Below are 115,343 nucleotides of genomic sequence, written 5' to 3' on the forward strand. Positions count from 1 at the left end.
ATTCGATCGGAGCGGTGCTGGGGCCGCAGGACTGTTGGCTGCTGCTGCGGGGGATGAAGACGCTGGCTCTGCGAATGGAACGCCATCAGGCAAATGCCTTGGCGATTGTAAAGACATTGCGGGAACACCCTGCCGTGACGGACGTTTATTATCCCGGTTTGCCGGAGCATCCCGGTTATGAGGTGCAGTGCAGGCAGGCCAGCGGGTTCAGCGGGATGGTTTCGTTCCGCCTGCGCTCGGCTGAACAGGTGGCGCCGTTTCTGGAGAGCTTACGGATCATATCGTTTGCGGAAAGCCTGGGCGGCGTGGAGTCGCTGTGCACCTATCCGGCGACGCAGACGCATGCCGACATCCCGCAAGAGATTCGCGAGTACGTGGGTGTGTGCGACCGGCTGCTGCGGCTGTCGGTCGGGATCGAACATCCCGACGACCTGATCGCTGACGTGTGTCAGGCTCTGGATGCAAGTCTCTCACTGACGGGAGGGAGCGTACGATGAAGTTTGCCACCAAACTGCTGCACGGCACCAGTTGTATCGACCCGGTGACAGGGGCGGCCTCGGTGCCCATTTATCAGGCGTCCACCTTTCACCAGGCTGATCTGGACCGGCCCGTCGTTTACGATTACGCCCGTTCGGGCAATCCCACACGGCATGCGTTGGAAGAGGCAATCGCCGTTTTGGAGGGAGGCGAGCGCGGATTCGCCTTTGCTTCCGGTATGGCGGCCATCTCCAGTGTGTTCATGCTGTTCTCCGCCGGAGATCACGTCGTGGTGGCGGAGGACGTATACGGCGGCACCTACCGCTTCTTGACCAATGTTCTGTCCCGCATGGGGATCGCCGTCAGCTTTGTCGATACCACGTCGTTGGAGCAGGTGGAAGCAGCCATCCGTCCCGAGACCAAGGGCATCTACCTGGAAACTCCGTCCAACCCGACGCTGAAAGTGACGGACATCGCCGCTGTCTGCGCGCTGGCGAAACAGCGGGGACTGCTGGTGATCGTGGACAATACGTTTATGACGCCGTACTATCAGCGGCCTCTGGAGCTGGGCGCGGACGTGGTGATCCACAGCGCGACCAAGTTCATCGGCGGCCACAGTGACGTCGTGGCCGGGTTGGCCGTGACCAAGGAGGCGGCATTGGGTGAGCAGCTCTACATGATCCAAAACGGCATGGGAGCGATCCTCGGCGTGCAGGATTCCTGGCTGGTGCTGCGCGGCTTGAAGTCCTTGAAAGCGCGTCTGGACGTCAGCACGCAGACGGCGGAAAAGCTGGCCCACTGGCTTTCCACACACCCGGCGGTCAGCCGCGTCTACTACACCGGATTGCCGGAACACGACGGTCATGACCTGCAAAACCGGCAGGCGAGCGGACACGGGGCGGTACTCTCCTTTGACGTGGGCAGCCGCGAGCGGGCCAAAGCGCTGTTTGACCGCGTCAAGCTGCCGATTGTCGCCGTCAGTCTGGGTGCGGTCGAAACGATTCTTTCCTATCCGGCGATGATGTCCCATGCCGCCATGCCGCCCGCAGAGCGTAAGCGGCGTGGAATTACGGACGGACTGATCCGTCTCTCCGCGGGCCTGGAGGACGCTGTCGACCTGCTTCAAGACCTGGAGCAGGCATTGGACGCGCTTGGACCCGCAGAGCAGGCGGCAGACGACAAACAGGCATTTTCCTGGGCGTAAGCCCGGAAAATGCCTGTATTGTTTCGGACGATGGTCAGCGGTTCACCGGGATTTTTTCATTTCCCTGCGGTTTGGAGTTGCCGCTTTTGTTGATCCGCTGTTCGTTTTCCCTGGTTGGCGTCTCTTCCCGTTTTTGCACGTCGCGCGGCAGCTGCGGCATGAGCCTCCCGACGATGTCCGCCAGTTCTTCGGCCAAGCCGGTCACGGGACGACCGCGTTGGATGTCAGCAGCCATTTCCCGCAGCCGCTGCACGATGTCGGGGTCGGCCGTGACGATGGCGTTCGCCCCTTGGGGGTCTTCTTTCAGCGCTTCCGCCACCGAGTATTTGATCACGCCCACTTCCGGCCGATCCAGATGGGCGTTGACATCAATGCCGACGACCGCCCACTTGCCCAGGACCACCGCCGTCGCGTCATTGACGTTTTTCACCCGCGTGGCCAGGCGCACCAGCCGTTCAGCGGTTGCCTGCGGCGACTGGTTGTAGGTTGGGGACGGGGCGGTTTGCTGGACGCGCTGCGTTTCCGGCACAGTTTGGCCGGGCTGCGGAGCCGCCTGGTTGGCCGGAGGCTTGTTGTTCGTCATGCAGGCGGAGAGGAGCAGGCTGACGCTCAGTACATAGATCGCTGTCCGTTTCACGGTCATACTTCCTTTCCCTGGATTGCTGCGGTACAGGTGATGGTTAGTCGTATTGTGTTCTGCCTGCCCCGTTTTCATTCTTCTGCCTCTCGTCTATCCGTCCACCCCTTGTCATACACTGTAATACATCGCGTTCGGACAGCAGAGCATCCGGTCCCCAACTGCATATAATAGAGAAGATGGGTAATAGGAGGCGAGACTTTGAAGAAAATCTACGTACTGGACACCAACGTACTCCTGCAAGATCCGCGGGCGATGTTCTCCTTTGCGGACAATGAGATCGTCCTACCCGCCGTGGTATTGGAAGAAATTGATTCCAAAAAGCGCTATATGGATGAAATTGGCCGTAATGCCCGTTACGTGTCGAGATTGTTGGACAGTTTTCGCGAACTGGGCCATCTGCATCAGGGCATTACGCTGGAGACAGGCGGTCTGTTTCGCGTAGAGTTGAATCACTCATCGCTTCACAAGCTGCAGAAGCAATTTACAGAATTTACAAACGACAACCGGATTTTGGCCGTAGCGCTAAATCTGCAGGAAGAGGAAAACCTGTCCCCAAGCCCTCGTCCCGTCATTCTCGTCAGCAAAGATGCCCTGATGCGGGTAAAGGCGGACGCGCTCGGCCTGAAAGCGGAAGATTTCCTGTCCGACCGCGTCGTCGAGCACTCCAGTATTTATGCTGGTTGCGAAAAGCTGACAGTGGCTTCCCACATCATTCAAACGTACTACGCCTCCCGCAAGCTGAACCTGTCAGCCTGTTTTCCCAATACCCGGTTTTTTCCGCACCAGTTCCTGATTTTAAAAGACGAGATCAATCCCTCGATCTCCGCGATCGGCAAAGTGGACGCAGAAGGCAGGACGCTGGAGATGTTGGTGACGAGCGACGATCCGGTCTGGGGCATTCGCGCCCGCAACGTGCAGCAGCGCATGGCCATGGAACTGCTGCTGCGGGAGGAGATTCCGCTTGTCACCATGACGGGCAAGGCTGGTACCGGCAAAACACTCCTGGCGCTGGCGGCGGGGCTGTTGCAGATCGAGGACCTGCAGACGTACAAGAAGCTGCTGGTGGCCAGACCCATTGTCCCACTGGGAAAAGATATTGGCTTTCTCCCCGGGGAAAAGGAAGAGAAACTGCGGCCGTGGATGCAGCCGATTTACGATAATTTGGAATATTTGTTTAATACCAAGCACCCGGGTGATCTGGACAAGATCCTCGCCGGCATGGGAAGCATCCAGGTGGAGGCACTGACGTACATTCGCGGACGCTCCATTCCCGGTCAGTTCATCATTATCGACGAGGCGCAGAACTTGACCAAACACGAGGTGAAGACGATCCTGACCCGGGTCGGCGAAGGGTCAAAAATTGTGCTCATGGGAGACCCGGAGCAGATCGACCACCCCTATCTGGACGAGAGCAACAACGGACTGACCTACGTGGTGGAGATGTTCAAGACGCAAAAGCTGGCGGGCCATATCAAGCTGGAAAAAGGGGAACGCAGCGTGCTGGCGCAGTTGGCGGCCGATCTGCTGTAGGGATGCATAGAAACCAAAAATCAGCGCATACTGTAAAACGTCGAGCCCGATGATTGATGGATCAACGGCGACAAGCCTTCTTGGGAGGCGAAAAAGCGTGGTTATTTATGATCATGCAGTCGATCTTGGTCAAAGTGGCGGAACCCGAGCTCTTTAGGTAACAGACTCTATGGATGGAGGCTGACGTGCCAAAGAGAATAACCGGTAGTACCCCAGAGCAGAAGGGCTCGACACAACCGCTCCTTGTTGGAGCGGTTTTTCATTTTTCAGCTTACAGCGGCCGATTGGACGGGGCGGATGATTTGAGAAGGGGAACTTCGGGAAAAGAAAAAAGCCCGGGCTGCAAGAGCCGGGCAAAAGGGGTTTATGAATGCGTTATGGCCAGCGCCTTTTTCAGTGTGTTGATTGTACTGATGTGCATCCCCTCGTGAAAGAGCGAAAAAACGAACATCTCGCCCAGTGTGGTCATCTGCGTGTTTCGCAAGACGAACGGCTGCGGCAATTCCTGGTTGAGCCGTTCACGGAAGGTTCGCTTGATTCGCTCCTTTTGCTCTTCCAACTGTTCGGCCAACGTGGACAGGGATGGCACCTCTCCCTGCCAGTCCGCCGGTTTCGTGCCCGGTCCGAACAGCGTTTTGTACGAGGCAGGCAGGTGTGTAAATTCGAGACCGTACATACAGCTTTCCTGAACGGTCAGAATATGTCCCAGATTCCAGCGGATGTTGTTGGAAAATCCTTCCGGAACGATATCCGCCTGCTCTGTGGGCAGATCCTTCAATACCGCCAGAGTGATGCCGCGAACCAGATCGTACTGCTTCCAGACAAACGCGTAATCGTGCACGGGTGACTACCACCTTTCCCTAAATTTTGCCATACGTGTGATTGTATTCGCTTTCGGCGGGCAAACACCTGCCAATGATGGCACATCGAGACGGTTTCATCGAAGGTCATGCGTCGGGCTTATCCCCCATACACATGAATGAGGGGGGAGTAGACATGGTCAGTCTGGATTCATCCATTTCCTTTATGATTTACATCACGGCGGTGTCCAGCGCGGCCGCCGGGGTGACGGAAGCAGTCAAGTCGGTGGTACCCTTCCTCGCCACTGATTACGAGGCCGAACAAGACCGGTTGGAAGACCACAACCACGCCGCTCGGCTGACACATTACAAAAAGTTTTGCAATCTGATCATCTCCGTCGTGTCCGCAGGCGTCATTTTCGCACTGCTCGGCCTTGATCCCGCGCTGATTCTCGTCGGGGCGCCATCCGCCTTTGTCGACAATCCGTGGAAAGTGGGCACCTGGATCTGGGGGATTGTCGCTGTCTTTGGATCGCCGTTGTTTGCCTCCGTCTTGAAGATTCTGGAAGGGTGGAAACAAAACGTCAACGGCGACAACTTTCCGCACAAGCCAAGACAAAAGGTCAGAGGACCAAGAAACTGACGAGGCGATTCATGCGGCTTTCACTCGAGTGGAAAGCCGCATGGTTTTTTCATGAGATGGGCTTGTCTCACTCGTTCCACCACGTGACGGCCGTCCGGTAGGCGCGGGCAATTCCTTCGATCAGGTCAGTCTGGTTGGCGTCCACGAGGTACAGCGTGGGGCGGGATGACGATGCGTGCAGCGTTCCGATCACGTGTTCCCGGCACTGCTCCAGAGCGGCCCAGCGGTCGCGTTCCTCGCCGGCGGCAGCGTCCAGTGAAAACGCGGCGACGCGGTCAGCGTAGAGATACACGTGTTCGTTCTGACTGACGAATCCGACGTCGTCCAGGTGGGCGATGTCCGCTCCCTCGGGGAGTAGCCAGAGCGTAAATTCTTCGCCCAGCATTCCCGCCTTTTGCAAGATGTCCCGCAAGGTGTCCCGTTCGTGCGGGCTTTCTACAATAAACAGTCGGCCGTCGCGGTCAAACACATTGACATGATCCCCGATTTTATGTATGACTTGAGCATAGAAGCCGGGCCGTTTGCCGTCCGGCACCTGCATGTCCACACCGTACATGCGCTTCAACAGTCTCACTCCGTTTCACGTTGAGTATTATCCATATCGTATCATAAAAAAAGGAGGTTCACCCATGAACGAACCACAATTGACCATTGAGAAATACGTACTGGGGCCGTTTCAAACCAACGCCTACATTTTGACCAACCCGGAAACCGGGCAGAGCATCGTGATCGACCCGGGGATGGAACCGGCGGCGCTCCTTCGCGCTCTGAAGGGAAAAAACATCGTCGCCATCCTGCTGACCCATGCGCATCTGGACCACATCGGCGGGCTGGATCAGGTGCGTGCCCTGACCGGCGCACCGGTCTACATCCATCCGCTGGAGCAGAGCTGGCTGACCGATCCCGATCTGAACGGCTCGACCCGCTGGAACTTGTCAGAACCCATTGTCTGCGAGCCGGCCGAGCACGAGCTGGCCGACGGGCAAACGCTGGAGCTGGCCGGACTGACCATCCGCGTCCTGCACACGCCCGGACACTCGCCGGGGAGCTGCTCGTTTGTGGTGGGACAGCATTGCTTCGGCGGCGACGTCCTGTTTGCCCAAAGCATCGGGCGGACAGACCTGCCGGGAGGAAATTTCGAGACACTGATGATCAGCATTCAGGACAAACTGTTTGAGCTGGATGACGACACGATCGTCTACCCGGGGCACGGTCCGAAAACCACGATCGAAGCGGAAAAGCTGTACAACCCGTTTGTGACGGGCTTGCTGCGGTAACCGAGCGTCGCCGGCTGTCATCCGCATCCCCAGCGGACGAGCGGCCGAATAAGGAAAAAGCCAGTGCAAAACGCTGGCTTTTTCATCTGCCAAATGCGGCCCAAATAGACGAAAGCGTGTTTGGAACGGGGCGTCCCGGCGGCCATCCCTATTTTTTGAACCCAAACGGCAGGTTGATCTTCAACTGCAGCTTTAATTCCTGGTTGGCCAGCGTAATCCCCTCCACCTGGATGTTGGAGGAGATCAGCTCCGGGTAAAAACCGAGGTCGTACGTTTTCTGCAACTCTTCAATCGTCGAGGCAGGCAGGGCGAATCCGTCATAGTACAGCTCGTTGATGTGAAATTTCAAGGCTTTCGTCGAAACCAGCTCGTACGTGCCGACCAGCCGCATGTGTACCTGGTCGTACGAGCCTTCCACAATCAATTGGTTGTTGTCAAAGGAAAACTGCGTATGTTTGAACAATTCGTCCTTGGAGACCAGGAAGCGGTTAAACTCATCCTGCCGGATCGTCAGCGTGTGCGTGAACAGCCCGTTGGATTGGATGCGATCCGGCGTCGCCAACTCGGAGATCTGGAACATTACATTGGACAGCTCGTTGAAAAACGTTTGAAAAGCGGGCAGTCCCCGTTCCCGCCAATCGGTGACGAGGTGGTCCATCAGTGCCTGAACGCTGGTCGGGTCGCTCAGCATCTGCACGTTTTTCTCCTTTTCCGCCTGGATTGCCAGCATGTCCGCCAACTGCTTCTCGTACTGCTGCCGCAAATTCTGCAGCAACGTCAGCCGGTTTTGCCGCTCCGCCTGCAACGACGTCATCGCGGCACGTTCCTTCTGGTATGCTTCCAGCTTCGTCAGATCCCGTTCGTAGAGGATTTGCAGAAAATCAAACAACAACAGAAAATCATTGAAATTTTTCGTATCAAACAGCAGCGTCAGCAGGTTGGCCCGCTCTCCCGTGTAGTACGCTTTGGCAACCTCTCCTGCGTGGCGGCGCATCGCGTCCATCACCAGTTTCTTACGCTGCAGATCCAGATCCAGCTGGGCGATCTCCCCGTGCAGCCGGTTTTCTTCCTGCCTGATCAGCGTCAGTGTGCGCTCCAGTTCTTTTTGGGTAAAGTGCTGCTGCAAGATCAGCTGTTCCAGGGGCAGCTGCTCTTGGGCCAGGGCTGTCGCGGTCAACGGCAGCGCCAGCAGCAGCAAGCAAAGCATGAGTGTACGCATGGCTTCACCTTTTGTTTTTGTGAGGTGGAGAAATACGTAAAAAACAATTTCTCTCCACATTCTATGACTTCTTTTCGTATTATAGCCTTATACGGTTAAATTTGGATAGCGGGAGAACAGAAATGACGATTACATCCATCATTCGGGACCAAATACGCAATCATCCGCGGCGGGCGATTCCGTTTGCGCGGTTCATGGAGCTGGCACTCTACCATCCGGAAGGCGGGTACTACATGTCGGAGCGCCCCAAGGTGGGCAGAGACGGTGATTTTTTTACCAGTGCGACGGTTCATCCCGTCTTTGCCGAGACGTTGGCTGACGTGGTGGCCGAGATGTGGCAGTCGGGTGGCTGGACCGCCCCGGCGCTGGTGGAGATCGGCGGAGGTACGGGCGCGCTTTCGGGCAGCATGCTTCGCCGGCTGCGCGAGACGGTGCCCGAGCTGTATCGGGACATGCGCCTCGTATTGATCGAGACAAGCCCGTATCATCGGCAGCTTCAGCAGGAGGTGCTGCGCGATGCAGAGGTGGAGACGCGTTGGTATTCCAGTCTTCGGGAGGCGGCAGCAGAAGGCGTCGAAGGGGTGATCCTCTCCAACGAATGGCTCGATGCCTTTCCCGTGCATGTGGTGGAGAAGACGGCTGACGGCTGGCGGGAGGTGTGGGTGACGGAGACAGACGGCGGTTTTGCCGAAGTGCTCGGCGAATTGACGTTTGCCCTGGAGGATAGTCTGCAAGAGATGGACGAGTCGCTGCCGCGGGGGATGCGGATCGAGGTCAATACGGCGATGGAGGAGACAGCCGCCGACCTGTCCCGCCTGCTGAGGCAGGGGTATGTCCTGACCGTGGATTACGGTGACGTGCAGGAGGAGCTGTACCATCCCGCCCGGAAGCGGGGGACGCTGATGTGCTACCACCGCCATCAGGCGCACGACAATCCCTATGTGCACGTGGGGGAACAGGACATTACGGCGCACGTCAATTTTTCTGCATGGATGCGCGCGGGCGAGCGGGCTGGGCTGAAGACGCTTGCCTACATGCGGCAGGACCGTTTTTTGATCAAATGCGGCCTGTTGGAAAAGGCGGTCGCCCATGCGGACACGGACCCGTTCACAAGTGAAGCGATGAAGCGGAACCGGGCGATTCAACAGCTGATCTACCCGGGCGGCCTGGGCGGCCTCTTTCGCGTGCTGGTCCAGGCAAAAGCGATGCCGGACGGAGTGCCGCTCAGCTTTTTGCGCTAGCTCTACAGGAAATAAAAAAAGATGCTCACCCAGAGCATCTTTTTTTACATGATCAAGTTCAGCATGGAGTGCTCTTGCGGACCCACCGGCATGACGAAGAACGTGTAATAGGTGAAGCCCACGAAAGAGACAAACATAAAACAGAAGAAAATGTTCAAGTACGCCCGTTCTGTCAGATTCATGTAGCTGAGAGATACGAAGAAGGCGGTCAGTCCGAAAAACAAGAGAGCCATCGGGTACAGGTGCCCCCAGAACGCCATCAGCGCGATCGCCAGCGTCCAGAAGCCGAGTACGCGATACATGCGATCCATCTGTTTCCCTCCTTTTTCCAGCAAGTCGGCAAGATTTACAAGATTCCTCCCCCATTATAAAGGACTGGAAGAGGCCTGTAAACGGGAAGGTATGACGGTTTTTTGACGCAGCCGTTCCCACGCATCCGAATCGCTCCCGACATACCATCCAGCCGGATGGGGGAGATTCGGGTTGTACCGCTGCCGACCGCGCCGTTGGGCGAAACGTCGACGTCAACGAGGGATACGCGCTACGGTATAGTTGCAGGACCTGCAACCTTTGATCATGGACTCGTCTTCTTGTAATTCAATGTGTCCAAAGTAAGTCTCAAATATCCCCGACAACAGAGCGTTGTGCATCTTGCAAATGGCGTCGGGGAAACGCTTGGCTGTCTCGGAAAACGTGCAGTTGTTCACTCGAAAGCGCAAACTTCCGTCCGAAAGGGGTTCGATCTCCGGTTTGAGTCCTTGCGCCACCAATAGCCGGTGGATGTGGGACAACTTTGCGTCCAACGTTGCGTTATTCATGTCGATCGGCACTTCCGCCAGCGCCCGTTTGGCCATTTCCGTTCCCATGCGGTGTCCCATTTTGACGAGGGCAACTTCCCCCATCTCTCCCAAGGACAGCAGACTTTCGATGGCGATGTCGGCCAACAGCCGGTAATCACGAGGAGGAAACTGCAGGCTGACTACCTGATCGGAAAGGGCGTACAGACGGCAGGGACGCCCCCCCTTGCCGCTTTTGTCGGAGAAAGAGGTAAGCAAATGGACGTCTTCCAGCTTGGTCAAATGCAGCCGCGCCACGTTTGGATGGATGGAAAACTGCTCGGCCACCTCTTGCACGGTCACAGGCTCTTTGCTGTTGGAGACAAACTGGTAAATGGAAAAACGGGTGGAATCAGCCAAGGCGCTTGTTAACTTTTGAGCGTCGCAATCCACGCTGGTCCCCCCTTTCTCAGTACAAATCACCATTAGTTTAGCCGATTTTCGCGCCGTTGTTAAGGTTGGAGTGTGCCAGGCATTCGTCGTATTTTATATATTTAATACTATTGACATAGTGTTAACACCGCATTTATAATCCAGAGTAGAAAAGGATTTTTTATTACCTAACTTTTGTATAGTTAAATAAGAAAATAGAGCAAGATGGAGGGGAACACGATGGCGGTCGCTGAACGTACTCGTCCACAAACATTGACGTTTTTCACCTATCCGAGCTGTACATCCTGTCGCAAGGCCAAGGCGTGGCTGGCGGAACACGGAGTAAAATACGAGGAGCGGCACCTGTTCAAAAATCCGCCGACGCCGGAAGAACTGATGGAGATCATCAAAAAGACCACCAACGGCTTGGACGAAATCCTGTCCACGCGCAGCCAGCGTTTCAAAAACCTGGAGGTGGACATCAATGAAATGACCGTCAGCCAGCTGTTGGAGATGCTGAGCGAAGAGCCGCAGCTCCTGAAGCGACCGATTCTGACCGACGGGGAAAACATCATCATCGGGTATAACCAATCGGCGATGCAAAAACTGCTGGCCTAAGCGAACGAGGAGGGAATATTCCGCCTCTCAGCGTGTAGACAAAGTCCGAGGCGCATGGGTGATCGGGCCTGCTCGCTCGCTTGACGACCAGCAAAGAAGTAGATAGCGTACGCTCCAAAACGCGACGCGGGCAGGGGGCAAACATCTGGGTGTTTCGAGGAAGTGAGACTTGTGCCCCCTGTTTTCCCCGCGTCTTTCGTTTTTCCGCTGAGCCGGTCGTCAAAGGAGCTCGCTTGGCCCATCACTCCATGCCATGTCCTTTATCTCCACCTTCGGTTGATCGGTGTTCAGGCCTTTCGGCCTGACAACGATGGAAAGATCGTTTCCTTGCGGAACCTCAATGAAAAAGTACAGTTTGTCTTCTGTCTGCGAGGAGGGGATATCCCTCCTCTTTTTTCGTTTGGCGGGCCCGTTTACAATGTAGGAAAGCGGTTCGTGAAGTCTGATTCGCGAAGTCTGATTAGAACAAGCGGGCTGCTTCGATGGCGTTGACCTGCCTGGACGGGCGTTCACCATGGGTACTGCTGTGCTCTGGAATATCAGCGAAAGGGTTGGAGAAGAATGGACACAATCTTGGTGGAAAAACGGGTGGGGGTGGCCTGCATCACGCTGAACAGGCCCCACGTCCGCAACGCGATCAGCCTGGAGATGGCGGAGGAACTGCGCCAGACGGTGAGCGCGTGCGAGGAGGACGACGCGGTCAAGGTGCTGGTATTTACCGGCATGGGCGACAGTTTCATCTCCGGCGGCGACCTGCGGCAGTTCATGCAGGCAAGGGGGAGGGAACAGGCGCAGCCGATTCTCGACCGCGTGGCCGGGCTGCTCCGCGCGATCGACAACTGCAGCAAACCGACCATCGCGATGATCAACGGACACGCCATCGGGGGCGGCTGCGAGTTTGCGATCTCCTGTCACTTTCGCTTCGCCGCCGAGACGGCCGTGCTCGGCTTTGTCCAGATTGGCCTCTCGATCACGACCGGATGGGGCGGAGGGTCGCGCTTGCTGGACAAGCTGCCGGAGTCCAAGGCGCTGGCGCTTTTGCTGACGGGTAAGCGGGTCAGTGCGCAAGAGGCGGAGCGCTATGGGCTGGTGGATGCGGTGTATCCCGCAGATCGCCTGCGTGAGGAGACGGAACGCTTTGCCGCCAAGATCGCCGCGCAGCCGCTTTCCGGTATCCGGGCGTACATGCAGCTGTTGCGCTGGAAGCGGGACGGGTTGAGCCTGGACGAGCGCATCCGCCGCGAGGTCAGCCAGTGCGCCGAGTTGTGGGGCAGCGACGATCACGTTTCCGCGGTGCAGCGGGTTCTGCGAAAAAACTAGCGGTTTGACCAAGCAAATCCCTCCCGTTTAAACCCTTTTGTGTCTGGACATACTTTTTCTAGTAGAAAGCGATTCTACCAGAGTAGGGAAAAGCATAGGATGAATTACATCATCATCCTATCAAGGTAACGGGAGGGACATTTTTTATGGCAGCTTCCAGACAAGATGCATGGACGGAAGACGACGATCTGGTGCTGGCGGAAGTCACCTTACGCCATATTCGCGAGGGCGGGACACAACTCGCCGCATTTGAAGAAGTGGGACAGCGGCTGGGCCGAACTGCCGCCGCCTGCGGGTTTCGTTGGAACAGCTGCGTGCGCAAGCGGTATGACGCGGCGATTCAGATCGCCAAGAGCCAACGCCAGCAGTTGAAAAAAATGGGGCGGTTGAACGCGCGAAACAACGCGCTTGACTCGGCCAACACTGCCAAGTCGGGAGGTCAGCTCCTGCTGGGAGAGGGCGCAGCTGCGGCAGACGACGAGCAGCACATCGAGGCCGTCATAAGGCTGTTGACCAACCAGAAGGAGATCGTGCGCCGCTTGAAGCAGCTGGAACAAGAATTGGAAGGAAAGAATGCGGAGATAAAAGAGTTGAAAGAGGCCAACGAACGGATGAAACAAGAGCTGGAGCAGGTGCGCGGGGTCAATGAGGACTACAAGGCACTCGTGCAGATTATGGACCGCGCCCGCAAACTCGCTTTCTTGCAGGAAGAGGAGGCGCCCAAGGCGATTTTCAGGATGGATGAAAACGGCAACCTGGAGCGCGTGGAAAAGTGAGCGTGCAAACGTGCCAACAAAAAAGAAGCGGACAAAACCGCTTCTTTTTTTGACGCGTGGACGGTGCAAAAGCCCTCAGTCCTGCAGGCCGACACCTTCGGGCAGCCAGACGTACGGGTTCTCGCCGCGGTCGCGAATCGGGTTGTACTTGACCGGAGTGAAGCCCATCTTCAGCCAGAATTGGTCAGCGCGACAGCGGGAGTTGGTCTTGATGGGGGCACCAAAGCTCTTGGCGTGGTTGACCAGAGCCGTGCCGTAATCCTTGCCGCGGTAATCGGGCAGCACTTCCAGTTTCCACAATTCGTAATAATCTTGAGCCGGTTTGAAGTAGCGGTCGTACTTGCCGTCGATTTTGTACAGGCTCATCCGTGCCACCAGCAGGCCGTTGTCGTAGATTCCGTAAAAAGGAGATTCCGAATCGTTTTCCACGATGTTCGCCTCCAGGTCTTCCTTCATGGAAAGCTCCTCCAGGCCAAATTCGCGGAATTTTTGAAACTCCTCCAGAGTCTTGTAATTGATCCGTAAACGTTTTACTTCATACATCGCTTGCCACTCCTCTCACGCGCATTGCCTAACCTTCATGGGCTACCTACATTATACACCAAAAACCTCCTTCCCGAGCGATTTTCTCGTGTTGATTTCTTGGGTATCCCAGAAATTGGATAGGCTATCATGGAAGAAATTTAAATTTCAACTAGAACTATGGACGGTCTCATGGCAAAATAGAGAGTAGCAAAACAATTTCGAACAATCGCACCGCATGCAATGAAAGCGTTTTCGAGCAGCGGACGATTGATCGCCGAAAGGAGCGTTGCCATGCGCAAAGTACTGATTGCCAATCGCGGGGAAATCGCGCGGCGGATCATCCGCACCTGCAAAGCCCAGGGAGTGGCGACAGTGGCCGTATATTCGGAGGCGGATCGCAACCTGCCGTTTGTCAGGGAAGCGGACGAGGCCGTCCACATCGGACCTCCCCCTGTGCCGCACAGCTATCTCAACGTGGAGGCGATCATCGCGGCCGCCAAAGAGACCGGAGCGGATGCCGTCCATCCGGGCTACGGCCTGTTGTCGGAAAACGCCGCGTTTGCACGGCGCTGCCGCGACGAAGGACTGGTCTTCATCGGGCCGTCGCCGGAGGTGATTGCGCAGATGGGGGATAAATTGACGGCCCGCCGCGTGATGCGGGAAGCAGGTGTACCCGTGGTGCCCGGCTGCGAGGAACCAGTGAACACGCCGGATGAAGCGGCCAGGGTGGCGGCCGAGATTGGCTATCCAGTCATGCTCAAGGCCAGCGCGGGCGGCGGCGGCATCGGCATGCAGATATGCCGCGACGAAGCGGAGCTGCGCCAGGCGTTCCAGTCGGCCAGGGGCAGGGCCAAGGCGTATTTTGGTAGCGACGCCATGTACGTGGAAGCGTATGTGGACAGCCCTCGCCACATCGAGGTGCAGATCGCGGGAGACGCGCATGGCACCGTCATTCACCTGCTGGAGCGGGAGTGCTCCATCCAGCGCCGCCACCAGAAGGTGCTGGAAGAAAGCCCGTCCCCGTTCCTCGACGAGCTTGCGAGACAGCGGCTTTGCGAAGCTGCGGTGACGGCTGCCAGGGCGGTCGGGTATACCGGCGTCGGCACGGTGGAGTTTATCATGGACGGGAACAAGAATTTCTATTTCCTGGAAATGAATACCCGGCTGCAGGTAGAGCATCCTGTCACTGAAGAGATGACCGGTCTCGACCTGGTCGCGCTGCAGTTGGAGATCGCCCGCGGCAACGCTCTGCCCGTCGCGCAGGGGGATGTCAAGGCGCTGCGCCATGCGATCGAGCTGCGGGTGTACGCCGAGGATCCCGTCACCTTTTTGCCGTCTCCCGGAACGATTACGTACTACCGGCCGCCGCAAATGGACGGGGTACGGGTGGACGACGGCGTGGAGACCGGCACGCAGGTAACGCCGTTCTACGACCCGATGATTGCCAAGGTGATCGCCTCCGGCACAACCCGCGAAGAAGCGATACAGCGGGCACGGGAAGCGATGCGGCAGTTTGAGGTTACCGGGATCAAGACCAACATTCCGTTTTTGCTGGAGGTCTTGGGCGACGAGGCATTCCGGCGAGGCGTGTACACCACGCGCTTTGTAGAAGAGCGAAAAGAAAAAACAACGTAAGGAGAGCATGATGATGAAAAACGTGACAGCATCCATGGCAGGAACCGTTATCAACGTGCTGGTGCAGGCAGGCGACCAGGTGAACCAAGGTCAGGACGTGGTCGTGCTGGAGTCGATGAAGATGGAAGTGCCGATCCAGGCGGAAGCGGACGGCAAAGTGGTTGAAGTAAAAGTAAATGTCGGGGACTTCGTCAATGACGGAGATGTCATCCTCGTACTGGAGTAGTTTTTAGAATGATTCCAAACTGAGCGCCCGCTAGGAAAGGCAGGTGGCCTGCATGCAGGTGCAGATTGTAGAAGTAGGGCCGCGTGACGGCCTGCAAAACGAATCTCAAATGGTGCCGACCGAGGCGAAAATCCGGCTGATCGGCCTGCTGGCCGAGGCGGGACTGCGCCGGATCGAAGCCGGCTCATTCGTCCATCCGCGCTGGATTCCCCAATTGGCCGACACGGCGGACGTCTTTCGCCAACTGCCGCGCAACCCGGACGTGACGTACAGCGCGCTCGTGCCCAATCTGCGCGGGCTGGAGCGAGCCAGGGAGTGCGGGGTGACGGAGGTGGCGGTATTCATGTCCGCCTCGGAGACGCACAACCGCAAAAACATCAACAAAAGCATCAGCGAAACCTTCCCCGTCCTCAGGGAAGTAGTCCAAGAGGCGCTGACGCTGGGCATGCGCGTGCGGGGATACGTCTCCACCGTGTTCGGCTGCCCGTATGAAGGGGCCGTCCCGCTGGATAACAGCCGGCGGGTGACGGACGAACTGCTCAAAATGGGCGTCTACGAAGTCTCCATCGGCGACACCATCGGGGTGGCCACGCCCCGTCAGGTGCAGGAGACGTTTTCAGTGCTTGTGAACGATGTTACGAGCGAGCGCTTGGCCGGTCATTTTCACGATACCCGTGGAACGGGCCTGGCCAACGTGGCGGCTGCCCTGGCCGAAGGAATCCGCACATTTGACAGCTCGATCGGCGGTTTGGGGGGATGCCCGTACGCGCCGGGGGCGAGCGGTAACATTTCCAGCGAAGATTTGGTTTACATGCTGCACGGCATGGGCTATGAGACTGGCGTGGATCTGCAGAAGCTGATCGAGGCGGGCAGTTACATTCAGCGGCAGTTGGGGCGCCCTCTGCCGTCCAAGGTGCTTGCGGCCAGTCTGGCGCAGGCGGAAACCTGCGCAAAGAATGAGGCGGAAGGGGATACGGCATGAGCGTACTGCTGCGAAAAGAGGGGGCCGTCGGCGTGCTGACGCTGAATCGGCCCGAGGTGTACAACTGTCTGAACCTGGAGACGCTGTTCACGCTGCGTCGGCTGATTGCCGAGATCGACGCGGACAGGGAAATTCGCGCCGTCGTAGTGACCGGTGTGGGGGAGAAGGCGTTCTGCTCCGGCGCCGACTTAAAGGAGCGGCGGACGATGACGGAGCTTCAAGTGCAGCTCTACATCCGCACCATCCGGGATACGTTCAGTGAGCTGGAGCGTCTGCCCAAGCCGGTCATCGCCGCGATCAACGGCGTTGCGCTGGGCGGCGGAACGGAGCTGGCCCTGGCCTGCGATCTCAGGGTGATGAGCGAGACGGCCCAGATGGGGCTGACGGAGACGTCGCTTGGCATCATTCCCGGAGCGGGCGGGACGCAGCGGCTGCCGCGCTTGATCGGCAAGGGGAAGGCCAAGGAGCTGATTTTTACCGCCCGCCGCGTCAACGCCGAGGAGGCGCTGGCGATCGGGCTGGTCAACCGCACGGTTCCGCGCGATCAGGTGATGACGTCCGCGCTTCAGCTGGCTGAGGAGATTGCCGCCAACGCGCCGCTTGCGCTGGCCCAGGCGAAGTTCGCCATTGATTACGGGATGGAGGCCGATCTGGCGACGGGGTTGGCGATCGAGAGCAGCGCCTACCAGGTGCTAATCCCCACCCGCGACCGGCTGGAAGGGCTGGAAGCGTTCAGGGAAAAGCGAAAACCGGTATATCGCGGAGAATGACGGGAGGAACGGCAGATGAGCAAGCAGTTGGAACAGACGCTGAAAGAACGGATTGTCAAGGTGAAGCAGGGAGGAGAGGAAAAGTACCACGCCAAGCTGAAGGAGCAGAACAAGCTGTTCGTCCGCGACAGATTGAAGCTGTTGTTTGACGATGAGTTCATGGTGGAAGACGGCTTGTTTGCCAATTTCACCGCGGGTGACCTGCCGGCAGACGGGGTCGTGACCGCCATCGGCAAAGTGAATGGGCGGACCGTCTGCGTGATGGCCAACGACGCGACGGTCAAGGCCGGTTCGTGGGGAGCGCGGACGGTGGAAAAGATCATCCGCATCCAGGAGACGGCGGAGAAAATGCGCGTGCCGCTGATCTACCTGGTTGATTCCGCCGGCGCACGCATCACCGATCAACTGGAGATGTTCCCCGGCAGGCGGGGAGCGGGCCGGATCTTTTACAACCAGGTGAAGCTCTCCGGCAAAATTCCGCAGGTGTGCGTCCTGTTTGGCCCTTCCGCCGCTGGAGGAGCGTACATTCCGGCGTTTTGCGACGTGGTCATCATGGTGGACAAAAACGCCAGCATGTACCTCGGGTCTCCCCGCATGGCGGAAATGGTAATCGGCGAAAAGGTGACGCTGGAGGAACTGGGCGGCGCGCGCATGCACTGCTCGGTGAGCGGCTGCGGCGACATTCTGGCGGCCAATGAAGAGGAAGCGATTCAGGCAGCCCGTCGCTACCTCAGCTATTTGCCGGACGACTACACGAAAGAGCTCCCTGTGGAAGCGGCCCGGCCACCCAAACCGGATGCGCGGGACATCAACGAGATCGTGCCGGAAAACCAGAACACGCCCTTTAACATGTACGACTTGATTGATGCACTGGTGGACGAGGGTTCGTTCTTTGAGATCAAGAAGCTGTTCGCCCAGGAACTGATCACCGGTTTTGCCCGGCTGGAAGGAAAACCGGTCGGCATTGTTGCCAACCAGCCTCGGGTGAAAGGGGGCGTGCTGTTCGTCGATTCGGCCGACAAGGCGGCCCGCTTCATTACCTTGTGCGACGCGTTTCGCATCCCGCTGCTGTTTCTCGCTGATGTCCCGGGCTTCATGATTGGCACCGCCGTAGAGCGGGCCGGCATCATCCGGCACGGCGCGAAAATGATCGCGGCCATGGCGGAGGCGACTGTGCCGAAAATCTCCGTGATCGTGCGCAAGGCGTACGGCGCCGGCCTGTACGCGATGGCCAGCTCGGCGTTTGAACCCGACGCCTGCCTGGCACTGCCCGGCGCGCAGATCGCCGTGATGGGGCCGGAAGCGGCGGTTAACGCCGTCTACAGCAACAAGATTCAGGCGATTGAAGACCCGCAGGAGCGGCAAGCGTTTATTATGGAAAAACGACGTGAGTACCAGCAGGATATCGACATCTACCTGCTCGCCTCCAACCTGATCGTGGATGCGATCGTGCCGCCGAGCGAACTGCGCGGCGAGCTGATCCGCCGTTTCGAGATTTACAAGAGCAAGCAGCAAATCTTCTCGGAGCGCAAGCACCCGGTATACCCGGTGTAGATGTGCCAGACAGACTGTCTTCGGCGAGGAGGCAGTCTGTTTTTTTTGTGAAAAACAGGCTGTGGCGCTGCTTGGCAGCCAACGGGAGGTATGCCTTTACAAATAAGAAGGTTTAACCTGAAGCGATGGCGTTGCGTTTTGTTCATTCAGATTGACCGCTGCTGCCGGCACGTGTGCTGACGGACCGCTCGGGCGGAAAATGTTTCGATAATTTCGACCTTTTGCGCACATTTCATTGAACATTGATCGCAAACCTGCTATTCTTGAAATAAGTATTGATTAATGTAGGTGAACAAATGCAGTCGGAAGCGATAACGTTCCACCCGGTGGTAATCGGCGGCGGTTCCGTAGGATTGCTGTACGCGGCCCGTTTTTTGCTGAACGGCCAGTCGGTCGAGTTGGTTACCCGCACCCGTGAGCAGGCCGCGCTGATCGGCGACCGGGGGCTGTCCCTGTTCACGCTGGACGGCCGACGGGAAACAGTCGCGGTCAACGCTTCTCCGATAGACGACGGATTGCCGGAGGGCGATCTCTACCTGTTGGCCGTGAAGCAGACTGCCATCGCCGAGCTGCTGCCGCTGCTGCGCCAACTCCCCCGCTCGGCGCGGGTGCTGGCCCTGCAAAACGGCATGGGTCATCACGAACAATTGGCGGAAGGGCTGGAGCCTGGGCAGCATTTTTACGCGATCAATACAGAGGGGGCGCGCCGCCTGTCGCCGTTCGAGGTGGAACACACCGGCACCGGCCTGCTGCGCGTCGGACCCTGGACGGCTGAGCCTGTGCGCGATCCGCTGATTGCCGCGTTTGTCGCCTGGGCCAACCGCTGCGGCATCCGCGCCGAATACGTGGACGCCGTCGAGCCTTACGCCTGGCGCAAACTGCTGGCCAACGCGCTGATTAATCCCTTGACCGCGTTGTTCGAGATTCCCAACGGCATGCTGCTCGATTCACCGCACACGCTCAGGCTGATGCGGGAATTGTTTGACGAAGCGGCCGCCGTGGCCAAACGCTGCGGTCAAAAAATTGATGAAGCAGATTGGCAGGAAATTGTATCCATTTGCCGAAATACTTCCCGGAATCTTTCCTCCATGCTGCAGGATATCAGACGGCACCACCGGACGGAAGTGGACGCGATCAACGGGTACCTCGTGGACAAGGGAAAACGGACCGGCACGCCCGTTCCGCTGCACGAAACGCTGTTGCGCGCCGTACATCTCAAATCAGGCATGGAAACCGCGAAAGGAGAGGCGGCACATGACCGTTTTGGGTAATCTCTGGTCGTTTGTTTGGGCAGTGCTGACCCATGTGTGGGCTCTGTTGACCGTTTTTCCATTTCTCGGGTTTCCGCTGGCGTATCTGATCGTGCACGCGTGGAAACGGGACCGGCGGCTGGCCGGCCGCTGGGCGGTTAATATCACGAATTTTTTGTTCATTCGCGCTGTCGTGGCCGCCTATGGCGTGATCTGGCCGGATGCGCTTTCCGCTTGGTGGTGGGTGATCGTGTTTTTCCTCGTGACTGTAGGCTTGCTGAGTTGGCTGCAGGTGAAGTGGAAGAGAAAACTCTCCCTGCGGAAGGCCGGTTTTTCCGCGTGGCGGTTGTCGTTTCCCCTGTTTGGACTGGTTTACGTGGTGCTCTTTGCGATGGGGATCGTCAAGACGATGAGCGTCGTCTGAATCCACCGGCGGTATCAATACATATCCTGAAAAGAAAGAAGGTAGGACAATGATGCGGCTTCCCATCGAGTCGATCGGACACAAGATTCGAACGATTCGGAAAGAACGCGGCTTCACGCTCGAAGTCATGGCCAACAAGACAGGACTGAGCAAGGGCTTGCTCAGCCAGGTGGAGCGCGGCATTTCCCAGCCCTCGCTGGATTCGCTGTGGAAAATTACGAAAGCGCTTGAATCGTCGATCATTCACTTTTTCGAGGACATCGACCAGAAGCAGGTACACGTCACCCGCAAAGAGAAGCGCAGACAGATGATCTTCCCTGAATCGACCGGCACGTACAGTCTGCTTTCCACCGGCGGCAGCGGCAAATTGGGCATGCTGGAAGTCAGGCTGCAGCCGGGACAGATGGCGGCAGACCGGTTTGTGCAGGCAGAGGGCGAAGAGTGTTTTGTCGTCATCCAGGGACGCGTGACGGCGCGTTTTCATGACGAGGAGCATGAACTGGAAGCGGGTGACAGCATTTCGTTTGACTGTTCCAAACCCCACACCATCGAAAATACTGGCGACGGCGAGGCCGTGCTGATTTGGTCGATGACACCGTCGCAATTTTAAGACAGCACATTTGACTGCACTTAGACAACCCATTCAGCGGGTTGTCTTGTTTTTTTACGGAAAGGGGGCATGGTATAATTTGCAGTGACATGGCGTAAGAAAGGTGAGCATTAATGAAAATTGAATGCGTTGCGCTTCCTTTGGCGAACCCGCTGTCCAATGCGTACCAGCAGGGAAAAGCCGATGCGCTGCAATTCTTTGCGTACCATCCCTACCGTTCCGATTCGTACCGGGAGCGGATCGCGTGGCTCACAGAACGGCCAATCCCGCACCGGAATGAACTGGCGGACGGATTGTATGCCTACAACAGTCAGATCGGCAATCATCCGGAGGCGCTGGCGCAGATTGAACGGCTGCGATGTACGCAGACGCTGGTCGTCGTTGGCGGCCAGCAGGCCGGAGTGCTGACAGGACCGCTGTATACGATCTACAAGGCTGTCCACCTGGTACAGGCAGCAAAACGGCTGTCAAAGGAACTCCAGACGGAAGTCGTCCCGGTGTTTTGGATTGCCGGTGAAGATCACGATATTGACGAAATCGACCACCTCTACTGGCTGGCGGAAGGGGGAACGGCTCTGCGCAAAGGACGGCTGGCGCTGCCGCGCAAAGGGCGCCCGTCGGCCAGCATGCTGCCCTTCGACCCGGATGAGTGCCGCCGCTTTCTGGCCGATTTTTTTGCCGACCAGACGGAAACGGAGTATACGGCCGTGATTCGGGATCTGTTGGAAGAAACGCAGGCTTCCTCCAAGACGTTGGCGGACTGGTTTGCCCGCCTGATGGCCCGCCTGTTCGGCAAGCACGGTCTGGTGCTGGTGGAGTCCAGCCTGCCGTTTGTGCGCAAACTGGAACAGCCGATGTTCCGCGCGATCCTCGAACAAAACGAACAGCTGGCCGGCCTGCTGATGGATGCCGCCGAACGGATCGAAGCCGCCGGATACCCGCAGCAGCTTCAGGTGAAGGCGCATCAAGCCAACCTGTTTCTCTACGAGGACCAAGACCGTTTGCTACTGGAACGCCACGGCGAACGGTTCGTGACGCGGCGTCGCAGCTACACTCGTGAGGAGTTGCTGCGGCTGGCGGAGATGGAACCGGAGCGCTTCAGCGCCAATGTAGTGACTCGCCCGCTGATGCAGGAGTATCTGTTCCCCACGCTGGCCTTTGTGGCCGGACCGGGTGAAGTGGCGTACTGGGCGTATTTAAAAGAAGTGTTTGAACTCTTTGGGCTTCGCCTGCCGATCGTGCTGCCCCGCCTGTCGGTCACCCTGGTCGAAGGGGCGATGGAGCGGCTGATGCGCGAGTGCGGCATTACCATTGAGCAGATGTTAAGGGATTTTGCCGGGTGGAAAGCCGAATGGGAGGCGCGGCGGGCACCGCACCCCCTGGCCGGGCGCTTCACGGAGGTGCGGGAAGGTTTGCTCGACATCTACCGTCCGCTCGTGGACGAGGTCATCCGCCTGGAACCGGGCATGCGTAAATTGGCCGAAAAAAATGTGGGCATGCTGATGGCCCAGGTGGACTTTTTGGAGAAGCGGCTGCTCCGCTTGCTGGACCAGCGGGAAGATGTGGGCCGGGTGCGGGTGCAGCGGCTGGAGGCTGCGCTTGCTCCCGAGGGAGCATGGCAGGAGCGGAAGCTGTCGTATGTTTCCTTTGCCAACAAGCACGGACTCGATCTGGTCGACCGTCTGATCGAAGCGCCGCTTGCCCACGACGGCAGGCATCACGTCATCTATCTGTAAATCATACAATTTCCTCTAAGATACAAGCACCCGCAGCAGTGCTTCTGACTGATGGCCAATCGATTGCAGCGAACGAGACACATGTTTCCAGGCTTCTTTGTCAGTGTTGACTGAGCCACGCTGAACCACGAGCGTCCGCTCCTGTCCGCGCAAGACCATTTTTGGTTTGAACAGGAAAAAAGGATGAAGCCTGCGAATGCGTATGATAAGATAATGATGGTGTTGCAGAGAAGAAGGAGGTTCGTCAAACCCATGAACATGGTTTCGGAAAGCATTGTAAAAGACATGTCATTGGCACCCAACGGTCACTTGAAGATCGACTGGGTGAAAGAACATATGCCCGTGTTGAACCGGATCCGGGAGCGCTTTGAACGGGAAAAACCGTTTGCCGGCCTGAAAGTGGCGATTTCCCTGCACCTGGAAGCAAAAACGGCATACCTGGCAAAAGTGATTCAAGCAGGCGGCGCCGAAGTGACGATTACCGGTTCCAACCCGCTCTCCACGCAGGACGACGTCTGCGCGGCCCTGGTGGAAGACGGCATCCGCGTATTTGCCAAGTACAATCCGGATCCGGCGGAGTACAAGGAGCACCTGATCAAAACGCTGGAGACCCGTCCGGACCTGATCATTGACGATGGCGGCGACCTGGTGTCCATCCTGCACAGCGAACGTCGCGATCTGCTCGGCCAGATTCGCGGCGGCGCGGAAGAGACGACCACCGGGATTCTGCGCCTGAAAGCGCTGGAAAAAGAGGGCAAGCTGGAGTTCCCGATGGTGGCGGTCAACGACGCGTTCTGCAAATACCTGTTTGACAACCGCTACGGCACCGGGCAGTCCGTCTGGGACGGCATCAACCGCACGACGAACCTGGTCGTCGCCGGAAAAACCGTGGTCGTGGTCGGCTACGGCTGGTGCGGCAAAGGCGTGGCGATGCGCGCCAAAGGCCTCGGGGCGAAAGTGATCGTGACCGAAGTGGACGCGATCAAGGCGGTCGAAGCGTACATGGACGGCTTTGAAGTGATGGCGATGAGCGAAGCGGCCAAACACGGCGACTACTTCGTCACCGTTACCGGCAACCGCGACGTGATCCGCAAAGAGCACTTTGAAGTGATGAAAGACGGAGCGATCCTCTCCAATGCCGGCCACTTTGATGTCGAAGTGAACAAGGTGGAGCTGGAAGCACTGTCGAAATCGAAGCGCACGGTTCGCAAGGACATCGAGGAATTTGTCATGGCGGACGGTCGAAAACTGTACCTTCTGGCGGAAGGCCGCCTCGTCAACCTGGCGGCGGGCGACGGCCACCCGGCGGAAATCATGGACATGACGTTTGCCCTCCAGGCAGTCTCTCTGGAATACGTCAACAAACACTACCAGTCGATCGGCAAGCGCGTGCTGAACGTGCCGTACGAGCTGGACGAAATGGTGGCGCGCTACAAGCTGGAGGCGCTGGGCATCGGCATCGACAAATTGACCGACGAACAAAAAGCGTATCTGGACAGCTGGGTCGAATAAGCGGCGAAACCCGTCCAAGTCCGGCGAGAAAATCAGCGAAAAAATCCTGCTTACAAAAGCAGGATTTTTTTTTATAATAACAACTAGGCAGCGAGTGGGGAAAAGTGGGGGAAAGTGGAGTCTAGTGGAAGGAAAGTGGGGGAAACGGCCGTGTTCATGGGTGAATATCAGCACAGCATCGATGAAAAAGGCCGACTGACCATCCCTGCCAAATTCCGCGAAGGGCTCGGCTCGTCCTTTGTTATAACCCGCGGCCTCGATCAATGTTTGTTTGTCTACCCGATGGAAGAGTGGAAAGTGCTGGAGGAGCGGCTGAAGACGCTCCCCTTTACCAAGGCTGACGCCCGCGCCTTCACGCGGTTCTTCTTTTCCGGCGCGACCGAATGCGAATGGGACAAGCAGGGCAGGGTAAACATACCGCCCACTTTGCGCCAGTACGCTGACATCCAAAAGGAGTGCGTCTGCATCGGCGTCTCCAACCGCGTGGAGATCTGGAGCAAAGAGCGCTGGGAAGAGTACTTCGCTCAGTCGGAGGGTTCGTTTGGGGACATTGCCGAAAAGCTGGTGGATTTCAACTTGTAACTGCATGAGTCCAGGCAGCGCAAAATATCCGGTTTGAAAAGGCAGACAACCCTTTTCTTACGCGTTTGAATCGGGAGTGACAACCTTTGTCGTTTCATCATGTGACCGTACTCAGGGAAGAAGCCGTAGACGGGCTGAATATCCGGCCGGATGGCGTCTATGTGGACTGTACGCTGGGCGGCGCGGGGCACAGCAGCTTGATCGCGTCCCGGTTGGGCGCAGGCGGACGCCTGATCGCCATTGACCAGGACGACTGGGCGCTGGACAACGCCCGCGAACGGCTGGCTCCCTACATGAATAAGGTGACGCTGGTCAAGAGCAATTTTCGCCGAATCCGTGACATTGCAAGCGATCTCGGTCTGGACGGTGTGGACGGCGTGCTGTTTGACCTGGGAGTCTCCTCCCCCCAGTTGGACGAGGGGGAGCGCGGCTTCAGCTACAACGCCGATGCGCCGCTGGACATGCGGATGGATCAGGATGCACCGTTGTCCGCCTACGACATCGTAAACGGGTGGGATGAGGAAGAGTTGGCCCGGATCATCTGGGAGTATGGTGAGGAAAAGTTTTCTCGGCGGATTGCCCGTCAAATCGTACAGCGGCGCCGGCATGCACCTGTGCGGACGACCGGGGAGCTGGTGGAGCTGATCAAGGAAGCGATTCCGGCGGCGGCACGCCGGAGCGGCCCGCACCCGGCGAAACGCACGTTTCAGGCCATTCGGATCGCAGTCAACGACGAGCTGGATGCATTCCGCGAGGCGGTCGTGGACGCGATCGATCTGCTCCGTCCACAGGGTAGAGTGAGCGTCATCACGTTTCATTCGCTGGAGGACCGGATCTGCAAGCAGGTATTTCAGGATTTTGCCAAAGGCTGCACTTGTCCGCCGTCGTTTCCCGTCTGCACGTGCGGGAACCAGGCGTCTGTCAAAATCATCACGAGAAAGCCGATTCTGCCTTCGGAAGCGGAATTGACGGCCAACCCGCGCGCCCGTTCGGCCAAGCTGCGGGTGGCGGAAAAACTGTAAGGCCCCGCGAGCCTGCACGCAAAGGAGGGAGACCGAGTTGAGCTACTACTACCGGGGAAATCTTGCGGTGGAACTGGAAAAGTCGCACACCGTGACCAAAACCAAGCGCACCATTCGCATCAAACCGTCCATTCCAACCAAGGAAAAGCTGCTGTACCTGCTGTTGATCTCGCTGATCGTGACGGGAGTGGGTCTGGTCGGCGTCCGTTACTCGGAAATTTCACAGTACAACTACGAAATCCAGCGCCTGAAAAAAGAGATCAAGGAGACGAAGGAGCAAAACGCCTCGCTGCTGCTGCAAGTCGAGCAGTTGAGCAACAGCGACCGGATTCTCAGAGAAGCGCAAAACATGGGGATGGTTTACAATCCGGAAGCGGTACACTTCATCGGTCAACCCAAGGGGAAATCCGCGTCACAGGGATCGGCGCAGACGAATCCGGCGAAAACTCCCAAGCAAAATCAAAATGACAACAATGCCAAGACGAAACAGCCCGCTCAGTCGAAAACGAATTCCTGACGGGAACTTGCGAATAATGCCGTAATCACAGGTTCAACATGCTGACATCAGCTTCACCGACAGGGATCGGAGAAGCTTTTCTTTTTTGCCGTCCCCTGCAAGGGGGCGGTCATCATCCGTCGAGTTGGAGGGAAGAGGGCATGGACACGAAACGACGCGTCAACTGGCGGATCCTGATTCTGGCGCTTTGCACCATCGTGCTGTTTTCCGGCCTGACGGTGCGACTCTGGTGGCTTCAGACCGTAGAAGCGGCAAAGCTCATGGACTACGCCAAAATCCAATGGGACGACATGGAAAAAACGCTGCAGCCCAAGCGGGGAGAGATTCTCGACCGCAACGGCGAGAAGCTGGCCTTCGAAGCCAAGGCGTACACGGTAAACGCCAGGCTGAAGCCCATGGACGACAAGGACCAGGATTACGTCAAAGACCCGTACTACACGGCCACCAAACTGGCACCCATTTTGAACGCGCCGGTGGACAAACTGTATAAATACCTGACGAATCCTACCGCCAAAGTGGTGGAATTGGGCCGCTGGGGCAACAAGATTACGGAAGAACAGCGTAACCGCATTCTTGAGCTGCAGCATCCGACGCTGCCAAACGGGCAGAAGGTGGAGGATAACCAGCTTCCCGGCATCACGCTGATCGAAACCACCCGCCGCTATTACCCCAACGGCAGCTTTGCCACCCACGTCCTCGGCTATGTGGACTACGAGGGCACGCCGCGCATGGGGATCGAACTGCAGTTGGACAAGGAGCTGCGCGGCGAAAAAGGTGAGATGCAGATTCTGACGGACAGGCTGGGGTATCAGCTCCCGGACGGGGAGCGCAAGTACAAACCGGCCAAGGACGGTCTCAACGTCTACCTGACGATCGACCGGACCATCCAGGGCTATGTGGAGCAGGCGCTGGAACAGGCGGAGCAGGAATTCAAGCCCAAGGCCATGACTGTGGTCGTAAGCGATCCCAACACGGGCGAAATCCTGGCCATGGGCAACCGGTCCCAGTTCAACCCCAACGAGTACTACAAGGGGATTTCCAACTACACCAACCACGCGGTCACGAGCATGTTTGAACCGGGCTCCACGTTCAAGATCATCACGTTGGCAGCCTCCATCGAAGAGGGGTTGTTCAACCCGAATGAGACCTACCAGTCGGGTACATACACGAAAATTCCCGGTCCGGCGATTCGCGACCACAACAACGGGGTCGGCTGGGGCAGGATCACCTTTCTCAAAGGCGTGCAGCGCTCCAGCAACGTCGCCTTCGTCATCCTGGGGTACGACCGGCTGAAGCAGGACCGGCTGAAAAAGTACTTCAAGGACTTCGGGATGGGCCAGCTTACCGGCATCGAGCTGCCCTACGAAAAGGCCGGCAACCTGAACAACCTGGATAATCCGCGTTCGCCACGCGATATCGCCGTTACCACGTTTGGCCAAGGGGTGACCGTGACGGCGATCCAGCAGGTGATGGCGGTAGGAGCGATTGCCAACGGCGGCGAGCTTTTGAAACCGCACATCGTCAAGGAAATGCGCGATCCCAATACCGGTGAGGTGGTCAAGCGCAACGAGCGGGAAGTGGTTCGCCGGGTGGTCAAGGAATCGACCGCCAAGCAGGTGCGTGACATACTGGAGACGGTGGTCACAGACGAAGAAGGTACGGGGAAAGCGTACAGGATCGACGGCTATCACGTTGCCGGCAAGACCGGGACGGCGCAGAAGTACAACCCGGAAAACGGTGAAGTCATGAAGGGCCACTACATCGTCTCTTTCATCGGTTTTGCGCCCAAGGACAATCCGCGTCTGCTCGTCTACGTGGTGGTGGATGACCCGCAGGTGGGCGAGTCGTATCAGACATGGGGCAGAAAGGTAGTGGCGCCGATCTTTACGTCCGTCATGGGGCGCAGCCTGCAGTACCTGCAGCTAAAACCCGACATGCAGCAGGTGCAGCAGGCGTCGTACAAGGCAAACACAGCCACATCCCAGAAGCCGGTTATGACCGACAAGGAAGTGACGGTGCCCAAGCTGGTCGGCATGTCCACGACGACCGCGCAACTTCGGGCCCAGCAGGAGCAGTTGAACGTGAACGTGGTCGGAACCGGCACAAAGATCGTCAGCCAGATTCCGGCCGCGAATGAGACAGTGCCCTCCGGCACCCGCGTGATCCTCGTGACGGATCGGGTCAAAGGGGCGAAAATGCCGGACTTTACCGGCAGGTCGCTGCGTGACGTAATGGAATTCGCCTCGCTGTTGAACATCCAGGTTGCGCAGGTCGGGACCGGTTTTGTCACCCAGCAAAGCATCAAGCCGGGCACCGTGCTCAATGGAGGCGAAAAGCTGCAGGTAACGCTTCAGCCTGCGTCCAAGCTGCCGCAGGCGTCTGACGAGACCAATCCGACGACAGGAGGCGCCCCTCCCGGCGCTACATCGGGATCCGAGACAACAGCGCAGGGTTCCGCGGAAGCGGGCACAGCAGGATCGGCGAATCAGCCGCCGTCAACACCGTAAGTTCTAACCCGTCCCCCCCGCGAATAGGGTAGGAAAGAGACAACCTACTCCGTGAGGGGGGACTCGCTTTGCGGGTATCCAATGTAACTGTGCGGCGCCGCATTTTTGTCGCCTTGGTGATCGGCATCGTCCTGTACACCGCACTGATCACCCGTCTCGGATACGTTCAACTGGTGCAGGGGCACTGGCTGCAGGACAAGGCGTTGAAGTTGTGGAACCGCAACATTCCGTTCGAAGCCAAGCGAGGGCGCATTCTCGACCGCAACGGCAACGAACTGGTCACCAACATCAGCGTTCCCTCGGTCATGGCGATTCCGGTGCAGCTGGAAGATGCGCGTGAGACGGCGCGGAAGCTGGCGGTCATACTGGAGCAGGACGAAGAAACGGTCTACCAGGGCATTACCAAACGAGCGATGATTAACCGCGTGCCGGGCGGACGGAAAATCTCTGCGGAGAAAGCCAAGCAGATTCAGGAGCTGAACCTGCCCGGCATCGAGGTGGTGGAAGACACCCAGCGATTCTATCCGCATGGTACGATGGCCGCCCATCTGCTCGGTTTTACCGGGATCGACAACCAGGGGCTGACCGGTCTGGAACGCTTGTACGACGACTATCTCAAAGGGCAGCCCGGTTACGTTTCGTACCTGGCCGACGCGCGGGGAAAGTCGATGCCCGGCGGAGGAGAGCAATATGTCGCACCAATCGACGGGATGGACATGTACCTGACCATCGACAGCACGATTCAGTCGTTTATCGAGCGGGAACTGGATCAGGCGATGGTGGCGTATCAGCCTGACGACGTGCTGGCGATAGCCATGAACCCGAAGACGGGCGAGATTCTCGGCATGGGCAGTCGCCCCACCTTTCAGCCTGACCGCTACCGGGACTACCCCGAAGAGGTGTACAACCGCAACCTGCCAATCTGGAAGACGTACGAGCCCGGTTCGACGTTTAAGATCGTGACCCTGGCCGCTGCGCTGAACGAAGGCGTGGTCAGCCTGGACGAAGGGTTTTACGATCCGGGTTACATCCTCGTCGCCGGCAAGCGGCTGCGCTGCTGGAAACGGCAGGGACACGGCCAGGAAACGATGCTGGAAGTGGTGGAAAACTCCTGCAACCCGGGGTTTGTGACGATGGGGCAGCGGCTGCAAAAGGAGCGGCTGTTTGACTACATCAAAAAGTTTGGCTTTGGACAAAAGACAGGCATTGATCTGATTGGTGAGGAAAACGGCCTATTGTTCAACTTGGACCGGGTGGGACCGGTGGAATTGGGCACCACGTCGTTCGGCCAGGGGGTGTCGGTCACGCCGATCCAGCAGATGGCCGCCGTGGCTGCGGCGATCAACGGCGGAAAGCTGATGAAGCCGTATGTAGCCAAAGAGTGGCGTGACAGCGTAACCCATGACGTGGTGGGCAGGGCGCTTCCCACCGAAGTGCGTCAGGTGATTACGCCGGAGACGTCCGCCAAGGTTCGCTACGCGCTGGAGAGTGTCGTGGCGCGCGGAACGGGGAACAAGGCGTACATCGAGGGCTACCGCGTCGGCGGCAAGACCGGTACGGCCCAGAAGGTAAAAAACGGCAGGTACGTAAACGGGGAGTACATCGTCTCCTTTATCGGTTTCGCGCCGGCAGACGACCCGCAGATACTGGTCTACTTCGCCGTCGACAACCCCAAGGCGCTGGCCTTCGGGGGGCTGATCGCCGCGCCGAGCGTCAAAAACATCATCGAATCGTCCCTGCAGTACATGGGCGTGCCGAAACGAAAGGACGGCATCCCGCGGGAGTACAATCCCGCCCTCGGCCAGAAGCGTTACGTGGAAGTGCCCAACATGGTGGGGCTTTCGATGCGGGAAATAGTCACTACGTACGACACGCTGCCGTTGGTCGTCTCCGGCAAGGGCACTCACGTCATCAGCCAGTCGCCTGCCCCGGGAGTCAAAATCGAGGAAGGATCAAAAATTCGTATCCATCTGGGTGACAAATCAGCCGATTAGCTATACAATGAGATTTCGGAAGCGGGGTGGGGAGGCATGATCGAAAGCCTCACCCGCCGCGTTTTGTAGAAATCGCAACGCATTTGTCTATAATAGGGAGAGAATGGGGTGCCTGTTTTATGCTGTTACGAGATCTGCTTGCTCCTCTGTTGCCGGTGCAGGTAACGGGAGATGACAGCTTGGAGATTACAGGATTGACGGCAGACTCACGCAAAGTTCAGCCCGGCTGCTTGTTTGTCTGTCTGACAGGCTTCACCGTGGATGGTCATGCCTTCGCGGCACAGGCGGTGGAAAACGGAGCCGTCGCCGTGCTTGCGGAGCAGGATGTGGACGTGCCAGCGACCGTTGTCCGGGTGCCGGATACCCGCCGGGCAATGGCAATGCTGGCTGACCGTTTTTACGGGTCGCCTACGCGGGAATTGAAGCTGATCGGGGTGACCGGAACCAACGGCAAGACGACCACCACCCATCTGATTGACAAGATTTTGCGCGACCAGAACAAGCGCACGGGGCTGATTGGCACCATTCACATGCGGATCGGCGATGTCACCGAAGAGGTGAAAAACACCACGCCGGACGCGCTGGAACTGCAGCACGCGTTTCGCCGGATGCGCGACGTCGACACGGAATACGCGATCATCGAGGTGTCTTCCCACGCTCTGGAGCAGGGGCGCGTACGCGGCTGCGATGTACATACCGCAGTCTTTACCAACCTGACGCAGGATCATCTGGATTACCACGAGACGATGGAGAATTACCGTGACGCCAAGTCGCTCCTGTTCTCCCAACTGGGAAACAGCTACGATCCCGACAGGTTGAAAACGGCCGTGCTCAATGCCGACGACGAGGCGTCGAACCTGTACGCCAAAGTCACGCCCGCCCGGGTGATCACGTACGGCATCGACAATCCGGCCGACGTGCGGGCCGCCGAGATTGAGATCACCAGCCGCGGCACGTCGTTTACTGCCCACACCTTCGCCGGTTCCATCCGGCTCAATCTGAAGCTGATGGGCAAATTCAACGTCTACAACGCGTTGGCCGCCATTGCCGTCGCGCTGGCCGAAGGTGTGCCGCTTGATGAGATCAAGGCGAGCCTGGAAGCCGTGCCGGGCGTAAACGGCCGGTTTGAACCGGTCGACGCGGGCCAGCCGTTTGCCGTGCTGGTTGACTACTCGCATACGCCGGACAGCCTGGAAAACGCGCTGGCGACCGTCAAGGAGTTTGCCAAGGGACGGATTTTCTGTGTGGTCGGCTGCGGCGGAGACCGAGACAGGACAAAGCGCCCAATTATGGCGCGGATTGCAACAAAATACGCTGACCTGACCGTCTTAACGTCTGATAACCCTCGCTCCGAGGATCCGCAGGCGATCATTGACGACATGTTGGCGGGCCTCACGGAAGTGGCTGCGGAGCGATACGTCTCCATCGTGGACAGAAGGGAAGCGATCCGCTACGCCGTGGCGCAGGCCAAGCAGGATGACGTCATCCTGATCGCCGGAAAGGGACACGAAACCTATCAAATCATCAAGGGACAGGTGCTGCCGTTTGACGACCGTGAAGTGGCCCGGGAGGCCATCGCCGAACGGCGGAACGAATAGAGGCACGCGTCCGTGAATAGCATCAGAGAAAGGAGGGTCGGGCATGTTCGCTGACAATGTACTACTCGTCACGATCGTCGCCGCGTTTCTCATTGCCGTACTAATCGGTCCCCTGTTCATCCCCGTGCTGCGCCGCCTGAAATTCGGGCAGGCGATCCGGGAGGAAGGGCCGCAATCTCACCAAAAAAAGGCAGGAACTCCCACCATGGGTGGGACAATCATCCTGATGGCACTTATTTTTACCGTGCTGAAGTTTGCCAACATCAATGCAGAAATCCTGTTTTTGATGCTGGTGACACTTGGCTACGGATTGATCGGATTTTTGGATGACTACATCAAAATCATCCGGAAGCGGAATCTCGGCCTGACGGCCAAGCAGAAATTTACCGGCCAACTCCTTCTGGCCGTCGGCGCGTATTACCTATTGGTGCAAATGGGACACGATACGACGCTGCACCTGCCGGGGACACCGTGGAAGCTGGAGCTCGGCCTCTTGTACTTCCCGTTTCTGCTGTTTCTCCTGGTAGGCACGACCAATGCCGTCAACATCACCGACGGTTTGGACGGCCTGCTCGCCGGGACGGGCGCGATCGCCTTCGGGGCGTACGCCATCATCGCCTGGATCAGCCAGGACTATGACACGGCCATCTTCAGCGCAGCCGTCGTCGGGGCTGTGCTCGGCTTTCTCGTCTTCAACGCGCATCCCGCCCGCGTCTTTATGGGGGACACCGGGTCGCTGGCACTCGGCGGTGCCCTGGCGGGAATCGCGATCATGACCAAGACAGAGCTGCTGTTGGCCGTCATCGGCGGCGTATTTGTCGTCGAGACGCTCTCCGTCATTCTGCAGGTTGTCTCCTTTAAAACGAGAGGGAAGCGCATTTTCCGGATGAGTCCGCTTCACCATCACTTTGAACTGACCGGATGGTCGGAGTGGCGCGTTGTCGTCACCTTCTGGCTGGTGGGCATCATCTTTGCCGGATTGGGCGTGTACCTAGAGGTGGTGGCAATGCGATGAAACGTTATCACAATCAGCACGTAGTCGTGTTGGGCATGGCAAAAAGCGGTGTGGCAGTGGCAAAACTGCTGCACCGCTTTGGTGCGCATGTTGTCGTCAACGACAAGAAGCCGCGCGAGGAAACGGCTGGCGCCGACGAACTGGAAGCGCTCGGCATTCCGGTCATCTGCGGGCATCACCCCGATTACCTGATCCATGAAGGCGTGACCCTGGTGGTGAAAAACCCGGGCATCCCTTACGAAGCGGCGCCGGTGGCCAAAGCGCTGGCGCTCGGCATCCCGGTGGTGACGGAGGTGGAGCTGGCCTACCTCATCTCGCAGGCGCCGATCATCGGCATCACCGGCTCCAACGGCAAAACGACCACGACCACGCTGGTCGGTCTGATCCTCAAGGAAGCGGGCATGGATGCCCTGGTAGGAGGCAATATCGGCACGGTGCTGTGTTCGCTTGCGGAAACGGCCCGGCCCGACCAGCGCCTGGTGGCGGAATTGAGCAGCTTTCAACTGCTGGGGACGCAGGCGTTCAGGCCGCAAATCGGCGTGCTGCTCAACCTGTATCCGGCCCATCTCGACTACCATCACACAATGGACGAGTATTTGGCAGCCAAGCTGAAGCTGTTTGCCAACCAGACGGCTGACGACATCGCCATCCTGCCGTACGACCAGCCGGACGTGCTGGCCAAATGCGGGGAACTGAAGGCGGCCACCTACTACTTCAGCAAGTGGCAGTCGGTGCCGCAGGGCGTCTATGTGGACGGCGGTGACATCGTCTTCGTCGGGCCGCAGGGGGAGCGGGATGTGCTCATGGCTGTGGCCGATCTGTCCGTCGCCCATCTGGACAACGCCCTGGCAGCCGCGCTGGTGACCAGGCTGGCAGGCGCGGACAAGCAGTCCATCGCCAAGGTGCTCTCCACCTTTCCGGGCGTGGAGCACCGCATGGAGTACGTGGCGACGATTGACGGTGTCAAATACTACAACGACTCCAAGGCGACCAACCCGGAAGCGGCTTCGCGGGCGCTGCAGGCGCTGGACGAACCGATCGTCTGGATTTGCGGCGGACTGGATCGGGGCGTGGATTTTCGCGAGCTGGTGCCTGTCATCGGGCCGCGGGTAAAAGCGGTGGTCGCGCTCGGGCAGACTGCCCCGATTTTGCTGGAGCGGGCAAAAGAAGCAGGAATTAGCAGGCTCATCCATGTCGATACTGTGGAAAAAGCCGTCCTTGCCGCCAGCGGCGAGGCTGCGCCGGGCGACGTGGTGCTGCTCAGTCCGGCGTGCGCAAGCTGGGACATGTTCCCGTCGTTCGAAGTGCGGGGGAGCATGTTTAAGGACGCTGTGCATAGACTTAAAACAAGCCTAGCATAACGTCCGTCCCGTACAGCAGGAGTGCTGCATCAGCGAAGGACGGCGCGAGAAAGGATGACCTGTCACAATGAGCAAGTCCCGCTCCGCTCCCGACTTCGTAATTATTTTTGCAACACTTTTTTTATTGGGAATAGGCATCGTGATGGTGTACAGCGCCAGCGCGATCGTGGCGCAGAAGTTCAACGACCCGTTTTTCTTTGCCAAGCGGCAGTTGATTTTTGCCCTGCTGGGGATCACCTCCATGTACCTGACGATGAACATGGACTACTGGATCTGGAAGCGGTGGGCCAAAGTCGCGTTTTACGCCAGCATCGGCCTCTTGATCCTGGTGCTGGTCATCGGCATCGAGGTGAACGGCTCCAAGAGCTGGCTGGGCATCGGCGCGTTCGGGATTCAGCCGGGTGAATTCGCCAAGCTGGGAGTCGTCGCCTTTTTGGCCCGCTGGCTCTCCGACAATCAAAAGCTGATCGTGCAGTTTCGCAAAGGGCTGGTGCCCGCTCTGGCGATCCCGACCGTATGTTTCGCCCTGATCATGCTGCAGCCTGATCTGGGGACGGGTACCGTGCTGATGGGTACCGCGCTGGTGATGATTTTCGCCGCCGGGGCAAAGATCAGCCACTTCATCGGCTTGGGCGTGCTTGGCCTGGCCGGGTTTGTCGGACTGATTCTGTCCGCACCGTACCGGATCAAGCGGATCACCTCGTTCCTCGACCCATGGCAGGACCCGCTGAACACCGGGTACCAGATCATCCAGTCCCTGTACGCCATCGGTCCCGGCGGGCTGTTTGGCCTGGGGCTGGGGCAGAGCCGGCAGAAGCACTTCTACCTGCCGGAGCCCTACAACGACTTTATTTTCTCGGTGATTGCCGAGGAGCTTGGCTTTGTCGGCGGATCACTGGTGCTCCTGCTGTTCCTGTTGCTGTTGTGGCGGGGCATGCGCACGGCGATTACAGCGCCGGATCTGTTCGGCAGTCTGCTGGCGCTGGGCATCATCGGAATGATTGCGATCCAGGTGGTCATCAACGTCGGTGTGGTGACCGGCATGTTTCCGGTTACCGGAATCACCCTGCCGTTTTTAAGCTACGGCGGCTCGTCGCTGACGCTGATGCTGACCGGGGTCGGTGTGCTGTTAAACATTTCGCGTTTTTCCAGATAGAATAGAAGGTGATCGTATGCGTGTCGTCCTCACAGGTGGAGGCACAGGTGGACATATATACCCGGCGCTTGCGGTGGCGAAAGAAGTGTCCCGCCAGGAACCGCAGGCGGCCTTTTTGTATATCGGCAGCAAGCACGGCCTGGAGGCCCAGATTGTGCCGCGGGCCGGGATTCCGTTTGAATCGGTGGAAATTGTCGGCTTGAAGCGGAAGCTCACCCTGGACAACGTCAAGACCCTGTGGAAGTTTTTCCGCGCCGTCTCCGCGTCGAAACAGATGCTGCAGCGTTTTCGGCCGGACGTGGTCATCGGCACGGGAGGGTACGTCTGCGGCCCGGTGGTCTACGCGGCGGCCCGGCTGGGGATTCCCACCATCATCCACGAGCAAAACGTGGTGCCCGGCCTGACCAACAAATTTCTTACCCGGTTCGTCGACAAGGTGGCGGTGTCGTTTCCCGAGTCCCTGTCGTTTTTCCCCCGGTCAAAAAGCGTGCTGACCGGCAATCCCCGGGCGACGGAAGTGATGCACGGAGACGAGCGGGCGGGCCGTTCGTTTTTGGGCATCGGCGGGGACAAGCGTATCGTCCTCATGTTTGGCGGCAGCCGCGGGGCGAAAGCGATCAACGAAGCGGTGCTGTCCATCGTGCCGGAGTTGGAACAATTTGAAGATACCCACTTTGTCTACGTGACCGGCGAAGTTCACTACGAGGCAATTACCGCCGCTCTGCGGGAAAAGGGAGACCTGCCGCGCAACATTTCCCTCCTGCCGTTCGTCCACAATATGCCGGATGTTCTGGCGGCTACGCATGTGCTGGTCAGCCGGGCAGGCGCATCCACGTTGGCGGAAATCACTGCCTTGGGCATCCCCGCCATTCTCATCCCGTCCCCGTACGTGACCAACAACCATCAGGAGAAAAACGCACGCGGACTGGAGAAGGAGGGAGCGGCTGAAGTCATCCTGGAGCGGGAGCTGACCGGCGAGCGGCTGCGTCAGTCGCTAACCAGACTGTTGAGCGACCGGAAGCGCTGGGCGTCCATGCGGGAGGCCTCGCTCAAGTTGGGGATGCCGCAGGCGGCAACGGAAATCTATCGGTTGATGAAAAGCCTTTAGAGGCAAAAAACGGACGTCTGGGCGATTGTCACGCCGTTATGGGCGATCGCATAGGATGAAGCAAACACGTGATAAGACATAGGTCCGACCTAGCATGTGTATCAGGAGGTTCACAGATGAAACAAATCGCAGATGAGTTGAGGCAAGCAGGTATTGGAAAAGTGTGGACCAATGAACCTCTCGCCAACCATACGACGTGGCGGATCGGGGGTCCTGCTGACTTGTTAATCCAACCCAAGGATAAAGCATCCTTGCAGAAAGCCTTGCAAATCATCCATCGTCACGAAATTCCTTGGAGTGTTATTGGGCGCGGTTCCAACCTTCTGGTGAGGGACGGAGGGATTCGCGGAGCCGTGCTCAAGGTGGCTGAGGGCTTGAGTCACTGCGAGTTCAGGGGCGAAGAGGTGTGTGTGGGTGCCGGATATTCCATGATCCGCCTGGCGGTGGAGGCAGGCAAGATGGGGTTAACAGGCATGGAGTTTGCGGGAGGCATTCCTGGTACAGTAGGCGGAGCCGTCTACATGAATGCGGGGGCTCACGGATCTGATCTTTCACGTATTCTACTAGAAGCCGAGATACTCTTCGAAAATGGCGAGGTAAAGGTGTTGAGCAATGAAGAGCTGAGCTTCAGCTATCGTACGTCTCTTCTGCAAAAGCGCAAGGGAATCGTGCTTGAGGCGCGCTTCCGTCTGCGCAAGGGCGACCGCAAGGAGATTGCGGCCACACTGGCTGCGTACAAGGATCGCCGCCGGCAGACGCAGCCCCTGCAGATGCCGTGCGCCGGCAGCGTGTTCCGCAATCCGCCGGGAGATCACGCCGGACGGCTGATCGAAGCGGCCGGATTAAAAGGCTTTCAGATTGGAGGAGCTCAGGTCTCTGAGATACACGCCAACTTTATCGTCAATCGCGGAGGGGCCACGGCTGCCGACGTCCTCACCCTGATGGATCACATCAGATGTACGATCAAAGAAAAATTCGGCGTCGAGATGCATCCGGAAGTGTTGGTGGTGGGCGAGGGGTAACACGGAGGTGAAAGTTTGGAGACTTTTACGATCGATGGCGGAAGACCTCTGTCCGGCACGCTTCGGATCCAAGGAGCAAAGAACGCTGCCCTACCCATCCTTGCCGCATCCGTTTTGACGGAAGGGCAATTTTATATCTACGACGTTCCCCATCTCAAAGACATCGAGGTGATGTTGAAGATCCTGACGGCCTTGGGGGCCAAGGCGAAGCATGCGGACGGATGTGTTGATCTGGATACAACGTCTGTCTCTGTACCGCACGTGCCAGATGAGCTGATGGGCCAGATGCGTTCTTCCATATTTCTGGCGGGGCCGCTCCTCGCTCGCCTGGGCGAGGTAACCATATCCAGACCGGGCGGATGCGATATCGGGGAGCGCCGGATTGATCTGCACCTCGCGGGATTGTCCGCACTGGGTGCAAAAATCGAAGAAGCGGAAGGCTACATCACGTTTCGGGCGGAGCAGTTGCGCGGGACCAACATCTTTCTGTCCTTCCCCAGCGTGGGAGCGACGGAAAACATCATGATGGCGGCAGTGCTCGCCAAGGGGACGACGCGCATCTGCAACGCGGCGCGTGAACCGGAGATTGTTGACCTGCAGAATTTCCTGAACGCCATGGGAGCGCGGATTCGCGGCGCCGGCACCGATACGATCGAGATCACCGGCGTTACGCGTCTGCGTTCGGTCAGCTACCGGATCATTCCGGACCGGATTGTGACGGGCACCTTTCTGCTGGCGGCAGGTATCGCCCAGGGTCATATCGAGCTGACCAACACCATTCCCGAACACCTCACCGCCCTGATCGAGGTAGCCCGTAGCTGTGGTGTTGAAATCAAGACCCACCATGATATAATGGAAATCAAGAGTACGACTCGACCCCGCGCTTACGAACGGATCATCACCTCTCCCTTCCCGGGGTTTCCGACGGATTTGCAGGCGCAATTGATGGTGTTTTTGGCGCAGGCCAGGGGAACGAGCGTCATCAAGGAAACCATATTTGAGGGAAGGTTCAAACATGTAAACGAATTGGCGCGAATGGGCGCCTCCGTATACGTCGACCTGGGTTCTGCGATCATTCGCGGCGTCAACAAACTGACGGCTGCGAACGTGGAAGCAACCGATTTACGGGCAGGTGCCGCACTTGTGCTCGCCGGCTTGGCCGCGGAAGGCACCACAACGGTAACGCAGATTCATCACATCGACCGCGGGTACGAACGGCTGGAATTGCAGCTTCGCCAGCTTGGGGCAGAGATTACCCGCACGTCGACATAGTTCAGGTGGTTGTAGAGTGACAAGCGGCATAAGGATATGCCGCTTTCCCTGTTTTGTACGGTGTCAGATAATCCATGAACATCCATTTTTTGTGTAAACCATATGTACGCAGTCGCCGCGCATTTCATGTTCTTGCGCGTGCGACAGCTTATTGAGGAAGGGTAGGCTCATGGCGGTATACGAAGAACGCATTCCGCATGTCAAGGAACAGCGCCCCAAGCGCAGAGTCAACCGCAAGCTGGTGTTTCTGCTCGGCTTGTTTTTTCTGATCATCCTTGTCATCGTGTTTATTCGCTCACCATACAGCAAGGTTCAGCAGATTCAAGTGTACGGAAACGATATCTACCCTGCCGAGCAAGTTGTGAAGAACTCCGGTCTGGTCATCGGGATGCAGTTTCTCAACGTGTGGGAATCCGATGTGCGGACAAGCCTGAAGCCGCTGGAGGGAATCAAGGACGTGTCCGTCGAGCGTTCCTTTCCCGGCGTGATTCGACTGCATGTTGAGGAGTATCGGCGTGTGGCATTCTGGAACGGACCGGACGGCAGCCGTTATCCGCTGCTGGAAAACGGGCGGGTGCTCAAGCAGGTCAATTTTGCCAATCGCGTGGTGGACAGGCCGCTGATCAGCTCCTGGTCGGCACCGGAACTGCTCCCGCAGCTCGCGAAGGCGCTGGCCAAGTTGTCGCCGGGTGTGCTTGGTGAAATCTCCGACATCACGCTGACGCCCACGGCGTACGACAAGCAGCGCGTGACGCTCTACATGCGCGACGGCAACGAAGTGCGCAGCGTGCTGCACAAACTGGACTCCATGCTCAACTGGTATCCGACGATTGCCAAGGAACTGCCGCAGGGCGTCAAGGGAGTGCTCTCGCTGTTTGAGCAGCCGTGGTTTGTGCCGTACGGAACGCCGGATGCGCCCATCCCGCTGCAGTCCGGTGATACACAGCCTCCACAGTCGTAGTGTCTTAGTACTGTATAAAAGGGGAAGCAGCCAATGGGTCGTCACAAGTTTCAGTTGTATTTAACCATCGTCACGTTCTGTACCGGGTTTCTCATCGCCACTTCGATCGAAACGACCAAACTGCTGCGGACGGAACGCATGAACGACCAGCAGTTTCAGCAGGAGACACAGCTCAACGAGCGCATCCTGGCGGAGAAGGAGCAGAACCGCCAGCTTGAGGACCAGCTCTTGGACCTGCAGCGTCAGGTGGGCAAGGTGGAGGAGGCGATGGCTCAGCGCAAGTCGGAAGCGGCGGCGATTCTCAGCGAGTTGGAAGCGGCGGCGATTCTCAGCGAGTTGGAAGCGGCGCGGATGATGGCCGGCGTCGTGCCGGTCGAGGGACCGGGCGTCGTCGTGACGATGCAGGACAGTCAAAATGCGGCCAGCAGCGCTGATGTGACCAATTACATCGTCCACGAGCAGGATGTGCGCCTGGTGGTCAACGAACTGCGCGCTGCCGGAGCCGAAGCAATCAGCATCAACGGCCAGCGACTGGTCAGCAACTCGTCCATCCGCTGTGTCGGCCCCACGATCATCGTCAACGGCATCAAGTCAGCCGCTCCGTTCGTCATTACCGCCATTGGCGATCCGAACACGCTGGAAAGCGCACTTAATCTGCCGGGCGGCGTCCTCAGCACCTTGCGGGATTTCGTGCAGATCGAGGTGGCAAAAAAGGACAAGGTGGTCCTGCCTGCCTTTGTCGGTGACGCCAAAACCAAACACTCCTGACGGGGGAAGCATTTTCCATGTCGCAAAAAAACCGTAAAATCACGTTTATTCTCGCCTTTATTAGTGCTATCATAGGTGTTATGTTGACGGTACAGCTTCGCAGCAACCTGCATCCGGTGCAGAAGGAGTCCCGCAGCATCGCAGAACTGCGCACGACGCTGCAAAAAGAGCTAGAAAGACACAAGAATCTGCTGGCCGATATTTCCAAATACAATCAGCTCTACTATCAGTACGAGACGGCTCTCAACGAAAACGAAAGCATCTCCGTCATGAAGGAAGAGTTGGAACGCAACCGCCGCATGGCGGGCATGGTCAGCGTGGAGGGAGAAGGGATTGAGCTGCGTATCGTGGAAGCAGAGCAGCCGCCGGCCGATCCGGCGGTGGACATGTCCTCTCACGAAGCGGTTGCAGGCGGCTATACGGTCGACGACGAGGATTTGCGCTGGCTTGTCAACATCCTTTTTGCCAACGGCGCTCAAGCGGTTTCCATCAACGGACACCGTCTGATCGCCACAACGTCCATCCGCTTGGTCGGCGACGCCATTCAGGTCGACACGAAGACGATTCAGCCGCCGTATGAATTGAAGGCGCTGGGGGAGCCGGATGTGCTCCTGTCCGCCTTGAAGCTGGAGGGCGTGGAAGAGAATTTCAAGCTCGCCAACAAGACCATTGTGGCCGAGAAGCGGGACAAGCTTGTCATTCCCGCCAATCGTGAGCCGCACGTCATCCAATACATGAAACCTGTCAAAGAAAAAGGAGATTCGTAACATGTGGCTCCCGCTCGTCGGTTTGATTGTCGGCATCGCTGTCGGCTTGCTGCTGGATTGGCGCGTGCCGCAGGAATACTCTAGCTACCTCTCCATCGCCCTCCTGGCCGGATTGGACACGATTTTCGGCGGCATCCGCTCGTATCTGGAACGTACGTTCAACGTGCGCATCTTCATGTCCGGTTTCTTTTTCAACACGCTGTTTGCGGCCGGGCTGGCCTTTATGGGCGGTTTTCTCGGCATTGACCTGTACCTGGCAGCCATCGTTGCGTTTGGGGTCCGCTTGTTCAACAATCTGGCGGTCATCCGCCGGATCGTATTGTCTCGCTGGATCAACGAGCAGGAGTAGGGTGGTTCTTGGGAGGAAGGTCATATTTTTACAAAAATTCATGATGAAAAAAAGGGAATGGTAGTCCTGTGTGGAATAAATTACGCAGATGGATTCACTACTCGATGACGAAAGTCGTAGCAGGGGAGGTGTCACAGGTTTGGTAAGTAATGAACTTATCGTCAGCCTAGATATAGGAACGTCCAAAGTTCGCGTCATGATTGGCGAGGTCAACAACGGTTCCATCAACATCATCGGTGTCGGCCAGGCCCACTCCGAAGGAATCAAAAAGGGCGTGATCGTCGACATCGACCAAACCGTGCATGCCATCCGGGAAGCTGTTGACCATGCAGAACGCATGGTAGGAGTATCGATAGACGAAGTGTATGTCGGTATAACCGGGAACCACATTGAGCTGCATGAAACTCAAGGGGTTGTCGCTGTTTCCAGCGAGGACCGTGAAATACGAGAGGAAGACATTCAACGCGTCATTCAGGCAGCGAAAGTTGTTGCCATTCCGCCTGACCGAGAAATAATCGAGGTCGTACCGAATGAATACATCGTGGACGGACAAGGCAGCATCAAGGACCCGCGCGGCATGATCGGCGTCCGGCTGGAAATGGAAGGAACAATTGTAACCGGCCTGAAAACGGTCGTACATAACATTGTGCGCTGCGCCGAACGCACCAACCTGCGTGTGGCGGGAATTTTCCTGCAGCCGCTTGCTTCCAGCACCGTGGCGCTTTCCAAGGACGACAAGAACATGGGTGTCGTCCTCGTCGACATCGGTGCCGGTTCCACAACCATCGGTGTCTTCAAACATGGGAAACTGGCGGCCACCACCGTCATTGGCATCGGTGGAGACCATATCACCCATGACATTGCGCTTGGCCTGCGCACGCATACCGACGTGGCAGACCGCGTCAAGATGAAGCACGGCTGTGCCCTGATTGATGAAGCTTCCGACGACGTCACCTTTAAAGTGACCCGCATCGGCAGCGATGTGGAAAAACAGTTTACCCAGGTGGATCTGGCCACAATCATCGAACCGCGTGCGGCGGAGATTTTCAACCTCGTGGATGAGGCCGTGTACAAGCTGGGCTTTCGTGATCAAATCGCCGGCGGATACGTGCTTACGGGGGGGACCGTGGCGATGCCGGGCATGCTGGAGCTGGCCAAGGAAGAACTGGACGCGCCGGTTCGCATCGCCATCCCGGATTACATCGGGGTGCGGGACCCCGCCTATACCACCGGCGTGGGTCTGATTCAGTACGCCCTGCAGCAGTTGGAGCGGCGCAACATAAACAACACCGCTCCGATTAAAGCGGTGCAGAAGCAGGCCGTTTCCAAGCCGAAGGAAGGCGGCGGCTTCATGGAGAAAGTGAAAAACTGGTTCAGCGAGTTTATCTAACCGACTGCAACCGCAAAACATTTTAAATCGGGCGAATCGGCAGAGGATTGACAATGTCCCGCTGCGGCCAACTAATACGGCCGTCTGCCGCATTCCCCGCAGGCTTCATCAGCCAAAGCTTTTCTCATGTTGAATTGGGGAGGACTAGCAAGATGCTGGAATTTGATATGGAGATGGAATCCTTTGCGCGAATTAAAGTAATCGGTTGCGGCGGTGGCGGAAGCAACGCGGTGAACCGTATGATTGCTGGCGGCGTCAAAGGAGTGGAATTCATCACCCTGAATACGGATGCGCAAGCGCTTCAACTGTCCAATGCAGAAATCAAACTGCAGATCGGGGAGAAGCTGACGCGCGGCCTGGGTGCCGGGGCCAACCCGGAAATCGGTAAAAAAGCGGCAGAAGAGAGCCGCGAGATGATCGAGAACGCCTTGCGCGGCGCAGACATGGTGTTTGTGACCGCAGGGATGGGCGGCGGTACCGGCACCGGTGCCGCTCCCGTCGTTGCTGAAATCGCGAAGGAACTTGGCGCATTGACTGTCGGCGTGGTTACCCGTCCGTTCTCGTTTGAAGGGCGCAAGCGTGCCATGCAGGGCGAAATGGGGATTGCCGCACTGAAGGAAAAAGTGGACACGCTGATCGTGATTCCAAACGACCGTTTGTTGGAAATCGTGGATAAAAACACACCGATGCTGGAAGCGTTCCGCGAGGCGGACAACATTTTGCGCCAAGGTGTGCAGGGCATTTCCGACCTGATCGCGGTGCCCGGTCTGATCAACCTGGACTTTGCCGACGTGAAGACGATCATGACCGAACGCGGCTCCGCCCTGATGGGCATCGGGGTGGGTAGCGGAGAAAATCGTGCGGCCGAGGCAGCTCGCCGTGCCATTTCCAGCCCGCTGCTGGAAACGTCAATCGATGGTGCTCGCGGCGTGCTGATGAACATTACGGGCGGTACCAATCTCAGCCTGTATGAGGTGAACGAAGCTGCCGACATCGTGTCGTCCGCTGCCGATCCGGACGTCAACATGATCTTCGGTGCCGTCATCAACGAGGAATTGAAGAACGAGATTGTCGTGACGGTTATCGCCACCGGTTTTGAAGACAACCAAAAACAGGCGGCTGCAGCCCGTCGTACGCAACAGCAGCCGATTGCGACCAACCGTCCGACGCCGATCTCCAATACCAATACGGTCCGCAGCAAGGAGGAGGAAGAAGAAAAATCGTTCTTCTCCATGAGCAATCTGGACAACCTGGACATCCCGGCGTTTCTGCGCAACCGCCGTCGCAACAAAAAATAGGGACGGACGTAAAAAAACCTTGTTCCTCTTGGGGAACAAGGTTTTTTTGATTGTCTGCGCCGGACGGCAGACGGGTCAGTGGCAGCCTTCGTCGATGTGTCAGCGGTAGCCTTCGCTGGTGCGTCCCCGGTAAGAATGGATATGCCGATCGTTGAGCGTCGTTTCACCAGCAAATGTGTGATAATGGCCGCCGCCGGGAAGCGGAATGGGCGGACTGGTCCATCCGCGAAAATAGTGAACGTGACCGTCGTCAAACGAGGTGACGCCTTCGTAGTAGTGGACGTGACCCCTGCCCGGGACCGGGTAGGGCCCCGACGTTCGTCCCCGCACCTGGTGGCGATGACCGTGGTTGAAGCTGGTGCGGGTCGAATACGCATGAATGTGTCCCGGAGTGTCGGAGAAGCGAATGAAATCGATGGCATGGGTGTGCTGATCGGAGCGTTTTTTTCGCAAGAGAATACCGCCTTTCAAAAGAATGACGTTTCTACATAACATGCCATCCGGGGAAATCTGGAAACGGTAGATGCCTATCGCATCACGACAAATTCTGCGAGAACGTACGGAATCTCGTCTCCGGGAGGGATCACGGCAGCTTTTCCCTTGCCGTGTATCTTCTTTTTTTGCCGCCTCAATGATATAATGACAGACGGGTTTGACGCATACCTATCGAATCGTATTCCGGCAGCGGGTGCTTGCTGACCCTTTGTTTCCCGGCGGATGCAAAGGGTTTTTTCGCTTTACGGTGGGCTGCCAGAAAGTTTTTATACATTTATACATATGGAAAGGAAGAGTGAACGATGAAACGATCCCTGTGGCTTGTAACGGGTGCGCTGGTCGTGGCGCTGCTTGGCGGCTGCGGCGGCAGCGGACCGACCACGGGCGGTTCGGACCAGGCGCCTGCGCCGGCGACGGTCGGCACAGATCAGAATACAGGCCAGAAAACGACTGCCGGCACCAAACAGACGAGTTATCCCCTCACGCTGAAAGATGCGACCGGCACCGCCTATACGTTTGCCAAGGCGCCGGAGCGGATTGTCTCCACGTCCCCGGCTGAAACGGAAATCTTGTTTGCATTGGGGTTGGGCGACCGTGTGGTGGCCGTCTCTGATTATGACGATTACCCGGAGGAAGCCAAAGCCAAGCCGAAAGTAGGGGGCATCGTCAATCCCAATGAGGAGGCGATCATTGCCCAGCAGCCCGACCTGGTGATTACGGGTATTTCCATGCAGGATCAAGTGGCGGAAAAACTGCGTTCGCTTGGCCTGGTCGTCTGGAAGACCAACCCCCGCACGACGGAGGACATCCTGAACAACATCCTGCTGTTCGGTCAGATTACCAACCGGCAGGAACAGGCGGAGACGCTCGTCGCACAGATGAAGGAAGACATCCAGCGGGTGAAAAACGCCGTGCAGGACGTCAAGCCGAACGAACGGAAGAAGGTGTATGTGGAATTCGCTCCCGGTTGGACCGTCGGAAAGGGTGAATTCATGGACGAGCTGATCACACTGGCAGGAGGCGTAAACATCGCCAACGACATGGAAGGCTGGAACCCGATCAGCGAGGAGAAGGTGCTAAACGAAGACCCGGACGTGATCCTGTATGCGAGCGGCGTGACAGATGATAAAAGCGGCCAGACCCTGGAGCAGATCATCCGCAAGCGGAGCGGTTGGGACAAGATAACGGCCGTCCGCGATCAGCGGATCGTCGGTGTTGACCAGAATGTGCTGAACCGCCCGGGCCCCCGGATCACCCAAGGGCTGTATGAGGTGGCCAAAGCGATTTACCCGGATCGGGTGAAATGATGAGAACGCGATTGTTTCTCTGGGGAGGAGCAGGCTGCCTGCTCCTTTTCTTCTCGGTCGTAGTCAGCTTGTCACTGGGAGCGGCCCACCTGCCTATCTCCCAGGTGTGGGCTATCCTGCTTCATCAACTTCCAGTGATCGGGCAGCACGTCCCTGCCGACTGGCCGGCGTCGTCTGAGCAGATCGTGATGAAAGTGCGGTTTCCCCGAATCATGCTGGCTGTTCTCGTCGGGGCTTGTCTGTCGCTGGCCGGCGCCGGTTTCCAAGGCGTGCTGCGCAATCCGCTGGCCGATCCTTACACCCTGGGAGTGGCTTCGGGGTCTGCCGTCGGTGCCGCTTTCTTCATCTTGTTCGGCTTCCAGTTTGTCCTGCTCGGCCAATGGACCGTTCCCATCGCTGCTTTTCTGACCGGCATGGTCAGTCTGTGGGCAGTCCTTAGGCTGGCCAACACGAACGGCACGTTTCACGTCGAAACCCTGTTGCTGTCGGGCGTCGTCATTCAGGCATTCCTGGGATCGCTGGTGTCGTTCATGGTCTCGCTCTCCGATCAGGTGGTGAACGAAATCGTCTTCTGGCTGATGGGCAGTCTGGCGTACCGGGGCTGGGCGTTTTCGTCCGTGCTGGTGCCCTACCTTGGTGGCGGACTGATTGTGCTGGCTGCTTACAGCCGAACGTTAAACCTGTTTGCGCTGGGTGAACGGCAGGCTGCTCACCTAGGGGTTCATGTGGAACGGACAAAACTGGTGGTGCTGTGTGTGTCCGCCCTGCTGACCGCCGCCGCCGTTTCCATCGCCGGGGTCGTCGGCTTTGTCGGCTTGGTGGTGCCCCATCTGGTCCGCCTGCTGGTAGGCCCGGACTACCGCCTGCTGCTGCCGCTGTCGGTGATATACGGTGCCGCGTATGTGCTGTGGGCGGACACGCTGGCACGCACGATTCTGGCCCCGACGGAGATTCCGCTTGGGGTGGTCACCGCCTTTCTGGGCGCGCCGTTCTTTGCCTATTTGCTGAAGAAAAACAAACGGCTGGCGAGGAGGTAGACGGATGGTACGGGTTGACGGAGTGGGTAAGGCGTACGACGGCATGCCAATTCTGCGAGACGTTCATTTTTCCGTGGAAAGCGGGGAGTGTTTCGGCATCATCGGCCCCAACGGCAGCGGAAAATCCACTTTGTTGAAGCTTTTGTCCGGCGTCGAATCCCCCGATGAGGGGCACATCTGGCTGGATGGCCGACCGCTCGAAGCGTACTCGCGCAAGGAGCGGGCCCGCCGGATTGCCGTGCTGCAGCAGGAGCCCCTGCCGGCGGTCGGGTTTACCGTCAGGGACGTGGTGGAGATGGGGCGGTATCCGTATCAAAATTGGCTCGGGGAAGAGCGGGAGAACGCCGCTTCGCTGGTTGACGCAATCATCCGGATGCTCGGGTTGGGCGACCTCGAGCACCGCACGTTGGAATGGCTGAGCGGGGGGGAGAAGCAGCGGGTGGCCTTGGCCAAGGCGATGGTCCAACAGCCCCGGCTTCTGCTCCTGGACGAGCCGACGACATACCTGGACATCGGCTATCAGGTGCAGCTCATGGATATGGTCCGCGCCTGGCAGAGACAGGAGGGTGTGACCGTAATCGCCGTCCTGCACGATCTGAATCTGGCATCGCTGTACTGCGACCGGCTCCTTTTGCTGCAAAAGGGGCAGCCGTGTCGGATCGGGGCCCCGCGGGAGATATTGCATGCCGATGTGATTCGGGAGGTGTACGGCACCCAGCCGATCGTGATTGAACACCCGGTGCGCCAATCGCCGCAAATCCTGCTGCAATCGGGATGCAGCTAGCAGTGTGTCGTCGGCGTGTCGGATACGAGAGGAGGAAATGGGCATGATCGTGCTGGTTACAGGCGGTGCGCGGAGCGGCAAGAGCACGTTTGCGGAAACGTACGCGGCCCGTCTCGGGGTACAAGGCGTGTACATCGCCACATCCCCCGTTTTTGACGAGGAACTGCGGGAGCGGGTACGCCGCCATCGTCAGCGCCGCGAGCAGTCGCCCTTTTCGTGGGAGACGCATGAGATACCGTACGACCTTGCCGGCTTTTTGCGCGGGCTCTCCTTTGAACCGGCGATCGGCTCGGGCGAGCGCGTGGTCCTGGTCGATTGCCTGACACTCTGGCTGTCCAATTGGCTCTTGAAATTTGAACAGGAGCAGCCGATGGAGCGTACGCTGGAAAAGGTGGACGAACTGGTGGACGTGCTGCGGTCGTTTCCGGGGACGATCATGCTGGTCTCCAACGAAGTGGGGTACGGCATCGTTCCCGACAATCCGCTTGGCAGGATGTTCCGGGATGCGGCCGGCATCATGAATCAGCGGGTGGCGGAAGCGAGCGACCAGGTGTTTCTGGTGACAGCAGGCATTCCGGTGGAGCTGAAATCGCGCGCCTTTCGCCCGTGACGATCAAAACAATAAAGGGCTGTCGTACACATCGTGACGACAGCCCTTTCGTTTTATTTTAGGGGTTGTGCCCCGCACGAAATTGCCCTCAGCCCCCGCCTGGTCCCTTCTACAAAAAATCCGAAAAAACACGGTCAAGAATTGACAGACTTTACATACACATTGATATATACTGTCTTTGCCGGGCGGGGGTGAAGGCAGATGATCGTCTATCTTGATATCATTTTACTCCTGAATGTGGCCATTGATACCTTGCTGCTCTGGTTTACGGCCTATTTTCGCAAAGAGCGGGTTATATGGTGGAGGATCCTGCTTGCTTCTCTGTTCGGGTCGATGTACCTGGCGTTTTTCTTTCTCCCTTCCTTCGCCTCGATGTACCAGTGGACCGTGAAGCTGTTGTTTTCCGTTCTCATGCTGTGGATCGCGTTTGGCAATCGAAGACTGCGTGCCTTTCTGCACAATCTCGCCATTTTCTACTTCGTGGCCTTCATCTTCGGCGGCGGGGTGTTTGGCCTGCAGTATTTCCTTGCCTCACACAACGAGATCTTGAACGGGTTGGTGACTCTCCACAGTGACGGCTTCGGTGTCGGGTTCAAACCGACGCTGGGCGTTCTCGCCGTGGGGTTTTCCCTCGTCTTTGTCCTCAGCCGGAAGAGCTACCATGCCGTTCAAGAGCCGCGACGGATCGAGGCGTTCCTCGCCGAGGTGACGGTGACGATCGCAGGGGAAAGCGTCGTCTGTCGCGGACTGGTGGACACCGGCAACCAACTCCACGAACCGATTACCCGCCAGCCGGTGATGATTGTGGAGAGCGAACTGGTTGCCCATATCCTGCCGGCTTCGCTTCGTCAGCGGATCGGCAGCCCAACGGCATGGGAAAACCTGGACGGGGTCTTCGAGCAGGTGCCCGCCGAATGGCAGTCGCGGCTGCGGCTGATTCCCTACCGCAGCGTGTCCCGAGGGATGGATTTTCTGCTCGCCGTCAAGCCGGACGAAGTAATCGTCGTGCAAAATGGCGCCCGCTACCTTGCCAGGAAGGTGCTGATCGGTCTCAATCCGATCCCGTTGGCCGCCGACGGCCGGTATCAAGCCATCGTGCACCCCGCCATCATACAAAGCGATGACCAAAACCTAACTCCCTTACGCGAACAGGAGGGCTAGTATGTATGTGAAACTTCGCCTGCAACTCCAATTGCTCTGGTACCGTTTCCTGCTGTGGATTGGTGCACGCGCCGAAGAGATCTACTACATAGGGGGAAGTGAAGCCCTGCCGCCGCCGCTGACCAGAGAAGAAGAAGAGATTCTCCTGAGCCGGCTGCCGTCCGGCGATCCCGCCGTGCGCAGCATGCTGATCGAACGCAACCTGCGGCTTGTCGTGTACATCGCCCGCAAATTTGAGAACACGGGGATCAACATCGAGGATCTGGTCAGCATTGGGACGATCGGCTTGATCAAGGCGGTCAATACGTTTGATCCGGAGAAAAACATCAAGCTGGCCACCTACGCTTCCCGCTGCATCGAAAACGAAATTCTCATGTACCTCAGGCGGAACAACAAGATTCGCTCGGAAGTGTCGTTCGACGAACCGCTCAACATCGACTGGGACGGCAACGAACTCTTGCTCTCCGACGTGTTGGGGACGGACAACGACACCATTTACAAGAACATCGAAGACCAGGTGGACCGCAAGCTGCTGAAAAAAGCGCTGGATAAGCTGACAGAGAGAGAACGCATCATCATGGAGCTGCGCTTCGGATTGTCGGGAGAAGAAGAGAAGACGCAAAAGGACGTCGCCGATCTGTTGGGCATCTCCCAGTCGTACATTTCCCGTCTGGAAAAGCGAATTATAAAACGGTTGCGAAAAGAATTCAACAAAATGGTGTAGCGCATAATTTCCCAATCGAAGGAGATACTGTTCCTAAACCGTGCCAGAGAGTGGCAACGCCACTTGCTCGTAAAACCGCCTATACACGGCTCGCTCTCGCCGCAAAGCTCGGCCTTCGCCGAGTTTTCTTTCATCCGGCGATGCGTCGGTACGCGGCCTTTCAAGACAACCGGGTTGGGAACTTTCTTGCTTCGAGGAGGGTAAGACGTGACGCGCAACAAGGTAGAGATTTGCGGGGTGGACACTTCAAAGCTTCCGGTGCTTACCAACAAAGAGATGAGGGAGCTGTTCGAACGCCTGCAGAACGGCGAACTGGCAGCGCGGGAGAAACTGGTCAATGGAAACCTGCGGCTGGTGCTGAGCGTCATTCAGCGCTTCAACAACCGGGGCGAGTACGTGGATGACCTGTTTCAGGTGGGCTGCATCGGCCTGATGAAGGCCATCGACAACTTTGACCTCGGCCAAAACGTGAAATTTTCCACGTACGCCGTGCCGATGATCATCGGGGAGATTCGCCGCTACCTGCGGGACAACAACCCGATCCGCGTGTCGCGGTCCCTGAGGGATATCGCGTACAAGGCGCTTCAGGTGCGGGACAATCTGACCAACAAGCATTCGCGGGAACCCACCATCACGGAGATTTCCCAGGAATTGAACGTGCCCAAGGAAGACATCGTGTTTGCGCTGGACGCCATTCAGGACCCGGTCTCGCTGTTTGAACCGATCTATCAGGATGGCGGCGATCCCATCTACGTGATGGACCAGATCAGCGACGAGAAGAACAGGGATGCCAACTGGGTGGAAGAAATCGCCCTGCGCGAGGGCATGCAGCGGCTGGGCGAACGGGAGAAGATGATTCTCTCCATGCGGTTCTACGAAGGCAAGACGCAGATGGAAGTGGCGGAGGAGATCGGCATTTCCCAAGCACAGGTCTCCCGGTTGGAAAAAGCGGCCATCGCCCACATGCAAAAACACGTGCAATCGTAATGGGTTTATCATCAGCAGCCTCCATGCCATCAGCGTCGGAGGCTTTTGTTTCTGTATAAGCTGCTCGGCGACTGAAACAGTCTGAAAGTTGTGAAATTTACAAGTCGTGATGGGACTCTGCAATCGACGCGCCGTGACGCCGGTCCAATCTTTCACCGCTCCCCGGGGCATATTTGTCTGCCCGTTCATATACTTGAACTAACGGAGAAAAAGTAGGTGAGGAAAAATGGTCAAAATCTCGGATTTCCAGACCAAAGAAGTGGTGAACATTTTGGATGGCAAGCGGCTGGGGCAGATATCCGATCTGGAGATAGACCTGCGCCACGGGCGGGTGGAGGCGATTGTCGTCCCCGGACCGGGCAAATTCCTCGGGTTTTTTTCAGCGGGCAACGACTACGTGATTCCCTGGCGCAACATCATCAAGATCGGCAAGGACGTCGTGTTGGTTCGCCTGGAGGAGTCGATGCGGGTAGAGGCAAAAACCGGCGGGGAAGACGAATACCGGGCGTAAGAAAGGCGAGAGAGCCTTTCTTTTCTTTTGGGCTGTGGTATCATAAGCCATATAAGGAAGGTGACAACATGAACGAACCGTTTGTTGGCAGAGAGGGCGGCGCGCTGCTGCATCTGCGCGAGTGGGAAGAGCGCTTTCCCGGCTTGGCGGCCGGGTTTACCCTCAGAAACGGCGGAGTGAGCGAAGGAGCGTACCACTCTTTTAACATGGGCCTGCACGTGGGAGACGACCCGAACCGTGTGGTGGCCAACCGGCGCAAGCTGGCAGCGGAACTGGGCATGTCGTTTGAAGCCTGGACGTGCGCGGATCAGGTGCACGGCAGCCGGGTCTGCCAGGTGACCGCCCAATCCATGGGAGCGGGCAGGGAGAGCCTGGACGACGTCATTCCGGCGACAGACGGCCTGCATACGAATCAGCCGGGCGTGCTGCTCACGTCCTTTTATGCCGACTGCGTGCCGCTGTTTTTCCTCGACCCGGTGTCGCGGGCGATCGGCTTGGCCCACGCCGGCTGGAAGGGGACGGTGGCGCGTATTGCCGAGGAAATGGTGCGGGCGTTTGAAAGTCACTACGGCAGCAGGGCGGAGGAGCTGCTGGTGGCGATCGGTCCTGCCATCGGCGGCTGCTGCTATGAAGTGGACGAGCGAATCATGGAACGGGTACGGACGGCGGCTGCTCGCTGGGAAGACGCCGTGACGCCCCGGGAAAACGGCCGATACATGCTGGATCTGCCTCGTCTGAACACGGAGATTTTGGCGGAATGCGGCGTTGCGCCAGAGCGCGTGCTGCGGACGGGATGGTGTACAAGCTGCCGGACCGACCTGTTTTTCTCTCACCGCAGGGAGGCGGGGAAAACGGGCCGGATGGCATCGTTTATCGGATGGAGAGAGTCTGAAAAAGGAGCTGTGAACGAATCGTGACGAGAGAGAGGGAAATGCTGAAAGCGAGGCTGGCAGCCGTCGAAGAGCGCATCGCGGCCGCCTGCGATCGAGCCAACCGGAAGCGGGAAGAGGTGAAAGTCATCGCCGTCACCAAGTACGTCGACGCCGACGCGATCGGCGATTTGTTGGCCATCGGGGTGGAGCATATCGGGGAAAACCGCGTGCAGGATGCACTGCCCAAATTCGAGCGCTACGGCCACCTGGGGACGTGGCATTTCATCGGCCATCTGCAGACCAACAAGGTAAAAGACGTCGTGGGCAAATTTGCACACATCCACTCGTTGGACAGGCTGTCGCTGGCCCGGGAGCTGAACAAGCGCGGGGAAGCGCTGGACCGTGTCGTTTCCTGTTTTCTGCAGCTCAATATCTCTGGAGAAGAGACAAAATTTGGGCTTAGTCCCAATGATGTATTGGCTTTTTTGCAGGAAACCAGTAATATGAATCATATAAAGATCGTCGGATTAATGACCATGGCGCCTTTTGTCGAAAATCCCGAGGAGGCGCGACCCGTGTTCCGCGGCCTGCGGGAATGGAAAGAACGGATCAACGGCTGGAACTTTCCGCACGCTGCAATCGAAGAGCTGTCGATGGGCATGTCCAACGATTTTGAAGTGGCGATTGAAGAAGGAGCGACATATGTCCGGCTTGGTTCGGTCCTGGTTAAGCCGGAATGACCGCAACGCTGCACGAGAGGAGGATGGCCATGGGCGTAATGAACAAGATCATGGGGTTCTTTGGATTGGATAACGAAGAATACATTGAAGAGACGGTGGAAGAGGAGCGCGAAGAGCAGGAGCGGGAGTCTTTCACCAAACGGCAGCCGGCGCCTCGCGCCAACAACGTGGTGCCGTTTCAGGCTCGGGAAAAGGAGGGCATTCGGTTGGTTTTATGTGAACCACGACATTACAGCGACGCGCAGGACATCGCTGACAACCTCCGTCACCGCCGGCCGGTCGTCGTCAACCTGCAGCGGGTGGATAAGGAACAGGCGAAGCGCATCGTCGATTTTTTGAGCGGAACGGTCTACGCGCTGAACGGTGACATTCAAAAGGTGGGCGACTACATCTTTGTCTGCACGCCGGATCACGTCGACATTCAGGGGACGATCTCCAGTGTCGTCGAAGAGTAAGAGAACCTAGCAAAAGGGTGAGTGAATGACAACGGCCATTTTTACCATTGTGTATTACGCTTTTACCATTTATCAATTCATGGTCATTGCCTACGTGCTCATGTCGTGGGTGCCGCAGATGCGGGAAACGCCCATTGGTCAACTGCTGGAGCGGTTGGTGGAGCCGTATCTGGCGCCATTTCGCCGCTTTATCCCGCCGCTCGGCTTTATCGATATCTCGCCAATCGTGGCGCTGATCGCACTCAACTTCGCCCACAGGGGCCTGAATGCGATCCTGCAGCAACTGCTGCTGTGAGGTGCGTGACGGCATGAGCGTGTTTGATCATTTTCGAAAAGAAGAACGTCCCTTTGCGGAACGGGCGCTGGAGATGCTGACGCTGACAGAGCGGAAGCAGGCCATGCGCCTTACTGATTTTCTGGACCCGAGGCAGCTTGCGATCATGCAGAGCCTGACCTCGCAGGTAAGTGACGTGTCCGTCTCGGCCAGCGGAGGCTACGACGGAGCGGAGCGGGTGCGCGTGCTGCTCCATCCCGATTACATCGTGCCCGAACCTGAGGACTACCGCCTGGCCCTGCTGCGGATTTCCGCTGACCAGCGCTTCCATACATTGGAGCACCGGGATGTGATGGGTGCGCTGTTGAACGTGGGGCTGAAGCGGGAGAAATTTGGCGACATGATCGTGGCCGAAGAGGCGATCCATGTCGTCATCGCAGACGAGGTAGCCGATTTCATCTGTTCACAGGTGACCCATATACACCGGACGCCGGTCCAATTTGAGCGGGTGGATTGGGAGTCGTTTCAGCCGCCCGCTCCCCGGTATGCGGAAAAGGTGATCACGGTTCCGTCGCCGCGTGTCGATGCGGTCATCGGCGAGGTGTACAACCTGTCGCGGGCAAAGGCGTTGGTCCCGATCCGGGCGGGCAAACTGAAAGTCAACTGGAAAGTGGTGGACGACCCGTCGCATCTGCTGGAGCCTGGCGACATGGTGTCGCTGGCCGGGTTTGGACGGTTCAAGCTGCTGGACGTGTCCGGGCCGACGCGCAGCGGACGGCTGCGCATGATCGTCGGGCGACTCACCTGAGACGGGCTCAATAATTTTGCAAATTCCGGCAGGAAATGCGGATAAACCTGTCGAAGAATTTGGGTACGATTACCGGAAAAAGTGAGGGGTTCATGTGCCTTTAACGCCATTGGACATACACAATAAGGAATTCAGCACGGGTTTTCGCGGTTACAACATTGACGAAGTGAACGAGTTCCTCGATCAGGTGATCAAGGACTTCGAACTCCTGATAAAGGAAAAAAAGGAACTGGAAGAGCGTGTCGCCATGCTGAACGAGCGGGTGGAACACTACAAGAGCATGGAGGAGAACCTGAGCAAATCCATCCTTGTGGCTCAGGAGACGGCCGAGGATGTCAAGGCCAACGCCCGCAAGGAAGCGCAGTTGATCCTGAAAGAAGCGGAGAAAAACGCCGACCGGATCGTCAATGAAGCACTGGCGAAATCCCGCAAGATCGCCATCGAGATCGAAGAGTTGAAAAAGCGCGCCTCTGTCTATCGGATGCGCTTCCGCACGCTGCTCGAAGCCCAGTTGGAGATGCTGGATAACGGGGCATGGGACGATCTCGAGCAGGCAGATTCCACGACGTCCGCTCTGATGGCGGAATAAACCGTTGACGTTCAGGCCATGATGGTACTATAATATTTGCAAACTTTTCATCACTGGATCGACGATGAACGGGAAGAGTACGTGACCAAGCACTGCCCAGAGAGCCGGGGAGAGGTGAAAGCCCGGCCAGTTGCCGTCGCCGAAAATCACCCGGGAGTTCACAACTGAAAGCCGGCTGCCGGCGTCACGTCCGGCGGGCGAGTAAGGGAGCGCGTCATTCCCGTTACGAATGAAACGAGTGGAGCGGAGCGGCATCCGTCTGCTTTGCGGCAGGGCCGTTCCGTTCAATCAGGGTGGTACCACGGGAGCCTTCTCTCGTCCCTTTTGGGATGGGGGAAGGCTTTTTATTTATACCAAGTAGGAGTGAAAACAGGTCATGGATTACAGCAAAACATTATCGCTGCCCCAAACCGATTTTCCCATGCGCGGCAACCTGCCGACCCGGGAACCGCAGATACAGGCCCGCTGGGATGAGCAGGAGATTTACCGGAAAGTGCAGGAGCGGACAAAGGGGCGTCCGTTGTTCGTGCTGCATGACGGTCCTCCGTATGCCAACGGAAACATTCACATCGGCCACGCGCTGAACAAGATTCTCAAGGACATCATCGTTCGCTACAAGTCGATGGCCGGTTTCTGCGCGCCGTACGTTCCCGGCTGGGACACCCACGGTCTGCCGATCGAACAGGCGATTATCAATGCTGAGGGGCTGGACCGCCGCAACATCGAGGTAAACGAATTCCGCAAACGCTGTGAAGCGTACGCCTGGTCCTACATCGAAAAGCAGCGGGACCAATTCAAGCGGCTGGGCGTTCGCGGCGACTGGGAAAATCCGTACGTGACGCTGAAACCGGAGTATGAAGCGCGGCAAATCCGCATCTTCGGCGAGATGGCAAAAAAAGGCTACATTTACAAGGGGCTGCGCTGCGTATACTGGTCCCCGTCGTCTGAGACGGCTTTGGCGGACGCGGAAATCGAATACAAGGACAAGCGCTCGCCATCCATTTACGTCAGCTTCCAAGTGACCGACGGCAAGGGCAAACTGGACACGGACACCGGCGTTGTCATCTGGACCACCACACCGTGGACGATTCCGGCCAACCTGGCCATCTCCATTCACCCGGAACTGGAGTACAACGTAGTGAATGCGGACGGCCGCAAATTCCTGCTGGCGAACGGTCTTTTGGAAGCAGCGTCCAAGGAGATCGGCTGGGAGAACGTAGAGGTTCTGGCTACCTTCAAGGGAAGTGAACTGGAAGGCGTCGTGACGGCCCACCCGTTCTACGACCGTCCGTCTCCGCTGATCCTGGGCGAACACGTCACCCTGGACGCCGGTACGGGCTGCGTTCACACCGCTCCGGGACACGGGGAAGACGACTTCAACATCGGCCAGAAATACGGTCTCGGCGTGCTTTGCCCGGTTGACCATGAGGGCAAGATGACGGCCGAAGCACCAGGTTTTGAAGGCATGTTCTACGAGGATGCCAACAAGGCGGTTACACAAAAGCTGGAAGAAGCGGGAGCGCTCTTGAAGCTCGGCTTCATCACCCACTCGTACCCGCACGACTGGCGGACGAAAAAGCCGGTCATCTACCGGGCGACCGAGCAGTGGTTTGCGTCGATCGACGGCTTCCGCGAACAGATGCTGGAAGCGATCAAAAACGTGCAGTGGCTTCCGCACTGGGGCGAAACGCGCCTGGCCAACATGGTGGCCGACCGCGGCGACTGGTGCATCTCCCGTCAGCGCGTCTGGGGCGTACCCATCCCGATCTTCTACTGCAAATCCTGCAACGAACCGGTGATCAACGACACGACGATCGATCACATCGCGGAGCTGTTCCGCAAAGAAGGCTCTTCCGTCTGGTTTGCCCGTGAAGCGAGTGAACTGGTGCCGCCGGGCCTGACCTGCGAAAAGTGCGGCTGCACGGATTTCCGCAAAGAGACAGACATCATGGACGTGTGGTTCGACTCCGGCTCCAGCCACGAAGCAGTGTTGAGAGAGCGGGAAGAACTGAAATGGCCGGCTGACCTCTACCTGGAAGGATCGGACCAGTATCGCGGCTGGTTCAACTCGTCGCTCTCCACCTCGGTGGCCGTATACGGAACGGCGCCGTACAAGGCGGTGCTGAGCCACGGCTTTGCCCTCGACGGCGAAGGACGCAAAATGTCCAAGTCGCTCGGCAACGTCGTCGTGCCGCAAGAGGTGATCGACAAGCTGGGGGCGGACATCCTGCGCCTGTGGGTAGCGTCCGTGGATTACCAGGCGGACGTGCGGATTTCCGACGCGATCCTCAACCAAATCGCCGAAGTGTACCGCAAGATCCGCAACACGTTCCGCTTCCTGTTGGGCAACCTGAACGGGTTCGACCCGGCGAAGGACCGCGTCCCGTACGAGCAGCTGGGCGAATTGGACCGCTACGTGCTGGCCAAGGCGGCCCAAGTGGTCAAACGGGTGCGCAAGGCGTACGACGACTATCAATTCCACACGGTGTTCCACGCTGTTCACAACTTCTGCGTCATTGACCTGTCCGCCTTTTATCTGGACATCTGCAAAGACCGGCTCTATGTGGAAGCGCCCGACAGCATCAAGCGCCGCGCCGCGCAGACCGTCATGTACGACTGCCTGTTGAACCTGGTCAAACTGGTGGCGCCGATCCTGCCGCACACCGCAGACGAAGTGTGGAGCTACATCCCGGGCGTAGCCGAGGAAAGCGTGCAGCTGACCGACATGCCGGAGGCAAACGAACAGCATCTCGGCTTCGCGGCAGACATGGAGAGCAAGTGGGACGCGTTCCTGGCGGTGCGCGACGAAGTGCTGAAAGCGATGGAAGAAGCACGCCGCAACAAAGTGTTCGGCAACTCCGTCGACGCCAAACTGGCGCTCTATCCGCAAACCGAAGAGGTTGCGCGGGTCTTGTCCGCCATGGATGACCTGGCCGACCTGTTCATCGTCGCCCATGTAGATCTGCATCCGCATGGCGCCAGCGTGCCGAGCGAAGCAGCTGTGCTGGAGGGCATCGCAGTCGTCGTCGCACCTGCTGACGGCGTCAAGTGCGAGCGCTGCCGCGTGGTGAAGCAGGACGTCGGGGCGGACAGCGCCCATCCGAGCCTCTGCCAGCGCTGCGTGACGATCGTACACGAACACTACGCCCACGTGGCTGAATAATTTTATCTCACAATCTGACAAACAGTACAGCTCTGCCTGTGCCCCTGCGGTGAGGCAGGGCTATTTTTTGTCCACAGGGTTCCTCCCCCACGGCAGAAAGGGTTGTCAGAGCGATGTCGGCACACGCGGGGCAGGCAAGGGGCTGGCCGTGGGTTATTTTCGCGGCCGGCAAGACATACTACACCAAGAAAAGCAAACAGAGGAGGGTGGCATGCGTGGACAAGGAAAAGCTGGCTCGGTTCAGGGAACGGCTGATGCAGGAAAAACGTGAGCTGGAGGAGCGGGTGCAGGCGCACTACGGCATGCGGGAGCCGATGGCGACATCCCTGCAGGAGTTTTCCATGTACGACAATCACCCGGCCGACATTGGCAGTGAGCTGTTTGAGCGTGAAAAAGATCTCGCGCTGGACAGTCTGGACCGGGAGACGTTAAAGGAGATTGACCAGGCGCTTACCCGCATGGACGAAGGGACGTACGGGCTCTGCACCGTCTGCGGGCAGCCCATCCCGGAAGAGCGGCTGGAGGCGCTGCCCTACGCTCAAACCTGCAAGGAACACGCGGCGGCACCCAACATCAACCAGTCTCGTCCGATCGAGGAGGAGTTCTTGCAGCCGCCGTTCGGCCGCACCTCGCTGGACGAAAAAGAAGGACAGAACAGCTTTGACGGAGAGGACGCCTGGCAGATTGTCGAGTCGTGGGGAACGTCAAGCACGCCATTTTCCTATGTGGACAACGACAAGACCGACTACAAGGAGATGTACGTGGAAAGCGACGAGGCGGACGGAGCCGTCGAGGCCATCGAGCAGATAGGCTACACGGACATCGACGGCTACCACGGTCCGGAGAGCGTCAATTTCATGCGCAGCGGCACGTATGAGGAGTACATGCGCAAAGGGGAAGGCAAAGGCTTGTTTCTCGATTACGAAGCGTATCTGCAGGAGCGGGCGGAGCGCGAAGGGCGCGACGATCTCTTGTGAGGAGCACATCGGATGCAGATCGAACGCGTGGAGACCTACCCGCTGCTCTATCGGTTGACGCAGCCGTACGGCGACGCCAACGGCTACAAGAAGTACCGCGCCTGTTACCTGATCCGCATCGTCACGACCTCCGGGGCAGACGGATGGGGAGAAGCGGTAGACTGGCTGCCGACGCTGGACAAGGGATTTCGCGAGCGCATCATCCCGTACCTCATCGGCAAACGGGTGACGGACCGCCTGCGCCTGGTGGAAGTGATCAGCAAATGGCATCAGCGCTCGGCAGCGGCCGTCAGCATGGCCCTGACCGAGATTACTGCCAAGCTGGCCGGTTTATCCGTCTGCGAGCTGTGGGGCGGGGCGTACCACACCAGCATCCCGGTGTACGCGTCCTTTCAATCCTACAGCGAGCGTCCTGATTGGGCGGAGCATTCCGTCCGGCTGGTGGAACGACAGGTGCAGGCCGGATTTCGCCGCATCAAGGTGAAGATCGGCGGCCGTTCCTGGCAGGAGGACCGCCGTCACATCGAGCGGCTGATGGCATCGCTGCCCGCAGACGTCCAGGTGGCGGTAGACGCCAACCAAAGTTACGATCTGGCTGCTGCCCGACAGTGGGAGCATGTCTTTTCCCGTTATGAAAACTGGATGTGGCTGGAAGAGCCGATGCCGATGGAGCGGACGGAAGAGTACGCCAAATTGCGGCAGGCGTTGTCAATTCCGCTGGCCGGGGGCGAAAATCTGATCCACTGCTACCAGTACGTGCCGCTGTTGAAACAGGGAGCGCTTGATATCATCCAGCCCGATCCGATGCATGCGACCGGGGTGGATAGCTTTCGCTTCATGCTGCAGATGGGGCGGCAGTTTGGACACCGCGTCTCTCCGCACGTGTTTGACGGATCGCTAACGCGGCTGTACGCGATATACGCGCAGGCGTGTCTCCCGGCGTGGAGCAAAATGGACGCCGACCCGATTGAACCGGTGGAGTGGGACGTCATGGACAATCCGTTTACCTGCATTTTTCCAATAGCTCCGGTCAATGGACAGGTGACCCTGCCGCGAGGAGCGGGCATCGGCGTCCAGCCGGATTGGCAGATTATCAAAGCGTTGTGCTGGGATGGCAGCGCATACGCGTGACGAGGGTGTACGGTATGGCACAGAACACGAAAAACCTGATAGGACTGGTGGGCATTCCGCTTGTCATGGTGTTGGGAAACTCGATGTTGATCCCCGTCCTGCCCACGATGAAAGCCAAGCTGCAGCTGACGGGCTTGCAGACGAGCCTGGTGATTACCGCGTTTTCCATCGCGGCGGGCGTCGTCATTCCGCTGGCGGGCTATCTGTCCGACCGGTTTGGACGCAAAATCGTCGTGACCCTGTCTCTGATTCTGTACGGGGCGGGCGGTCTGTTGGCCGGATTGGCGGCGCTCTGGTTGGACAAGCCGTACGGGATCATCATGACTGGACGGGTCCTGCAGGGGATCGGTGCTGCCGGGACTGCCCCGATTGCGCTGGCCATGGTGGGCGACTTGTTTAACGGGGCGGCGGAAAGCCGGGCGCTGGGCTTGATGGAGACATCCAACGGCTTGGGCAAGGTGCTCAGTCCGATTATCGGCGCGCTGTTGGCCATGATTACCTGGTACATGGTGTTTCTCGCGTTTCCGATCATCTGCGGAGTGATCGTGCTGCTGTTTTTGTTTTGTACCCGGGAAAACAAGCAGGAGAAACAGCCGGTGCAGGTCGGTCAGTATCTCCGATCCATCGGACAGGTGTTTCGGCAGCACGGACGTTGGCTGGTGCCGGCGTTCTTTATCGGCAGCATCTGCCTGTTCACACTGTTTGGCGTGCTGTTTTACCTGTCCGATCTGCTGGAAGAGACGTTCAAGATCGACGGCGTGCTGAAGGGCGGTTTCCTGGCCATCCCGCTGCTGGTCATGAGCATCGTCGCATACCTGACCGGCCTGATCATCAAAAAAAAGCTGCGCCTGATGCGCCTGTTTGTAATCGTCGGGATGTTTCTTTTGGCCGCCTCCTACGTGATCGCCAGTTTCGTACAAGGGGTGTACCTGTTGATCGGGGTGCTGGTGATCGGCAGTGTTGGAACAGGCATGATCCTGCCCTGTCTCAACAGCATGATCGTCGGGGCAGTGAAAAAGGCGGAACGGGGCATGATCACGTCGCTGTACAGCGGCGTCCGGTTTATCGGCGTAGCTGTGGGACCGCCGGTGTTTACCTGGCTGTTGGGCATTTCCCGCAACGTGATGTTTTACTCCATTGCCGGCATAACCGCCTTGTTTGCGGTGGTCGCGCTGTTCTTTCTAAAACCGCAGCAGGCAGCTTCCCAGGAGGCTTCCGGCCAACAGGCAAAAGCGGAAGACAAGCAGGAAAAAGACATGGAAGCAATGCGTCAGGCGGCGGAGATCCTGGGAATCCAGGCGGAGAGCGAGGAGGAGAGACAGCGGGCAGAAGCGGTGCGCAGGATGGGGTTTGACCCAAACGATCTGGTCAACCATCTGTTGAGCGGGAAAAAGGAAAAAGGCAAAAGCTAAAACAGGCATCGCCCACGGTTGGGGGATGCCTGTCACGTTGTCGCAAACGGATGGCGGCGTGCCCGCTCCAGCGCCAGCGGGTATACATCGTCGTACAGATAGCGGCTGAAGCGGGGATCATTCCGTACCTGGAGCGGTATATGTTCGAACAACACCCGTTCAGCAACGTCGGCACCGGGTGGCTCCGTTTCCAGGTCCAGCACGCGGGCAACGTAGATATCCTTGACCAGATTGTGGTTGACGGTGTACTGGCCGATGCGCTCGATCGCCTCCAGCGTGGCACCGGTTTCCTCGTAGGTTTCCCGGATCGCGGCAGCCAGACTGGACTCACCCGGCTCCACCTTGCCTCCGGGCAGCTCGATGCCCCGCGTGCGGTGGCGGGTAAAAACCAGCCGGCCCTGCCAGAACGGAAAAACCAGTACATGCAGGGCACGCCGGTTTCGGTAGACGGCCGGGTCAAACGTGAGCGTCACCGGCAGGCCAAAATTATCGACGAACGAGTACATGATCACGGCTCCTTTTGTCCGGATGGTCACTAGACGCGATCGGCTACAGCGACGGGACCTGAAGTGAAATGTGCTTGACCGCCTTCATCGCCTGGCCGACTGCGAGCGACAGGCTGGCATAAGCGGCGCCGTTGGTGATGTCACCGATGGCGTAGATCCAATCAGCACCCACCCGCAGGTTGACGTCGGTCTGCAGATACCCGCCTTCCAAGGCAGGCAGTTGTCCCAACCCCTCGCTGTTCCCGCGCACGCCGATTCGCGGCAGGACCCAATCGACGACGAGCGTTTGCGGCGTGTCGGAGCGGGGGGAGTCCAGGGTGAGCACGGCTTTGCCGTTTTGCTCCCGGCAGTCGCTCACCACTGTCTCCCACAGCACGTGGAGAGAAGGGTGAGGGCGAAGGCGCTCCACCCACTGCGGACGGGCTCGCAGCCGATCGCTGCGGACGAGGAGGTAGAGGCTGCGGACGTGTGGCAGGAGGTTGCAGGCGCTTTCCACCGCCCGATCACCGCCTCCGATCACCGCGACATCCTGGCCGGCGACAGCGGTTCCCTGCGAGGTGGTGGAGAACCACGGCTGCAGCACCCGCGAACAGCCGACGAGGGCGGGAATCCGATTGGGGCGCACGCCCGTCGCGATAATCAGGTAGTCGGCCAGGTACACGGTCTTGTCGGTATGGACCAGGTGCTTGTCGAGATCGATCGAGCGGAGCGCTTCCCCAAGGCGGGGACGGAGTGCGCGAATTGATCGATGGGCGAGCAGTTCGTCCAGCAAGGCCGCGCCATCCGGGTATACACGCGGTGGAAAGTCCCAAATTTGGTTGTGGATGTCCGAAAGCTGCCCGCCGAGCCGATCGTTTTTTTCCACCAGGACACAGGACAATCCGAGCCGTTCACACCAGATGGCAGCAGACAACCCGGCGATGCCGCCGCCGGCGATCAGCACCTGTACGTGTTCCACACTCAGCCCCTCCGCTTCCCGTGATCGTTCCGGTTTCTATCTTGGATAATTTTAGACTACCGTTTTCCTGTGGGGAGCGCAAGTGCGTTCTGGAGGGCGGGCCTTCCGGACGGAACAGGCCGGCACCTGATCCCATTTTGGAACCTATCATCATTCTACAAAGCCAGACAAAATTGTGATAGAATTATACATATTTTTTCCAGAAAAGGTAGAATCGTCGAGCCAAACGCCACGTACAATGGGATTGAGGAGTTGACGACGCATGCGGAAGACGGATGAAGCGACTGCTCCTGCACAAAAGGGGCGCCGCGCCAGACGGAGACGACGGACATGGGGAATGCGTCTGCTGCTGGCGGGCTGTCTGATTCTGTGTATGCTGGCAGCCGGAGCCGCCTACAGCTTCACCCGGATCAACGAAACCCTGGGGACGATTACGAATGACCCGTACAAGCTGCCGGACGAGCCTGCAACGCAGCAGGCGTACGAGAAAAAGAAGCCGATTTCCGTGCTGATTATCGGGACCGACACCCGGAAATTGGGGGGCATGTTAAACACCGACGTGCTGATTCTGACCGTCGTCGATCCCGATGCGCAGCGGGTGACGATGGTCTCTCTGCCGCGCGACACCCGCGTCCAGATGCCGGGCTACCCGGGTTACCACAAGATCAACAGCGTGTTTGCCGCCGGGGAAAGCGTGCGGATTCGCGCAGAGCAGCGAGGCGAGCCGGTGACCGAAAACGGCGTCTCGCTGTTGAAAAAAACGGTCGAAGCGATGATGGGCATCCCGGTTCAGCATTACGTCCTGTTTGACTTTGAAGGCTTCACCGCAGTGATTGACAAGCTGGGCGGGGTAGAGGTGACGGTCGACCGCGACCTCGTCTATGAACTACCCCAAGGGGGCGTCTACAAGCGTCTGAAAAAGGGACGGCAGGTGCTGAACGGCGAGCAGGCTCTCGGCTTTGTCCGCCACCGTGTGGACCGGCGGGGACACGCTTACGACTCCAGCGATTTTGACCGCAACCGGCGGCAGCAGGAAGTGATCAGGGCGGTGGCCGACAAAGTGACGTCGATGAATGGCCTCAGGAACGCGTTCGCCATTCTGGAGACAGCGGGCCAGCACATCAAAACCGATCTGTCCAAAGAGCAGATCACCGGATTGGCCCTCGATTTCACCAGCTTTTCCTCGGAGCGGATCGTTTCGCTGGACAATGGCGCCGTATGGGATTCCCGCCTCCTGTACACGCTGTGGCCCAAAGAGAAGATGGATCAGGTCCGCTCCGCCCTGCAAAGCGCCATGAAGGTCACATCAGGCGCAACCTTGAGCGAGGCGGCCGTTGCCGAGTACGCACGCGCGGAACAAAAAAAGACGACAGCGCCAAGCAAACAGACGGCTGGAAACGGGAAGACGGGAGCTTCCAAACAGGCAGGGAAAACCGGCCAATCGGCTGCCGGTTCCACGCCGGCACTCAACGGCGGCAAGTCCAAACCGGCTGATTCCGGTGACGTGTCGGCCGGAAAAGGGAGAACGGACAACTCCCCAGCGGACATTCCCGCTTCGGGCGGAACGGGCGGACAGCAAACGTCTCCGCCGCCAAGCACCAGCCCCGAAGCCGAGCAGCCGCCCGCCAATCTTCCGCCGCCCGACATCATTGCTCCACCCTCTTTTGATTCGCTTCCTGCCGGGGCAGCCGGCAAAGAAGAGGGCAGCGGTGCGGTTATACACTAACAGATGAGAAAACGACATGCGGCAACCTGCCAAACAGGCTGGCTGCCCGCACCCCCTCCTCGAAGTGCCGAGGAGGGGTTTTTTGTTGGCCCATCTCTTTTCCCCTATATCCATGATGAATAGATTACATCCAACTTTGCCACGCTACCTATATGGATGTTATTGGAGAAAGGTGTGGTTTTGATGGCAAAGGAAGCTGCAGGGCAAGACTCTCTCATTATTGGTGTCGACGTCGGCTCGACTACCGTCAAAGCTACCGTGGTCGATCCCGACACCAGGGAGATTCTCTGGTCAGACTATCAGCGCCATCATACCAAGCAGGCGGAAAAAGTGCTGGAATTCCTGGTGGCGATCGGCAATCAGTTTGCCCATGTCCGGCGTGAAAACATTCGCATCTTTATGACCGGCTCCGGGGCCGGCCCGATTGCGGAACACGTCGGCGCCAAGTTTGTCCAGGAAGTAAACGCCGTAACCATGGCAGTGGAACAGCTTCATCCTGACGTCGGCAGTGTGATCGAACTGGGCGGGCAGGACGCGAAAATCATCATCTTCAAGGTAAACGAAGAGAGGGACAAGCAGGCGATCACCTCGATGAATGACAAGTGCGCCTCCGGGACGGGTGCCACCATCGACAAATGCATGATCAAGGTGGGCATGCCGATGGAGAAGGTGGGCCGGCTGCATTTCGACGATTCCAAGCTGCACCACGTGGCCGCCAAATGCGGCGTGTTTGCAGAGACGGACATCGTCAACCTGGTGAAGAGCGGCATCCCGGCGGCGGAAATCATGTGTTCGCTGGCGGACGCCATCGTCATGCAAAACCTGTCCGTACTCACGCGGGGAAACACGCTCAGGCACCGGGTGCTGCTGTTGGGCGGCCCCAATACGTACCTGCCGTTTTTGCAGGAATGCTGGCGCAAGCGCATTCCGCAGACGTGGGAAGAGCGGGGATACCAGTACCCCCGGGACATCCCCGTCGAAGAGCTGATTTTTGTGCCGGAAAACTCCCAGTACTACGCCGCATACGGCGCCGTCATGTACGGACTGCACGAGCCGGCCGAGGTGGGCGCGTACAAAGGGATCGAAGCGCTGAAAGCCTTCATCGCCCACGGACGCAAAGCCAAACTGGGTGAAAATGCCGGCCCGCCGCTCGTGCGCAGTGTCAGCGAGCTGGAAGAATTCCGCCGCACGTACAGCATCCCGCCGTTTACGCCCGCCAGCTTCTCGCCTGGGCAAAAGGTGAGGGCGGTGATCGGGCTGGACGGAGGATCGACGTCGTCCAAAGCGGTGCTCGTTGACGAGAGCGGCGCCATTTTGCTGAAAGAGTACCAACTGTCCAAGGGCAACCCGCTCGAAGACACCAAAGAGATGCTGCGGCGGATTCGCGACAAGGTGACAGGCGAAGGAGCGGAGCTGGAGATCATCGGCTTTGGCGCCACCGGGTACGCGGCGGACGTGCTGGAGAAGACGCTCAGGGCGGACGTCAACATCGTGGAGACGGTCGCCCACATGATGAGCGCCGTTCACCAGTTCGGGGATGTCGACGTGATTTGCGACATTGGCGGCCAGGACATCAAAGTGCTCTTTTTGAAAAACGGCGACATCCGCAACTTCCGGCTGTCCAACCAATGCTCGGCGGGCAATGGCATGCTGCTGCAGGCGATGGCCGACCAGTTCGGCATTCCCATCCAGGAGTATGCGGAAACGGCCTTCAAGGCGGAACTCACCCCCAAGTTTTCCTACGGCTGTGCGGTGTTCCTCGATGCCGACCGGGTCAATTTTCAAAAGGAAGGGTATTCCAAGGAAGAACTGCTGGCCGGCCTTGCCCTGGTCCTGCCGAAAAACGTCTGGCAGTACGTCGTGCAGATCCCGCGCATGGCCGAACTGGGCCGCACCTTTGTCCTCCAGGGCGGCACGCAGTACAACCTGGCAGCGGTCAAAGCGCAGGTCGATTACATCAGGGAGCGGGTTCCCGACGCCAAGGTGTACGTGCATCCCCATCCTGGTGAAGCAGGCGCGATCGGCGCCGCGATGGAGACCCTGCGCGTCGTCAAGCGTCGGGGGTATTCCACCTTCCTGGGGCTGGATGCTGCGATTGGGCTTTCGTACATCACCCGCAACGACGAATCCACCCGCTGTACCTTCTGTCCCAACCACTGCAGCCGAACCTTTATTGACGCAAAGACGCCGGACGGACAGACGGCCCGCTACATCTCCGGCTTTAGCTGCGAAAAGGGAACGGTGGAAGACAAGGAGGCGGTCATTCGCCTGACCAAGCAGCGGCAGGAACTGAAAAAACACTATCCCAACCTGGTGGAATACGAAGCGACCCGCATGTTCCAGCATTTCTACGATCCGGAACCGATGCCAACAGCGGACGAGACGGTGAACGACGTGCGCGTCACGCGCAGGTGGCTGGGTCTGGGGGGCGTGCGCAGAAAGGTGTATACGCGCCATTTTCAGCGCTCCTCGGCAGAGGCGGCAGAGCGGCGCAGCCGGATGCGCATCGGAATTCCGCGGGTGCTCAACATCTGGTCGACAGCTCCGTTTTGGCGCACCTATTTTGAAACACTTGGCATCGACAAGAACAACATCGTATTCAGCGACTACACCAGCGAAGAGATGTGGCTGGAGGGCGGCAAGTACGGCTCGATCGACCCGTGCTACCCGTCGAAGGTGGCCCAGGCGCACATCCACAATCTGCTGTTCAAGCATCACGAGCGGAAGCCGCTGGACTGCATCGTATTCCCGTGCATCACCCACATTCCGACCCACTTGCAGAACGTGATGGATTCCGCGAGCTGTCCCATTGTCGCCGGGGCGCCCAATGTGATTAAAGCGGCCTTTACGAAAGAGATTGACTTCTTTGCGACGAGAGGTGTCACCTACCTCGACCCGGCCGTCACCTTTACGGAGCGGCACATGATGAAAAAGCAGTTGTTCGAGGCGTTTCGAGACGTGCTGCAGATCACCGAGGACGAGAGCGATTTTGCCGTGGAGCAGGGATGGCGGGCGATGGACCTCTTTGACGCCGAAATGCAGGAGCGGGGAAAGGCGATCCTGGAGCAGGTGGAAGCGGAAAACCGTCTGGCCATCCTGATGATCGGGCGGCCGTACCACTCCGATCCCGGTCTCAATCACGGCGTGCTGGAAGAGTTTCAGGTGTTGGGCTACCCCATCCTTTCGATGCGCTCCATCCCCAAGGACGAGCAGTGGCTGCGGCGTTTTTTCCGCGACGACATCGAGAGCGGGCGCGTGGAGCACGCACTGGAGGTGACGGATGTCTGGCCGGAAAACTTCAGTTCCAACAGCGTGCAAAAGGTGTGGGCAGCCAAGTTTGCCGCCCGCCATCCCAACGTTGCGGTGCTTGATCTGTCCAGTTTCAAGTGCGGTCATGACGCACCGACCTACGGGCTGATCGACAAGATCATCTCGACGGCAGGAACGCCTTATTCCGCCTTGCACGACATCGACGCCAACAAGCCGAGCGGCTCGATCAACATTCGTGTGAAAACCTATGCCCACAGCCTGAGTCTGCACGAGGAGCGGCTGCAGGATCTGGCCGCGAAAAAAGCGGAGCTGCAGAAGCGCATCGAACAGAAGCGGCGGGAACTGCTCGGCCTCGACACGCAGGAACGGACGGCTGTGATGGAATCGACCGGGTTTGCGCAGACGGGCAGCGAATCGATCCCGTCATGACTATCTGAAAGGGGCGAAAAGGTATGACAACCACCACAGAAATTTCCGGGAACGAAAACGCGATTGCCGATGAATTGCGCCGTTATCAGGAAGAGCAGATGCAGGCGCTGGGATTGACAGCCAGTCGGCAGCAGTGGTTTGATCCGGTTCCCCGCCAGTTTTTGGCCAGGGACAAGGCCAGCACCACCATCCTTTTCGGCGGACTGACCATGGCCCACGACTACCTGATCGAAGGGGCGCTCTCCGGGCTGGGCTACAACGTAAAGCACCTGGATTGTCCCGACAACGAGTCGCTTCGGTACGGCAAGGAGTTTGGCAACCGCGGCCAGTGCAATCCGACGTATTTTACCGTGGGCAACCTGATCAAGTATTTGACGTATCTGCGGGACGTGGAGGGCAAATCAAAAGAGGAGATCGTCGCAAACTACCTGTTCATCACCAGCGGTTCGTGCGGGCCCTGCCGCTTCGGCACGTATGTGACGGAGTATCGCAAGGCGCTGCGCGATGCCGGGTTTGACGGCTTCCGCGTGCTCCTGTTTCAGCAGCAGAGCGGGCTGAAGCAGGCGACCGGCGGCGACTCCGCCCTCAAGCTGGACACCGCGTTCTTCCTCAGTTTCTTGAAAGCGGCCCTGTTGGGCGACATTCTGAATGCCATCGGCTATCGCATCCGTCCCTACGAAGTGGAACCGGGCGCCACCGATGCCGCGCTCGAGCGCTGCAAACATCGACTGTACGAGGCCTTGCGCCAGCGCAAATGGCTGATTCCCGCCCTGCTGGCATGCCGCAGGGAGCTGCAGGCGATCCGGGTGGACCGGACGCAGGCCAAACCCAAGGTGAGCGTGATCGGCGAGTTTTGGGCGATGACGACGGAGGGCGACGGCAACTATCAACTGCAGCGCTTTCTGGAAAAGGAAGGGGCCGAGGTAGACGTGCAATTGCTGACTGCCTGGATTCTCTACCTGATCTGGGAAGGGCGCTACGACACGCTGAAGCGCATGAGGCTGCGCGGCGAGGACGGCGGCCGCTACGGCCTTGCCGGCAAAAATCCGGTCATGCGCCTGCGCATGCTGTGGGCGGCCGACCGCGTTCTCCGCTTGATGTTTTACAGCTACGCAAAGCTGTTGGGCTTGTCCGGCTACCATCTGCCGGACATGGATGAGGTGGCCCGGGTTGCGCATCAGCATTACAACAACCACCTGCGCGGCGGCGAAGGCCACATGGAAGTGGGCAAGCTGATCCTGAACGTGGTCAAGCGGAAAGTGAACATGACGATCTCCGTCAAGCCGTTCGGCTGCATGCCGTCTTCCGGGGTATCGGACGGCGTGCAGTCGCTGATCACGGAAAAGTACCCGGATGCCATTTTCCTCCCGATCGAGACGACAGGAGACGGCGCGATCAACGTCTACAGCAGGGTGCAGATGATGCTGTTCAAAGCAAAGCAAGCCGCCCAGAAAGAATTTGAGGAAGCTCTGGCGCAGCAGGGGATCACATTGGAGAGGCTGCGGAACCTGGCAGACCGCCCGGCCTTTGCCCATCCGTTGAAGACCAGTCGGCACCGGGTAGCCTGTACGGCGGCCAACGCCGTCTACAGCCTGCGCCGCTTTCCCTGGCTGTCCGTTCGGAGCAGCAAAGAGGAGATGCACAGCGTCTAGCACGAAAAAAACGCGTTTTTTCGCCAAGCAGCGGAAAGCGCGTTTTTTGCATATCCTGATGAAAAACGATACCGGGGGAGAAGACATGAAGGAAAAAGAAAATCGCCCGACGCCCACTCAGGAACTGCAGTTGATCGGGCAGGTATTGTCGCTGATCGGGGCTGTCCTTCAATTGATCGGCTACGTGGTGGAATTGAACGACAAGAAGAAATGAGACACCCCATCGCTCGCAGCGAGCATGCCAAGGCGTACAGGTATCTGGTGCTTGTGGATACATGAGGAGAGATGTGTACCATCGACCGTCGGCGGCGTTTTCTCACCAGCCATAGCGGAGTGCATGCAAGGGGAGAATGCCCCCGAATTCTCCCTTTGCATGGATCTGTCTGCTTTTGCTTTGTTTTCGTTATTCACAACTGCAGCCGACAATGACCAACAGGATAAACAGCACGAGCACGAGGCTGAATTCGTCAAATCCGCAACCGTTGAAGATACTGCTCATCACTACCCCTCCTTTCCGCGACTATCATACTGTATGTGTGCGCAGTGGGTTTTGCCTGTACGCTCGCCCAATGCTGGACGCACCGACGAGGAAATCCCCCCGTTTGGACAACGGATGGACAAGCCGGGACAGGTCCGCGGACTTGTAGTACAATAGAAGTCAGAACAAATGTTTCCAGACGGATGGGGAGAATGCCACGCATGAAAGTCATCATTGCCGAAAAACCGGACCAGGCGCTCAAGTTGGCCAGTCCGTTTGCGCATAAAAAGAAGCAGGGCTATGTGGAAATTCAGCCAAACCAGCTGTTTCCCCGGGGGGCCTACATCACGTGGGCGGTAGGTCACGTGTGTGAGCTGGTGCCGCCGGAAGCGTACAATCCTGCCTGGAAAAAGTGGGCGGTGGAGACGCTGCCGATCATCCCGGAATCGTTTCGCCATCAGGTGATAAAGGGCAAGGCCAAACAGTTCGGGATTATCAAGCAGCTGCTCAGGCGGCCTGACGTAAACGAGATCATTCACGCAGGCGACGCCGGACGGGAAGGGGAGCTGATCGTGCGGACGATCGTGGAGATGAGCGGGGTTCGCAAGCCGATGAAGCGGCTGTGGATCTCGTCGCTGACGGAGCGGGCTGTCGTCGCCGGCTTCGCATCGCTATTGGAGGAGGAGCAGACGCGCAATCTGTACCACGAGGCGTACAGCCGGGCCTGCGCCGACTGGCTGGTGGGCATGAACGCCTCCCGCGTGTACACCATCCTGCTAAAGAAAAAAGGAATCAGCGATGTGTTTTCCGCCGGCCGGGTACAGACCCCGACCCTGGCGCTGGTGGTGAAGCGGGAAAAGGAAATCGCCTCGTTTCGGCCGGAGCCGTTCTGGGAAGTAAAGGCCACCTTCGACGTGTGCGGCAAACGGTATGAAGGCGTCTGGCAGAAGGACGGGCAATCGCGGATCAACGACCCCGAGCTGGCGGAGCGGATCGCCGCGTTTTGCCGTGATAAACCGGTACGCGTGTCGGAGGTGAAGACGGAGCGGAAAGAATTCCTGCCCCCGTACCTGTTCAACCTCTCTTCCCTCCAGGCGGCCGCCAACAAGCTGTACAAGTTTTCGCCGCAAAAGACGCTGGACGTGGCGCAAAAGCTGTACGTCAAGGGATATCTCTCCTATCCGCGCTCTGATTCCGCCTTTGTGACGGCCGAGGAGGCGCGGGCGTTCCCGGATATCCTTGCCAGGCTGGCCAGACAGCCGGAGTACCGCGGCTTTTTTCCCGCGCCGAAGTCCTCGATCGCCCAAGATCGACGCTACGTCAACCAAAAAAAGGTAACGGACCACTACGCGATTATCCCGACGGAGCAGGTGCCCACCGTGGCCAAGCTGGGGGACGACGAGCGGAAAATCTACGACCTGGTGGCCCGCCGGCTGATCGCCGCCCATTATGAGAGCGCGCTGTTTGATTACACGACGGTGGTCACGCTGGTGGACGGCCGGGCTGCATTTGTCAGCAAGGGAAAGGTGCAGCTCAGGGCCGGATGGCGGTCGGTGCTGTTCGACGAGGAGAAGGAAGAGGACGAACCGGTGCTGCCGCCGCTGGCCGAGGGAGAAGAGGGGCGGGTGTGCAAAGCAAGCGTCAAGGAGAGCAGGACGCAGCCGCCCAAGCGCTACACCGAAGGTCAGCTGATCACGCTGATGAAGACGGCGGGCAAGCATCTGGACAACGAAGAGCTGGAGAAGGTGCTGATGAAGACGGAAGGGCTGGGCACCGAAGCGACCCGCGCCGCCATCATCGCCACACTGAAACAGCGAAAGTACATCGAGGTCAAGCGGAACCAGGTGTACGCCACCCCCAAGGGTATGCTTTTGATCGATCTGATCGGTGACAAGATCCTGGCCTCGCCGGAAATGACCGCCCGGTGGGAGCAGCGTCTGGCGGAGATCGGGCAGGGATTGGCCTCGCCGCAGGCGTTCATGGAGCAGGTGAAAAAACTGTCCAGCAAGATCGTGCAGGATGCGGTGGAACAGTCGCAAAGCTGGAATTTGGACGGATACGACGTGGCGGCGATGCCGAGGCAGTCCTCTCGGTTCAGCCTGGGCAAAAAGGTGGCCGCCTGCCGCGCCTGCGGCGGCGATCTGGTGGACAAAGGGGATTTTTACGGCTGTGCCAACTACCGCAAGACCGGCTGCGGCGTGACGCTGTCCAAGACCATTTTGGGCAAGAAAATTTCCGCCGCCAACGTCAAACGGCTGATGGAGTCGGGCAGAAGCAATCTCATCAAAGGATTTCAAAAGGGCGAAGAGCGCTTCGACGCCTACCTGCTGTGGGACGACCGGGAGCAAAAGGTGCGTTTGCAGCAGAATGCTGGCGGCGAGGGAGAGCGCAAGGGCAGCATGCGCAAACGAAAGGAGTCCGGTTGAAACCGAGGCCCCTCTTTTTTCGTAGATACGTGTTAGAGAGGCGCAGTTGCAGCTGCGTTGACATTCTTATGCAAGGAGGAAAAATGTCATGTCGTTTTTCAAACGTCTGCGAGACCTGACCATGGCCAATCTGTATGCTCTGATTGAAAAAGCGGAAGACCCCGTTAAAATGACAGACCAGTATCTGCGCGACATGCAGGCCGATCTGGAAGAAGCGGAAAAAGCTGTCGCTGCCCAAATCGCCCTGGAGAAAAAATTCAAGCTGCTGTACGAGGAGCAGGAAGCCCTCGTCAAGAAACGCGACGAGCAGGCCCATCTGGCTGCGCAGGCGAAGAACGTCGATCTCGCCCGACGCGCGTTGGAAGAAAAGAAAGCGGCCCAGCAAAAGATGGAGGAGTACAAGGCAAGCTACGAGCAGAATAAACAGGCGGCTGACAACCTGCGCGAAAAGCTGGCGGAAATGCGCAAGCAGATCAACGAGCTGAAACACAAACGGGAGACCCTGGTCGCCCGCGTCAACGCCGCCAAGGCCCAGAAAAACATCAACAAGGCGATGTCCGGGTTCGACGCAAATACGGCGATGGCGGGGTTGAAGCGCATGGAGGAGAAGGCGCTGCAGCTCGAAGCGGAAGCGGAGGCCAGCGGCGACGTGTACAAAAAAGAAACATCGCTGGACGAGGAAATCGCCAAATTGAACCGTGATCAGGAAATTGAAGACGAACTGGCGGCCCTGATGAAAAAATACGAGGGGTAAACCGCTCCAGGCGGTTCCCCTTTTTCTCTGATTCCGCGAACTGCCGCAAGTAAATTTTGACGCTGTGGAGGGATGGACTTTGTCGTGGTTTGAAGTGCTGGCCATGCTGGTGTGGACCGGGGCCGGCGCCATTCTCTTGTTTGTGCTCATGTGGGTGGACAGTTTGTTCACCAAATACAAGGACATTACGGAAATGAAGAACGGGAACGTGGCGGTAACGACCCGTTTCGTCATGAAGCTGTTTGCCCAGGGCTATATCTTGTCCCGGTCGATTGCCACTTCCAACGATCTGTTTATTGCCCTGTTGGTGTCTGTGGTTTCATTTGTCATTTTGTTCATGCTGGAATGGATTGTCGAACGGCTGTTGAAAATGGCTGCGTCGTTTGATCTGGACGAGGGAACGCGGCAGGGGAAAGTCGCGTACGCATTGTTGGCCGGCTCTTTCCACATCGTCGGCGCTTTGATTTTGGCCGCTTGTCTGTAGTGCGGGGAAAGGAGGGCATCCATGAGTTTGTTCAAGCGAATCCACGGTCTCTTTGCCAAGCATGAGCCGCTGCCCGCAGAGCGCAGCATCCTCACTGTTGGGCCGGGAGATGTGGTGGAGGTTTCCCTGGTCACCTATCAGGTGACGGGCAGGATTCAAAACGTCAGTCGAAACGCCGTGATGCTGACCCTGCAGGACGGCCAGCAGATTCGCTATCTCTATATCGAAGAGCGGGAACAGGTGGTGTATCAGCTCTACAGCGCCATTGACGGCCGGCTGGATTTTGACGATGGAGTCCCGACCACGATCGAAATGGACGGGGTCTACTACCACCTGGAGGAACACTACAGCGGTCACGTGACGGCCCAGGGCAAAACCCCGTTTTCTTCGTCAGGCGAGCAGCACATCTGGCAGTTTCAATCCGACCAGCGCCATCTGCTGCGGATCGAATGGCAGGACGGCCGTTTCATGCTGTACGAGGGAGAGTTTGTCCTCTCGGCTGACGTGCAGGTCTTGCGCGGAACGTAGGGAGGGATGAGGATGGCACAGCGGTTGTTTCGAGCGGTCACGATCTTGTTGGTGCCAGCGCTCTTGCTCTTGTCCCTGGCTGGCTGCGGGAAACCGTCGGCCGGATTGGACTATCCGCTGGAATCGGTGATCTCCAAGGACGACGGGCAGTATTCCCGCGTCTACCGCGCCGAAAACAAAACAGTGCCGGAAGTGGCCCGCGAACTGGCAGAGCAGCGAGAGCCGGACGAAATCTCAAAAGAAGACGAGAAACACATGTTTCTCATCTATCCGGATGAATGGTACCACCTGCAGCAGGATCAAGAGAAGCCTTCGGACACGCTCATCGAAGTGGACAGCAAGGAGTTTGTCCGGCAAAATTACGATCCGTCGTTTCTGGAGGGGTTCATCATCGCCAGCCTGCTGGATGACCTCTTCGATGCGCACAAACATGCCACCGGTTCGTATCGAGGGTATACCACAAGAGACATCTACAAACCAGGGGGGACGTACCGGGTCCCCACCCAGCAGGAAAAAAAGGCGGCTCCTCCTGTCACCAAGCAGGGAACGGGGAGCATCATCAAGCGCAGCGACAAGCCTGCCGATCGGAGTTCCGGAGTCGGTGCGGACGGCAGCATCATCAAAAAAAAGACGGAACCGTCCACAGCGCCATCCGGGCAGGTCGGGCGGATTATCCGCAAGTCTGACAAGAAGACGACCATCTCCAATTCGACATCCACAAAAAAATCCTCAATCTTCTCCCCGCCGCGAAGCAAATCGCCTCCGCGCACGAAGGTTGGTGGCTTCGGCCGTATCACCAAACGACGATAACCTGCTGAAAACAGCGGGTTTCCGACTGAAGCCAACCCGATTGCATCGAAGGAGAAGCACGTTTCCAGGCAGAGCGACTTGTGAGCCCTGCCGAGCGGAGCAGCGATTTGCGGGAAAAAGGATCGCCACCGTTGAACAATCTGCGTAGCCATGCGGCTTTGGCGATCCCCCGCAAATCAATGCGGAGCGAGCAGTATGTGTTTCTCTGTTGGGCGAGCACGGAGCGGCTGACGGAAACGTGTTCTCCTCGCAATGGTCATTTTCTACACACTGTAACCCGCTGAGCACAGCGGGTTTTTCTTATGCCACACAAACGGGCGACCGCCCAACACCGCAGGTAGGTGAGTGTCATACAGTGATACTGGTTAGTCAATCACCTAGCAAGGAGGTCACCTTCGTTGGATTCGCAGACGAGAGTGTATTATCCGTACGTCAGCCCCTTTGACCCGTGTCCGCCGATCCGGGTGAAAACCTATGTGGTCCCCCCCAACCTGTTCATGAATTTTCAGCCCCCCGGACTGCCGCAGTTTTCTGCTCACGAAGCGCTGCGCCACGGCGTGCTCTGGCCGGCATTGTACAGTCCGTACGAGGGACGGGATCGAAAAGGGAGGGAGCGGAAGTGAGCGATCGCAAACAAGTGGACGAACGCTACTACCAGCTTCTGCATGAGCTGCAGGCGCTCGATTTCGTGCTGGTGGAGTTGTCGCTGTACCTGAACACTCACCGAGACGACATGAATGCGGTCCAGCAGTTCAACGAGTACTCCGCCAGACGCTGGCAGGTGGCGTGCGAGTTTGAGGCTCATTACGGACCGCTTTTGCAATTCGGACACAGCTATTCCGGATATCCCTGGCAGTGGCCCGAAACGCCGTGGCCGTGGCAGGTATGAGGATGAGGAGGAGAATCAAACGTGTGGATTTATGAGAAAAAACTGCAGTACCCCGTACGCGTGAGCAAATGCGATCCGCGTATGGCGAAGCTCCTGATCGAGCAGTATGGCGGCGCCGATGGGGAGCTGGCGGCGGCGCTCCGCTACCTGAACCAGCGGTACACCATCCCTGACAAGGTGATCGGTCTGTTGACGGATATCGGGACAGAAGAGTTTGCGCACCTGGAAATGATTGCTACCATGGTGTATAAGTTGACGAAAGACGCCACGATCGAGCAGTTGGAGGAAGCCGGCCTCTCCCCCCACTACGTTAATCACGACAGGGCGCTGTTTTACAACAATGCCGCCGGCGTCCCCTGGACGGCGGCGTACATCCAGGCCAAAGGCGACCCGATTGCCGACCTGTACGAAGATATTGCCGCCGAGGAAAAAGCGAGAGCCACCTATCAATGGCTGATTGACATGACGGACGATCCCGACCTGAAGGACGGCCTCAAATTCCTCCGCGAACGGGAGATCGTCCACTCGCTGAGATTTCGTGAAGCAGTGGAACTCTTGAAAGAAGAGCAGGGACGAAAGAAATTTTTCTGATTTACTGTCTGATCCACCTGTACAGGTGGTTTTTTTCTTGCCCTGATTTCCCGAAAGGTCAACGGGTCTTTCGCCATCCTGCAGTTCGTCAGTTTTCATGACGAAAAACAGTCGGAAACTCGACAAAAGAAGAAAGGATGTGCACACACTGTTCGACAGTCTTTGATGGGCGGTTTTGGCTATGATGGCATTGTTGGCAAAAGACCCGTCGCCTCCGCCAGTCTCGTGCTTGGAGGATACCGGCAGAAAGGAGCGTTCAACGATGTTGGAACGAATCTTACAGCTTCGCTCGCAGTCCATGACCATCGCGCAAATCGCCAAAGAATGCGGGCTGACCGTGGGCCAGGTGAAATACCGGCTGCAGAAGGGCAGATCGCGTTCGGCGGCCGAACCTGACTCCAGCAGCCGGAATGCTGTCCCGCCAAAGAACAAACCGGACGACGGGTGGCGGCTGCCGCCGTTTTACGGGAGGGATGTGGTCAAACTGATGGTGCAGGGGCCGACGGTGCTGTTTGTCTATTGGGAGATCACCTGGCCGCGCATGCGGATGGTCGCATCCTACCTGCAGGCAGACTACCGGCAGATCGACAAGGGGCTCCGTCTCTACGACGTGACCGACTGCTTGTTTGACGGCACCAACGCGCATTGCCACCTGGACGTGACCGTGTCACATGACGCCCACTCCTGGTTTGTGCATGACGTCCAGCCGGGGAGAACGTACATCGCCGACTTTGGTCTGTTCCACCGCGAGCGCTTCTACCCGATCCTGCGCTCGGAACCGGCAGCGACACCGCGCAATTACCCTGCCGCATGGGGCGAGCCGCTGGTGGAGCCAGCCACCGACACGCGCGTACCAGCCTGGTTTGAGAACTTTTCTTCCTATTCCCTCTATCCCAAAACGTCAAAATGAGCGAGGTGTCTGTGGTGTCAAACGGTTATCTCTCCCTCGTGCTGCATGCCCATATGCCTTACGTGCGGGATGGCGAGCGGGATGATCGCCTGGAAGAGCGCTGGGTGTACGAGGCCATGCTCGAATCGTACATTCCGCTGTTGCTGGTGTTTGAAAAGCTGCTCGCGGACGGCATCCCGTTTCGCATCACGCTGGCCGTTTCACCTCCGCTGCTGTCCATGCTTGACGATCCGTTGATCCGTGAGAGATTCCGGCGCCATCTCGCCAAAACGGTCGAGTTGGCCGGAAAGGAATGCAAGCGGACGAGCGGCAGCCCGGAGGAGCACCGCGTCGCCAAAATGTATCTGCAGCGCTTTCGGGAAATCGCCCAGTACTGCCGCAAGTGGGATTATGCGCTTGTATCCGCTTTGAAACGGCTGCAGGAGAGCGGCTGCGTGGAGCTGATTACGTGCGCCGCGACTCACGCGTTTCTCCCCTTTGTAGAGACGGAAGAGGCAATCCGCGCCCAGCTTATGGTAGGGATTGATACGCATGAGCGTATTCTCGGCCGCCGTCCCGCGGGAATCTGGCTGCCCGAGTGCGGCTATACCCCGGGGCTGGACCGCCTGCTGAAAGAGGCGGGCATCCGCTACTTTTTCACCGACAGCCACACGGTTCGCCACGCCACTCCTCATCCGCGGCGGGGGCTGTTTGCGCCGCTGTTGACCCCGTACGACGTAGCCGCCTTTCCACGCGATGAAGAAGCGTCGCGTCAAGTGTGGAGCTCTGTCACCGGCTATCCCGGAGATTACGATTACCGGGAATATTACCGGGACATCGGGTTTGATCTGGACTGGGCGTACATCGCTCCGTACGTTCATCCCGAGGGATTCCGCGTACATACAGGACTCAAGTACCACCGGATCACCGGGCGGGATGAGCCAAAAGCCATTTACGATCCCGACCGGGCGAGGGAGAAGGCGGACGTTCACGCCGGTCATTTCCTCGCCAGTCGGGAGGCACAGGTGGTGCAGGCGGCCGAATGGCTGGATCCCCCTCCGCTGATTACGGCCACGTACGACGCCGAACTGTTCGGCCACTGGTGGTACGAAGGGCCGCAGTTTCTCGATTTTCTGCTGCGGAAGGCTGCCTGCGATTCACATGTGATCAGTCTGACCACGCCCTCCGCCTACCTGGACGCCTACCCCCAGATTGACCGGGGGCGTCTGCCGATGTCGTCCTGGGGGCGAAACGGCTACGGCGAAGTCTGGCTCAACGAGCGAAACAGCTGGATTTACCGCCACCTGCACCAGGCTGAACGGGACCTGATCGAACTGGTGGAAAAGACCCATGACGATCATGAGGCACGTCCGCTGTTGCGGCGCGGACTGCAGCAGGCGGCCCGGGAGCTGATGCTGGCGCAAAGCAGTGACTGGGCTTTTATCATGGACGGACAAACCGTGGTTGATTACGCCGTCCGCCGCACTCACGACCATCTCACCTGCTTTCGCGAGCTGGTGGAGCAGATTGAGGCGGGGACGATTGATCCCGAGCGACTGGCCGCAAGAGAGCAGGCGTATCCGCTTTTCCCCGATCTGGACCTGCGGTACTATTTGCCGATAAGTTCGCATAGAGTGAACGTATCGCGTCAGTATGTGGCCGCCGGCAGTGAGCGTCAAGAAGGGCTTCGGGTGCTGATGTTGAGCTGGGAGTTTCCGCCCCGCGTCGTCGGCGGACTGGGCCGGGCCGTGTACGACCTGGCCTGCCATCTGGCAAGGCAGCACGCAGAGGTGCACGTATTGACAGCCTCACCAGGTACGGCAGCGCACTCGGAGCTGGTAAACGGGGTGTGCGTCCATTGGCTCAACACCTACGTCCCGGGAGAGCAGAGCGATTTTCTCGACTGGGTATTTCAGCTCAACCTGGCGATGACAGACGCGGCGGAACGATTGGTGCGGCAGGGATTTCGGCCCGATCTCATCCACGCGCACGACTGGATGGTCGGATGGGCAGCGCTGGAGCTGAAACAGCGTTGGGAACGGCCGTTGGTGACGACGATCCACGCGCTGGAACACGGCCGTCATCAAGGGATTCACACCCCGCTGCAGCAGCGGATTCACGAGCGCGAACAGCTTCTCTCCACCGCATCCGACCGCCTCATCGTGTGCAGCCGCTACATGGCCGGGGAGGTGAACAGGCTGTTTAGCGTACCGCATGAGTGTATCGCCGTGATCCCCAACGGCGTCGCATGCCCGCCGGCCGCGACTGCGGATGAAGCAGAGTGCATGCGCGTCGTGCGGGAGGAACTGGGGCTGGGGACGGGACCGGTCATCTTCTTTGTCGGCCGGATGGTGCGGGAAAAAGGGGTGCACCTGCTGTTGGAGGCCGCCCCCCGCGTATTGCACGAACACCCGGAAGCCGTCTTCGTTCTGGCGGGAAAAGGGCCCATGCTGGAAGAGTGGCGGCAGATGGCGGAGCAGCGGGGGCTGGCGTCTCGCGTCCGATTTCTCGGCTTTGTCGACGACGACCGCCGCAATCTGCTCTTCCGAATGGCAGCGGCAGCCGTTTTTCCCAGCTTGTACGAGCCGTTCGGCATCGTGGCGCTGGAAGCCATGGCGCTGGGGACACCGGTGATTGTGGCCGACACGGGAGGCTTGCGGGAAATCGTCCGCCACGGCGAAAACGGGCTCACCTTTTACACCGGCAACGCCAATTCGCTTGCTGATCAGTTGTGCTGGCTCCTGCACTGCCCCGATGAACGCGAGCGGCTGGTCCGCACGGCGCGTGAGGACATCCTGTGTCAATACGACTGGAACCGGTTGGCGCTTCAGACGATGGATTTGTATCGTTCATTGGGTTCAGCCTGGGCAACTTCGATCTGACCGAGAGGAGGAACGGTTGATGAAAGCAGTGATCATGGCCGGCGGCAAGGGAACCCGCCTGCGCCCGTTGACGGTCCATACGCCCAAACCGATGGTGCCGTTGTTAAACCGTCCCTGCATGGAATACACGATCCACCTGCTGAAACGCCATGGCATTACGGACATCGCGGTCACGCTGCAGTACCTTCCCGATGCCATCCGCAGCTACTTTGGCGACGGATCACGCTTTGGCGTCTCGCTTACCTATTTCGAAGAAGCGACGCCATTGGGCACGGCGGGCAGCGTCAAAAACTGCGCTGAATTCCTGGATGACCGGTTCCTGGTGATCAGCGGAGACACCTTGACGGACATCGATTTGACAGAGGCTGTCCGTTTTCACGAGCGAAACGGCGCATTGGCCACGCTGATCCTGACCAGAGTGGAGACGCCGCTGGAATTCGGCGTCGTCATGACGGACGAGAGCGGACGAATCACCCGGTTCCTGGAAAAGCCCAGCTGGGCCGAAGTGTTCAGTGATACGGTCAACACAGGCATGTACGTCTTCGAACCTGAGGTGCTTTCTTACATAGAAGAAGACAGAGAAGTGGATTTCAGCAAAGAGCTGTTTCCCGCCTTTTTGGACGCGGCTCTGCCGCTGTTCGGCCACATCGCGGAGGGCTACTGGTCGGACATCGGGTCCCTGGACGTGTATCGGCAGACGCAGGCTGACATGCTGGACGGACGGGTGCGGGTGGAGATTGACGCGCGAGAGATTGCCCCCCGGATCTTTCTCGAAAACCACGTGCGGATTGATTCGTCCGTGCGGCTGGAAGGGCCCGTGTACATCGGGGAAAACGTCCATTTGCAAGCGGGTGTGTCGGTCGGTGCCTACTCCGTGCTGGGCAGTCATTCGGTCATTTGCGCCGGGACCAGGCTGGGGCAGTCGATTTTGTGGGAAAACTCCTATATCGGCCAGCGGGCGGAACTGACAGGCGCTATTCTGGGCCGCAACGTGAGCGTCGGACCGTGTGTCCTGCTGGGCGAGGGCGCGGTCATCGGCGACCGCTGCCGGATCGGTGCCAAGGCGGTGGTAAAAGACGGGGTCAAGGTCTGGCCCCACAAGGAAATTGAGGAATGCGCCAACGTACACACGTCGCTCATTTACGGAACCAAGCAGTCAAAACGCCTGTTCGGCGGCAATGGCATCAAAGGGCTGGCAAATGTGGAGATTACGCCGGAGTTCGTAACCCGGCTGGCTGCCGCATACGCCTACCTGCTCAAGCCGGGCAGCAAAATCGCCCTGTCCGCCTGCGCCCACCCGTTTGCCCAACTGCTCAAGCACAGCGTCATGACCAGTCTCTGCTCGTCCGGAATTGACACGATCGACATCGGCATCAGCATCGCGCCGGTAAACCGGTACGCCGTCCGACAGTTTCACTGCCAGGGCGGGATTCACATCCACATGGACGAATCGGCTGAGGAGAAGCAAGTAGTGATCCAGTTCGTCGACCAGCTGGGGCTGCCGGTCTCCCGCGATTGGGAGCGGAAAATTGAAAATGCCTGCTGGCAGGAGACGTATGTCCGTTCGCTGCACCACCTGGGTTATCTGCACGTGGAACACCAGGTGCAGGAAACCTACACGCGTGAACTATTGGAGCAGATCGACGCGGCACTGATTCGGCGCCGGGGATTCAACCTGCTAATCGAGTGCGAGCCCCGCTTCCTGCCGGCGTTTCTGGCTCCGCTGTTTGGCGCGCTGGGTGTGACCGCCGTGTACGGCGCCGTCGCAGAAGGGGTCGGCAGGCACGGTGTCGATCTGGCTGTCCGCCTGCACAAAAACGGCGAGCAGTTCGAGCTGTTCACGGACACGGGGGAACGCCTGACACCGGAACAACTTATGGCGCTGCAGCTCCTCGCCTGCCGGGGGCAGCGACGGCAGATCGGCCTGCCGGTCAGCGCGCCGGAAGAGATGGAGCAGCTGGCCCGGCGGATGCAGGTGGAGGTGGTCCGCACCAAGTTGTCGCCGCGCGCGATGATGGAGGTGTCGCCGGACGAGCGGTTCCATCCGCTGTTTGATGCGGTTTTCAGCCTGGTCTGCATCCTTGCGCACCTGTCACGGGAAAAACAGCCGCTCAGCCAGTTGACCGCTCAGCTTCCGGCGTGCCACATGGACAAAACGACGGTGTTTTGTCCGTGGGCATGGAAGGGAAAAGTGATGCGTAAAATGTTGGAGGAACACAAAGGCCAGCAGCTGGAGTTGGTGGACGGCATCAAGGTGTACGACGCCCACGGCTGGGTGCTGATTCTGCCGGATACAGAACATTCCCACGTCAATATCATTTCACAGGGCGTGACAGCGGAATCAGCATCGACGCTCGCCGCATTGTTCGCCCGGAGGATAGCGGAGTTCCAGTCCCGATAACGCGCCTTGTTTTCGGGAACCTTCTCGTGAAGTTTCAGATCGGAAGGGGCGTGACATCATGCCAAGACCGCTTGTGGTGGGTAACGGAAAGCTGCTGATCAATTTTGACGACAGACTGCGCATGCGCGATCTCTTCTATCCGTATGTCGGGCAACTGAATCACGTGGGCGGTCATTACTGCAAGCTGGGCATCTGGGTGCAGGGGCGGTTTTCCTGGTTGGATGAAGACGGATGGGAACGCAGGCTCGGCTATCGCGACGAGTCGCTCGTCACCGATGTCACCGCCCGTCACGAGAAATTGGGGCTTTCGCTCTGCATCGCAGACGGCGTGCATCAGCGCGACCCGATTTACCTCAAACAGGTCCGTGTCCGCAACCACTTCGCGGAGACGCGGGAAGTGCGCCTGTTTTTTCATCACGACTTCAGCTTGAACGAGACCGAAGTGGGGGATACGGCCGTGTACGATCCCCTGCTTCACACCGTGTACCATTACAAGCGCAATGTCTACATCATGGTGAACGGCCGGACGGCGGAGAACGGCGGCATTTTTCAGTACAGTGTGGGCATCAAGCGGTTTAATTACGCGGAAGGAACCTGGCGGGACGCAGAGGACGGTCTGCTGGAAGGAAACACGATCGCGCAGGGCTCGGTGGACAGCACCGTTTCGTTCCGCCTTGTGCTGGAGCCGCTGGCGGAGCAGACGCTGTACTACTGGATGTGCGTTGGTGACACGTACCCGGCGGTCAAGGAATTGAACCAGTACGTGCTGGACAGCGGAGCGGACCGGCTGCTGTCGCGCGTGGACGTCTACTGGCGGCGTTGGGTGAACAAGGAGGAGCAAAGCTTTGCTGACCTGCCGCCTGAGGTGATCCGCCTGTACAAACAGAGCCTGTTGATCATCCAAACACAGATTGATCAGAACGGCGCCATTCTGGCCGCCAACGATTCGGACATCCTGCAGTACAACCGCGATCATTACAGTTACATGTGGCCGCGCGACGGGGCGCTGGTCGCCAGCGCGATGGTCCGCGCGGGATACGGCGGGACGGTGGCGCCGTTTTTTCGCTTTTGCCGTGACGCGCTGACGGAGGACGGCTATCTGCTGCACAAGTACAATCCAGACGGGTCTGTCGGTTCGAGCTGGCACCCGTTTGTTCGGGACGGGGAGTACCAGCTTCCCATCCAGGAGGACGAGACGGCGCTTGTTCTCCACGCGCTGTGGGAGATGTACCGCTGCAGCAAGCAGATTGAATTTTGCCAGCGGCTGTATCCCACACTGGTCAGGCCGGCGGCCCGGTTTTTGCTGTCCCATCTCCATCCCGAATGGCACCTCCCCCTCCCCAGCTACGATCTGTGGGAAGAGCGCAGAGGAATCTTTACCTTTACCAGTGCCACCGTCTACGCCGGGCTCAAGGCGGCGGCAAGGTTTGCCCAACTGTTTGGCGACGATCACCGCTTCCAGCGCTATGACGAAGGGGCGGAGCGCGTCCGTGCGGCCATGTTGCAGCATCTGTACGATCCGGACCTCTGCCGTTTTTTGCGCGGGGGGTACCTGCGGTCAGACGGAAAGCTGGAAAAGGATGAAACGGTGGATAGCAGCCTGTACGGACTGTTTGCCCTGGGCGTGATGCCGGCAGACGATCCCCGGGTCGTCAGCACGATGGAGGCGGTTAGGCGCAGTCTGCGGGTGGATACGCCGGTGGGCGGAATCGCCCGGTACCAGGGTGATCCGTATTTTCGCAAGGCACACGACGCGGCCAGGGTGCCGGGGAACCCCTGGATTATCTGCACGCTGTGGGTAGCCGATTGGGAAATTGCGAAAGCGCAATCGCTGGAAGAACTTGGCGAAGCGAAAAAGCGGCTCGACTGGGTGGTGCGGCACGCGATGGAAAGCGGCGTGCTGTCGGAGCAGTTGGACCCGTACACCGGCGAGCCCGTCTCCGTTGCGCCGCTCACCTGGTCGCACGCCACCTTTGTCGCCACGGTGCTGCGTTACGTGGACAAAGCAAACGAGCTGAAGCAAAAAAGGGAGAGGTGAATCGCAGTGAACGACATCCGCTTTGGCACGGACGGCTGGCGCGCCATCGTCGCCGATCAATTTACGATGGAAAACGTGCGCGTCGTCGCCCAGGCCATTGCAGCCTATACCAGGGAAATCGGCCAACAGGAACAGGGCATTCTCATCGGTCATGACACGCGCTTTTTGGGCCGACGCTTCGCCGAGACCGTGGCAGGCGTGCTGGCCGCCAACGGCATTCGCGTCTATCTGGTCAACGAAGCAGCACCGACGCCGGCCGTGGCCTTTGGCGTCAAGCATTTTGCCGCCAGCGGCGCGGTGATGATTACCGCCAGCCACAACCCGCCTGAGTACAACGGGATCAAATACATTCCCGATTATGCCGGACCGGCCGCTCCGGAGATCACCAGCAGGCTGGAAGCGTTGATCCGGGCGGTCCAGGAGGCGGGCGGCGTCCGGGACATTCCGCTGGATGAAGCCAAGGCGCGCAAGCTGCTGCAGGTGATCGTGCTCCGTCCGCACTACGAGGCGCATCTCAGGCGAATGGTCCACCTGGACGTGCTGAAACAATCACCGCTGCGGGTCGTGATTGATCCCATGCACGGCGCCGGGATTGGCTACGTAAGCGGACTGCTGAAAGAAGCAGGGGTGGAGACGATCAGCATCCGCGAGACGGCCGACCCGTTTTTTGGCGGCAGCCTGCCGGAGCCGAACGATCACCACCTGTCCTTGTTGAAGAGGGAGGTCATCGACCGGCAGGCCGACCTGGGGTTGGCCAATGACGGAGACGGGGATCGCTTCGGAGCCGTTGACCGTTTCGGCCGGTACGTGCCGCCCAACGCCGTGCTCGCCCTGCTGACCCGCCATCTGGTCAAAAACAGGGGGCTGCGCGGCCGAATCGTACGCACCGTGGCGACCACCCACCTGTTGGACCGGATGGCGGCCCGCTACGGTCTGGAGCTGGTGGAGACGCCGGTTGGGTTCAAGTACATCGGCGCCCAAATGCTGCGGGGAGACGTGCTGATCGGCGGCGAGGAAAGCGGCGGCGCCAGCATTTTCGGCCACATTCCGGAAAAGGACGGCATTCTGATCAACCTGCTGTTGGCGGAGATGTGCGCCTGGGAAAAGAAAGGCATCGATCAGATTCTTCAGGAGGTCTGCGACGAGTATGGCGAGCTGTTTTCGACGCGCCTGGATATCCGCCTGCCGGGAAAAGAACGCTGGATACAGCAGATGCTGGCGGTGCCGCCTGGCCAGGTAGGCCCGTTTGCAGTGCGGGGAGTAAACCGCATGGACGGCGTCAAGCTGCTGCTCGACGGCGGTCATTGGGTGCTGATCCGTCCGTCCGGAACGGAGCCGCTTCTCCGCATTTACTGCGAGGCGGCGAACCCTGCCGCTCTTGAACAGATCAGAGAGGCTGTCCAAGACTGGTTTATCGAGATCAACGCGTAACGAACAAGCCCCTTTTGCGGTCTTGCCGGAAACGAACATGCATGTGCGGGGAAAAATAAAAGAGGCCGCCTCCCAGACTGGCCCATGCGGCGGGGAGGCGGCTTTTGCCGTTGTTCAACAGCATCCGCCGAGCAGGTTGCCTAATTTTCTGGTTTTGCTAGAATCAAAAAGAAGAAACCCTTCCGTGACGAAAGAAGAGGACACATGCGCATTCATCGAGACGTGTTGGACCCGTTCCTGCGTGAGGTAAAACTGGAAAGCCGTTCGCCGGACGACCCGGTCGTCGTGTTGCACACACCGTACCCGTGGGAATTGGTGGGAAGGGGCAACTACGCGGCGGTGTTCGCCCATCCTGACTACCCGGACGTGGTGGTGAAGCTGTACGCACCGGGGCGTCCCGGTTGGGAACAGGAAGTGGACGTGTACCGCAAGCTGGGGCAGACCCGCTCGTTTCCCGTCTGCTATCAGGCGGAGCCCTGCTTTCTGGTGCTGACGCGGATCAAAGGCATCTCGTTGTTTGACTGCCTTCGCTACGGCATTCCGATCCCGCCGCAGGTGATCGAGGACGTGGAGGAGGCGCTGGAGGAAGCCCGGTCCAAGGGGCTGTATCCCCACGACGTGCACGCCAAAAACGTGCTGATGGATCAGGGGCGGGGCTATCTGATCGACGTGTCCGACTACTACAAAAACATACCGGACAGCAAGTGGCGCGACTTGCGACGGGCGTACTACAAGTTCTACCTGCCGCTTTTCAAGGACCGCGGCTGGAAGATACCGCTCTGGGTGCTGGATGGCGTGCGCAAAGGGTATCGGTACTACAAAAAGCTGTCCCGCCTCTTTCGGTGAGCAGGGGAAGACGCACCGGTCCACGGGGAGCGTGGATCGTTTCATTGTTTCACAAGCGGCGCTGTGGTATCATTTTCTGTTGACGTCATGTTGCTGGCTGTCTGAGTCGGAGTAAGGAGGACCCCATCGATGTACTATCTCATTGCTGCTGCCATTGTCGCGCTCGATCAATGGACCAAGAACCTGGTGGTGACCCGGATGGAACTGGGGCAGTCGATTCCCCTGATTCCAGATGTGTTTCACCTCACGTCCCATCGGAACATGGGAGCGGCATTTGGCATCCTGCAAAACCAGCGATGGCTGTTTGTGATCATCACGATTGCCGTCGTGATCGGCATTCTGGTGTCGCTCGTGCGCATCGGCAAGCGGCAGCCGCGCGTGTCTCTCGCGCTTTCGCTGGTGTTGGGCGGGGCGATCGGCAATTTCATCGACCGCGTCAGCACGGGCCAGGTGGTCGATTTTCTCGATTTTACCCTGATCAACTTTCCGATTTTCAATGTAGCCGATATGGCCATTACATTCGGCGTTGCCCTGCTGCTGCTGGACGTGCTGCTGGAGGGCAGACGCAAGGCCGAGTAAGTGGTAAATGGAACGAGTGGTTGTAAACGATACTAGCGTACTACATACGAGGAGACAGAGATGAACGACACGCAGTTGTTTGAACGGTACGACTGGACCGTTGAGCCTGCCGACGCGGGTGAGCGGATTGACAAATTCATCACGATGCAAAACGAAGACTGGTCCCGGTCACAAGTGCAAATCTGGATCAAGGAAGGCCGAGTGTCCGTCAACGGGGAGCCGGTGAAAAGCAACTACAAGCTGGCGGCGGACGACGAGATTACGCTGCGCGTCCCCCCGCCGAAGGAAATGGCGATCGAGCCGGAGCCGATGCCGCTCGACATCGTTTACGAAGACGCCGACGTAATTGTTGTGAACAAGCCGCGCGGGCTGGTGGTCCATCCTGCCCCCGGACACTACAGCGGCACACTGGTCAACGGTCTCTTGGCCCACTGCAAGGATCTGTCGGGGATTAACGGCGTGCTTCGGCCTGGCATTGTCCACCGCATCGACAAGGACACGTCCGGTCTGTTGATGGTGGCCAAAAACGACAAGGCGCACGTCAGCCTCGCCCGGCAGTTGAAAGAGCACAGCGTCAACCGCAAATACGTGGCCATCGTGCACGGGGTTATCCCGCACGAAATGGGCACAATCGACGCGCCGATCGGCCGGGACCCGAAAAACCGGCAGCAGATGGCCGTCGTCTTTGAAAACAGCAAACCGGCCGTCACCCATTTTGTCGTGCTGGAACGGTTTAAGGCGTTTACCCTGGTGGAGTTGAAGCTGGAGACGGGGCGCACCCACCAGATCCGGGTGCATATGAAATACATCGGCTATCCGCTGGCGGGAGACCCCAAGTACGGGCCGAAAAACACGCTGGAACTGAACGGCCAGGCGTTGCACGCGAAAACGCTGGGCTTTGACCATCCGCGCACGGGCGAGCGGCTGGAGTTTGAAGCGCCGCTGCCGCAGGATCTGCTGGACGTGATTCACCAGCTGCGGCAAGCCTGACACAGCGCACACATAATACGGTTCAGCGAATTAAACGCTAGGGAGTACCACAGATGTTCCCTGGCGTTTTTTGTTGCCGATGAAACATTGCCGCGTTGGTATCGTCATACCAACGACGAGAGAAAAAGGAGGAGTACGCATGTGGACGATGGTGAAACTGGCGGCATGTGCAGCGGCGCTGACGGCGTCGGTGCTGACCACATCCGCCCAGACCGGAACAGTCCCGGTCGCGACGGGTCAGGGCTCGGCTCCCGCGCCATCCCTGCCGACGGGAAGTGAACCGGCGGTAGACGTGCAGCCGGGAGAGCGGGCCGCAGACGCCCCTCAGCGCGTCAGCCAGACTGCCGTTCCGGCGACGATCGCGTTTATCCACAATAAGCATTTGTGGATACTCGACGCCAGCAAGGCCGACGCCGTGCCCGTGCAGGTGACGACGCAGGGTGAAGCAGAGATCGCCGGGTGGTCGGCCGACGGCAAATGGCTGCTCTACCTGCTGTACGAAAAGGAGGCGCGCTCCAGTTCGTCACCGGCTTACTTGTGGGCGGTGAAGGCGGACGGAACCGGAGCATTCCAGGTGGATGTGCGGCCCGTCTTGGAACATCCCAAGTGGTCGCCTGTCTCCCGCACCTTCGCCTACCTGGTCGCTGCGTCCGGGGCGGACGAGGACCGAAAAAAGCTGTTGGTGGTGGCGGAAATGGCCGGGGAGAAAGCGGGCGTCGTCAGCACCCAGACGATGGAGCTGGCCGATTTTGCCTGGATGCCGGACGGCAAGCGCCTGCTCGTCTCCGTGCCTGTCGCTTCGGACCGTCCGATGACGCTCAGGCTCATTGATCTGGCAGGCAATCAGCTGGCCGTCTATCCGCTTACCGAGCAGTCCAATGTGGACGAAGACATCTATCCGCTGGAGGCTACAGGGTTGAAAGTCGCTCCGGACGGCAAGCGGGTGGCTTACTATGTGTGGATGAATGCCGCTTCGCTTTCTAATGACGGCGTGCCGATTCAGATCCTTGACCTGACCCGCTCCGGCAGCAAACCGGTGGACATCGGCAGCGGTCTGGCCTATCCGCAGTGGCTGGCCTGGTCGCCGGACAGCAGCCTGCTGGCGTTTATCGACGGCGAAGATCGCATGGCCACGCACAACAAGCGCGTGATGATTGCCGATGCCAACGGGCGGGTGATCCCGGCAGGGCAGCCGGACAAGGTGGATGCGCAGCCGACGTGGACAGCCGCCTCTCCGTACACGCTGTATTTTACCCGCGGTGTTGAGACGTATTTTGAGGACGACCCGGAAAATCCGAAGGTGCCCGGGCAGCGCATTTGGCGGCGAAGCGCTGACGGCAGTCAGCAGGCTGTGACGCAGGGGACGGACAAGACGGCCGATATCTTTCCCACCCTGTCACCGGACGGAAACGCCTTGCTGTTTGTCCGGCTTGATGCCGCCGAACACGGCTCGCTCTATCTGAAAACGGGCAGTGAACGCGAAGTGGAACTGCTTCGGCATGTGACGGGTTCCGTCGGGTTTTACGGCAACCACCTGCCGGCGTGGATCAGCGTTTTCTGGAAAGAGCAAAAACCTCATTGACACGGCTTGCGATTCGTGCCATAATTCATTCTGACAAAGGGAACCTTTAAATCCAGTCCTGTGAGGCTGGCAAGGGCACGGATACGCAGAGACGGCAGGAAAAAGGGCGGATCACCCCTTTTGCCTGTCATCGGCCAGTGGCTTCTTGTCGCCTGACAAGAAGCCTTTTTTGTGCCACAGGTAAGACAAGCCGATTTCCGGGAGGGAAGCGCACGTGATCAACAAGAGCGTCATCATGGACGAAGCGGCCATCCGTCGGGCACTGACGCGGATCGCCCACGAAATCATCGAGCGGAACAAGGGTGTGGAAGACTGTATCATCGCCGGCATCAAGACGAGGGGCATCTACCTGGCGCAGCGGCTGGTGGAGCGGATCGAACTGATCGAAAACGTCAAGGTACCGGTCGGCCAGTTGGACATCACCTTTTACCGGGACGATCTGCAGCACAAATCAGAAGATGCGGTGCTGCACGGTGCCCAGTTGCCCGGTGACATCACCGGCAAGACGGTCATTCTCGTCGACGACGTGCTGTACACCGGACGAACGGTTCGGGCCGCACTGGACGCGCTGATCGACAACGGCCGCCCACGCATGATCCAGTTGGCCGTGCTGGTGGACCGCGGCCACCGCGAGCTGCCGATCCGACCCGACTTTGTCGGCAAGAACGTCCCTACGTCCCGTACTGAGATTGTGGACGTGAAGCTGGCGGAAGTGGACGGGATGGACATGGTCACCATCCGCCAGTTGATCTGAGACAAAAATGGATACGCCTCTTTAACCGCAATCCCGTGAGGTTGCGAAGAGGTTTACGCGCTTTCCATGCCCGTGGAAGGATGGAAGGAGTATGCCTCTTTGTGCCTGCACAAAGAGGTTTTTTGTTGGCCGAAATACGCAGTGCAGTATAGACAAATAAAAGACAAAACAAACGCAGGGGGACAATACAGATGAGTCAAAAAAACTTTGTCGATGTGCACGAAACACCCGCGGTCTCCAAGCTGCTGCCGCTCAGCATCCAGCACCTGTTTGCGATGTTTGGCGCGACTGTGCTGGTGCCGATTCTGACCGGCCTGGACCCGGCGACCGCGCTCTTTACCAGCGGGGTGGGAACACTCCTGTTTCTGCTGATTACCAAAGGCAAGCTGCCCAACTACCTGGGATCGTCGTTCGCCTTTATCGGCCCGATCATCACGGTAAGCCAGGCCTATGGCGTCGGCACCGCGCTGCTGGGCTGTCTGCTCTCCGGTCTGGTCTACGTCATCGTGGCGGCGATCGTGCAGAAGGCCGGCGTCAAGTGGCTGGACCGCGTTCTGCCACCGGTGGTGATCGCGTCCGTCATCGTCGTCATTGGCCTGAGCCTGTCGGTGGTGGCCGTCGATATGGCGACCAAGGTAACGGTGGACGGCCAGTCGGTCATGTCGCTCACCTCCATTGAAATTTCACTGGTGACGATGATTGTAACGGTTCTGGCGGCTGTGATGCTGCGCGGCTTTTTTGCCCTCATTCCGATTCTCATCGGCATCATCGCCGGGTACCTCTACACGCTCATGCGTCATCCTGAGCTGATTGACTTGAACAAGGTGGCTACTGCAGAGATCATTTCCGCTCCGGACTTCAAGCTGAAAGAAGTGGCCTTCGCGCTCGGCGACCCGTCCGCCTGGGTAGCGGCGCTGATCATTGCGCCGGTCGCGTTTGTCACGCTGGCGGAGCACCTCGGCCACCTGCTGGTGACGAGCCGGGTAATGGACCGCGATCTGATGAAAGATCCCGGACTGCACCGCAGCTTGCTGGGGGATGGAGTGGCGACCGCGCTGGCCGGTCTGATTGGCGGACCGCCTGCCACCACGTACGGGGAAAACATCGGTGTGCTCGCCATCACCCGTGTGTTCAGCCGCACGGTGATTGCGCTGGCGGCGGTATTGGCAATCCTGTTCTCCTTCTGCGGCAAAATCAGCGAGCTCCTGATGACGATTCCGACGCCGGTGCTGGGCGGTGTCTCCATCATCCTGTTCGGGATTATCGCGGCCCAGGGGCTTCGCATGTACGTCGAAAGCAAAGTGGACTTTTCCAACAAGCGCAACATGATCATTGCCGCCGCGATTCTGGTGACCGGGATCGGCGGTTACAAAATCAGCTTCGAGGGCGTTTCCTTCTGGCAGTCTTTCCTGCACAACCTGACAATTGACAACATCGCCTTCTCCACCTTCCTCGGCATCGTGCTGCACCTGATCCTGCCGGGCAAGGAATCGGCGATGGGGGAAGCGCACCGCGAAGAACAAAAGCATATCGCCTGACACGTTCCGACGACCTTTAAATCAGTCCCGAGAGGCTGGCAAGGCGGCTGGGCGCTGTTTCACCTGCGCACAGGGAAGCAAATCACGAGCTTCTTGCCTTACCTGCCTTCACGGCAAAGACGGCAAGAAGCTTTTTTTATCCAATTGCGGAATACGGAGGGATTTTCGATGAGCATCGTCACGCACCTGATTGGCATGAAAGAGCTGACAACGGATCAGATCGAGCGGCTGCTGGATCGCGCCGAATACTGGGCGGAGCGGCCTGGTGTGCAGACGGATGTGCTGAAGGGACGCTTCATCGCCAACCTGTTCTTCGAGGCCAGCACGAGAACCCGCTTTTCGTTTGAGGTGGCGCAAAAACGGCTGGGTGCGCACGTGCTGAATTTCATCCCGGAGACCTCTTCCACTGTAAAAGGGGAAACGATCTACGACACGATCCGCACGCTGGAAGCGATGGGCGTGGAGGCGGCGGTCATCCGCACGAAAAAGGACGGCCTGCTGACGGAACTGGCCTCTGAAGTCAGCCTTCATCTGATCAACGCGGGCGACGGCACCAACGAACATCCCACCCAGTGTCTGCTCGACCTCTTGACGATGCGGCAGCAGTTCGGCCGGATCGAGGGGCTGACCGTGGCCATCATCGGTGACCTTCGCCACAGCCGCGTGCTCGGTTCGCATCTGCACGCCCTGCCCAAGCTGGGGGCCAACCTGCTGCTCGCCGGTCCGGCCAGCATGATGCCGCCGGCGCAGATCGTGCCGGACGGGGTGAAAAAGGTCGACATCGACGAAGCGGTCCAGACGGCCGACGTGGTGATGATGCTGCGCGTGCAGTTGGAGCGGCACACAGACGCGCTGTTTGTATCCAAGGAAGAGTACCACCGGGCACACGGGCTGACGCTGGAGCGGGCCAAGATGATGAAGCCGGGCGCGGTGATCATGCACCCGGCGCCGGTCAACCGCGGAGTGGAAATCCACAGCGACCTGGTGGAATGCGAGAAGTCGCTGATCCAAAAACAAGTGACCAACGGCGTGGCTGCCCGCATGGCAGTACTGGAAACTGTGCTGAAAGGAAGCGATAAGACATGGGAATCATCCTTGGCAACGGCAAACGCATAAACGAGGCTGGCGAACTGATCCCCGCCGAAGTGCTGATCGAAGACGGACGCATCAAAGCGATCGATAAACAGCTTGCGCGCGACGGGCATGAGTGGATCGACTGCAAGGGCAGACTCATCTCCGCCGGCTTCATTGACGTCCACGTCCACCTGCGCGAACCGGGCTTTGAACACAAGGAGACGATCGCGACGGGGGCGCATGCAGCCGTAAAAGGCGGATTTACCACGATCGCCTGCATGCCCAACACCCGCCCTGTCATCGACAGTGTGGAGACGGTCCGCTACATTCTCGACAAGGCGCAGGAAGCGGGCAAGGCCCGCGTGCTCCCCTACGGAGCGATTACCGTGCGGCAGCTCGGCAAGGAATTGACCGACTTCGCCGCGCTCAAGGAAGCGGGGATTTTCGCCCTTACTGATGACGGCGTGGGCGTCCAATCCAGCGCGATGATGAAGGAAGCGATGAAGCGGGCGAAAGAACTGGGCCTCTCGATCGTTGCCCACTGCGAAGACGACGATCTGATCACTCCGGGCAGCGCGCTTCACGACGGCGTGGTGGCGGCGCGGCACGGCCTTCCGGGCATCCCGTCGGAATCGGAGTCGATCCACGTGGGACGGGACATCCTGCTGGCAGAGCAGACCGGCGTCCACTACCACGTCTGCCACATCAGCGCCAAGGAATCGGTGCGTCTGGTGCGGGACGGCAAGCGGGCCGGGGTGAACGTCACCTGCGAAGTGACGCCGCACCACCTGCTGCTCTGCGACGAAGACATCCCGGACGACCTGAACGCCAACTGGAAAATGAACCCGCCGCTGCGCAGCCGCGAAGACCGGGCGGCGCTGATCGCCGGACTGAAGGACGGCACGATTGACATCATCGCCACTGATCACGCCCCGCACACGACGGAAGAGAAGACGAACGGCATTGAGCGGGCACCGTTTGGCATCGTCGGACTGGAGACGGCATTCCCGCTCCTGTACACCCATCTGGTGCTGACCGGCGAACTGACGCTGAAGCAGTTGATTGAGCTGTTGACCGTAAAACCGGCAGAGATTTTCGGACTGCCGTACGGACGCCTGGAAGTGGGTGCTCCAGCCGATCTCAGCGTGCTTGATCTGGAAGCGGAGCGGACCATTGATCCCGGCACCTTTGCCAGCAAGGGAACCAACACGCCATTTGCCGGCTGGGTCTGCAAAGGATGGCCGACCCTGACGATGGTAAACGGTGCGATCGTATATCGGGAAGCGGAATAAGGAAGCAGAAAAAGGAGGAAGCGAAGATGCGAGCGAGACTGATCTTGGAAGACGGAACGGAGTGTGTCGGCACCGCTTTTGGGGCGACGACGGAGAGCGTGGGGGAAGTGGTATTCAACACCGGGTTGACCGGTTATCAGGAAGTGCTGTCCGATCCTTCCTACTGCGGCCAGATTGTCACCATGACCTACCCGCTGATCGGCAACTACGGGATCAATCGGGACGATTTTGAGGCGGTGCGCCCGTACATCCACGGATTCGTCGTCCGCGAGCACTGTGACACGCCGAGCAACTGGCGCAGCGCCGGGACGCTGGACGAACTGCTGAAAGCGTACGACATCCCGGGCATCGCCGGCGTCGACACGCGGATGCTGACCCGCAAGATTCGCTATCACGGTACGATGAAAGGGATGATCACGACCAGCGAGGCTCCCCTGTCCGAGCTGCTCGACTCGCTCCGCCGCGCTCCCCTGATGAACGATCAGGTGGCTCGTGTCTCCACCAAGAGCGTGTTTAGCTGTCCGGGAACGGGCCATCGCGTGGTGCTGGTCGACTTCGGCGCCAAGCATGGTATTTTGCGCGAGCTGACCAAGCGCAACTGCGATGTGGTCGTCGTTCCCCACAACGTGACCGCAGCCGAGATTCGCCGACTGCATCCGGACGGCATCCTCCTGTCCAATGGCCCCGGCGATCCGAAAGACGTGCCGCAGGCGATCGAGACAATCCGCGAGATTTTGGGCGAGTATCCGCTGTTTGGCATCTGTCTGGGCCACCAGTTATTTGCCCTGGCGTCCGGAGCGGACACGGTGAAGATGAAGTTTGGCCACCGCGGCGGCAACCATCCGGTCAAGGAAATCATGACAGGCCGCACCTACATCACGTCGCAGAACCACAGCTACGCGGTGAAAGCGGAGTCGATTCCGGGCACCGGCCTGGAGATTACGCACGTTGCACTGAACGACGGCACGGTGGAAGGTCTGCGCAATCTGGAGAAACGGGCTTTCTCCGTACAGTACCACCCGGAAGCGGCCCCAGGTCCTTACGACACCGGCTACCTGTTTGACCAGTTTCTCGAAATCATGGACACCGCGAAGGAGGAGAGGGCACATGCCAAAGCTCGCTGACCTGAAAAAAATCCTGGTGATCGGCTCCGGTCCCATCGTCATTGGACAGGCGGCGGAGTTTGACTACGCAGGCACACAGGCCTGCCAGGCGCTGAAGGAAGAAGGGCTGGAAGTGGTGCTGATCAACTCCAACCCGGCCACGATCATGACCGACACCAACATGGCGGACAACGTGTACATCGAACCGCTCACGCCGGAATTTGTCACCCGCGTCATCCGCAAGGAAAAACCGGACGGCCTGCTGCCTACCCTGGGCGGCCAAACCGGGCTCAACATGGCGGTGGCACTGGCAGAATCGGGTGTGCTGGCAGAAGAAAACGTGAAGCTGCTCGGCACCAACCTGGACGCGATCAAGCAGGCGGAAGACCGGGAGCAGTTCCGCGCCCTGATGAACGAGCTGGGCGAGCCGGTGCCCGAGTCGACGATCGTCAGCACCGTGGATGAAGCGGTGCGGTTCGCTAGCGAAATCGGCTACCCGATCATCGTCCGTCCGGCCTACACGCTGGGCGGCACCGGCGGCGGCATCTGCGAAGACGAGGAGAGCTTGCGGGAAATCGTGGCGAGCGGTCTGAAATACTCTCCCATCTCGCAGTGTCTGATCGAGAAGAGCATCGCCGGGATGAAGGAGATCGAGTACGAGGTAATGCGCGACGCAAACGACAACTGCATCGTCGTCTGCAACATGGAAAACATCGATCCGGTCGGGGTGCACACCGGCGACTCCATCGTCGTGGCGCCGAGCCAGACGCTGTCCGACCGCGAGTATCAGATGCTCCGCTCCTCCGCGCTGAAAATCATTCGCGCGCTGGGCATCGAAGGCGGCTGCAACGTGCAGTTCGCGCTCGACCCGCACAGCTTCCGCTACTACGTGATCGAGGTAAACCCTCGCGTCAGCCGCTCCTCCGCGCTGGCCTCCAAGGCGACGGGCTACCCGATCGCCAAGATGGCTGCCAAAATCGCCATCGGCTACACGCTGGACGAACTGAAGAACCCGGTCACCGGCCAAACCTACGCCTGCTTCGAGCCGACTATCGACTACGTGGTGAGCAAAATCCCGCGCTGGCCGTTTGACAAGTTCCAGTCGGCCAACCGCAAGCTGGGCACGCAGATGAAGGCGACCGGGGAAGTGATGGCAATTGGCCGCACGTTTGAAGAGTCGATTATGAAAGCGATCCGCTCCCTGGAGATCGGCACCTACCACCTGGAGATCAAGGGCACGTCCGCGCTGGCCGACGAGGAGCTGAAAGACCGGCTGATCACCGCTGACGACGAGCGCCTGTTCCTGCTTGCAGAGGCACTGCGCCGCGGCTGGAGCATCGAGACGCTGCACGACCTGACCAGCATCGACCGTTTCTTTCTGCACAAGCTGCACAGGATCGTCGCTTTTGAACAAGAACTGGCGGCAGGTCTGACGCCGGAGAAGCTCTACGAGGCGAAGCGGATGGGCTTTACCGACCGGAAAATCGCTGAACTGACCGGCCAAACGGAAGCAGAAGTCCGCGCTCTGCGGGAAGAGCACGGCTTCAAGCCCGTGTTCAAGATGGTGGATACCTGCGCGGCCGAGTTTGAAGCGCAGACCCCGTACTACTACTCCACCTACGAGCAGGAAGACGAGCGGGTGGAGACGGGCAAAAAGCGCGTCGTCGTGCTTGGCTCCGGCCCGATCCGCATCGGCCAGGGCATCGAGTTCGACTACGCCACCGTTCACGCGGTCTGGGCGCTGAAAGAGGCGGGGTATGAAGCAATCATTATCAACAACAACCCGGAGACCGTCTCCACTGATTTCAACACCTCTGATCGCCTGTACTTCGAGCCGCTCTACATCGAAGACGTGATGAACATCATCGACGCGGAACAGCCCGAGGGCGTGATCGTTCAGTTTGGCGGACAGACGGCGATCAACCTGGCGGACAAACTGGCCGCCCGCGGCGTGCGCATCCTCGGCACCAGCCTGGAGAACATCGACGCAGCGGAAAATCGCGAAAAGTTTGAAGCGCTGCTCAGAAGCCTTGACATCGCCCAACCGCCGGGCAAAACCGTCACCTCTGTGGAAGAAGCGGTGGTGGCGGCTGAAAGCCTCGGCTTCCCGGTACTGGTTCGTCCATCCTACGTCCTGGGCGGCCGCGCGATGGAAATCGTCTACAACAAGACGGAACTTTTGGAGTACATGGAACACGCAGTGAAGGTCAATCCGGAGCATCCGGTGCTGGTCGACCGCTACATGGTCGGCACGGAGGCGGAGGTGGACGCCATCTGCGACGGCGAAAACGTGCTGATTCCGGGCATTATGGAACACATTGAGCGCGCAGGGGTGCACTCCGGCGACTCGATCGCGGTGTATCCGCCGCAGTCGCTCTCGCCTGAAATCAAAGCAGAACTGGTAGACATGACGACGAAACTGGCCCGCGCCCTGCAGATCAAAGGGCTGATCAACATTCAGTTTGTCATCTGCGACAACCGTCCGTACGTGATCGAGGTAAACCCGCGTTCGTCCCGGACCGTGCCGTTCCTGTCCAAAGTGACGGGCATCCCGATGGCGAACATCGCGACCAAGGCGATCCTCGGCCACTCCATCGTCGAGCAGGGCTTTACGCCCGGCTGCCATCCGGAAGACGAGATGGTTTCCGTGAAAGTGCCGGTCTTCTCCTTCGCCAAATTGCGCCGCGTCGACATCACGCTGGGTCCGGAAATGAAGTCGACCGGCGAAGTGATGGGCCGCGAGCGGACGCTGGCCAAAGCGCTGTACAAAGGGCTCCTGGCCGCCGGCATGAACATCCCGACACATGGTTCGCTGCTTGTCACCGTCGCCGACAAGGACAAGGGAGAAGCGCTGGAGATCGTGAAACGCTTCCACCGCCTGGGCTTTAAACTGCTGGCCACCTCTGGAACGGCGGATTACCTGGAGAAAGCGGGATTGACCGTCACCCGCGTAAACAAGCTGTCCGAGGGCACGCCCAACCTGCTGGACATGATCCATCAAGGGGAAGCGAATATTGTGTTAAACACCCTGACCAAAGGCAAGACACCGCAGCGGGACGGTTTCCGCATCCGCCGCGAAGCCGTGGAAAACGGTGCCGTCTGCCTGACGTCCCTGGACACAGCAAAAGCGCTCCTGCACGTCCTGGAGACGATCACGTTCTCTACGGAAGCGATGCCGGCGCAGCGCACGGGAGCCAAGCTCGCCGTGCCGGTATAACAGTCAGAGCGTCACCTACGCAGGGAAGCAAATTCGAGGCGGTGTCGCCACTAGGAAGGGAGAGAGCGGTGTGCCGCTGCAACCAACCGATATACGCGAGCGCATGATCGTTGCGCTCGACTTTTCCACGAAAAAGGACGTCACACAATGTCTGGCCCGGCTGGACGGGCTGATTCGATACGTCAAGGTGGGTATGGAACTGTACTATGCAGAAGGCCCGGCGATCGTCCACTACCTGAAGGAGCAGGGACTAAAGGTGTTTCTCGACCTGAAGGTGCACGACATTCCCAACACGGCCAAAGGGGCGATGAAAAGCCTGGCCCGTCACGGCGTCGACATGGTCAACGTGCACGCTGCGGGAGGCGTGGCGATGATGGAGGCGGCCCGGGAAGGACTGGAGCAGGGGACCGCGGCCGGTGCTCCCCGTCCTCTGCTGATCGGCGTTACGATGCTCACCTCGACCGGACAGCAGACGATGAACGAGGAGCTGGCGATTCCCGGCACGGTGGAAGATGTCGTCGTCCATTACGCGAAGTTGGCCAAACAGGCGGGGCTGGACGGAGTCGTCGCCTCTCCATTGGAAGTACCGATGATCAAGCAGGCGGCCGGTATTGATTTCCTCACCGTCACCCCGGGGATTCGGCCTCTCTGGGCGGAGAAGGGAGACCAGACCCGGATCACGACCCCGGAACAGGCGTTTCAGTTGGGGAGCGACTACATCGTAATCGGCCGGGCGGTTACGGCTTCGCCCGATCCTGCCGCCGCCTGGGAGCGGATCGTTAACGCCGTTCAGGCGGCATGCCTCTAAACGTACGCGAAGGGAAGAGGATAGGATGAATACCACGACAGCCAAAGAAATAGCGGGACACCTGCTGGAGATCGGCGCCGTTCACCTGCGCCCGGACCAGCCGTATACCTGGACATCCGGCATCAAGTCGCCGATCTACTGCGACAACCGGCTCACGATGTCTCATCCGCCGGTCCGCCGCCGGATTGCCCAGGCGTTTGCCGAGGTGATCCGCGAACATTTTCCGCAGGTGGAAGTGATCGCCGGCACGGCGACGGCAGGCATCCCGCACGCTGCCTGGGTGGCAGAACTGCTGGACCTGCCGATGATCTACGTGCGCGACAAGGCAAAGGGGCACGGGCGGCAGAATCAACTGGAAGGCGCGCTGGCCGCAGGTCAGAAAGTGGTGGTCATCGAGGATCTGATCTCCACCGGCGGCAGCTCGCTCAAAGCGGCAAAGGCCGTCCAGGCGGAGGGAGGCGACGTGCTCGGCGTGGCAGCGATCTTCAGCTACCAGTTTCCAGAAGCGGAAGCCCTCTTTAGGGAGGAAGGCGTCCCGGTCGCGACGCTTTCCCACTACACCGCGCTGCTCGAGACGGCACGCGAGCGCGGCGTCATCACGGCAGAGCAGGAAAGCCTGTTGGCCGACTGGCGCAAAGCCCCTCGCAGCTTTTATGCGTAACCGGTCATGTCGCATGTCCAAACGGATTGGATAGAAAAATTTTGTACCTCAATCGACTGTACTTTACCAACGCCCTGTTTCGGGGCGTTTTTTGTTTTGTTCGTTACCAAAATGTAATTGATTTTCATGTTTTTTACATTATAATACTTCATAACCGGTGGGTAAAAATCGTGGATGCTCTTTTACATTTGAACGTAATGGAGGGATCATGAACAGACCATTACTGTACATAACCTTGTTTGCGTTTCTGCTTCTCACAGCAGGATGCTCGGATGAGAAACCCAAAAACGAACGCAAAGGTTTGACAGGATACGTCATCGAGACAAACTATGAGAAAAAAGCACTGCTGGTTGCTGAAAGTGACAAAACAGCAAGAGATGGCGACTATGACGCCGAATGGTATTTCGTAAACGACGATGCCATTCTGCTTGATCGCAAGAATAACAAGGTTTTGCTTACAGACATAGAGGTCGGAGCGGAAGTAGAAACATGGGCGGCTTCCCCTTCATTGGAATCGTATCCTGCGAAAACGGATTTGAGCAAACTTGTCGTTGCAGATGATGTACAACATCCACATTATCCCATGCTGCAAAAGAAAGCCATTCAAATGGCGCTAAACTTTGTAAAGAGTCTTTCTGACAAAGCTGATATATTCATTGTACAGGATGCAGTGAGCACCGAATCAGAATGGATCGTTCGCGTTTTTACTTTCAATGCAGGACAGAAGCACGAGATAAGTGTTCATGCAGAAACGGGTGAAGTAAAGCGAATCAAATAACCCGGTATTGGCGAAAGCGCCTTTTCCGTTGGTTCGACAGGTGCCAGTGCCTTGCTGGTCAAGAAAAAGGATGGCCGATCTGACGACGCCATCCTTTTTCGTATGTATGTCAACTTGCAGCGGCTTACGACGGGCGAAATGCCGGTCTGCCAGATTTTTGTTGACGAACAACCTGTGATTCTTTACAATGATACCCAAGAGTTAAACACTGTTCTTATCCAGAGCGGCGGAGGGACTGGCCCAATGAAGCCCGGCAACCGTCACGCGGTGCGTGACCAGGTGCCAATTCCTGCAAGACAGATGTCTTGACAGATAAGAAGCGGGTTTGATTGATATGGACGCAGACCTTCTTCTTGTCGGAGAAGGTTTTTTTATTTTTCTGTTTCAAAATTTCATAGGACTTCTTCTTATCCAGAGAGGTGGAGGGACTGGCCCGATGAAGCCCGGCAACCGTCACGCGGTGCGTGACCAGGTGCCAATTCCTGCAAGACACGCGTGTCTTGAGAGATGAGAAGAAGGCTCGAGCACAATGCACACCAGCCTTCTTCGAATCCGAAGAAGGCTTTTTCATGTTGTACAAACAAAAAACGGGGTGGAAAAACATGAGTGTGGTAAAAGTAGGCTTATTGGGATTGGGAACGGTAGGCGGCGGGGTGGTCAAGACAATCCGTTCGAAGCAGGAGAAGCTGTCGGCCCGGTTGGGCAAGCGCATCGAAATCGTCAAGGCGCTGGTGCGCGACTCGCGGAAGCAGCGGGCCGTGCAGGTGGAGCCATCGCTGTTGACGACACGGTTTGCCGACGTTATGGAAAGCGACGTAGACATCGTCGTGGAAGTGATGGGCGGCGTGGAACCGACCTACGACTACGTACGGTCGCTGATCGAGAAGGGCTGTCATGTGGTGACGGCCAACAAGGAGCTGCTGGCCAAACGCGGCGCGGAGCTGGTGGAACTGGCCAACCGGCACGGCGTCCATCTCGCCTATGAAGCCAGCGTCGCGGGGGGAATTCCCATCCTTGGGGTGCTCCGTCAATTCCTCAGAACCAACGATATTACAAAGGTGTGCGGCATCCTCAACGGGACGACCAACTTTATCCTGTCGCAGATGGAGGAGGCCCAGCTTCCCTACGACGATGTGTTGAAGCGGGCACAGGAACTGGGGTATGCGGAGGCAGACCCGAGCTCCGACGTGGAAGGCTGGGACGCCTTGTACAAGCTGTACATTCTGGCACAGCTCGTGTTCGGGGAGTCGCTGCCCCTGTCAGCCATTGAGCGGCAGGGGATTGTTGAAGTCTCGCAGAGCCACATCCGGCTGGCGAAGGAACTGGGGTATCGGATCAAACTGCTGGCGCAAGCCCACCAGGGAAACGGCGGCCTGCACCTGTCCGTGCGGCCGACGCTGGTGCCGCTGGAGCATCCGCTGGCGCGCATCCAGGATGCGTACAATGCCGTACAGGTGGAAGGCAGTCTCGTCGGCGACCTTTTGTTCACCGGCAAAGGGGCGGGCGAATTGCCGACTGCCAGCGCGGTTGTGGAAGATCTGGCCTACTTGCTGACCCAACCGTTTGCGCCTCATCCCGCTTGGCGTGAACGGCCGGAGGCGGTCCCGTCCAGCCGCCTCTCATCCGGCCTCGACTTCTGCTGTCTGGCAGGGACAGCGGCTGGCGTGACGCCGGAGCAGGTACTGCTGTTTCTCGAACGGGCGGGTGTCTCCGTCCGCAGGATGACCGTCCAGTACGATTCGGGCAGCGTCCTGCGTGTGGGCCTGCTCGCTGCCGGACTGCAGGAGGAGCACGTTGGGCTTTTGGAACGGGATTTCGGCCTCGAAACGCGGCTTTATCCCGTGCTGGAGGCGGCCGATGATCAAGATGCTGACGGCGGGAGTGCGGGGCTGTAAACTAGCATCCAACTCCCCATCGCATTCGCCGGGATTTTTTGGCATGATAAAAGCGGAGCACTTCTTCTTCAAGGGGATGAGGACAAGTCATGCTGGGTTCGCAAACCATCTTGCCGGCCATTCGCCAAATGAAAGAATTTGAACGCGTCCTGGAAAGCCGGTACGAGACGATCATTTTGCTGGAGAGCCATATCTGCCAACTGAAAAGCATCGCCGACCTGGCACGCCGGCACGGAAAAAAGCTGTGGCTGCATGCCGATCTGGTGCAGGGATTGAAAAACGACGAGCACGGCGCACTGTTTCTTTGTCAGGAGATCAAGCCGGCCGGCGTCATTTCCACCCGTTCGCAGGTGATCACGACCGCCAAAAAGAAGGGCTTGGTCACGGTGCAGCGCCTGTTTCTGCTGGACTCCGGCGCGCTGGAGACGAGCTACAAAATCCTTGAGCAGACAAAACCCGATTTCGTCGAAGTCCTTCCGGGGGTCATGCCGCACATTATTACGGAAATTCGCGAACAGATTCAAATTCCGATCATCGTAGGCGGGTTTATCCGCACCCGGGAGGAGATCGAGAGCGCTCTGGCGGCAGGAGCCATCGCCGTCACCACCTCCGATCGAAACTTGTGGAAACAGCTGTAAAAAATGATTGACAACGCTTTCACGACCGCATAAGATTGATTACAGAAGTTCATATGTCGGATGAGATCAGGAGATCCACCTATATATTCCCTGTGTTTAAGTTCCTGTGGACTTAAACCGTGGATAAATAGGTGGATTTTCTGTTTTCTTCCAGTGGAGGTGAACAGCAAAAGAGGGAAAACCAGTCCAGACTCGTCATAAATATTAAAAAAAGAGAATGGAGGAACAAGATGTCGGCGTATTGGGCGGAACTGATCGGGACCATGATGCTGGTGATTCTCGGGGACGGCGTCGTGGCGGGAGTCGTGCTGAACAAGTCAAAGGCAAAAGACAGCGGGTGGATCGTGATTACCTTGGGCTGGGGGTTTGCTGTCGCCTTTGCCGTATACGCGGTCGGGGCCATCAGCGGCGGCCATTTTAATCCGGCCATTACCATTGCGTTTGCGTCAATTGGCTCGTTTGCCTGGGAGCTCGTGCCCGGGTACATTTTGGCCCAGATGGCCGGGGCGTTTTTGGGAGCAATCTTTGTCTACCTGTACTACCTGCCGCACTGGAGAGAAACTGCTGACCCGGCGGCCAAGCTGGCAGTATTCTGCACAGCTCCGGCGATTCGACACACATTTGCGAATATTCTCAGCGAAGGGCTGGGCACGTTTTTCCTCGTGTTTGGCCTGCTGGCTATCGGCAGCAACACGTTTACCGAAGGGCTCAATCCGCTGATCGTCGGATTTTTTATCGTCGCCATCGGCATGTCGCTCGGCGGGACCACCGGCTACGCGATCAATCCGGCGCGCGATCTGGGGCCTCGTCTCGCCCACTTTGTTCTGCCGATCCCGGGCAAAGGCACATCTGACTGGGGCTACGCCTGGATTCCGGTCGTGGGGCCGATCGTTGGCGGGACGGCGGGAGCGCTCGTCTTCAAGGCCTTGTTCGGATAGCGGTCGGCCCAAGCTGATTGAGGCAGAGATGATCGGGAAACGATAAAGGAGGATATGTGACGGATGGAAAAGATGTATGTTTTGGCCATTGACCAGGGCACGACCAGTTCCCGTGCCATTTTGTTCAACCGGGAAGGACACATGGTGGGAGTAGCCCAGAGGGAGTTTACGCAGATTTTTCCCCGGCCGGGCTGGGTGGAGCACGATGCCATGGAGATCTGGTCGTCCGTCGTCGGCGTGATCGGCGAAGTGCTGGCCAACCACAACATCAGCGCCCAGGAAGTGGCCGCGATCGGCATTACCAACCAGCGGGAGACGACTGTCGTCTGGGACAGACACACCGGTCTGCCGGTCTACAACGCGATCGTCTGGCAGTCCCGCCAGACGGCCGATATTTGCGAAGAGTTGAAGGCGAAAGGGCTGAACGACCTGTTCCGCGAACGGACCGGCCTGTTGATCGACGCCTACTTTTCCGGCACCAAGGTCAAGTGGATCCTTGACAACGTGGAAGGGGCACGCGCCAAGGCAGAACGCGGCGATCTCTTGTTTGGCACCATCGATTCCTGGCTGATCTGGAAGCTCTCTGGCGGCAAGGCGCATGTGACTGACTACACCAATGCGTCCCGCACGCTGATGTACAACATTTACGACCTGCGCTGGGACGACGAACTGCTGGCGCACCTCACCGTGCCGAAAGCGATGCTGCCTGAAGTGCGCTCCAGCTCGGAAATCTACGCGCATACCGACAAAGATCTCTTTTTCGGCGTGGAGGCGCCCATCTCCGGCGCGGCGGGTGATCAGCAGGCAGCCCTGTTCGGCCAGGCATGCTTTGAGGAAGGCATGGCGAAAAACACCTACGGCACCGGCTGCTTCATGCTGATGAACACCGGGGAGAGACCGGTGCGTTCCGAACACGGCCTGCTGACCACGATTGCCTGGGGGATCGACGGCAAAGTGGAATATGCGCTGGAAGGAAGCATTTTTGTCGCCGGTTCCGCCATCCAGTGGCTGCGCGACGGCCTGCGCATGCTGAAATCAGCGGCGGACAGCGAAGCGTACGCCAGCCGAGTGGAATCGACCGAGGGTGTCTACGTGGTGCCGGCGTTCGTCGGCCTGGGCACGCCGTACTGGGACAGCGACGTGCGCGGCGCCGTCTTCGGCCTGACGCGGGGGACCAGCAAGGAGCACTTCATCCGTGCCACGCTGGAATCGCTGGCCTACCAGACGAAAGACGTGCTCACCGCAATGGAGGCCGACTCCGGCATCAATTTGAAAAAGCTGCGCGTGGACGGCGGCGCGGTGAAAAACGACTTCCTGATGCAGTTCCAAAGCGACGTATTGGGCGTGCCGGTGGAACGTCCGCAGGTAAACGAGACGACCGCTCTGGGAGCAGCCTATCTGGCCGGGTTGGCGGTAGGCTTCTGGAAAGACAGGCAGGAGATTGCCGCCAACTGGCACGTCGACGGCGTCTTTGACGTGAAGATGAGCGAGGAGAAGCGCAACGAACTGTACGACGGCTGGAAAAAAGCCGTGCGGGCTGCGATGGCCTTCAAATAATCGGCCGCATGTGGTATACTGTACGCGATAAGTTCATACGGATGGTCTGAGATACGGAGTCGACCACTGATCCTTCTTTGCAGGCAAGGAGGGATTGGTGGTCGTTTGTGTTTTTTCCGGACTGTTCGGGTTGACCCATCGATAAAGTAGAACAGGGAGTGATGCGTGATGAAACGAGCGGAGCACCTGGCGCAACTCAAATCGACAGAGGTAGACCTGCTGGTGATCGGCGGCGGTATCACCGGAGCGGGGATTGCGCTGGACGCCCAGGCAAGGGGGATTCAAACAGGGCTGATTGAGATGCAGGATTTCGCCGCGGGGACCAGTTCCCGCTCCACCAAACTGGTTCACGGCGGGCTGCGCTACCTGAAGCAGCTGGAGTTTCGCCTCGTCTCCGAAGTGGGCAAAGAGCGGGCGATCGTCTACGAAAACGCGCCGCACGTCACCCAGCCGGAGTGGATGCTGCTGCCGCTGATCGAAGGCGGCACGTACGGACGGCTGGCCACATCTGTCGGCCTGTACCTGTACGACTGGCTGGCAGGAGTGAAACGGAGCGAACGGCGGCGGATGCTCAGCCGGGAGGAGACGCTCAAGATGGAGCCGCTCCTGCGCAAGGAAAAGCTGAAAGCGGGCGGTTACTACGTGGAGTACAAGACGGACGACGCCCGGCTGACGCTGGAAGTGATCAAAGAGGCGGCGGCCCGCGGGGCGCTGCCGGTCAACTACGTGAAGGCGGAGTCGTTCCTGTACGAAAACGGCAAGGTCGTTGGCGTGCAGGCCGTCGATCGGATCAGCGGGGAGACGTTTGCCATCCGCGCAAAAAAAGTGGTTAACGCTGCCGGTCCGTGGGTGGATGAATTGCGCGAAAAAGACGGTTCCCTGCAGGGCAAGCGGCTCTTTCACACCAAAGGGGTGCACATCGTCTTTGACCAGGCGCGGTTTCCGCTGCGTCAGGCCGTCTATTTTGACACGCCGGACGGCCGCATGGCGTTTGCCATTCCGCGCGCGGGGAAAACCTACGTGGGCACGACCGACACCCCCTACGACGGCGATCTGGCCCATCCGGTGATGACGGTGGAAGACCGCGATTACCTGCTTTCGGCCATCCATTACATGTTCCCGGAGGTGGGCATCCGGGCGGAGGACATCGAGGCGAGCTGGGCTGGGATACGGCCGCTGATTTACGAGGAAGGCAAGTCGGCTTCGGAAATCTCCCGCAAAGACGAAGTGTTTCGTTCCCCGAGCGGTCTGATCACCATTGCCGGCGGCAAACTGACCGGCTACCGCAAGATGGCGGAAAAGGTGGTCAACATCGTCGCACAGGAACTGGGCGTACAGGCAGGGTGCACGACGGACCGGATTGCGCTGTCCGGCGGCAAGGTGGGCGGCTCCGCAGGTTTTGCATCCTTTGTCGCAAGGAAAACAGAGGAAGGGATGGCGGCAGGCCTCAGTCGTGAGGAGGCGGAACGGCTCGTTCGCCGCTATGGCAGCAATATAGACCGCCTGTTTGCGATTATCCGCGAGCGCGGGCAGGAAGCAAAGCGGCACCAGATGTCGCTGGAAGTGTTCACGTCCCTGGTGTACGCGCTGGAAGAGGAGATGGCAGTGACACCGGTGGACTTTTTGCTTCGCCGCACGAGCAGTCTGCTGTTTGACATCGCGTGGGCGAAGCGCTGGAAAGAGCCGATCCTGTCCTTCATGAAGCAGTACGGAAACTGGAGTGCGGAACAGGCGGACGCGTACCGCCGCGAACTGGAGCAGCAGATCCACGACATGACGCCCTGACAGGCGGGCGAGGCGCCAAGTTAAATGGTCATGCTAACACCCCCTCCGGCAGATGATTCGGAGGGGGTGTTTTTGTTGTCAGTTACGTCAGTGAATGGCGCCGCTTGTCGTGAATCAGCTTGTCCTTCAACGCCCGCAAGCGGTCGGACAGGGCGACAGGGTATACTTCCGGGTTGTCGAGGCGGAGGTATTCTTCCCAGAACGTGCTTTTCTGCTTGCGGTGGAAGTCCCTGATCTCGTCCAACGTGGGCTTCTGATAGACAAGCTGACCGTTTCGGAAAATGGGGCGAAGCAATTCCACTGCCGTAAAGTCGACGACCCGCTTGCTTTTGAGCGGATTGGTCGGGTGCTTCAGAACGATTTCGGTAAGGTTGTCCAGCGTCTCTTCCTGCAGACAGATGTAATCGCCTTTGGCCATGCCGTTTCGATCGTAGAGGCGGTACACTTTTTTCAGCCCGGGGTTGATGATTTTGTCCAGGTTCTCCGAGATTTTGATCAGCGCGATCCATTCCCGCTCGGTTTTGCGGGCGACGATCTTGTGCACGCCGCCAAGGGCGGGGCTGTCATAGGCTGTAATGAACTTCGTGCCGATGCCCCACACGTCGATTTTGGCCCCCTGCAGCTTGAGCGAAGCGATCGTGTACTCGTCCAGGTCGCTGGAAGCGGCAATTTTTACGTACGACAGGCCGGCGTTGTCCAGCATCTCCCGCGCCCGCTTGGACAGGTAGGCCAAATCGCCGCTGTCAAGCCGGATGCCGTTCAGCCTGTGTCCGTGCTCTTCCATGATCTTGGCCGTCTTGATCGCGTTGGGGATGCCGCTACCCAGCACGTCAAAGGTGTCGACCAACAGGATTGACTTCGCCGGAAAGACCTCGGCAAAGGCGAGAAACGCGTCCAGCTCGCTGGGGAAAAACTGGACGAACAGGTGGGCGTGCGTTCCCGTTGTGGGCACGCCGTACTTTTTGCCTGCTTTCAGATTGGACGTAAAGTGAAAGCCGGCGATGTAGGCGGCTCGTGCCCCCTGGACGGAAGCGTCCCGCCCCTGGGCTCGGCGTTTGCCCATTTCGATCACGGTCTGCCCGTCCGTCGCCGTGATGATGCGGGCCCCTTTGGTCATCAGCAGCGACTCGCTGTTGATGGTATTCAGCAGCTGCGCTTCAATCCAGATGCATTCGATCACGGGGGCGATGATCCGGATGTAGGGGGTGTTGGGGAAGACGATCTGGCCTTCTTCCATGGCATCCAGATGGCCGGTGAAGCGCAGGTTTCGCAGCTCTTCGAGAAAGTCCTCGTCGTACAGGTTTTTGGAGCGCAGGTAGGCGATGTCCGATTCGTTGAAGTACAGGTTTTGGAGAATGTCAATCAACTGCTCCAAGCCGCCGAATGCCACGTACCCGCCCAGCTCGCCCTGGTAATCCCCTGTCGGTTTGACGAAGGGTGCCTTGCGGTAAAAGTCGTCAAATACCACTTCGGTTTTGTGCAGCCCTTTCTTGTACAGCGCGTACATCATGCTGAGCGCGTACTCGTCCGCGTCGAGGGCGTAATCCCGGGACGGATCGTAGTAGGGCAGCACTTCAAACGACCGGGTCTCATCGCAAGCCGCGCATTTCTGCGGTTGATCGGTCGTGCGGAAATTGGGCTGGCCGCACGTTTGGCAAATGTGGACAAAGCGGTAGATTTTCGGGTCAATTACGTCAAAAAGCGTCTTGTAGGGTGTCATCTAGGCGTCTCCTTATCACAAATCGGCCAAAACCTGGAGGCCGAGCTGATTTTTGAAGTGGTTCAAGGCCCATTCGTGACCGGCCGGGTTAAAGCTGGCGACGGCATCGGCGTGAATCACGACCGTAAACCCGCGGTAAAAGCCGTCGATCGCCGTGTGCAGCACGCAGATGTCCGTGCAGACGCCGGTAAGGTGGATTTCGCGAATGCCCCGAGCGTGCAGCTGCAGGGCGAGATCGGTCCCCTGAAATGCGCTGTAGCGGGTTTTGTCCATCCAGGTAATGCGTCCGGCATGCCGTTCGTACACGTCCTGCACCTTTCCGTACAGCCGTCGCCCCTCGGTGCCGATGATGTTGTGCGGAGGATACAGCGGCGTTTCCGGGTGGTACGGGTCGTCCTTCTGGTGGGCGTCCACCGCCATGACGACGTAGTGGCCGTCGCGCACGAACTGCTCGGTCAGCTCCGCGATCCGCTGTTCGATCCGCTGGGCCGGTTCCCCGCAGGTCAGCGCTCCGTCGGCTGCCACGAAATCGTTCGTATAGTCAATCACTATCAAGGCGTTCATCGCTATCCCCCCGAAAGAATCAATAGACCGCGGCGTTTGCCAGCCGGCCAAAACGATGCCAAGTCGTGACTGTCGTTACGGAAGTTGGCTTCATCTTACCTGGTAAACATACCCACGTCAATATGACGCCATGCAGGCATGTATTTTATGTGAAAATATTGACGATTCAGCCAATAGGGCGTTACCATTCGGGGTACATTCACTATTTGTCTTTGAGGAAAGGGAGGATGCAGATGGCGCAAACGGCTGTATCGCCGAAGACGGGCACCAAAGCGTTGGTCGCCAGTCTGATCGGCAGCTCCATCGAGTGGTTTGACTACTTTCTCTACGGGACGGTAGCATCACTGGCATTTGGCAAGCTGTTTTTCCCCAATACGGACCCTGTGGTGGGACTGCTGCTCTCCTACCTGTCGTTTTCCTTGACGTTTTTCATTCGTCCGTTGGGAGGCCTCATCTTCAGTCATATCGGCGACAAGGTCGGACGAAAAAAGACGCTGGTGCTGACGCTTTCGCTGATGGGGACGGCGACGGTCCTGATCGGCCTTTTGCCTGGATACGACACGATTGGCGTGTGGGCCCCGATCCTGCTGTTCATCCTTCGTCTGGTGCAGGGGCTGGGGATTGGCGGCGAGTGGGGCGGCGCCCTGCTCCTGGCTGTAGAATACGCACGAAACGACCAACGCGGCTTCTACGGCAGCATTCCCCAGATGGGCGTGACCATCGGCATGCTGCTCGGCACGTTATCCATGTCGCTCATGAGCCTGCTGCCGGAAGAACAGTTCCTGGCGTGGGGCTGGCGGGTGCCGTTTGTCCTCAGTGCCGTGCTCGTCTTCCTCGGCCTGTGGATTCGCAGCGGCATCGACGAGACGCCTGCGTTTCGTGCCGCGCAGCAAAGCGGCAGCATTGCCAAAGTGCCGCTGGCGGACACGCTCCGCTACCACTGGAAGTCCGTTCTGATCGCCATTGGGGCCAAAGTGGTGGAGACCGGACCGTTCTACATTTTCTCAACGTTTGTGATCGCCTACGCGACGAAGTACCTCGACTACGACCAGGTGACTGCGCTGAACGCGGTGACGATCGCCACGCTGGTGGCCACTATCGCGATTCCGTTTATGGGCAAATGGTCGGATAGGGCCGGACGCAAACCGCTCTACATCGGCGGCACTGTGGCGATCATGCTGTTTGCGTTTCCATACTTTTATCTGCTTTCGCTCAAGTCGGCGTTTTGGCTGACGGCGGCCACGGTGATCGGACTGGGCATCCTCTGGGCGCCGGTGACGGCTGTTCTGGGAACGCTGTTTTCCGAGATTTTCAGGACAGAGGTGCGCTACACCGGTGTGTCCCTCGGCTATCAGATAGGGGCAGCCATCGCTGGCGGGACCGCTCCGCTGATTGCTACCTGGCTGCTTGACGTGTTTGCCAACTCGTGGGTACCGGTCGCTTTGTACATCATCTTGACCGGGTTGATTTCGCTCGTCGCCATCGGAGCAGCGAAGGAGACGAAAGCAGCAGACTTGGGAGCGGACAAGTAAGAAAATGGAGGAATGGTCATGCTGGTACTGTCCCAGGAAGAGATACGCGAGCTGTACACGATGGAAGAATGCCTGCGGGACGTGGAAATGGCGTTTCGGCACGAGGCGGCGGGCGGCACGGTCACACCGGTTCGTACCGTGATCGCCCACGAAAAGCGGGGAGCGGTGACGCTGTACATGCCGTCGTTCGTGGAGGAGATCGAATACACGGCGGTGAAAGTGGTCAGCATCTTTCCGCAAAATGTGGAAAAAGGGCTGCCGTCCCTGCAGGGGGTCACGCTGCTGACGGAAGCAAAAAGCGGACGGCATGTGGCGCTGATGGATGCCACCTGGCTGACTGTTCTGCGCACCGGCGCGAGCAGCGGTGTGGCGACCAGGCTGCTGGCGCGCCCGGATGCCCGAAGCTGCGCTGTGCTGGGGTGCGGTGCCCAGGCGCTGGGGCAGGTGCAGGCGATCATGGCGGTGCGCCCGATCGAGCGGTTTTGGCTGTACAACCGGACGCGAGCGCGCGCGGAGCAGCTCGCCGACCGGATATACTCGCTCTACCCGGAGTGGAAGGGAAGCATCACATGTGTCGACGACGCTGACGAAGCCGTGTCTGCCGCCGATATCGTGGTGTTGAGCACCAAGGCGACCGAGCCGCTGTTTGACGGCAGCATCCTGCGCCCCGGTACCCACATCAACGCGATCGGCGCCTATCAGCCGCACATGCAGGAATTTGACGCGGTTACGTTGAACCGCTGCAGGAAAGTGGTGGTGGACACCAAGGAAGGGGCCCTGCACGAAGCGGGCGATCTGATCAAGCCGATTCAGCAGGGGGAGTGGTCGATCGACCGGCTGTATGGCGAAATCGGTGAACTGATCACCGGCCAAAAACCGGGGCGGGAGACAGACGAGGAAATCACCCTGTACAAATCGGTGGGGATTGCCTTCCTGGATACGATGGTGGCTTGCGCCGTCTACGAAAAGGCGAAGCGGCTGGGAGCAGGTACGACCGTGACGCTGTAGGAGCAATCTGCCGGCACGGAGGTGTGCGTCCGGGCAGCACGCTGCGCGCGCAGATCCACGCTGCTGGATGTGCGGAAACGATATCGGAAAGGCGGGAGTACATGGAACTTGCGTTTGATCATCTGGTACACTTTCTTCGCCGCCCACCCGTCGAGGCGGCGGAGCACATGCAAACCAAAGGATTTCACGCGCTGGCGGGCGGCCGGCACGAGGCCTGGGGGACTTGCAACAGCCTCATCTACTTCGATCTTGCCTATGTGGAATTTCTCGCTGTGGAGTACCCGCAGGTGGCTGAGCGGTCTGACAATCCCCTGGTCCGGCAGTTGGTGAAGGACGCGGCAGTGGGCGAGGGCATGGGGCAAATTGCCCTGCGGACGCGCGAAATTACACGTTGGGCGGAGTATTTTCACGAGCGCGGGATGAACGTAATCGGTCCGCTAC

The 115,343-nt window shown here is 58.6% G+C and carries 106 protein-coding genes, 2 riboswitches and 1 other annotated feature (2 of these 109 running past the window's edge); of the genes, 93 read left to right on the forward strand and 13 right to left on the reverse strand.

Going from position 1 to position 115,343, the window contains the following annotated elements; genetic code table 11:
* Nucleotides 1-497, forward strand: partial view of an aminotransferase class I/II-fold pyridoxal phosphate-dependent enzyme gene (locus tag KDN35_RS00350; RefSeq protein WP_212131826.1) — the final stretch only. The gene continues 670 nt to the left of window position 1, outside the view; only the last 497 of its 1,167 coding nucleotides appear in the window; the start codon falls outside the window, past its left edge; the stop codon is at nucleotides 495-497.
* Nucleotides 494-1,681: a trans-sulfuration enzyme family protein gene (locus KDN35_RS00355; RefSeq protein ID WP_171564409.1), complete on the forward strand. Its 1,188-nt coding sequence runs from the start codon at nucleotides 494-496 to the stop codon at nucleotides 1,679-1,681. Before KDN35_RS00350 ends, KDN35_RS00355 begins: the two co-directional genes overlap by 4 nt.
* Before the next feature lie 34 nt (nucleotides 1,682-1,715).
* Here the strand turns inward: KDN35_RS00355 and KDN35_RS00360 are convergent, their stop codons facing one another.
* Nucleotides 1,716-2,324 (reverse strand): YhcN/YlaJ family sporulation lipoprotein, encoded by a 609-nt coding sequence (locus tag KDN35_RS00360; protein WP_171564511.1) that lies wholly within the window; start codon nucleotides 2,322-2,324, stop codon nucleotides 1,716-1,718.
* Nucleotides 2,325-2,519: 195 nt separating this feature from the next.
* Between KDN35_RS00360 and KDN35_RS00365 the strand changes: the two genes are divergently transcribed.
* Nucleotides 2,520-3,851 carry a PhoH family protein gene (locus tag KDN35_RS00365; protein WP_171564408.1) on the forward strand — a complete coding sequence of 444 codons (1,332 nt, stop codon included), beginning with the start codon at nucleotides 2,520-2,522 and terminating at the stop codon, nucleotides 3,849-3,851.
* Between the two features lie 364 nt (nucleotides 3,852-4,215).
* On the opposite strand, the gene KDN35_RS00370 is transcribed toward KDN35_RS00365, so the two are convergent.
* Nucleotides 4,216-4,692, reverse strand: coding sequence for a DinB family protein (locus KDN35_RS00370; protein WP_171564407.1), 477 nt, complete (start codon nucleotides 4,690-4,692; stop codon nucleotides 4,216-4,218).
* 155 nt (nucleotides 4,693-4,847) lie between these two features.
* Between KDN35_RS00370 and KDN35_RS00375 the strand changes: the two genes are divergently transcribed.
* Nucleotides 4,848-5,294, forward strand: a complete 447-nt coding sequence (locus KDN35_RS00375; protein WP_171564406.1) for a hypothetical protein — start codon at nucleotides 4,848-4,850, stop codon at nucleotides 5,292-5,294.
* A 67-nt stretch (nucleotides 5,295-5,361) separates the two neighbouring features.
* On the opposite strand, the gene KDN35_RS00380 is transcribed toward KDN35_RS00375, so the two are convergent.
* Nucleotides 5,362-5,868, reverse strand: coding sequence for a hypothetical protein (locus tag KDN35_RS00380; protein ID WP_349290945.1), 507 nt, complete (start codon nucleotides 5,866-5,868; stop codon nucleotides 5,362-5,364).
* A gap of 55 nt (nucleotides 5,869-5,923) precedes the next feature.
* Between KDN35_RS00380 and KDN35_RS00385 the strand changes: the two genes are divergently transcribed.
* Nucleotides 5,924-6,571 (forward strand): MBL fold metallo-hydrolase, encoded by a 648-nt coding sequence (locus KDN35_RS00385; RefSeq protein ID WP_212131827.1) that lies wholly within the window; start codon nucleotides 5,924-5,926, stop codon nucleotides 6,569-6,571.
* Nucleotides 6,572-6,719: 148 nt separating this feature from the next.
* Here KDN35_RS00385 and KDN35_RS00390 read toward each other — a convergent pair whose 3' ends face one another.
* Complete coding sequence (locus tag KDN35_RS00390) at nucleotides 6,720-7,790, reverse strand: coiled-coil domain-containing protein (RefSeq protein WP_171564403.1); 1,071 nt, start codon at nucleotides 7,788-7,790, stop codon at nucleotides 6,720-6,722.
* Nucleotides 7,791-7,912: 122 nt separating this feature from the next.
* On the opposite strand from KDN35_RS00390, the gene KDN35_RS00395 reads away from it, so the two are divergent.
* A complete protein-coding gene (locus KDN35_RS00395; RefSeq protein ID WP_212131828.1) occupies nucleotides 7,913-9,031 on the forward strand; it encodes a class I SAM-dependent methyltransferase in 1,119 nt (372 codons plus the stop codon).
* A 44-nt stretch (nucleotides 9,032-9,075) separates the two neighbouring features.
* Here the strand turns inward: KDN35_RS00395 and KDN35_RS00400 are convergent, their stop codons facing one another.
* Together KDN35_RS00400 and KDN35_RS00405 are read right to left on the reverse strand one after the other, a co-directional pair.
* Nucleotides 9,076-9,342, reverse strand: a complete 267-nt coding sequence (locus tag KDN35_RS00400) for a DUF2626 domain-containing protein (protein WP_171564401.1) — start codon at nucleotides 9,340-9,342, stop codon at nucleotides 9,076-9,078.
* 213 nt (nucleotides 9,343-9,555) lie between these two features.
* Nucleotides 9,556-10,260 (reverse strand): helix-turn-helix transcriptional regulator, encoded by a 705-nt coding sequence (locus KDN35_RS00405; RefSeq protein ID WP_171564400.1) that lies wholly within the window; start codon nucleotides 10,258-10,260, stop codon nucleotides 9,556-9,558.
* A 219-nt stretch (nucleotides 10,261-10,479) separates the two neighbouring features.
* On the opposite strand from KDN35_RS00405, the gene KDN35_RS00410 reads away from it, so the two are divergent.
* The 3 genes from KDN35_RS00410 (at nucleotide 10,480) to KDN35_RS00420 (ending at nucleotide 12,953) form a co-directional block, all read left to right on the forward strand.
* Nucleotides 10,480-10,857 carry a Spx/MgsR family RNA polymerase-binding regulatory protein gene (locus KDN35_RS00410; protein WP_171564399.1) on the forward strand — a complete coding sequence of 126 codons (378 nt, stop codon included), beginning with the start codon at nucleotides 10,480-10,482 and terminating at the stop codon, nucleotides 10,855-10,857.
* Between the two features lie 561 nt (nucleotides 10,858-11,418).
* Nucleotides 11,419-12,177: an enoyl-CoA hydratase/isomerase family protein gene (locus KDN35_RS00415; protein ID WP_212131829.1), complete on the forward strand. Its 759-nt coding sequence runs from the start codon at nucleotides 11,419-11,421 to the stop codon at nucleotides 12,175-12,177.
* 146 nt (nucleotides 12,178-12,323) lie between these two features.
* Complete coding sequence (locus tag KDN35_RS00420) at nucleotides 12,324-12,953, forward strand: RsfA family transcriptional regulator (RefSeq protein WP_171564398.1); 630 nt, start codon at nucleotides 12,324-12,326, stop codon at nucleotides 12,951-12,953.
* Nucleotides 12,954-13,028: 75 nt separating this feature from the next.
* Here the strand turns inward: KDN35_RS00420 and KDN35_RS00425 are convergent, their stop codons facing one another.
* Nucleotides 13,029-13,496: an N-acetyltransferase gene (locus tag KDN35_RS00425; protein ID WP_171564397.1), complete on the reverse strand. Its 468-nt coding sequence runs from the start codon at nucleotides 13,494-13,496 to the stop codon at nucleotides 13,029-13,031.
* Nucleotides 13,497-13,769: 273 nt separating this feature from the next.
* Between KDN35_RS00425 and KDN35_RS00430 the strand changes: the two genes are divergently transcribed.
* The 28 genes from KDN35_RS00430 (at nucleotide 13,770) to ftsZ (ending at nucleotide 44,864) form a co-directional block, all read left to right on the forward strand.
* Entirely contained in the window at nucleotides 13,770-15,113 is a 1,344-nt protein-coding gene (locus KDN35_RS00430) for an acetyl-CoA carboxylase biotin carboxylase subunit (protein ID WP_171564396.1), read from the forward strand.
* Nucleotides 15,114-15,126: 13 nt separating this feature from the next.
* Nucleotides 15,127-15,339 (forward strand): acetyl-CoA carboxylase biotin carboxyl carrier protein subunit, encoded by a 213-nt coding sequence (locus KDN35_RS00435; protein ID WP_171564395.1) that lies wholly within the window; start codon nucleotides 15,127-15,129, stop codon nucleotides 15,337-15,339.
* 52 nt (nucleotides 15,340-15,391) lie between these two features.
* Nucleotides 15,392-16,321 (forward strand): hydroxymethylglutaryl-CoA lyase, encoded by a 930-nt coding sequence (locus tag KDN35_RS00440; RefSeq protein WP_171564394.1) that lies wholly within the window; start codon nucleotides 15,392-15,394, stop codon nucleotides 16,319-16,321.
* The gene (locus KDN35_RS00445) at nucleotides 16,318-17,091 is read left to right on the forward strand and encodes an enoyl-CoA hydratase (protein WP_212131830.1); all 774 of its coding nucleotides are present in this window, start codon (nucleotides 16,318-16,320) and stop codon (nucleotides 17,089-17,091) included. The genes KDN35_RS00440 and KDN35_RS00445 overlap by 4 nt, the downstream gene beginning before the upstream one ends.
* Before the next feature lie 15 nt (nucleotides 17,092-17,106).
* Nucleotides 17,107-18,645: an acyl-CoA carboxylase subunit beta gene (locus tag KDN35_RS00450; RefSeq protein ID WP_212131831.1), complete on the forward strand. Its 1,539-nt coding sequence runs from the start codon at nucleotides 17,107-17,109 to the stop codon at nucleotides 18,643-18,645.
* 296 nt (nucleotides 18,646-18,941) lie between these two features.
* On the forward strand, nucleotides 18,942-19,916 hold the full coding sequence (locus KDN35_RS00455) for a ketopantoate reductase family protein (protein WP_171564391.1): 975 nt from the start codon (nucleotides 18,942-18,944) through the stop codon (nucleotides 19,914-19,916).
* Nucleotides 19,900-20,319: a DUF3397 domain-containing protein gene (locus tag KDN35_RS00460; RefSeq protein WP_171564390.1), complete on the forward strand. Its 420-nt coding sequence runs from the start codon at nucleotides 19,900-19,902 to the stop codon at nucleotides 20,317-20,319. The genes KDN35_RS00455 and KDN35_RS00460 overlap by 17 nt, the downstream gene beginning before the upstream one ends.
* 52 nt (nucleotides 20,320-20,371) lie before the next feature.
* Nucleotides 20,372-20,929, forward strand: a complete 558-nt coding sequence (locus tag KDN35_RS00465; protein ID WP_171564510.1) for a helix-turn-helix domain-containing protein — start codon at nucleotides 20,372-20,374, stop codon at nucleotides 20,927-20,929.
* Nucleotides 20,930-21,042: 113 nt separating this feature from the next.
* The gene (gene bshC / locus KDN35_RS00470; RefSeq protein WP_212131832.1) at nucleotides 21,043-22,665 is read left to right on the forward strand and encodes a bacillithiol biosynthesis cysteine-adding enzyme BshC; all 1,623 of its coding nucleotides are present in this window, start codon (nucleotides 21,043-21,045) and stop codon (nucleotides 22,663-22,665) included.
* 252 nt (nucleotides 22,666-22,917) lie between these two features.
* Nucleotides 22,918-24,177: an adenosylhomocysteinase gene (locus KDN35_RS00475; protein WP_212131833.1), complete on the forward strand. Its 1,260-nt coding sequence runs from the start codon at nucleotides 22,918-22,920 to the stop codon at nucleotides 24,175-24,177.
* Nucleotides 24,178-24,327: 150 nt separating this feature from the next.
* Entirely contained in the window at nucleotides 24,328-24,759 is a 432-nt protein-coding gene (gene mraZ, locus KDN35_RS00480; protein WP_171564387.1) for a division/cell wall cluster transcriptional repressor MraZ, read from the forward strand.
* Between the two features lie 86 nt (nucleotides 24,760-24,845).
* Nucleotides 24,846-25,781 carry a 16S rRNA (cytosine(1402)-N(4))-methyltransferase RsmH gene (gene rsmH, locus KDN35_RS00485; RefSeq protein WP_212131834.1) on the forward strand — a complete coding sequence of 312 codons (936 nt, stop codon included), beginning with the start codon at nucleotides 24,846-24,848 and terminating at the stop codon, nucleotides 25,779-25,781.
* 37 nt (nucleotides 25,782-25,818) lie between these two features.
* Nucleotides 25,819-26,298 carry a cell division protein FtsL gene (ftsL, locus tag KDN35_RS00490; protein ID WP_171564385.1) on the forward strand — a complete coding sequence of 160 codons (480 nt, stop codon included), beginning with the start codon at nucleotides 25,819-25,821 and terminating at the stop codon, nucleotides 26,296-26,298.
* Between the two features lie 140 nt (nucleotides 26,299-26,438).
* Nucleotides 26,439-28,805, forward strand: coding sequence for a penicillin-binding protein (locus KDN35_RS00495; RefSeq protein WP_212131835.1), 2,367 nt, complete (start codon nucleotides 26,439-26,441; stop codon nucleotides 28,803-28,805).
* Nucleotides 28,806-28,873: 68 nt separating this feature from the next.
* Nucleotides 28,874-30,799: a stage V sporulation protein D gene (locus tag KDN35_RS00500; protein WP_212131836.1), complete on the forward strand. Its 1,926-nt coding sequence runs from the start codon at nucleotides 28,874-28,876 to the stop codon at nucleotides 30,797-30,799.
* 119 nt (nucleotides 30,800-30,918) lie between these two features.
* A complete protein-coding gene (locus KDN35_RS00505; protein ID WP_171564382.1) occupies nucleotides 30,919-32,397 on the forward strand; it encodes a UDP-N-acetylmuramoyl-L-alanyl-D-glutamate--2,6-diaminopimelate ligase in 1,479 nt (492 codons plus the stop codon).
* A 43-nt stretch (nucleotides 32,398-32,440) separates the two neighbouring features.
* Nucleotides 32,441-33,412, forward strand: a complete 972-nt coding sequence (gene mraY, locus KDN35_RS00510; RefSeq protein ID WP_171564381.1) for a phospho-N-acetylmuramoyl-pentapeptide-transferase — start codon at nucleotides 32,441-32,443, stop codon at nucleotides 33,410-33,412.
* A complete protein-coding gene (gene murD, locus KDN35_RS00515) occupies nucleotides 33,409-34,773 on the forward strand; it encodes a UDP-N-acetylmuramoyl-L-alanine--D-glutamate ligase (RefSeq protein ID WP_171564380.1) in 1,365 nt (454 codons plus the stop codon). Before mraY ends, murD begins: the two co-directional genes overlap by 4 nt.
* A 67-nt stretch (nucleotides 34,774-34,840) precedes the next feature.
* Entirely contained in the window at nucleotides 34,841-35,929 is a 1,089-nt protein-coding gene (gene spoVE, locus KDN35_RS00520; protein ID WP_171564379.1) for a stage V sporulation protein E, read from the forward strand.
* A gap of 16 nt (nucleotides 35,930-35,945) precedes the next feature.
* Nucleotides 35,946-37,037 carry an undecaprenyldiphospho-muramoylpentapeptide beta-N-acetylglucosaminyltransferase gene (gene murG, locus KDN35_RS00525; RefSeq protein ID WP_171564378.1) on the forward strand — a complete coding sequence of 364 codons (1,092 nt, stop codon included), beginning with the start codon at nucleotides 35,946-35,948 and terminating at the stop codon, nucleotides 37,035-37,037.
* Between the two features lie 116 nt (nucleotides 37,038-37,153).
* The gene (murB, locus tag KDN35_RS00530; protein ID WP_171564377.1) at nucleotides 37,154-38,059 is read left to right on the forward strand and encodes a UDP-N-acetylmuramate dehydrogenase; all 906 of its coding nucleotides are present in this window, start codon (nucleotides 37,154-37,156) and stop codon (nucleotides 38,057-38,059) included.
* A 15-nt stretch (nucleotides 38,060-38,074) separates the two neighbouring features.
* Complete coding sequence (gene murA / locus KDN35_RS00535) at nucleotides 38,075-39,331, forward strand: UDP-N-acetylglucosamine 1-carboxyvinyltransferase (RefSeq protein WP_171564376.1); 1,257 nt, start codon at nucleotides 38,075-38,077, stop codon at nucleotides 39,329-39,331.
* Between the two features lie 169 nt (nucleotides 39,332-39,500).
* Nucleotides 39,501-40,292: a cell division protein FtsQ/DivIB gene (locus tag KDN35_RS00540; protein ID WP_171564375.1), complete on the forward strand. Its 792-nt coding sequence runs from the start codon at nucleotides 39,501-39,503 to the stop codon at nucleotides 40,290-40,292.
* A 33-nt stretch (nucleotides 40,293-40,325) separates the two neighbouring features.
* Nucleotides 40,326-41,060 carry a DUF881 domain-containing protein gene (locus KDN35_RS00545; protein WP_212131837.1) on the forward strand — a complete coding sequence of 245 codons (735 nt, stop codon included), beginning with the start codon at nucleotides 40,326-40,328 and terminating at the stop codon, nucleotides 41,058-41,060.
* A 17-nt stretch (nucleotides 41,061-41,077) separates the two neighbouring features.
* Nucleotides 41,078-41,827 carry a DUF881 domain-containing protein gene (locus tag KDN35_RS00550; protein ID WP_171564373.1) on the forward strand — a complete coding sequence of 250 codons (750 nt, stop codon included), beginning with the start codon at nucleotides 41,078-41,080 and terminating at the stop codon, nucleotides 41,825-41,827.
* Nucleotide 41,828: 1 nt separating this feature from the next.
* A complete protein-coding gene (locus KDN35_RS00555) occupies nucleotides 41,829-42,176 on the forward strand; it encodes a small basic family protein (protein WP_171564372.1) in 348 nt (115 codons plus the stop codon).
* A gap of 139 nt (nucleotides 42,177-42,315) precedes the next feature.
* A complete protein-coding gene (ftsA, locus tag KDN35_RS00560; protein WP_212131838.1) occupies nucleotides 42,316-43,566 on the forward strand; it encodes a cell division protein FtsA in 1,251 nt (416 codons plus the stop codon).
* A gap of 152 nt (nucleotides 43,567-43,718) precedes the next feature.
* Nucleotides 43,719-44,864 carry a cell division protein FtsZ gene (gene ftsZ / locus KDN35_RS00565; RefSeq protein ID WP_171564370.1) on the forward strand — a complete coding sequence of 382 codons (1,146 nt, stop codon included), beginning with the start codon at nucleotides 43,719-43,721 and terminating at the stop codon, nucleotides 44,862-44,864.
* A gap of 99 nt (nucleotides 44,865-44,963) precedes the next feature.
* Here ftsZ and KDN35_RS00570 read toward each other — a convergent pair whose 3' ends face one another.
* Nucleotides 44,964-45,317, reverse strand: a complete 354-nt coding sequence (locus KDN35_RS00570; RefSeq protein WP_249178829.1) for a YmaF family protein — start codon at nucleotides 45,315-45,317, stop codon at nucleotides 44,964-44,966.
* A gap of 344 nt (nucleotides 45,318-45,661) precedes the next feature.
* On the opposite strand from KDN35_RS00570, the gene KDN35_RS00575 reads away from it, so the two are divergent.
* The 18 genes from KDN35_RS00575 to KDN35_RS00660 all read left to right on the forward strand — a co-directional run bounded on the left by KDN35_RS00575 (nucleotide 45,662) and on the right by KDN35_RS00660 (nucleotide 62,901).
* Nucleotides 45,662-46,666 (forward strand): ABC transporter substrate-binding protein, encoded by a 1,005-nt coding sequence (locus KDN35_RS00575; RefSeq protein WP_171564368.1) that lies wholly within the window; start codon nucleotides 45,662-45,664, stop codon nucleotides 46,664-46,666.
* Nucleotides 46,666-47,703 carry a FecCD family ABC transporter permease gene (locus KDN35_RS00580; protein ID WP_212131840.1) on the forward strand — a complete coding sequence of 346 codons (1,038 nt, stop codon included), beginning with the start codon at nucleotides 46,666-46,668 and terminating at the stop codon, nucleotides 47,701-47,703. Before KDN35_RS00575 ends, KDN35_RS00580 begins: the two co-directional genes overlap by 1 nt.
* 4 nt (nucleotides 47,704-47,707) lie before the next feature.
* Complete coding sequence (locus tag KDN35_RS00585; protein ID WP_171564366.1) at nucleotides 47,708-48,487, forward strand: ABC transporter ATP-binding protein; 780 nt, start codon at nucleotides 47,708-47,710, stop codon at nucleotides 48,485-48,487.
* Nucleotides 48,488-48,530: 43 nt separating this feature from the next.
* A complete protein-coding gene (gene cobU, locus KDN35_RS00590) occupies nucleotides 48,531-49,097 on the forward strand; it encodes a bifunctional adenosylcobinamide kinase/adenosylcobinamide-phosphate guanylyltransferase (RefSeq protein ID WP_212131841.1) in 567 nt (188 codons plus the stop codon).
* A gap of 201 nt (nucleotides 49,098-49,298) precedes the next feature.
* A complete protein-coding gene (gene spoIIGA, locus KDN35_RS00595; RefSeq protein WP_212131842.1) occupies nucleotides 49,299-50,258 on the forward strand; it encodes a sigma-E processing peptidase SpoIIGA in 960 nt (319 codons plus the stop codon).
* 1 nt (nucleotide 50,259) lies between these two features.
* Nucleotides 50,260-50,982 (forward strand): RNA polymerase sporulation sigma factor SigE, encoded by a 723-nt coding sequence (sigE, locus tag KDN35_RS00600; protein WP_171564363.1) that lies wholly within the window; start codon nucleotides 50,260-50,262, stop codon nucleotides 50,980-50,982.
* A 207-nt stretch (nucleotides 50,983-51,189) separates the two neighbouring features.
* Nucleotides 51,190-51,969 (forward strand): RNA polymerase sporulation sigma factor SigG, encoded by a 780-nt coding sequence (gene sigG, locus KDN35_RS00605; protein WP_171564362.1) that lies wholly within the window; start codon nucleotides 51,190-51,192, stop codon nucleotides 51,967-51,969.
* A 226-nt stretch (nucleotides 51,970-52,195) separates the two neighbouring features.
* The gene (locus KDN35_RS00610; RefSeq protein WP_171564361.1) at nucleotides 52,196-52,480 is read left to right on the forward strand and encodes a YlmC/YmxH family sporulation protein; all 285 of its coding nucleotides are present in this window, start codon (nucleotides 52,196-52,198) and stop codon (nucleotides 52,478-52,480) included.
* 68 nt (nucleotides 52,481-52,548) lie between these two features.
* Nucleotides 52,549-53,397: a peptidoglycan editing factor PgeF gene (gene pgeF, locus KDN35_RS00615; protein WP_212131843.1), complete on the forward strand. Its 849-nt coding sequence runs from the start codon at nucleotides 52,549-52,551 to the stop codon at nucleotides 53,395-53,397.
* Nucleotides 53,394-54,092: a YggS family pyridoxal phosphate-dependent enzyme gene (locus KDN35_RS00620; protein WP_171564359.1), complete on the forward strand. Its 699-nt coding sequence runs from the start codon at nucleotides 53,394-53,396 to the stop codon at nucleotides 54,090-54,092. Before pgeF ends, KDN35_RS00620 begins: the two co-directional genes overlap by 4 nt.
* A 29-nt stretch (nucleotides 54,093-54,121) precedes the next feature.
* Nucleotides 54,122-54,547: a cell division protein SepF gene (locus tag KDN35_RS00625; protein ID WP_171564358.1), complete on the forward strand. Its 426-nt coding sequence runs from the start codon at nucleotides 54,122-54,124 to the stop codon at nucleotides 54,545-54,547.
* Between the two features lie 25 nt (nucleotides 54,548-54,572).
* Nucleotides 54,573-54,842: a YggT family protein gene (locus KDN35_RS00630; protein ID WP_171564357.1), complete on the forward strand. Its 270-nt coding sequence runs from the start codon at nucleotides 54,573-54,575 to the stop codon at nucleotides 54,840-54,842.
* A 13-nt stretch (nucleotides 54,843-54,855) separates the two neighbouring features.
* A complete protein-coding gene (locus KDN35_RS00635) occupies nucleotides 54,856-55,629 on the forward strand; it encodes a YlmH family RNA-binding protein (RefSeq protein ID WP_212131844.1) in 774 nt (257 codons plus the stop codon).
* Nucleotides 55,630-55,723: 94 nt separating this feature from the next.
* Nucleotides 55,724-56,218, forward strand: coding sequence for a DivIVA domain-containing protein (locus KDN35_RS00640; protein ID WP_171564355.1), 495 nt, complete (start codon nucleotides 55,724-55,726; stop codon nucleotides 56,216-56,218).
* Between the two features lie 55 nt (nucleotides 56,219-56,273).
* Nucleotides 56,274-56,544 (forward strand) — a binding site (T-box leader).
* Between the two features lie 50 nt (nucleotides 56,545-56,594).
* Nucleotides 56,595-59,381, forward strand: coding sequence for an isoleucine--tRNA ligase (gene ileS, locus KDN35_RS00645; RefSeq protein WP_212131845.1), 2,787 nt, complete (start codon nucleotides 56,595-56,597; stop codon nucleotides 59,379-59,381).
* A gap of 215 nt (nucleotides 59,382-59,596) precedes the next feature.
* Nucleotides 59,597-60,358 (forward strand): TraR/DksA C4-type zinc finger protein, encoded by a 762-nt coding sequence (locus KDN35_RS00650; RefSeq protein ID WP_171564353.1) that lies wholly within the window; start codon nucleotides 59,597-59,599, stop codon nucleotides 60,356-60,358.
* 12 nt (nucleotides 60,359-60,370) lie between these two features.
* Nucleotides 60,371-61,489, forward strand: coding sequence for a mandelate racemase/muconate lactonizing enzyme family protein (locus KDN35_RS00655; protein WP_171564352.1), 1,119 nt, complete (start codon nucleotides 60,371-60,373; stop codon nucleotides 61,487-61,489).
* 14 nt (nucleotides 61,490-61,503) lie between these two features.
* Complete coding sequence (locus tag KDN35_RS00660) at nucleotides 61,504-62,901, forward strand: MFS transporter (protein ID WP_212131846.1); 1,398 nt, start codon at nucleotides 61,504-61,506, stop codon at nucleotides 62,899-62,901.
* A gap of 32 nt (nucleotides 62,902-62,933) precedes the next feature.
* Here the strand turns inward: KDN35_RS00660 and KDN35_RS00665 are convergent, their stop codons facing one another.
* A complete protein-coding gene (locus tag KDN35_RS00665) occupies nucleotides 62,934-63,407 on the reverse strand; it encodes an NUDIX domain-containing protein (RefSeq protein WP_171564350.1) in 474 nt (157 codons plus the stop codon).
* Between the two features lie 43 nt (nucleotides 63,408-63,450).
* On the reverse strand, nucleotides 63,451-64,365 hold the full coding sequence (locus tag KDN35_RS00670) for an NAD(P)/FAD-dependent oxidoreductase (RefSeq protein ID WP_171564349.1): 915 nt from the start codon (nucleotides 64,363-64,365) through the stop codon (nucleotides 63,451-63,453).
* A 262-nt stretch (nucleotides 64,366-64,627) separates the two neighbouring features.
* On the opposite strand from KDN35_RS00670, the gene KDN35_RS00675 reads away from it, so the two are divergent.
* The 4 genes from KDN35_RS00675 to KDN35_RS00690 all read left to right on the forward strand — a co-directional run bounded on the left by KDN35_RS00675 (nucleotide 64,628) and on the right by KDN35_RS00690 (nucleotide 71,656).
* The gene (locus KDN35_RS00675; protein ID WP_212131847.1) at nucleotides 64,628-66,091 is read left to right on the forward strand and encodes an LCP family protein; all 1,464 of its coding nucleotides are present in this window, start codon (nucleotides 64,628-64,630) and stop codon (nucleotides 66,089-66,091) included.
* Nucleotides 66,092-66,274: 183 nt separating this feature from the next.
* Nucleotides 66,275-69,790, forward strand: coding sequence for a BadF/BadG/BcrA/BcrD ATPase family protein (locus KDN35_RS00680; RefSeq protein WP_212131848.1), 3,516 nt, complete (start codon nucleotides 66,275-66,277; stop codon nucleotides 69,788-69,790).
* 23 nt (nucleotides 69,791-69,813) lie between these two features.
* The gene (locus tag KDN35_RS00685; RefSeq protein WP_212131849.1) at nucleotides 69,814-71,442 is read left to right on the forward strand and encodes a 2-hydroxyglutaryl-CoA dehydratase; all 1,629 of its coding nucleotides are present in this window, start codon (nucleotides 69,814-69,816) and stop codon (nucleotides 71,440-71,442) included.
* Nucleotides 71,443-71,500: 58 nt separating this feature from the next.
* Nucleotides 71,501-71,656 (forward strand): hypothetical protein, encoded by a 156-nt coding sequence (locus KDN35_RS00690; protein ID WP_212131850.1) that lies wholly within the window; start codon nucleotides 71,501-71,503, stop codon nucleotides 71,654-71,656.
* A gap of 189 nt (nucleotides 71,657-71,845) precedes the next feature.
* Here KDN35_RS00690 and KDN35_RS00695 read toward each other — a convergent pair whose 3' ends face one another.
* Entirely contained in the window at nucleotides 71,846-71,941 is a 96-nt protein-coding gene (locus KDN35_RS00695; RefSeq protein WP_171564345.1) for a YjcZ family sporulation protein, read from the reverse strand.
* Nucleotides 71,942-72,141: 200 nt separating this feature from the next.
* Here KDN35_RS00695 and KDN35_RS00700 point away from each other — a divergent pair, with 200 nt between their 5' ends.
* The 31 genes from KDN35_RS00700 to KDN35_RS00850 all read left to right on the forward strand — a co-directional run bounded on the left by KDN35_RS00700 (nucleotide 72,142) and on the right by KDN35_RS00850 (nucleotide 110,078).
* The gene (locus KDN35_RS00700) at nucleotides 72,142-74,346 is read left to right on the forward strand and encodes a DNA topoisomerase III (RefSeq protein WP_212131851.1); all 2,205 of its coding nucleotides are present in this window, start codon (nucleotides 72,142-72,144) and stop codon (nucleotides 74,344-74,346) included.
* 88 nt (nucleotides 74,347-74,434) lie between these two features.
* Nucleotides 74,435-75,100 (forward strand): PspA/IM30 family protein, encoded by a 666-nt coding sequence (locus KDN35_RS00705; protein WP_171564343.1) that lies wholly within the window; start codon nucleotides 74,435-74,437, stop codon nucleotides 75,098-75,100.
* A gap of 79 nt (nucleotides 75,101-75,179) precedes the next feature.
* Nucleotides 75,180-75,584: a DUF350 domain-containing protein gene (locus KDN35_RS00710; RefSeq protein ID WP_171564342.1), complete on the forward strand. Its 405-nt coding sequence runs from the start codon at nucleotides 75,180-75,182 to the stop codon at nucleotides 75,582-75,584.
* Nucleotides 75,585-75,605: 21 nt separating this feature from the next.
* Nucleotides 75,606-76,112 carry a DUF4178 domain-containing protein gene (locus KDN35_RS00715; protein ID WP_171564341.1) on the forward strand — a complete coding sequence of 169 codons (507 nt, stop codon included), beginning with the start codon at nucleotides 75,606-75,608 and terminating at the stop codon, nucleotides 76,110-76,112.
* Between the two features lie 12 nt (nucleotides 76,113-76,124).
* Nucleotides 76,125-76,922: a DUF4247 domain-containing protein gene (locus tag KDN35_RS00720; protein WP_212131852.1), complete on the forward strand. Its 798-nt coding sequence runs from the start codon at nucleotides 76,125-76,127 to the stop codon at nucleotides 76,920-76,922.
* A 398-nt stretch (nucleotides 76,923-77,320) separates the two neighbouring features.
* The gene (locus tag KDN35_RS00725; protein WP_171564339.1) at nucleotides 77,321-77,545 is read left to right on the forward strand and encodes a spore coat associated protein CotJA; all 225 of its coding nucleotides are present in this window, start codon (nucleotides 77,321-77,323) and stop codon (nucleotides 77,543-77,545) included.
* Nucleotides 77,542-77,811, forward strand: a complete 270-nt coding sequence (locus KDN35_RS00730; protein WP_171564338.1) for a spore coat protein CotJB — start codon at nucleotides 77,542-77,544, stop codon at nucleotides 77,809-77,811. The genes KDN35_RS00725 and KDN35_RS00730 overlap by 4 nt, the downstream gene beginning before the upstream one ends.
* A 21-nt stretch (nucleotides 77,812-77,832) precedes the next feature.
* Nucleotides 77,833-78,402, forward strand: a complete 570-nt coding sequence (locus KDN35_RS00735) for a manganese catalase family protein (RefSeq protein ID WP_171564337.1) — start codon at nucleotides 77,833-77,835, stop codon at nucleotides 78,400-78,402.
* Nucleotides 78,403-78,664: 262 nt separating this feature from the next.
* Entirely contained in the window at nucleotides 78,665-79,312 is a 648-nt protein-coding gene (locus KDN35_RS00740; protein ID WP_212131853.1) for a DUF4912 domain-containing protein, read from the forward strand.
* A 5-nt stretch (nucleotides 79,313-79,317) separates the two neighbouring features.
* A complete protein-coding gene (locus KDN35_RS00745) occupies nucleotides 79,318-82,173 on the forward strand; it encodes a 1,4-alpha-glucan branching protein domain-containing protein (protein WP_349290946.1) in 2,856 nt (951 codons plus the stop codon).
* Nucleotides 82,174-82,192: 19 nt separating this feature from the next.
* Complete coding sequence (locus tag KDN35_RS00750; RefSeq protein ID WP_212131854.1) at nucleotides 82,193-84,574, forward strand: sugar phosphate nucleotidyltransferase; 2,382 nt, start codon at nucleotides 82,193-82,195, stop codon at nucleotides 84,572-84,574.
* 58 nt (nucleotides 84,575-84,632) lie between these two features.
* A complete protein-coding gene (locus KDN35_RS00755) occupies nucleotides 84,633-86,612 on the forward strand; it encodes a glycoside hydrolase family 15 protein (RefSeq protein ID WP_212131855.1) in 1,980 nt (659 codons plus the stop codon).
* A 6-nt stretch (nucleotides 86,613-86,618) separates the two neighbouring features.
* Entirely contained in the window at nucleotides 86,619-88,043 is a 1,425-nt protein-coding gene (locus tag KDN35_RS00760) for a phosphoglucomutase/phosphomannomutase family protein (protein WP_212131856.1), read from the forward strand.
* A 204-nt stretch (nucleotides 88,044-88,247) separates the two neighbouring features.
* On the forward strand, nucleotides 88,248-88,889 hold the full coding sequence (locus KDN35_RS00765; RefSeq protein WP_171564331.1) for a serine/threonine protein kinase: 642 nt from the start codon (nucleotides 88,248-88,250) through the stop codon (nucleotides 88,887-88,889).
* Between the two features lie 129 nt (nucleotides 88,890-89,018).
* Nucleotides 89,019-89,468, forward strand: coding sequence for a signal peptidase II (gene lspA, locus KDN35_RS00770; RefSeq protein WP_171564330.1), 450 nt, complete (start codon nucleotides 89,019-89,021; stop codon nucleotides 89,466-89,468).
* Nucleotides 89,469-89,528: 60 nt separating this feature from the next.
* Nucleotides 89,529-90,458: an RluA family pseudouridine synthase gene (locus KDN35_RS00775; protein WP_171564329.1), complete on the forward strand. Its 930-nt coding sequence runs from the start codon at nucleotides 89,529-89,531 to the stop codon at nucleotides 90,456-90,458.
* 139 nt (nucleotides 90,459-90,597) lie between these two features.
* Nucleotides 90,598-92,040 (forward strand): TolB family protein, encoded by a 1,443-nt coding sequence (locus KDN35_RS00780; protein ID WP_212131857.1) that lies wholly within the window; start codon nucleotides 90,598-90,600, stop codon nucleotides 92,038-92,040.
* A gap of 214 nt (nucleotides 92,041-92,254) precedes the next feature.
* The gene (gene pyrR, locus KDN35_RS00785; protein WP_171564327.1) at nucleotides 92,255-92,794 is read left to right on the forward strand and encodes a bifunctional pyr operon transcriptional regulator/uracil phosphoribosyltransferase PyrR; all 540 of its coding nucleotides are present in this window, start codon (nucleotides 92,255-92,257) and stop codon (nucleotides 92,792-92,794) included.
* Between the two features lie 191 nt (nucleotides 92,795-92,985).
* On the forward strand, nucleotides 92,986-94,332 hold the full coding sequence (locus KDN35_RS00790) for a solute carrier family 23 protein (RefSeq protein ID WP_171564326.1): 1,347 nt from the start codon (nucleotides 92,986-92,988) through the stop codon (nucleotides 94,330-94,332).
* 168 nt (nucleotides 94,333-94,500) lie between these two features.
* Complete coding sequence (locus KDN35_RS00795; protein WP_171564325.1) at nucleotides 94,501-95,448, forward strand: aspartate carbamoyltransferase catalytic subunit; 948 nt, start codon at nucleotides 94,501-94,503, stop codon at nucleotides 95,446-95,448.
* Nucleotides 95,415-96,698: a dihydroorotase gene (locus KDN35_RS00800; RefSeq protein WP_212131858.1), complete on the forward strand. Its 1,284-nt coding sequence runs from the start codon at nucleotides 95,415-95,417 to the stop codon at nucleotides 96,696-96,698. Before KDN35_RS00795 ends, KDN35_RS00800 begins: the two co-directional genes overlap by 34 nt.
* A 26-nt stretch (nucleotides 96,699-96,724) precedes the next feature.
* On the forward strand, nucleotides 96,725-97,822 hold the full coding sequence (gene carA, locus KDN35_RS00805) for a glutamine-hydrolyzing carbamoyl-phosphate synthase small subunit (RefSeq protein WP_212131859.1): 1,098 nt from the start codon (nucleotides 96,725-96,727) through the stop codon (nucleotides 97,820-97,822).
* Nucleotides 97,806-101,018, forward strand: a complete 3,213-nt coding sequence (gene carB, locus KDN35_RS00810) for a carbamoyl-phosphate synthase large subunit (RefSeq protein WP_212131860.1) — start codon at nucleotides 97,806-97,808, stop codon at nucleotides 101,016-101,018. Before carA ends, carB begins: the two co-directional genes overlap by 17 nt.
* Nucleotides 101,019-101,088: 70 nt before the next feature.
* The gene (pyrF, locus tag KDN35_RS00815; RefSeq protein WP_326838931.1) at nucleotides 101,089-101,826 is read left to right on the forward strand and encodes an orotidine-5'-phosphate decarboxylase; all 738 of its coding nucleotides are present in this window, start codon (nucleotides 101,089-101,091) and stop codon (nucleotides 101,824-101,826) included.
* A gap of 25 nt (nucleotides 101,827-101,851) precedes the next feature.
* The gene (gene pyrE / locus KDN35_RS00820) at nucleotides 101,852-102,487 is read left to right on the forward strand and encodes an orotate phosphoribosyltransferase (RefSeq protein ID WP_212131861.1); all 636 of its coding nucleotides are present in this window, start codon (nucleotides 101,852-101,854) and stop codon (nucleotides 102,485-102,487) included.
* Nucleotides 102,488-102,695: 208 nt separating this feature from the next.
* Nucleotides 102,696-103,265, forward strand: a complete 570-nt coding sequence (locus KDN35_RS00825) for a DUF3221 domain-containing protein (protein WP_171564320.1) — start codon at nucleotides 102,696-102,698, stop codon at nucleotides 103,263-103,265.
* A gap of 211 nt (nucleotides 103,266-103,476) precedes the next feature.
* A riboswitch (SAM riboswitch) is annotated at nucleotides 103,477-103,584 on the forward strand.
* 85 nt (nucleotides 103,585-103,669) lie between these two features.
* A riboswitch (SAM riboswitch) is annotated at nucleotides 103,670-103,779 on the forward strand.
* 55 nt (nucleotides 103,780-103,834) lie between these two features.
* On the forward strand, nucleotides 103,835-105,160 hold the full coding sequence (locus tag KDN35_RS00830) for a homoserine dehydrogenase (RefSeq protein WP_249178830.1): 1,326 nt from the start codon (nucleotides 103,835-103,837) through the stop codon (nucleotides 105,158-105,160).
* Between the two features lie 89 nt (nucleotides 105,161-105,249).
* Nucleotides 105,250-105,798 carry a glycerol-3-phosphate responsive antiterminator gene (locus tag KDN35_RS00835; RefSeq protein WP_171564319.1) on the forward strand — a complete coding sequence of 183 codons (549 nt, stop codon included), beginning with the start codon at nucleotides 105,250-105,252 and terminating at the stop codon, nucleotides 105,796-105,798.
* 230 nt (nucleotides 105,799-106,028) lie between these two features.
* On the forward strand, nucleotides 106,029-106,736 hold the full coding sequence (locus KDN35_RS00840; protein ID WP_171564318.1) for an MIP/aquaporin family protein: 708 nt from the start codon (nucleotides 106,029-106,031) through the stop codon (nucleotides 106,734-106,736).
* Nucleotides 106,737-106,799: 63 nt separating this feature from the next.
* On the forward strand, nucleotides 106,800-108,293 hold the full coding sequence (gene glpK, locus KDN35_RS00845; protein ID WP_212131862.1) for a glycerol kinase GlpK: 1,494 nt from the start codon (nucleotides 106,800-106,802) through the stop codon (nucleotides 108,291-108,293).
* A 168-nt stretch (nucleotides 108,294-108,461) separates the two neighbouring features.
* Nucleotides 108,462-110,078, forward strand: a complete 1,617-nt coding sequence (locus tag KDN35_RS00850) for a glycerol-3-phosphate dehydrogenase/oxidase (protein ID WP_212131863.1) — start codon at nucleotides 108,462-108,464, stop codon at nucleotides 110,076-110,078.
* 82 nt (nucleotides 110,079-110,160) lie between these two features.
* Here KDN35_RS00850 and KDN35_RS00855 read toward each other — a convergent pair whose 3' ends face one another.
* Nucleotides 110,161-111,798 carry a nicotinate phosphoribosyltransferase gene (locus KDN35_RS00855; RefSeq protein WP_171564315.1) on the reverse strand — a complete coding sequence of 546 codons (1,638 nt, stop codon included), beginning with the start codon at nucleotides 111,796-111,798 and terminating at the stop codon, nucleotides 110,161-110,163.
* A gap of 15 nt (nucleotides 111,799-111,813) precedes the next feature.
* Complete coding sequence (locus KDN35_RS00860) at nucleotides 111,814-112,362, reverse strand: cysteine hydrolase family protein (protein WP_171564314.1); 549 nt, start codon at nucleotides 112,360-112,362, stop codon at nucleotides 111,814-111,816.
* A gap of 227 nt (nucleotides 112,363-112,589) precedes the next feature.
* Here KDN35_RS00860 and KDN35_RS00865 point away from each other — a divergent pair, with 227 nt between their 5' ends.
* From KDN35_RS00865 to KDN35_RS00875, 3 genes are all read left to right on the forward strand, one after another.
* Nucleotides 112,590-113,894: an MFS transporter gene (locus KDN35_RS00865; RefSeq protein ID WP_171564313.1), complete on the forward strand. Its 1,305-nt coding sequence runs from the start codon at nucleotides 112,590-112,592 to the stop codon at nucleotides 113,892-113,894.
* A gap of 18 nt (nucleotides 113,895-113,912) precedes the next feature.
* Nucleotides 113,913-114,902 (forward strand): ornithine cyclodeaminase family protein, encoded by a 990-nt coding sequence (locus KDN35_RS00870; RefSeq protein ID WP_212131864.1) that lies wholly within the window; start codon nucleotides 113,913-113,915, stop codon nucleotides 114,900-114,902.
* A 101-nt stretch (nucleotides 114,903-115,003) separates the two neighbouring features.
* Nucleotides 115,004-115,343, forward strand: partial view of a VOC family protein gene (locus KDN35_RS00875; protein ID WP_212131865.1) — the 5' end (the start) only. Its footprint extends 464 nt past the window's final position; the window shows 340 of its 804 coding nt (coding positions 1-340); it begins with the start codon at nucleotides 115,004-115,006; its stop codon lies off the right edge, out of view.

It is taken from the genome of Brevibacillus sp. NL20B1 (genome assembly GCF_018195675.1).
Lineage (GTDB): Bacteria > Bacillota > Bacilli > Brevibacillales > Brevibacillaceae > Brevibacillus > Brevibacillus aydinogluensis.

What these genes read in the sequence shown, in the direction of transcription:
- KDN35_RS00750 (WP_212131854.1), top strand. Translation starts at nt 82,193, where the DNA reads ATGAAAGCAGTGATCATGGCCGGCGGCAAGGGAACCCGCCTGCGCCCG.
- KDN35_RS00400 (WP_171564401.1), bottom strand. Translation starts at nt 9,342, where the DNA reads ATGGATCGCATGTATCGCGTACTCGGCTTCTGGACGCTGGCGATCGCG.
- pgeF (WP_212131843.1), top strand. Translation starts at nt 52,549, where the DNA reads ATGAACGAACCGTTTGTTGGCAGAGAGGGCGGCGCGCTGCTGCATCTG.
- KDN35_RS00355 (WP_171564409.1), top strand. Translation starts at nt 494, where the DNA reads ATGAAGTTTGCCACCAAACTGCTGCACGGCACCAGTTGTATCGACCCG.
- lspA (WP_171564330.1), top strand. Translation starts at nt 89,019, where the DNA reads ATGTACTATCTCATTGCTGCTGCCATTGTCGCGCTCGATCAATGGACC.
- KDN35_RS00465 (WP_171564510.1), top strand. Translation starts at nt 20,372, where the DNA reads ATGCGGCTTCCCATCGAGTCGATCGGACACAAGATTCGAACGATTCGG.
- KDN35_RS00585 (WP_171564366.1), top strand. Translation starts at nt 47,708, where the DNA reads ATGGTACGGGTTGACGGAGTGGGTAAGGCGTACGACGGCATGCCAATT.
- KDN35_RS00545 (WP_212131837.1), top strand. Translation starts at nt 40,326, where the DNA reads ATGGGTCGTCACAAGTTTCAGTTGTATTTAACCATCGTCACGTTCTGT.
- KDN35_RS00390 (WP_171564403.1), bottom strand. Translation starts at nt 7,790, where the DNA reads ATGCGTACACTCATGCTTTGCTTGCTGCTGCTGGCGCTGCCGTTGACC.
- sigE (WP_171564363.1), top strand. Translation starts at nt 50,260, where the DNA reads ATGTATGTGAAACTTCGCCTGCAACTCCAATTGCTCTGGTACCGTTTC.
- KDN35_RS00690 (WP_212131850.1), top strand. Translation starts at nt 71,501, where the DNA reads ATGAAAAACGATACCGGGGGAGAAGACATGAAGGAAAAAGAAAATCGC.
- KDN35_RS00685 (WP_212131849.1), top strand. Translation starts at nt 69,814, where the DNA reads ATGACAACCACCACAGAAATTTCCGGGAACGAAAACGCGATTGCCGAT.
- KDN35_RS00415 (WP_212131829.1), top strand. Translation starts at nt 11,419, where the DNA reads ATGGACACAATCTTGGTGGAAAAACGGGTGGGGGTGGCCTGCATCACG.
- KDN35_RS00825 (WP_171564320.1), top strand. Translation starts at nt 102,696, where the DNA reads ATGAACAGACCATTACTGTACATAACCTTGTTTGCGTTTCTGCTTCTC.
- KDN35_RS00410 (WP_171564399.1), top strand. Translation starts at nt 10,480, where the DNA reads ATGGCGGTCGCTGAACGTACTCGTCCACAAACATTGACGTTTTTCACC.
- KDN35_RS00780 (WP_212131857.1), top strand. Translation starts at nt 90,598, where the DNA reads ATGTGGACGATGGTGAAACTGGCGGCATGTGCAGCGGCGCTGACGGCG.
- KDN35_RS00660 (WP_212131846.1), top strand. Translation starts at nt 61,504, where the DNA reads ATGGCACAGAACACGAAAAACCTGATAGGACTGGTGGGCATTCCGCTT.
- KDN35_RS00435 (WP_171564395.1), top strand. Translation starts at nt 15,127, where the DNA reads ATGAAAAACGTGACAGCATCCATGGCAGGAACCGTTATCAACGTGCTG.
- KDN35_RS00680 (WP_212131848.1), top strand. Translation starts at nt 66,275, where the DNA reads ATGGCAAAGGAAGCTGCAGGGCAAGACTCTCTCATTATTGGTGTCGAC.
- carB (WP_212131860.1), top strand. Translation starts at nt 97,806, where the DNA reads ATGCCAAAGCTCGCTGACCTGAAAAAAATCCTGGTGATCGGCTCCGGT.
- pyrE (WP_212131861.1), top strand. Translation starts at nt 101,852, where the DNA reads ATGAATACCACGACAGCCAAAGAAATAGCGGGACACCTGCTGGAGATC.
- mraY (WP_171564381.1), top strand. Translation starts at nt 32,441, where the DNA reads ATGTTCGCTGACAATGTACTACTCGTCACGATCGTCGCCGCGTTTCTC.
- KDN35_RS00835 (WP_171564319.1), top strand. Translation starts at nt 105,250, where the DNA reads ATGCTGGGTTCGCAAACCATCTTGCCGGCCATTCGCCAAATGAAAGAA.
- KDN35_RS00655 (WP_171564352.1), top strand. Translation starts at nt 60,371, where the DNA reads ATGCAGATCGAACGCGTGGAGACCTACCCGCTGCTCTATCGGTTGACG.
- KDN35_RS00675 (WP_212131847.1), top strand. Translation starts at nt 64,628, where the DNA reads ATGCGGAAGACGGATGAAGCGACTGCTCCTGCACAAAAGGGGCGCCGC.
- KDN35_RS00385 (WP_212131827.1), top strand. Translation starts at nt 5,924, where the DNA reads ATGAACGAACCACAATTGACCATTGAGAAATACGTACTGGGGCCGTTT.
- KDN35_RS00695 (WP_171564345.1), bottom strand. Translation starts at nt 71,941, where the DNA reads ATGAGCAGTATCTTCAACGGTTGCGGATTTGACGAATTCAGCCTCGTG.
- KDN35_RS00625 (WP_171564358.1), top strand. Translation starts at nt 54,122, where the DNA reads ATGGGCGTAATGAACAAGATCATGGGGTTCTTTGGATTGGATAACGAA.
- KDN35_RS00865 (WP_171564313.1), top strand. Translation starts at nt 112,590, where the DNA reads ATGCAGATGGCGCAAACGGCTGTATCGCCGAAGACGGGCACCAAAGCG.
- KDN35_RS00580 (WP_212131840.1), top strand. Translation starts at nt 46,666, where the DNA reads ATGAGAACGCGATTGTTTCTCTGGGGAGGAGCAGGCTGCCTGCTCCTT.
- KDN35_RS00360 (WP_171564511.1), bottom strand. Translation starts at nt 2,324, where the DNA reads ATGACCGTGAAACGGACAGCGATCTATGTACTGAGCGTCAGCCTGCTC.
- KDN35_RS00395 (WP_212131828.1), top strand. Translation starts at nt 7,913, where the DNA reads ATGACGATTACATCCATCATTCGGGACCAAATACGCAATCATCCGCGG.
- KDN35_RS00425 (WP_171564397.1), bottom strand. Translation starts at nt 13,496, where the DNA reads ATGTATGAAGTAAAACGTTTACGGATCAATTACAAGACTCTGGAGGAG.
- spoIIGA (WP_212131842.1), top strand. Translation starts at nt 49,299, where the DNA reads ATGATCGTCTATCTTGATATCATTTTACTCCTGAATGTGGCCATTGAT.
- KDN35_RS00475 (WP_212131833.1), top strand. Translation starts at nt 22,918, where the DNA reads ATGAACATGGTTTCGGAAAGCATTGTAAAAGACATGTCATTGGCACCC.
- KDN35_RS00870 (WP_212131864.1), top strand. Translation starts at nt 113,913, where the DNA reads ATGCTGGTACTGTCCCAGGAAGAGATACGCGAGCTGTACACGATGGAA.
- KDN35_RS00445 (WP_212131830.1), top strand. Translation starts at nt 16,318, where the DNA reads ATGAGCGTACTGCTGCGAAAAGAGGGGGCCGTCGGCGTGCTGACGCTG.
- KDN35_RS00700 (WP_212131851.1), top strand. Translation starts at nt 72,142, where the DNA reads ATGAAAGTCATCATTGCCGAAAAACCGGACCAGGCGCTCAAGTTGGCC.
- KDN35_RS00430 (WP_171564396.1), top strand. Translation starts at nt 13,770, where the DNA reads ATGCGCAAAGTACTGATTGCCAATCGCGGGGAAATCGCGCGGCGGATC.
- spoVE (WP_171564379.1), top strand. Translation starts at nt 34,841, where the DNA reads ATGAGCAAGTCCCGCTCCGCTCCCGACTTCGTAATTATTTTTGCAACA.
- KDN35_RS00635 (WP_212131844.1), top strand. Translation starts at nt 54,856, where the DNA reads ATGAGCGTGTTTGATCATTTTCGAAAAGAAGAACGTCCCTTTGCGGAA.
- KDN35_RS00795 (WP_171564325.1), top strand. Translation starts at nt 94,501, where the DNA reads ATGAGCATCGTCACGCACCTGATTGGCATGAAAGAGCTGACAACGGAT.
- KDN35_RS00800 (WP_212131858.1), top strand. Translation starts at nt 95,415, where the DNA reads ATGGGAATCATCCTTGGCAACGGCAAACGCATAAACGAGGCTGGCGAA.
- KDN35_RS00840 (WP_171564318.1), top strand. Translation starts at nt 106,029, where the DNA reads ATGTCGGCGTATTGGGCGGAACTGATCGGGACCATGATGCTGGTGATT.
- KDN35_RS00665 (WP_171564350.1), bottom strand. Translation starts at nt 63,407, where the DNA reads ATGTACTCGTTCGTCGATAATTTTGGCCTGCCGGTGACGCTCACGTTT.
- KDN35_RS00715 (WP_171564341.1), top strand. Translation starts at nt 75,606, where the DNA reads ATGAGTTTGTTCAAGCGAATCCACGGTCTCTTTGCCAAGCATGAGCCG.
- bshC (WP_212131832.1), top strand. Translation starts at nt 21,043, where the DNA reads ATGAAAATTGAATGCGTTGCGCTTCCTTTGGCGAACCCGCTGTCCAAT.
- KDN35_RS00775 (WP_171564329.1), top strand. Translation starts at nt 89,529, where the DNA reads ATGAACGACACGCAGTTGTTTGAACGGTACGACTGGACCGTTGAGCCT.
- cobU (WP_212131841.1), top strand. Translation starts at nt 48,531, where the DNA reads ATGATCGTGCTGGTTACAGGCGGTGCGCGGAGCGGCAAGAGCACGTTT.
- KDN35_RS00375 (WP_171564406.1), top strand. Translation starts at nt 4,848, where the DNA reads ATGGTCAGTCTGGATTCATCCATTTCCTTTATGATTTACATCACGGCG.
- KDN35_RS00705 (WP_171564343.1), top strand. Translation starts at nt 74,435, where the DNA reads ATGTCGTTTTTCAAACGTCTGCGAGACCTGACCATGGCCAATCTGTAT.
- glpK (WP_212131862.1), top strand. Translation starts at nt 106,800, where the DNA reads ATGGAAAAGATGTATGTTTTGGCCATTGACCAGGGCACGACCAGTTCC.
- KDN35_RS00555 (WP_171564372.1), top strand. Translation starts at nt 41,829, where the DNA reads ATGTGGCTCCCGCTCGTCGGTTTGATTGTCGGCATCGCTGTCGGCTTG.
- KDN35_RS00575 (WP_171564368.1), top strand. Translation starts at nt 45,662, where the DNA reads ATGAAACGATCCCTGTGGCTTGTAACGGGTGCGCTGGTCGTGGCGCTG.
- murB (WP_171564377.1), top strand. Translation starts at nt 37,154, where the DNA reads ATGAAACAAATCGCAGATGAGTTGAGGCAAGCAGGTATTGGAAAAGTG.
- KDN35_RS00450 (WP_212131831.1), top strand. Translation starts at nt 17,107, where the DNA reads ATGAGCAAGCAGTTGGAACAGACGCTGAAAGAACGGATTGTCAAGGTG.
- KDN35_RS00740 (WP_212131853.1), top strand. Translation starts at nt 78,665, where the DNA reads ATGTTGGAACGAATCTTACAGCTTCGCTCGCAGTCCATGACCATCGCG.
- KDN35_RS00540 (WP_171564375.1), top strand. Translation starts at nt 39,501, where the DNA reads ATGGCGGTATACGAAGAACGCATTCCGCATGTCAAGGAACAGCGCCCC.
- KDN35_RS00630 (WP_171564357.1), top strand. Translation starts at nt 54,573, where the DNA reads ATGACAACGGCCATTTTTACCATTGTGTATTACGCTTTTACCATTTAT.
- KDN35_RS00495 (WP_212131835.1), top strand. Translation starts at nt 26,439, where the DNA reads ATGGACACGAAACGACGCGTCAACTGGCGGATCCTGATTCTGGCGCTT.
- KDN35_RS00460 (WP_171564390.1), top strand. Translation starts at nt 19,900, where the DNA reads ATGACCGTTTTGGGTAATCTCTGGTCGTTTGTTTGGGCAGTGCTGACC.
- ileS (WP_212131845.1), top strand. Translation starts at nt 56,595, where the DNA reads ATGGATTACAGCAAAACATTATCGCTGCCCCAAACCGATTTTCCCATG.
- KDN35_RS00765 (WP_171564331.1), top strand. Translation starts at nt 88,248, where the DNA reads ATGCGCATTCATCGAGACGTGTTGGACCCGTTCCTGCGTGAGGTAAAA.
- KDN35_RS00440 (WP_171564394.1), top strand. Translation starts at nt 15,392, where the DNA reads ATGCAGGTGCAGATTGTAGAAGTAGGGCCGCGTGACGGCCTGCAAAAC.
- KDN35_RS00455 (WP_171564391.1), top strand. Translation starts at nt 18,942, where the DNA reads ATGCAGTCGGAAGCGATAACGTTCCACCCGGTGGTAATCGGCGGCGGT.
- KDN35_RS00550 (WP_171564373.1), top strand. Translation starts at nt 41,078, where the DNA reads ATGTCGCAAAAAAACCGTAAAATCACGTTTATTCTCGCCTTTATTAGT.
- KDN35_RS00855 (WP_171564315.1), bottom strand. Translation starts at nt 111,798, where the DNA reads ATGACACCCTACAAGACGCTTTTTGACGTAATTGACCCGAAAATCTAC.
- ftsZ (WP_171564370.1), top strand. Translation starts at nt 43,719, where the DNA reads ATGCTGGAATTTGATATGGAGATGGAATCCTTTGCGCGAATTAAAGTA.
- murG (WP_171564378.1), top strand. Translation starts at nt 35,946, where the DNA reads ATGCGTGTCGTCCTCACAGGTGGAGGCACAGGTGGACATATATACCCG.
- KDN35_RS00790 (WP_171564326.1), top strand. Translation starts at nt 92,986, where the DNA reads ATGAGTCAAAAAAACTTTGTCGATGTGCACGAAACACCCGCGGTCTCC.
- KDN35_RS00860 (WP_171564314.1), bottom strand. Translation starts at nt 112,362, where the DNA reads ATGAACGCCTTGATAGTGATTGACTATACGAACGATTTCGTGGCAGCC.
- KDN35_RS00830 (WP_249178830.1), top strand. Translation starts at nt 103,835, where the DNA reads ATGTTGTACAAACAAAAAACGGGGTGGAAAAACATGAGTGTGGTAAAA.
- KDN35_RS00505 (WP_171564382.1), top strand. Translation starts at nt 30,919, where the DNA reads ATGCTGTTACGAGATCTGCTTGCTCCTCTGTTGCCGGTGCAGGTAACG.
- KDN35_RS00720 (WP_212131852.1), top strand. Translation starts at nt 76,125, where the DNA reads ATGGCACAGCGGTTGTTTCGAGCGGTCACGATCTTGTTGGTGCCAGCG.
- KDN35_RS00850 (WP_212131863.1), top strand. Translation starts at nt 108,462, where the DNA reads ATGAAACGAGCGGAGCACCTGGCGCAACTCAAATCGACAGAGGTAGAC.
- KDN35_RS00755 (WP_212131855.1), top strand. Translation starts at nt 84,633, where the DNA reads ATGCCAAGACCGCTTGTGGTGGGTAACGGAAAGCTGCTGATCAATTTT.
- carA (WP_212131859.1), top strand. Translation starts at nt 96,725, where the DNA reads ATGCGAGCGAGACTGATCTTGGAAGACGGAACGGAGTGTGTCGGCACC.
- murD (WP_171564380.1), top strand. Translation starts at nt 33,409, where the DNA reads ATGAAACGTTATCACAATCAGCACGTAGTCGTGTTGGGCATGGCAAAA.
- KDN35_RS00420 (WP_171564398.1), top strand. Translation starts at nt 12,324, where the DNA reads ATGGCAGCTTCCAGACAAGATGCATGGACGGAAGACGACGATCTGGTG.
- KDN35_RS00610 (WP_171564361.1), top strand. Translation starts at nt 52,196, where the DNA reads ATGGTCAAAATCTCGGATTTCCAGACCAAAGAAGTGGTGAACATTTTG.